Genomic DNA, 115,343 nt, shown 5'->3' with positions numbered 1-115,343 from the left:
CTTTTTCGGCCTACTGAAAAACCTGACAATTCAGGGATATATGTCGTCGGAATATGTGATGACAAACCTGACGCATTTTGAATTTATTCCCGGAAGATATCATGGTTGTGTTCCTGTCGCGAAAGGCTAGGAATATTTATAAGCAAATTTTGCAAAGTAACCAGAGATTAGAAAAAAGTATCAGAAATTATAAAATGGCGAATTTTAATATAGATAGTGAAAAAGCCCGTACTTATGACGCAATCGTCATTGGTTCTGGGATTAGTGGAGGATGGTCGGCAAAGGAGCTCACTGAAAGAGGGCTAAAAACGCTTGTGCTGGAAAGAGGTCGGGATGTTAAACATATCGTAGATTATCCGACTACAAACATGCAACCTTGGGAATTTGATCATAGGGAACGTTTGCCGAAAGAGGTAACTGATGCTAACCCGATTGTGAGCAGATGTTATAATTTTAAGGAATCGTCTCAGCATTTTTTCGTGAAAGACAATGAGCATCCGTACGTTCAGGAAAAACCGTTTGACTGGATTCGTGGCTATCAGGTTGGTGGTAAATCATTGCTTTGGGCAAGACAGACCCAGCGCTGGAGCCAGTTTGATTTTGAAGGGCCGGCCAGAGATAAATTTGCCGTAGAATGGCCGATCGGCTATAATGATATTGCGCCGTGGTATAGCCATGTTGAAAAATTTGCTGGTATTACCGGAAACAAAGATGGTATCGATACTTTGCCAGACGGAGAATTTCTGAGGCCGCATGATTTGAATTGTGTTGAAAAATACTTTAAAGAATCGGTTGCCAAACAATATAAAGACCGTCACATTATTATAGGCCGCGCTGCCCACATTACCGATCCAAAGCAAATTCACCTGGACCAGGGACGCGCGCAATGCCAGTCGCGTACGATTTGTGAAAGAGGCTGTCCATTTGGAGGATATTTCAGTAGCAATGCGTCAACAATTCCTTGGGCGATGAAAACAGGGAATATGACATTACGTCCGCATTCTGTTGTACATTCTGTAATTTATGATGATAAAAAACAGAAAGTGACCGGAGTTCGTGTGATAGATGCGAATACAAAAGAAATGATGGAATTTTATGCCAACATTATCTTTGTAAATGCTGCGGCATTGAATACGAATCTAATTTTAATGAATTCAATCTCATCACGTTTTCCAAATGGACTCGGAAATGATAGTGGCGTTTTAGGGAAATATGTAGCTTTCCATAATTACCGGGCTTCTATTTCAGGTGAATATGAAGGGTTTTTGGATTCTACCACAGACGGGCGTCGTCCTAATAGTGGTTATATTCCTCGTTTCAGAAATGTCTACAAACAGGAAACTGACTTTTTAAGAGGTTATGCAGCTGGTTTTGGCGCAGATAGAATGACTTATTCAGACCGGAGCGACATAGGCGAATCTTTGAAGGCAAGTTTGTTGAATAAAAAGTATGGCAACTGGAGTGTTGGTTCTCATATGATGGGTGAAACAATTCCGAAGGAAAGTAGCTATGTAGCACTGGACAAGGATTTAAAAGATGCTTACGGTATCCCTCAATTAAAGATCAATATTGGTTATGACGATAATGATGAAAAGATGATTAAGGATTATATCGAGCAGGTTACAGAAATGTTTACCAATGCCGGTTTTAAAAATATCCGTTCCCACGACGGCCACAGAAACCCTGGAAATGATATTCACGAAATGGGCGGTGTTCGTATGGGTAAGGATCCTAAAACATCAATCCTTAATAAATGGAACCAGATGCACGCAGCGAAAAATGTATTCGTGACGGATGGCGCGTCAATGACTTCCACATCAACCCAAAACCCGTCGCTGACTTATATGGCATTTTCAGCACGTTCTGTGGATTATGCAGTTAAACAATTGAAAGCGAAGAATTTATAAACAATAATAATTCAGGAAATTTCCGGAGGGAGTTAAGTCTATAAAACTTGACTCCCTTTTTTTGTATGTTTGTTTTGAATTTACACACACTTCAAATATGGATATACTACCTATGGGTCGGTTTATCGACCCATTCACCGATTTCGGATTTAAGAGGTTATTCGGGTCCGAACCTAATAAGGATTTACTGATTGATTTTCTTAACCAGATTATGGGAGAAGAAAGGCAGATTCTTGATCTCACATATAATCAAAATGAACATTTCGGTCACTCGGACGAAAACAGAAAAGTGATTTTTGATCTGCTTTGTACAGGTTCAAATGGCGAACAGTTTATTATTGAAATGCAGCGTGTTCGCCAGCAATATTTTAAGGACCGTTCTTTATACTACACTTCGTCATTAATAACACAGCAGGCTCCCAAAGGCGGTCCAAAATGGGATTATCATTTGAAACCGGTTTATCTGATTGGTCTTATGGATTTCAGTTTTGACGAATCGCATAATGAACAATATCTGCATAGAGTTCAATTGATAAATTCAGAAACTTTTAAAACGTTTTATGACAAGCTGTGTTTCGTATTTATCGAAATACCGAAGTTTATAAAAGCGGAAAATGAATTAGACTCAGAACTGGACAACTGGCTGTTTTTGTTAAAGAATATGAGCAGGTTAGATAAAATTCCTGTATTTTTACGTAAACCAGTTTTTAGTAAATTGTTCAACATTGCAGAAGTCAGCAATCTAACGGGGAAAGAAAAAATGGCCTACGACGAAAGTTTAAAAATAAAATGGGATAACTATAACGGTATGGATTATGCCGTTAAGCAAGGAAGGGCTGCAGGGATGAGAGAGGGAATGGAAGAAGGAATTAAAGAAGGTAAAAAAGTAGGAATTAAAGAAGGCAAGCAAGAGACCCAAAAGAAAATCGCTCTGGCTATGAAAAATAAAGGACTGGACACTTTCCTTATTCAGGAGTTTACAGGATTGTCGGAAAGAGAAATTCAAGAATTATAGAAACCGTTTAAGGTCTATATAGCAAAAGCTGAGTCTCCCAAACTCAGCTTTTTTTGTTTAGATCCTTAAAGTTCAGAAAGCCACTTTTCGTTTTTTATCAGAATGATCAAGACAGCAATGTCGGTCAGTACTCCTGACAATGCCAGAATTACACCAAAATTCTTTGTTGTTGACGAATCTATAATAAGATTTATTCCTGCCAGTGCCAGCAGTGTTCCTGTTATTAACAAAACTATTTTATTCTTTATTTTCATATAGAAAGCTCGTTGCCAGTTTGGTAATTAGACTTTTTCATTTAAAAAAGTCACAGCCATATGGAAAATTTTTCAATCCGGAAATTCTTATTTCCCAAATAAATATAAATTTTTCCAATTATTTTCTAATCTGACTAGGGGAATTTTAGTGCAAAAAAGTCTTTTAATTATTACATAAAGATAGACTCAATGCGCGATCCTTTGCTAAATGACGAACCCAAGACAGAAAACCCTTTTCTGTCCTCTTCTATTGAAGAAAAACCTCGTTCACAGGAGATAGATTCTGCATTATTCTTGAAAACTACTTTCGAGCAAAATCCATCAAAAGGTCTAGAACTACTGTTCAGGAGATTTTATAAGCCGTTGTGCAGTCATGCAGTGCGTTTTGTTTATTCAAAGCAAATAGCAGAGGATCTTGTTAGTGAAGTTTTCTTTCAGTTTTATCGGACAAAATCTTATGAGCATATCAACTCATCTTACACCAGCTATCTTTTTCGCGCGGTTCGTAATGAGTGTTTTACACATCTGCGCCGTGAATTTGGAAAAACAGATGTGATTGAGGTAAATACTGAAAATTCTATATCCGTTCAGCAGCAGCAGCCGGATGCTGAAATTCACTACAATCACCTTTTTCTGAAAGTAAACGAGGTTATTGGTGAGCTTCCGGTGCAATGCCGGAAGGTGTTTTTGATGAGTCGTTTTGAAAGTAAGAAATACCATGAAATTGCCCGGGAATTAAATATTTCTCCAAAAACGGTTGAGGTTCACATTTCCAAGGCACTTAAACACCTTCGCACAGCATTAACCGGAGAGTGGATACTTCCCTGTCTCTTTTTACTTCTTGACTCACTTAGCATTCAGCCCGTGTGAGCATCGTATGCCCATCTCTTGAATTGAAATTAGCATAACATGAAAGAACCTTTAAAATATATTGTTTTCGAGTATTTGTCCGGACGGGCAAATCCGCTTGAAAGACAACTCGCAGAAGACTGGTTGAAAAAGACCGAAAATTCAGAAACCTTCCATCAATGGCTTTTGGAATGGGAAACCCGTTCTCCACAGTTTATTCCGGACCAGGAGAAGGCAATGAGCCGTCTGTTTGACAGAATAAATCAGGATGATCAGAACACCGACATTGAGCCGGATGAAAACATCTCTTTCATCCAATCTCTAAACGCAACAAGAATTCGGAAGTATGGACTTATAGCAGCCTCCGTTCTGGTGCTTGTTTGTTGGGGATGGTTTTCCCGGGATATGATTTTATACAAAACCTTTGAAACGGAATACGGTAAAACAACAAGGATTTATCTGGAAGACGGAAGCAGGGTAGCGCTTAATGCAAATTCACGATTAAAAATTCCCCGGTTTGGGTTTTACGGTGACGTGCGGAATGTTATTCTGGACGGAGAAGCGGAGTTTTCAATCAGCCATACCATAGATCATAAACGTTTTGTGGTAAAAACTTCGGATTCTTTTCAGGTGGAGGTTCTGGGGACGCAGTTTTCAGTATTTGCTCGTCCGCGTGGGACAAAAGTAGCACTTAGCCGTGGCAAGATCAGAATTGACTACGACCAGGGAAGTGAAAAAAAGCAGTTGTTAATGAAACCTGGTGACCTGGTAACGCTGGAAAAAACGGGTGAACTTAAATTGACAAATGATACAGATGCGAAAAGTTTCAGTGCCTGGAAGGAACAGCGATTTATTTTTAATGCTACTTCTGTAATGGAAATCAGTGCCATGATACAGGAAAATTTTGGTAAAAAAATTGTCTTATCTAACGACAAAATAGCGCGGCGTACTATTACCGGAAATTTCAAAACCGAAAATGCTGATGAATTGCTTAAAACAATTTCAGAGGTACTTGACCTCAAAATTGAAACGGCTGGTAATGTCATTGTAATAACAGATCACTAACTATTTCTAACTCCCTTTCAATATGCAATTAACACTATCACGTAAGCACTGGGTGGGGATTGGGCTTGCCTTTGCGACACAATTTTCGCAGGCGGCTCAAAGCCAGACCATTGCATTTGCCTCCATGCCTCCACGTCAGGTGACGACTGTAAGGCAGGAGATGAAATTGAAAAATGCGTTGCTGGACCTTCAGCGGCATTATGGTGTCGAAATTGTTTTTGAAGATCGTCTGGTTGGCCAGCTTAATATTGTTACTGGCTTGGTTGATCTCACAAAACCGCTTGAAAAAAACCTGGATCTGATCCTCTCTCAAAACGGGCTGAAATACAAAAAGACACGCAAGAATACCTATGTAATTATCGAGGGTAAAGAGCCGGTCAAAACCAGTATTTCAGCACCCGTCGAAAGGAAAGAATCGGCTATGCTTTTCGAAGGTAATACTGTAAGCCTTATCAATGCACTAAACAGCCATCCGATGTCAGCGGCAGTTGATAAAACCATTACGGGTAAAGTCAATGATGAAAAAGGTGCAGGTCTGCCGGGCGTTAGTGTGATTGTTAAAGGAACACAGCGTGGCACATCAACGAATGGCGAAGGAGAATTTCAGCTTGATGTTCCGGACGACAATGCTGTGCTGATTTTCAGTTTTGTAGGTTATAAATCTCAGGAAATGACTGTTGGCGGTCAATCTAAAATAACCTTGAAACTTGCCCCTGACGAAAATGCATTGGAAGAAGTTGTGGTTGTTGGTTACGGTGCTGTAAAAAAATCTGATTTGACGGGCGCGGTAGGTACCGTTAAGGCAGAAGCTTTGCAGGAACGGCCGGCGTCATCTCTTAATCAGGGACTATCCGGTCGTGTTACCGGGGTAAATGTTTCTTCAAATTCAGGGAGGCCGGGTGGAAGGGCCAACATTCGTATCCGTGGAGCGAGCTCATTAAGTGTATCTAACAATCCGTTGTATGTGATTGATGGCGTGATACTTAATGCTGTGGATCTGCAAAACGGCAGTACGCCCATTGACTATATCAATCCAAATGACATTGCTTCCATTGAGGTTTTAAAAGATGCGTCATCCACAGCTATTTACGGAGCTCGTGGTGCTAATGGCGTTATCCTGGTGACGACCAAACGCGGAACCCCTGGTGGTGGAAGAATTACTTATGACACTGATTTCAGCATTGGTGTTGCACCAAAAAAACTGAAAGTACTTAATTCAAAAGAGTTTCTTGCCGTTGAAGATCTTGCCTATGCCAATGCGGCAAAATATGATCCGGTTGGATGGGCAACGGGTACAAAATACATCGATCCAAAAACCAAAAGAACCAATCCAAAATTATTTGATTCGCAGGGAAATCCGCTATATGATACGGATTGGCAGGCAGAATCATTTCAAAAAGCCTTCGCCCAAAACCATCAGCTGGGCATTACCAACGGGAATGAAAAAGGAAGTTATGGTGCTTTTCTGAACTATCGCAATCAGGATGGTATTGCGCGTGGTTCGTGGCAGAAAAGATTTTCGGGCCGTTTTGTATTTGATACACAAATAAAAAGCTGGCTGAAAGTTGGAGGTACCCTTGGCTACACTGATCAGAACGAAAAACAGGTTGACCAGCTCGATGGGGGCGGTATTACTATGATGCGCCAGGTTTTGGAAGAATTACCAATCATCCCTGTTAAATATGCAGATGGAACCTGGGCCAGTAACCGTGATTATCCGGGTATGGAAGGTGGTGACAATCCACTGAGGGTATCCACTGACAGATTGTACTATCTAAGAACGCAAACAATGCTGGCAAATATGTATTCTACCATTCGTTTTGCCGAAGGCCTTGAATTGAAATCTACAATTGGTACGAATGTTATTAATCAGCGCAATGACTATTTTGCAGCGAAAGGAATGCAGTATATTTCTGATAATGGTGATGCTTATGTCAGAAACAACAGATTCAATTCCTGGCAGTTTGAAAATTACCTGACTTACCACAAGGAATTTGCAAAAATACATTCGCTGAACGCAATGGCTGGACTATCGTGGCAGCATGTTGACAGGTTTGACAATCAGGCTACCACGCAGGGATTTAATGATACTTATTTTCAGTTTTATAACCTGGGAGCAGGATCCAGCCCTCAGCCTCCATCCTCTAACGGACAGGCATACGGTTTAAACTCGTATTTTGCCCGTATTAACTATGGGTTGCTTAATAAATATCTGGTAACATTTACAGGACGTATCGATGGCTCTTCCAAATTCGGAACAGCAAACCAGTATGCATTTTTCCCATCCGCTGCGCTTGCATGGCGGATCACGGAAGAAGAGTTTATGAAGAATATACCCGCAATTTCAAATTTAAAGTTACGTACCAGCTATGGTGCTACCGGAAATTCGGAAATCCCTGCTTATAGGGCGTTAGCGGGTCTGAGTAACAATACATCAGCAATTGATTATAGCGTAATTTTCGGTGGAGTACGGAATATCGGAACAGGAATTGACCGTATGGCGAACCCGAATTTACAATGGGAAAAAACAAAGCAAATAGATTTTGGTTTGGAGCTTGGTCTGTTTTCTAACCGCCTTACTTTCGAACTTGATTTATACCGCAGAAAAGTGAACAATATGTTACTGGATGCTCCATTGCCTTACAGCAGTGGATACACAAGCATTTTTTCCAACGTCGGCAGTATGGAAAACAAGGGAGTTGAATTTGCTGTAAATTCAACTAACATCAAGGCAGGCGATTTCTCATGGAGCACCACGTTTAATATCTCGGTTAACAAAAATAGAGTTGTAGCTCTTTCTGGCGGAAGTGATATATATTCTGGCAACGGAGTAATCAGGGTAGGTGAACCCGTTGGATCATTTTTTGGAAGAGTAAATCAGGGGACTTGGGGCAGCAATGAAGTTGACGAAGCCAAGAAATATGGAATGTTGCCTGGTGATATAAAGTATAAGGATTTGAATAACGACGGTACAATCAATGACAACGACAGAACGATCATCGGAAAGGGTATTCCAGACGGTTTTGGAACCTTCCTGAATACTTTTCAATACAAGGGATTTTCATTCACGGTTGATCTTCAATATATGTATGGCAACGATGTGCTTGATAGAAGTATTCATTCGGCTGAGGACAGACAAGGAATTGCGAATAGCTACAAAACCGTATTGAATGCCTGGACTGAGACTAATCAAAACACCTCAATAGCTCAAATCAGACCCATTAATGCATATTATACCACTAATAACGACAGCCATAAAGTGACTGACGGATCATTTATACGTGGACGTAATCTATTGCTTGCTTATACATTTTCGTCGGCCATTACTTCAAAGTTAAAACTGGATCGTCTGCGGATTTATGGGTCCATTCAAAACTTCTTTGTTATCACAAAATACAAAGGTTTTGATCCTGAGGTTTCAAACTCCAGCGCTCCATTTGATCAGGGTCTGACTTTGTATGATTACCCGAAACCAAGAGTATTTATGGTAGGTCTAAATATTGGATTATAATTTATTGCAGGCTTTTTAAAAGAAGAAACAATGAACCGAATATCAAAAAAATATACATTACTGGCATTATTTGCCGGCATGTTGTGGTTGGCTGGCTGCTCCGATTTTTTGGATGAATCCGATCCAAGTAATTTTACTGTGGAGAACTATTTTACCAAGCCGGAACATGCCCGAAGTTCTGTTAACGCCATTTATGCCAACATGCGCAAGATCATGGAAAGTGGTTTTGGTGGTGCTGATTGGTCAATGACTGAATTTGCGACAGGACAGGCAGCCACAGATTTGGGACAGGCTGTTAACAGCTATTTTGTCAAAGATCTGAAAAATACTTCTGACAATGGTTACGGTCTTCGCTATTGGCAGTTTTATTACAAAGGAATTGCAAATGCCAATCTTTCCATAGCAAAAATTCCAGGTATCACGATGGATGCTGCGGAAGCAAAAAAATTGATGGGGGAGGCTTACTTTTTAAGAGCCTGGTATTATTTCAACCTAGTGCAGTTGTTTGGTAATATTCCGTTAGTCACTGAGCCTACCTCGTTACAGTCTGAACAACTAAGGCCTTCGCAGGCAAAAGCAGAAGATATTTATAAGTTGATTGTAGACGATTTAACAACTGCTGAAGCATCCGGATTGCCCTGGACTGATCAGTCCGGAAAGGTAAGTTTAGGAGCTGTTAAATCCTTGCTTGCAAAAGTATATCTTACAATGGCCGGTTATCCATTACAAAAGGGTAGTACATATTACGATATGGCAGCGAAAAAGGCGGAAGAGGTGATTGATTCAAAGCAATTTAAGTTGTTTACCAGCTATGATGATCTTCATAATCCTGCCAAGAAAAACATAGAGGAGAATATTTTTATGATCCAGTATAAGACGCAGATTATTCCAGGTACCTGGCAAGGATTTATCATTCCTTATAACAAAAATATTTCGGCCTACTCTGATGAAATGGCAGGAATTTATGCGACAGTAGACTTCGTGAAATCCTATGATCCTGCTGATTTGCGGACAAAAGAAAAACAGTTCTTTTTTACAAAATTTACAAACCAGTCAGACAGAAATCAGGAAGTCGCATTGGGTGGATATTTTTTATACAAACATTTTGATATAACCGCACAAACCACTACCGCCAACAGCGATCTGAACTGGCCGGTTATCCGTTATGCTGATGTTTTGCTGATGTATGCTGAGGCAGCCAATGAAGCAGGCACGCCAACTACCAAAGCATATGATGCGCTTAATGCGACAAGATTAAGAGCACAATTGCCAGCACTGTCTGGTCTTTCAAAAGACCAGTTCAGGACCGAAGTTTTGAAGGAACGCTGGTATGAATTGTGTTTCGAAAATATCACCTGGTTTGATATGGTTCGCCTGCGGAAAGGTTTCAATACCGCTACTAAAACTTTTGATGATTACGTTGGGCACAAATTCTCATACGGACCTGTGATCACGGCAAGAGAGCTTTTATTCCCGATTCCTACGGTTGAGATTAGAAATAATACTAATTTGAAACAGAATACGGGGTATTAAATTATCGTTTTTATTAATCATTACAATAAGAAAGGCGACCATATCGGCCGCCTTTCTTATTGTAATTTTAAACAATTTTTATTTGAAGATTGAAATTTTAGATGTGTTGGTTTCACCGTTCATACTAACTACTTCAACGACATATAATCCTGTGCTTACTTTTCTAATATCAATCGTTTTAGTTAACACATTGCCTGCCGCAGCATAAACTGCTCTACCATTCAAATCATAGATTTTTATACTTTTGATTTTCTTCAGGTCTGAAACATTTAATTTCAAATAATCTGATGCCGGGTTCGGGTATATCACAGATTTGTCAAGAGAGCCATCAAACGTGATGCTTTGTATTCTGCTATATGCAAAGGTGCCGTCTTTATCAATCATTTTTAACCTGTAAAAATTTTCACCTTCCGAAGGATCGGTATCGACATAAGAATACTTTTCCAAAACAGCACTTTCACCTTTTGAACTTACAGAAGAAAGAACATTCCAGTTTTTTACATTTATGCTATGCTCTACATCAAACCGTTCGCTATTCGCTTCGGATGTTGTAGACCATGACAGAAGCGAAGTTTGTCCTTCTCGGATTACATTAAAAGCAGCCAAAGTAACGGGTAAAGGATTGCTTGCTACCGTTACACGTGCACCTGCATCATCATCTGAGGGAACTGTATCATCATATCCAAATCCATCTTTTTGTATGGATACTGTATAATTGTTTGTCGTTCCTGCTGCTATCCCGGCCGTTGCTTTTACAGGAATTATAAACTCTCTTCTCGCTGGAATTCCACTGCCTACATAATTTCCGGTTTGTAAAATTACGAGAGATGTGGCTGTCGATGACGGACTAACTGTGAAACCATTAGGAACAGTAAAGGGAGCAAGCGTCCATGCTACCTGAGGCGGAATAGATACGATTAATCTGAAATTGTTTGCCGCAATTTCCGCACCGCTTTTATTTAATATAATCTGGAAAGTTCCGTTCATCGGATATCCCGTGAATGCAGCTGGCTGGTATTCTGCCAAAACGCTTAAATTTTGGGCATAAGTAATGCTTGCCATACCGGCGGTAAAAAACATCATGACCATGAAGTAACCAAATCGGATGATCTTTTTCATATTTTATAATTTTAAAAATTTTATAAATCGCATTGGATAAGTCTTTACACCAGGAATAATTATTTATTTACCAATATTCTGACCGACCTGCTGTTGTTTGTATTGTTCGTTTCTGAGCCCGATCCGTCTTCTACGTTAATGATGAAATTAAATCCATCGCCGTTAGGTGTGCTTGCTGAGGCTGTTACCGTGGTTAAAATTTGTTTTTCCACACCACTTGTAATTGTTACTCCCGGTTTTGAAATCAGTACGACTAGGTCATTTCCTATCGTGGATAATTCCCATTCCGAATCGGAACCACCGCTCAATACAAATGTGAAGAAGGATGGTTTACTGATACTGATCGTCATTGCTCCTTCCGTTGTAGTTCCTGATGTAAGATTAAACAAGCGGATAGTCATCGGTTTTGTTAAAGATCCAGCCAGGAAATTTCTGTTCGACATGTCGATCAGCGGTGTTAAATCAGGTCCGGGTTCGGCAGAACTTAACGTCCACGACGAGAACTGTGCAACACCGAATGTTTCTGTCGTGTAGATATCAGCAGTGGCAATGGACGATCGCAAAGCAGATTTCTTTTCCCATTGCGAAATTCCGGTATTGTACCGGTAGGCATAAATAGCGGATGGAATTTGTGCGTTCAGGTTTGTCGGATTGTTTAAATATCTGAACTGCACATCGCCACGACTAGCTGATTGGTTTGACGGTGTTATTTCCCAAACCGTTCTGATGGATGCATTTCCTGGGAATGGTGGAGTTATTGCACCTGAATTTGTAGTAGTTCTGACAATAATCAAGGTTCCTAAATCAGGACCTGCACCCATTTTTACACCAAGCATATCGATAGATGAACCACCAATAGTTCTGTTGGCCAAAAGTGCTTTTCCTAAAATGTAACTGGTCGCTTTTTCAGGATGATCACCTGTCATGATATCCGAAGCTGTGTTTCCGAATTCAATACTGCCATTACCGGAATTAAGAATTCCATTAGTAAACCAAATACGCCCATTGATTAGAACCGGGTTTTTTACAACCTTATCTGGAGCAGTAAAATCGGCTGTAATATCTACAATAGCACCTTCTGGAAGGCTTACTACACGCAAATCATGGCCTGCCAGATTAACAACCAGACCTGCCGTAATGACCAGATTTGGAGTTGCCGCTGTTCCGGTATTACTGAACGTAACAGCATTCTGAGTTGATAAAGTTACCTGCGTGCCTCCAGCTTTAATTCTGGCTTTAGAGCCATCTTTCAGGTAGAAAGGATATTGTAAAGTATTTCCGGCAGTGATTGTATTATTGCTTATCATGTTGATAGAGCTCACAGCATGCGTAGAACTGAGATCTTCTGCTACAAATGCTTTTTGAGCATTGCCATCACTTAGCGTCACATTTTTTACATCAATCTCTGAATCAATTGCGTCGTTATAGCGGGAAATATTTGATTGCAATACTGCTGTGATATTATTATCAAATGATACACCATCTATGATTACGTGATTGCTTGAACTATTGTTCCAGGAAGAAATTCCATTTACAGCATTCTTAATCGTACCACCTTTTATCAATACTTTCACAGCATCGCTAATTGAAAATACTTCAAGACCAGTAAAATCTTCATCAGGAAGTGCATCACCAGTACTAATCGTTCTTGTTGTCTGATCTTTTTCAATGTTATTATTTTCAAAAGAAAGATCGGAAGTACTTTGATAATGTAAGTTCAATAACGCGCCAATGTTGTAGGCTTTTATCACATTCCCTTTAATTTCCCAGATACCACTTTGAATAGCATTCGAGAAATTATTCGTTTGAATTCCTCGTTCTACTCTGCTAAATGTGTTGTTGACAACAGACGCGTAGAAATTATTTGCGAGCAAAACTCCTCTGCCATAAAAACCTGCGGCATTGTATCTTGGGATGTTATCAAACCAGTTATTGGTGATCAGGCTACTGTTGGACGAAGTTCCTTTTGCATCAAGATCTACACCATGCTTGCTCAGGTTTTTGATGATATTATTTTGTATTGTAAGTCCGGTAAAACTTGCTGATGCTAATACACCAAAAGCTGCATTTGTTTGTAAACCGTTAATTACAACAGCAGAAGGAAATGAAGTATTGGAACCATCCAGGGAAAGTCCTTCCAATGTCACATCATTTGCTGCAATCTTAACCAAGGCCCCATCCGTAACATTATCAATTCCCGGAATAATTACCGTCTCTCCTACACGTGAGCCATTTCCAGCCGTTGTATAGTTTGGTCCTCTTAACTTAACTGACTTGTTCACAATTACATTTTCAGGGAATGAACCAGCATCCGGAACGATTACGTGTGTGTTTACCGTAGCCATAAAATCAATAGCTTGCTGAATTGTACAGAACCTTGTTGTCAGATTCGTATTGGTAACACGTACGACTGGTAACGTTAATGTTGAAACGGTTCCTGATGTTACCATTCTTGGTGCGCCGGACGAAATGATATCATTCGCGCCAAATTCTACACAAACATCCGCCGAATTGTCTCTCTCAAAATAGAAATCCGAACTATTTGGTGAACTATTGTTAGTACCAAAATCCGTATTCCCCTTCTGAACCTGAATAGAATACTTGGTATTGGTGATTTTATTATTACTCACCAAATGTCCTGTTCCGCCTAGTACAATACCGAAAGCATCTCCGCCCGCGTTTTGGAAATCTGTAATAATATTGTTTAAAACCTGAACGCCCTGTGGCTGGTCATTGATAATAGCATGTCCGTCTTTTCTTCTCATGACGGCAATGGCAGCCAGGTCTCTAGGCGAGCCAGGGTGAGATGCCAATGAAATTTTATTTCCCCACACTTTAATGCTACCATTCCCCGATGCAGAACCAGTTCCCAGCGGGTTTTTTATTTCAATACCAAAACGTGCAGATTTTGATACAACAACGACGTTTTCGGTTATAAGTGCCGGGGGGCTGCTTAGTGAATTGTTTCCCAGCGAAACGCCGATTTGAGAGTCGAAATTATTTCTGGCCCTGTTGTTATTGATCGTTATTCCATTGATCGGTATTAAACCGGAAATATCAATTCCTACGAGTCCGTTGTTATCGGCATTGTTATTATCAATAATTAAATTGTTGATAGAGCCACCTTGTGATTCAAACATGATTCCACGTTTGTAACCAGAGCCGGATTGTATTCCACCTTTGTATCCATTGGAATTAATATTGCTATTTTTAATTGTGAGGTCGGTAACGGTACGTTTGCCAAAAAATCCGTTGGAGAAATTTTCGTTCAGATTCATCGCATCGATCGTAACAGTGCTGATATCAGTACCGGTTTCAATACCATTGTCGAAGTTTTTCACGGTCATTGTGTTAAGAATGATTCCGTTTGCCTGCAGAGAGAAACCAACACCACCTGTTGAACTATAATTGGCATCACCCTTGTCAACAATTACATTGGTACTGTCAACACCAAAAATTCTGACAGATTTATTCACGATTACATTTTCAGGATAAATCCCTGTTCCAACTCGGATTTCGTCGCCTGCATTAGCCGCATTTACCGCGTCCTGAATTGTTAAATAATCATGTGCTTGTGTTATGTTATAAACCGGTAGTTGACAATTATTTGCACCATCAAGCTGAAATCCGGCGGAACTACTTGCATCATTACCATTGGATAATTTTGGTAGATAGGTTACGCTGCCCCCGTTTGTCGCACTGATAACATTGACCGTCAATGGATTGTCATACCAGTTACAAGTGGCAAGGGTTGTTCCGGTACTTGTGTTTCCAATCGCATATCCGCCATTTGGAATATTGGTAAAACTGTTATTTGTAATTTCAGCAGGTGAACCTCCGTTTAGACTTGCAGGATCTTTTCTAACCGTTATTCCAAATTTAACCTTATCAATTTTGTTGTTTTTTATAATAACCGGTTTGGCTGCTTCGGCATAAGGATTTGCGTTATATTGAGAAAAGGGATCTCCAATCCAGTCAATTCCGCGGTTAAAGCCAGATATTTCATTGTTTTGATACACCACCTGAGTTGAACCTCCGGAGAATGAAGTGACACGGAATGCAAGCTGATTGTTATTTTCAGCAAGGTTTGAGGCATCGTCATTTATAAATTTATTTCCGCTGATATCAATATTTGCAGTCTGGTTATTAGAATTTTCCCAGATGCCAATGATTCTGGCAGGCGCGGCGTTCGGAGTTCCGGTAACATGAATTTCGTTATTCTGAATCTTCAAACCATCATAAATATCTCCACCGCTGGTAGCAGATTGCAAGGCAACAGAATTTGAATAGGAGGTGGTGCCGTCGCTTACGCCGGCCCCATCCATTACAATCTTGTTTCCTTTTATTTCCTGATTCTTGCCAAAGTTTAAATGGATACCAATGTTCTGGAAATTAACAGCTTCACTGGTTTGATTTAGATCTTTGGGAATTAAAATTTCATTGTTCATCACCTTGAAATTATTCATGGCAGTTACCGTACCATTATTATTATCCGCGGCAATTGAAGCATCAAAATTATTGATGGTCAGATTTGACAAAGTCCAGGCGTTGAAAGTACTTGTCGGCGTATTGCTGTTGAAGAAGATGAAAGCTTCCAGGGAAACATTACCAAGGTCTTCGGGCCCTTTAATAATTGCTGATCCCAGGGAAGCCGCAGTGATCACAACATTTTCGGTCCCGGAAGGAGCCAGAATTGCATAGTCATCTCCACTACCAGCGGCAAAAGCAGAAGTTGTACCTTGCGAAACACCGTCATTACCTTTTACCCATTCATCTTTTGCGATTACATTGGTGTAATCAAAGGTGCCTGAAAGTGTAAGTGTTTGATTGCTTGTAACACAGCCAATAGCATTGCTCAAAATTCTGTAATGGTTTTCAGCCACCGATACATTGTTGCCGGGTGACACAGTCAGAGTAGTTGGCAATTGGAATCCTAACTGAGCATTATCTGCGTCTGTGCCATAGAAAAGCCAGTTTTTGTAAGAAACCTTGTCGTTGCCGTCCAGGATCTGAGTTCCACCGCCACCTGGATTTGTGGTTACAAGTGAAGGGCCTGTTATATTGCCAAACCAATTGCACAAAGCGTTTAGTCTAGATGCAGAATTTACGTAACTATTGTTTATCCGGATCGCCTTATCACTCATAGATTCGAATGAATTGTAACGGATCGACAATAAATTAGAAGCCGGGAATGACGTTCCAGATCCGGATGTCCGGATACCAGTCTCGCTATTCAAAAATTTATTATTATTGATTGAAATAGGGCCAGTTGGAGAAAGATTTTCGAAAATCGCTATTCCAGCACCCATTCCACTTCCGTTTGGAAGTATCTCACGGTTCGCTTCTTTAAATTCGTTATTTTCAATTTTGACATTTCCTGCGTTCGAGGCAAGCAGAATTCCAATGTCAATTTTTGTGAATTCGTTATGATTAACATTCACATTATTAGCATTGGTGGTAATATTAATCCAAACGGGCAGGCTGTTTGTGTTTGTTACACTGCTCATACTACTCCTTGCAGCTTCTGAAGTAATCTTGTTATTATTCGCGGTCAAAGCAGAGCCTGCAAAAAATATGTGAGATGAATTTCCATTTGCATTAACGCCCGCAATGGCCTGTAAGCTGTTACATTCCAAAACCAGTGTATTGGAACCGAAATAGATATTGTTCTGGTTGGAAACGAAATCCAGTTCCAGTACCGAGTTTTTAATAGTAAGATTTTGATTGGGTTGTGTAATGTTAGCCACACCGTTGCCATCGATCTTTACACCATTAATAACAATGGAAACTGCACCATTTAATCCTAATAAAATTCCACTAGCGGGCGCAATCAGAATTGTTTCTGTAAACCGTGTTGCAGTACCGCAGACATCTTTGTTAGCACCTTCAAAAGTCAGGGATTTGTCTATTGTCAATATTTCCGGGAATGTTCCTGCGTCGATCTTTATAACATCGTTCGCCAAAGTTCCGGGGTCACTGATCGCTTCCTGAATGGTACCAAAATCCTTTGGATGCGTAACATTATGAACCAGATATATACAAGTATTAGGTGCAGGAACAAATCCCACATCTGCTCCATTGCTATCAGTGCCGGAATTTGTGAATGGAACGTAACTTACCGGACCTGAAATTTTTGCTGTAACGCCGGATGGTAAACTGCTTCCATACCAGTTGCAACTTGCGTTGACGGTGGCAATGTCCGAATTGTCAATGGATTTTGTGCTGACAAGGCTATTTTCATGAGCCTGGGTTCCAACATTCGCACCTGTACCATCATTCTGAATTTTTATCGCCGTTGTATTTCCATTCAGTAAGTTGTTGGTTATAATAACGTTGTTATTTCCACCGGCAACTTTTATGGCTGTTGTCCCGGATTGAATAATTGTATTGTAACTAATGTTAGCATTATTCACATTCGTTAGATACACCATCGAATTATCATTGTTATTATCGTGTATGTAATTTTTAGTAAATACCAGATTCTGATGAGCATTTGGTGTTAAAGCTGCAAAAACGGCAGCTGAATTAATGTTATGACCTGTAAACTCATTGCCTTCTATTGTTAATGCATTGGTAGCCTCAACATAAATTCCTGCTCCGCCGGCTGAACCTGTGCGGTTGTTTGCATTGAATAAATTGTTCTTAACGACCGACGCCCCGTTTGAAGAAGGATAAGCCCCGATGCGATTATCTGTAATAAAGTTATTTTGTAAGGTTAGGCCACTGGTCGTTGGGCTGCTGTAAACGCCGGAATTGTAGATACCTGCTGCGCCGCGAATTGTAAATCCATCAATGGTCACATTATTAGCAAGTACCACAAAACCGCTTCTTGCACCACTATTACCATCAATAATGGATTCCGTTCCCCGCGTTCCATTTCCAGCCACGCCAACATTTGCGCCATTTATTATCAGCGACTTGTTTATAGTTACCTCTTCATTGAAAATGGCTGCTGATACATTGATCACATTACCGGGGTCCGCCGCATTCACTGCATCTTGTATGCTGCAATAATTCAAACCTTTGGTTGAATTAGTTACCAGTCCGTCACCGGCTTGGGCTGAAAAATCGTCCCAGTAAATATTGTAGCTAAAACCGGAGTTGGCGGCATCGTTAGGAGAGCCGGGTGGATAGTTATAGCCTTGTAAAATACCACCGCCAAGTCCTATTGCTGAATGAGCTGCATAAGCCGTTGTTGTGGCAGTTTTATTTCCGACAGTATATAAAAACTCACCAGACGGAAGCGATTTTATTTCAAGAGTCACCCAGCTATTGTAAGCAAAATCACTTGGTAAACCCATGTCCAGCCATGCATTATTATCATCATTATATCCTCTGAATCTGGGAATACCCTCCGTTGTGAATTCTAAAATTGGAAATCCAACGGGTACATTTGTTGCGTCTACCGCTGTTCCCCACAATCCAGCCCATCTTTTTTGGCCTAACGAACTCCAATCAGATGGGATATATAATTTGACGCGCATCACTTTACCAATAAATGGGAAATCATATTTTCTACCTTGTGTATTGTAGAAGGGAGTTTGAAAGTTGGCCGGTCTATTAAGGGCACCATCGGCGGTGCTAATAACATGTTTTAAGATTCCCCCGGATAAATCTGCTGACGGAGAGCTAAATCCACTTGGGGCATATCGGTCAACATACCAGGAATTGGCCGCCTGGGTTTCTGATGTATTAATCGCTGTTGAAAAATCCTGCGAAACAGAGCATTGCGCACTTATTTTGTTAAAAAGGGACGAGAATAACAGGATGAATAAAAGGGTGAAAAATTTTTGAAATAACGTGAAAGGAATGGTTAAATTTTTGCTGAACCTGAAATGGTTATCAGAGTAAGGTGAGGTTGTTTTTAGAATAAAAACATTAATAAAATTTGATTTCATAAACTTTTGATTTAGAAATGATTAATAGAATTACTCATCAGTAGGGTTTTTAAAATCATTAACCGGTAAAAAGGGGGGACGGGAGATAAAATGGAAATGCTGACTTCGCTGATTTACGGTAAGAGATTAATCGAACTATGGATTTATCGATGGCCTGTGCCATATTTAAAATCCAGATCTTGTGATTCAGAATGTGTGAAACAAGTACATTGGGCGTGTGTAATTCTGAATCCCTGTGCGATAAATGTGTTGGATTTGCTGACATTGACGTTGAAAATTGGGTTGAAACTGATAATTCATTCAGTGATGCACGTGATTGGTGCATAATCTTCCCGTAAAGCAAAAAATGGCTAATAAAAATCAGACAAAATCTTGCTTCAATATAGTCGGAAGACGAAACCCGTTGAGTAGTGAAAAAAGAGATAACCGGTCAGATGAAGACTGACGGAAATTAATTCTCTGTAACGTGAGTAGATGATCAGTTTGGCACCGAAGCCAAATGATCTGATGGATATGAAGAAGTCGTTGAGGTATGGAAATGATCTGGCTTTGAAAATTTACCAGCACTCCCGGAATTCTTACTATTTAAATTCAATTGTGGGGATGTTTGGAAGGAAGAAGAGTTTAGTTCATAGACGTTGATTTAAAAAAGTTCTATTAATTAATTGACGTAAAACCTTAGTTACATAAGGTGCTGCAATTAAGTACATGTTTTTTAATGAGTAATATTATTTATATGAAAAATAAGAATAAACTTATTTAACGGTAAAATAGAAAAACTTCTATGTGTTTTTAGTTAGTTATAACTATGTTACAAAGCACGTGTAATGAAAAAGCCATCGATAAAATTTATCAATGGCTTTTTCATTTATATGTAATTCCCTGTTCTTTAAATAAAACGATTGATCAGATTTTCAAGATATTCTTGTCTTCCTGATAAAGTTGCCGGCTCGCCTTTACCTGCCGCCAGTTCAAAAAGATCAGCAAGTCCAAGATTTCCGTTTTCAAATTCAGCACCTTTTCCGGAATCGAAACTTGCATAACGGTCCGTACGGATTTTATCGTATTCTCCGTTTTGTCTGATTTTGTCAGCAATAACCAAGGCACGTGCAACAACATCAATACCACCGATATGTGCGTGGAAAACATCTGCAACATCGGTCGAGTTGCGACGACGTTTTGCATCAAAGTTGATACCACCGCCTTTCAAACCGTCGGCTTGTAAGATCACAAGAAGCGCTTTGGTCCACTCAGCAATATCATTAGGGAACTGATCCGTATCCCATCCGTTTTGGTAATCGCCACGGTTAGCATCGATAGAACCTAAAATTCCTGCATCCGCAGCAACCTGTAATTCGTGCTCAAAAGTATGGCCTGCCAAAGTAGCATGGTTAACTTCCAGGTTCAAGGCAAAATCTCCCAAAAGATCATGCTGACGAAGGAAACCGACAACCGTTGCAGCATCATAATCATACTGATGTTTTGTAGGCTCACAAGGTTTTGGTTCGATAAAGAATTTACCTTTGAAACCCTGTGAACGTGCATAAGCCACAGACATTTTCAACATTTGAGCGAAGTGTTCCTGCTCACGTTTCATGTCTGTATTCAACAAAGTCATATATCCTTCACGACCTCCCCAGAATACATAATTTTCTCCGCCCAATGCGATGGTTGCGTCAATGGCCGTTTTGATTTGTGCGCCAGCATGTGCAACCACGTCAAAATCCGGGTTGGTTGATGCACCATTCATGTAACGGTGGTGGCTGAACAAATTGGCAGTTCCCCAAAGTAATTTAACACCTGAATCTTTTTGCTTTTGCGAAAGGTATTGTGTCAAAGTCTGAAGACGTTTTTCATTATCACGAACGTCGTCAGTATAATCCACAACGTCAACATCATGGAAACAGTAATACGGCAAACCAAGTTTTGTAATTAATTCAAATGCCGCATCTGCTTTGTCTTTTGCACGGTCAACCGCGTCTGCTTTTTTATCCCATGGGTAAAACAATGTCTGTCCTCCGAACGGATCACCACCATTTCCGCAGAATGTATGCCAGTAAGCCACTGCAAAACGAAGATGCTCTTTCATGCTTTTACCTCCAACGATACGATTTTCATCATACCAGCGGTATGCTAACGGATTGTCTGATTCCGGTCCTTCATAGGCAATTTTGCCAATTCCTTTAAAATACTCCTGATCACCGAGTAATATGCTCATTGTGGTTTTTGTTAATGGTTTTTTAGATACTAAGGATTTGACAAAGGCGTAAAAAACGATAAAAAGTAAAGCTTTCGCTACTTGTTAAATACTATCCTGTGCCTGTTTTTTTATTAAGTGTATTATTGACAATTTTTACTGCAATACTATCACTTATTTTTGAAAAAATGGAATGTTAAATGAAAAAAGGGCAGCGAAATATTTTCGCTGCCCTTTTTTAGTCTTTAAAACTGGTTTATCCTATCAAAAGAATTTAGCACGACGGTCTACAATTTTGGCGTTTTCACGAATTGCTTCGTTTACCAGATATGAAGAGCGGCTTTCCAGAGATTGCGTAAGCTGAGTTTTGTTTTGTGTGAAATCTGCAATTTTAGGAGCATCGGTTTTGTTGATCAGCTCCATAATGAACACGCCGTTTTCACCAGTGAATACACCTGTTTTCTGACCTGGTTTCAAACCAAATACTTTTCCTAATGCAATCGGGTCAAAACCTGCGCTGGTAAGGAAACCTGTTGCAAGTGAAATATCATTGGCTGTTTCAACCAAAGCACCAGCACCATATTTTTTAGCAATAGATTCAAGATCACCTGTTGCACCTTTCAGTTTCGCTGTGATTTGTTCCGCTTTCAATTCGTTACGAACCTTCGTTGTCAGTTCATCACGGAAATCGTCAACTTTCACATTATCCTGATCAGATTTGCCAGTCAAAACAGCAACTACATACTGGTCTTCCGTTTCGAAAACCTGTGAAACAGCATCTATTTTTGTATCATCTTTAAATGCCCAGCGAACAATTTCACGACCATTTTGAATTGCATTAACGTTTGTAGCGCTTTCAGGAATACGGTTAGCCGTAGCCACTACAAGTGCCTTGTTCTTTTTAATTGCTTCGTCAAATTGTGCTTTTGTTTTTACCGAGTTAGCAAATTCGTCTGCCTTGCGGTAAGCTTCATCACGTGTCGCCTGGCTTGGAGCAATGTTTTTTCCAATCGCTGCAATACGATAAAGTGTATTGTTTTTGGTTGCAGTTACTTTAATGATGTGGAAACCAAACTGGCTTTCAATCAATTTAGGAATAAGACCAGTTGAGGTTGCAGAGAAAACTGCTTCTTCAAAAGGTTTAACCATCGCACCATTATTCTGGAAATATCCAAGATCACCACCACGCTGTGCCGAACCCGGATCTGCACTTGATGTTGCAGCCAGAGCTTCAAAATTTGCACCGGCACGAATCTGAGCCAAAATACCTTCCGCACGAACACGCGCTGCTGCTTTTGCGGTATCAGACTGATTTTCAGCTCTGATTAAAATATGGCTTGCTTTTGCAGATGAAACGGTATCTGTACGTGTTCCATCATATTTATAGATGAAATAAGTATTTCCTTCACGGTATGGTCCGTAAACACCACCAACCACAAAAGATTTAGCAGCTTCTTTCAATTGATCCGACATGGTTGCTAATGACATATTCATTGGCAAAGCAACATCAGAATTCATTTTTGCATAAGCCGAATCATTTGGCGCAGTAGCCAGACCACGTGCCAATTCTTTAATTTCATTATAAAGCGCAGTACTGTCGTCTTTTGCTGGCTGAACCGGGAAGTTTACATATTCAATTGAACGTGTATCTGTTCCTTTATATTCAGAGCGGTGAGCGCTCAGGTAGCTTTCCAACTGAGAATCCGTTACTTTAATTGTAGTATCTACAATAGAAAAGTAAGGAACATATAAATAACGCGTTGTTGCTTTTGTATTTTGAGCGATATATTCTTTCTCAGCCTGCGCCTTAGGAATGTATGTCGACAACTTTAAAAGGTTTTCGTATTTGCTGCGAATGCGTTCCTCACGAAGACTTGTTTCAAAATTAGTCCATGATTTTTGTTGCTCAACAGGCAGTGTCTTTAAATTTTTCAGGTAATTAACAACCGCATTTTTATCAAAACGGCCTGATGTCGGATCAGAAAAAGCCTGAAGAATAGATGGGCTGATGTGATTTCCCTGAACCATATCAACTAATTCATCATCCGAAACGGATAATCCTAATTTGTCAAATTGTTTTTTGTAGGCAATGTCAACCACAAACTGATTCCATGCCTGATCACGTAATGAAGCTAGTTCATTTTCATTCAAAGCACGGCCCGACTGAGCCTCATAATTCTGACGAAATCCATCTACCCGACTTTGAAAGTCCTTGATATTGATTTCCTTACCTGCGATTTCGCCGACAGTTTGGTTGTTGTTTCCTCCCAGCATGGAATTGGGCCCCATAAGGTCACCACCAACCATAAATAAGATCAAACTGATTGCAATTACTGTGACAGCAATTCCCGATTTCTCTCTGATTTTGTTAATTAAAGCCATTTCTATTTTCAAATTAGACCCGCAAAATAAAATCTTTTCTGCGTGGAATCCAAGGGGGATTTATAAATGATAACTGATAACTACAAACATAACACTAAAATCCGTTACAATTCTGAACTTTTTCAGTGAAGGTGTTTTAGATTAAATGCATAAATAATACACATAACTGAGCTTAGTAATACACCTGCAATGGCAGTGAAAACGCCCAGCCATCCTCCAACGATCAGAAGAGAACCAAAAAATGCCACAGCGATTCCTGCCAGATATAAATAGAATCCGCGTTTTTTCAGATTCCACATCAGGTAGGCTCCATATAATGACAGGGATTCAAAAATAATCATCACGACGGCACCTTTCTGCATAACTTCCCTTGTTGCACTGTCGATAACAGACTGGATTATAGGATCCATAATTTTGGCATCTGCTTCGGAAGATTGCTTTTCAATCTTATCGCGGGCAGCTTCCAGCATTTCATGCATCTGGTAAGCAGCAACTCCGGGATTCCAAAGACGTTCAGACTGTACCCATAAACCTGACATTGAATTGAGAAATGTAAATATGCAAAGCACAGTAAGCACTGTGGGGCGGACGATTGGATTCATTTGTAATGATAAAAAGTTCGTAATGACGATTGTCAAAAACAGGGCGCAAAATTTGCCTATTTAGATGAAAACACCAAAAGCATTTGAATATTCTTCACAGGGTACATACTTTTACAATTTTAATAGTATAAAAGTAATTTTTACTTCCAAACAGAAAACATAATATATGAGTCTTCAAATTCTGACTGACCGTGTTACCACCATGCTGGGAACAGATAGTGGGCTGGATTCAACAGTAAAATTTAAAACGGATGAGGGAAGTGTTTTTATAAACGCCAAAGTTGTGCCAAATACCGTTACAAATGATGATCTGGACGCTGATTGTACTTTGGAGATATCTACCAAAAATGCATTGAAGTTAATGGATGGGGATTTGAACGCCATGATGGCGCTTATGTCAGGTAAGCTAAAAATCGATGGTGATATGGGTGTGGCAATGAAAATAGCCGAGACTTTCGGCGGGAAATAATGAGAAAGCCATGAAGTCAGATTTTCGAAATCTGACTTCATGGCAAAAAATCATAATTCCAACTCTCTCAAATACATCTGAATCGTATTTTCCAATCCAAGATAAAGCGCATCGGCTATCAGCGCGTGGCCGATGGAAACTTCATCCATCCACGGAATACATTGCTTCAAAAAGCGAAGATTATCCAGACTTAGGTCATGTCCTGCATTCAAGCCCAAACCAACTTCCTGTGCTTTTTCGGCAGCTTTTACAAAGGGAATCACTGCTTTCTGACGGTTTTCAAAATAGTAAGCCGCGTAAGGTTCTGTATATAATTCAACACGATCGGCTCCACAGATCTTTGCGCCTTCTACCATAAGAGGATCGGGATCAACAAAAACGGAAACACGGATATTAGCCGCTTTGAATTCCTGAATGAGCTCTGTCAATAAATATCTGTTGGCAATTGTGTCCCAACCTGCATTTGAGGTAATTGCCCCCAAAGCATCCGGAACAAGCGTTACCTGATCTGGTTTTGTAGCGAGCACGAGGTCAATAAATTTCCTTTCGGAAGGGTTGCCTTCAATATTGAATTCCGTTGTTACCACTTCTTTCAGATCGTACACATCCTGATAACGTATATGGCGTTCATCCGGACGCGGATGGACCGTAATGCCTTGTGCGCCAAATCGCTCACAATCCAGGGCAACTTTAAGAACATTTGGGTTGTCGCCTCCACGCGAATTCCGAAGTGTAGCTATTTTATTAATGTTGACGCTGAGACGGGTCATGGTGAAATTTTAATTATAGAATGATTGAATTTTAAATGATAGAATGATTGACCGGGTCGCCGGTGCGATGATACATTTTTGAGTGATAGCATGATAGAAGGTGAAATAATGGCATGTGCTATTTATTCTATCATTCACTCATTCAAAATTCTATCATTCATTCCATCATTCTTGTAACTTTGTGCTTTTGATGACAAATTTAACATTTGCTCATTCTAAATTTACTCATTTATTCATTAATATTCTCTCATTCAAAATTCATTTATTAAACATATGTCATTAAAAACCCAGGTTGAATCAGGCATAAAAGATGCCATGAGGGCCAAAGATCAGGATTCTTTACGCGCTTTGCGTGCGATCAAGTCAATGATTTTGCTGGAAGAAACCAAAGGCGGCGGAACCGGCGAACTGACCTCTGACGATGAATTGAAATTGCTTACAAAAGCAGCAAAACAACGCAGAGAATCGGCTGATATTTATAAAACGCAAAACCGCCCGGATCTTTTAGAAAAAGAAGAAGCAGAACTTGCGATCATCGAGCAGTTTTTGCCAAAGCAGTTATCGGAAGGAGAAGTTACTGAAAAAATAAAAGAAATCATTACCCGCGTAGGCGCAACAGGTCCATCTGATATGGGCAAGGTTATGGGTGTGGCAACGAAAGAACTGGCCGGACAAGCGGATGGCCGTGTTGTTTCTACATTAGTAAAGAGTTTGCTCGCATGAAGTTATTGGATATTCTTATCCTGATTCCATTACTTTGGGGAGCAATACATGGTTACCGGAAGGGGCTGCTGATCGAGATTATCGGGATTGCAGGACTTGTGGTAGCCATGATCCTCGGATTTAAATTTCTCGGGCTGGGAATGGAAATTCTCACGCCTTATTTCAGCGACGGCACTGCAAAAAGAATCTTACCTTACATAGGTTTCTCAGCCGTATTTTTTCCAACAATTTTTTTATTAAATCAATTTGGGTATCGTATCCGGCGTTCTTTACGTTACTCCATTTTAGGTACTTTTGATAGTTTTGCCGGAGCCATGGTTGGTATTTTTACCTGGGTTTTCGGGATCAGTGTTTTTTTCTGGCTGGTGAATATGATTGGCATAAAACTGCCTGAACACCGAACGGCAGATACATTTATTTATCCGTTGATCATTCCTGTTGCGCCAAACGTCATAACCAAAGCTTTAACGCTGATGCCGGAAGGCAGTGAACTCATAAAAGACTGGAAATCTGAATATCTGGACAAGGATAAAAAGGATGACGGGAACGAAGATGAAACAGAAAGCGGGCCGGAAGATCGGAAGAAGAAAACGGATCATGAAAACGAATGATTTTCAGGAAAACGTTGTTCATCTTACTCACGGATTAGTAGTCTGTCTATTGTCTAAAATTCTTTTAGTAATTGATATTCAGTACCTTTGCAAAAATTAAGGTTGCCATCAACAAAACAGGTGACAAATAGTTATAGAAATAATGGTTGAAGTACAAGAAAAGCAGGATATCAGGAAATTAAGTGTTGATCAGTTGAAAAACTGGATGGCTGAACATGGAGAAAAAGCTTTCCGTGCGAAACAAATTTATGAATGGATCTGGAAAAAATCAGCATCGTCTTTTGCTGAAATGACCAACCTTTCATTAGCTACCCGGCAATTAATTGATGAACATTTCGTGATCAATGCCATGACTGTTGCCAAACAGCAGCAAAGCAATGACGGTACTGTAAAATCTGCTTTCAAATTATTTGACGGACATTTGGTGGAAGGTGTTTTAATTCCTGCCGCCGACCGTATGACGGCCTGCGTGAGCAGCCAGGTTGGGTGCTCGCTTACCTGCAAATTCTGCGCAACGGGTTACATGGAGCGTAAGAGAAATCTGGATGCTGCTGAAATTTATGATCAGGTTGTAGCGATTGCACGCCAGGCGGAAGCCAGTTTCAGCGCGCCGCTTACCAATATTGTATACATGGGCATGGGCGAACCGTTGCTTAATTATGCTGCGGTTCTGAAATCCATTGAACATATTACTTCTCCGGAAGGGTTAAATATGTCGCCGAAGCGTATTACGGTTTCGACGGCGGGAATTGCTAAAATGATAAAAAAACTGGGCGACGATGAAGTTCGTTTCCGGTTAGCACTTTCTTTACATGCGGCAAATGATGAAAAACGTAACCGCATTATGCCGATCAACGAATCCAATTCCCTGGATAATCTTGCTGAGGCTTTAAATTATTTCTACAAAAAAACAGGTAATCGTATCACGTTTGAATACATTGTTTTCAACAATTTCAATGATACGTTAGAAGATGCAAAAGAGCTTTGGGAATTCACCAAACGTGTTCCGACAAGGGTTAATATTATCGAATATAACCCGATTGCAGAAGCTGACTTCAAAAATACAGAGGCCGACCGTCTTGATAAATTTGCAGCTTTCCTTGAAGACAGAGGTGTTTCGGTGCATGTTCGCCGCAGTCGTGGAAAGGATATTGATGCAGCCTGCGGACAGTTGGCCAATAAGGAAAAATAGAAATATTTGTAATAAATCAATGGATTCAGACTGTCAACGGATAGTTATGCATGCGTGCCGCAAAACTTCCCTGGATAAAAGTGCTTTGTTAATGTTTATATGAATTTACTTAACAATTTCTTAACATTGCGCTTGTAAAGAATCAGTAGTTTTGCCTCGAAATCATGTTCTTACCTACTGATGGGTTGCCGGACCAGTGTTCTGCAACGCTCATTAAAGTGAGTTTTATAAAAGTAAACTTATACACTTCTTATGTTTGGTCTTGAAACCGACATTTTCCTCCTTCTCGCTTTTAGTCTTTTAGCGGCATGTGCTTTTGAATTTGTAAACGGTTTCCACGATACGGCCAATGCCGTAGCAACCGTAATTTACACCAACTCTCTGAAACCAAATATCGCGGTGATGTGGTCCGGTTTCTGTAACTTTTTAGGTGTATTTTTTGGTGGAATCGCTGTTGCAATGGGAATTGTAAATCTTCTTCCCGTCGAGTTATTGATTGATCAAAACGTTTATCATAGTGTGGCTATGGTGTTTTCGCTGCTTTTCAGCGCAATCATCTGGAACTTGGGAACATGGTGGTTTGGTCTGCCGAGTTCAAGTTCGCATACATTGATCGGATCCATTCTGGGTGTTGGTCTGGCATTTACATTTATGCCTGAAAATACACACGGTGCCGGTGTGAACTGGTCAAAAGCACAGGAGCTTTTTACGTCGCTATTAACTTCGCCGATTTTTGGTTTTGCTCTGGCGATCATCATTATGTTTATACTTCGCCGTGCTTTATCCAAGCCACTTCGTGATGTAGTATTTAGCGAGCCTCAAAAAAACACGGCACCTCCAATCTGGATACGTGCGATTTTGATTACGACTTGTACGTTGGTCAGCTTTTTCCACGGATCTAATGATGGTCAGAAAGGTGTAGGCCTTGTGATGCTGATCCTGATCGGAATTGTTCCGGCTCATTTTGCTCTGGACAATAGTATCAATCCAAATGAAATGAAATCCGAACTTGTGAGAATAGACCAGACCATTGGCCGGATCGATACACTTGGGTTATCGGCAACAGATCGTGAGCATTGGCATACAATTAAAAGTGAAATTGCGCTGCTTACTATTCAGCTTAACAAACCTTTGGTTGATAATAAATTGCCGAAAGAAGTGCGTATGAATGCACGGAAATCATTGCTTCTGATCAGCCGTAATACTAAAACAATCCTTGAAAACGGTGATGCAAATCTAAATTCATCTGACACAGCATTTTTGAAAGGCCAGGCCGGCGGAGAAAAAGGAATAAGAAGATTTACAGATTATGCGCCTGACTGGGTTATTTTAATGATCTCACTTTCTCTGGGATTAGGAACCATGGTTGGTTGGAAAAGAATTGTTATAACCATTGGTGAAAAAATCGGTAAACAACATTTGACTTATGCACAAGGTGCTTCTGCGGAATTGGTAGCAGCCAGCACCATTGGAGTTTCCTCATATCTGGGTCTGCCGGTGAGTACTACGCATGTGTTGTCGTCTGGTATTGCCGGGTCTATGGTAGCGAGCAAAGGTGTCAAGAACTTGCAGGCGGGTACGATCCGTAACATCGTTATTGCCTGGATCCTGACTTTGCCGGTAACCATGATTTTGTCGGGAAGTTTATATGCTTTCTTCCGTTGGATACTTTGATAGATTTTTTGGCCGTCAGGTTTTAGCGATAAGTCTGGCTGGTTAAGATTTCTACTATCTCAAAAAAAATATATAAAAGCCGTCTTGTGAATGATCACGAGACGGCTTTGTTGTTTTTAACAATTTATAGGTGTGATTCGGTTGACCGCAAATTTTTTATATGGTCATAAACCAGAGCCGCTAAAAAAATGTTTAAACCAAAACGATTGCTTGTATACCTTATTACCGGGTTTCTGCTAACTGACTTCTTTGGTTTTAAAAAGTATATTCTCGTAATTCGGTCTGGATTTTAATAATCAACAAAAAGCCAATTATTCACCATAATGACAACCATTGAAGAACAAGTAGCACGTTACGGTTATGTGACCGAAACGATCGCAGAAGATATTGATTTGATTGCTGAGATTACCCGATTGAAAAAGGAAAAAAATGCAGTCATTTTAGCACACTATTATGTAGATGCAGAAATACAGGATTTGGCAGATTATATTGGTGATAGCTTAGGTTTATCACAACAGGCCGCAGCAACAGAAGCGGATATGATTATTTTCTGCGGTGTGCATTTTATGGGTGAAACGGCGAAAGTACTCAGCCCGAATAAAAAAGTGGTCATACCGGATTTAAACGCTGGTTGCTCCCTTGCAGATTCTGCTCCGGCAGACAAATTCGCTGAATTCAAAGCAAAATATCCTGATCATATCGTAATTAGTTATATCAACTGTTCAGCTGAAATTAAAGCACTGACAGATATAGTTTGTACTTCTTCGAATGCTTTACAAATCGTAAACAGTTTACCAAAAGACCAGAAAATCATTTTTGCTCCTGATGCGAATCTTGGAAGATATGTGGCTCAGAAAACGGGTCGTGAAATGGTTTTATGGGATGGTGCCTGTATTGTCCATATTGATATTTCGCGTGAAAAACTGGCGGAACTTCGCAAAGAAAATCCGGATGCTTTGTTGATTGCGCATCCGGAATGTAAGGAAGACATTCTATTGCAATCAGATTTTGTAAGTTCAACAACCGGGCTTTTAAAATTTGTTCAGGAATCAGATCATGACAAATTTATTGTAGCTACCGAAGCTGGTATCCTGCATAAAATGAAGCAGGCAGTTCCGCATAAAAAGCTGATTCCAGCACCCGGATCTGATAACAATACCTGCGCATGTTCGGAGTGCCCCTATATGAAAATGAATACGCTGGAAAAAGTGTATAACGCCCTTTATTACGAGCAGCCCGAGATTTTCGTACCCGAAGATATCCGCCTGAAAGCATTCGAATCGGTCAACAGAATGCTTGAACTGAGTAAAGGGATTTAATTCCGGACTTATAGATGATAGTTTGAGATTTACTGATTTGGCATAGTCTTTATCGGAAATCTCATAACTTGTCAGTCAAATTTTTGAAACATGTTTACCATTATTCTATGCCCCAGTTCGATTTCCTGATCATTGGTTCCGGTATTGCCGGACTTAGTTATGCTGCAAAATTGGCACGACACTTTGAAAATACGCAGGAGCACGTGTCTATTGCCGTTATAACAAAAGTACAAGCTGACGAAACCAATACGAAATATGCCCAGGGAGGCATAGCCGTAGTCTGGGACAAATCGGATTCGTTTGAAAAGCATATCCATGACACCATGGACGCCGGGGATGGGATCAACAAACCTGAAATTGTTGAAATCGTTGTTAGAGAAGCACCTGAACGTATTCAGGAATTGATTGATTATGGCACCCGATTTGACAAAGAGCCGGAGGGAAACTATGATCTTGCCAAAGAAGGCGGCCATTCGGATAACCGGATTTTACATTTCAAGGATATTACCGGAGCGGAGATTGAACGTGCACTTTTAGAAGAAGTAAAACGGCATAAAAACATTGAAATTTTCACCCATTATTATGCCGTTGAACTTATCACACAGCATCATTTGGGAGAAACCGTTTACCGGTATCGGGAAGATATCAAATGTTTCGGAGCCTATGTTTTAAACCGGGTTTCAGGAAAGGTCGAGAAATTTCTTGCTAAAACGACCATGCTGGCAACAGGCGGAATTGGCAATATTTACCAAAGCACAACCAATCCAACAATTGCGACAGGTGATGGAATTGCGATGGCATATCGGGCCAAAGGGATTTGTGATAATATGGAGTTCATCCAGTTTCATCCAACCAGTTTTTACCTTCCTGGGAAAAAACCTTCATTCCTTATTTCAGAAGCAGTGCGTGGTTTTGGCGGTATCCTGAAACGCGCTGATGGAAGTACTTTCATGGAATTGTATGACGACCGGCTTTCACTCGCACCGCGTGATATCGTTGCCCGGGCAATTGACTCGGAAATGAAGAAAAACGGGGTGGATCATGTATACCTGGACGTGCGTCATTGTGATTATGACAAATTCCTTGAACATTTCCCGAATATTACGCAGTATTGTTTAGATGCCGGTGTTGATTTAAGAACAGAAATGATTCCTGTCGTTCCGGCTCAGCACTATATGTGCGGCGGTATCAGGGTAACGGAATGGGGGAAAACGAATATTAACTTCCTTTATGCAGTAGGAGAGTGTGCCTGTACGGGTTTGCACGGAGCGAATCGTCTGGCCTCAAATTCATTACTGGAAGCCGTAGTTTTTGGACACAGGGCTTATGAAAGTACGCTGGAAAGTTTTGATAAAGCCGTGGTACCTGACAATATTCCTGAATGGGATGATTCAGGAACAACACATCCGGAGGAAAATGTTTTGGTAACGGAAATGACAAGAGAATTAAATAGTATCATGTCAAACTACGTAGGCATTGTCCGTACCGATCGCCGGATGAAACGTGCTTATGACCGTCTGGAATTATTGCATGATGAGCATGAAGAACTCTATCGCCAGTCCAAAGTTTCAGTAGCCATTTGTGAACTGCGAAATATGATTTCAGTTTCTTATCTGATCATTAAAATGGCGATGGCAAGAAGAGAAAATATAGGTTTGCATTTTAATGCGGATCATGTGAAGGGGTGATTTAAGAGATTCTCCTGAAAAAAAAGAAGATTTTCTTGATAAAAAATAGTAACCCAAGGTTTCAACCTTGGGCTTTTTTATGCCAAAATGTATCAGGCTTTAGCCACTGAATTAATATTTCATTTAGTCTTAAAAAATGATCTGATCGATACCTGCTTTTGCGTGGTAAAATGTTACAAACAGATTTTTTGGATTGTCTCTGAATTACTCCAAGATTCTTTGGCATTGTTTCATTAAACTAAATGCTATATTTGAAAAAGCAGTTATTAAAACATTTTAAACTGGTATTACCTTCGAACTTGACCGGCCAAAGAATTTCAGAATGAAAGACAGCACCCAGGGTGGCCAGAGATGGACAATTGATGGAGTTCCTATTATCCGGATAGGCTTTACGATCGTCAATGGACAGCTCCTGCAATCGCTGAGGCAACTGTTTAATAGGAGAGGCTTTGGTAACAGTAATGATGGAAAATGGAGGCTAAAATAGGTGGCTTGGGTTGGATCGTGCAAGTAAATAAATCCGATTATTATACGATGGCAGAACATTAGCTAGCGTTTTAAGACCAGCAACAAAAGGTATAGCTTGATAGTAGATCATTTAGGCCAGGCAACTCTCGGTGCGGCCCCTTTTATACCTGGATTAAATGGCGGGGTTGTAGTCATAGGAAGTGCCGTTCTGTTTGCCTTGGAAATGTATGAATTTATGCAGGAGCATTGAGCCAAATGATAAAATTTCTTTATATATATTATTACACTTTTTTTACCATGCATCATAAATATAATTTGGATGGCTCGGTAAAAAGCCCCGCGTGGTATACAGCCCTTCTTCAGGTAAGCATCGGAGTCATAGGCTTTATGTACATTTTATTAATGGTTTGGGAAGAAATAAGTGGTACTCGCTCGGGTGTGGGAAGTGAAAACAAATATATTTCCAGCCTCTTTTTAATTGTGACGGTTTGCTCTGTATTGTATTACCTACTTTTTAATATTTACAAAGTATCCAAAGAGACTGGTTTAACAGAAAATTATCATTTTGTAGTAACCAAAAAGATAAAAATATTTTTCTGGGTGCTCTGGATCCTCTCTATTTTCGGTACTTTCATTTTTGGATATGTCGTCAGAGATTTGGGTTTATTTAACAGGTGAATTATACAGCAGTACTTGTTGAATCCTTAGCGGTACATTATGTTTGATAAAATATTTTATGTAATTCTAAGTTATTACTCGCGTAAAACTGAGCATAAAACAGATACTCCTGTAATAACGGTTTTTTTTATCTTTTCACTGGTCTTGTGCTGTTTTACCTTGCTTGTTATAACAGTTTTGAATGTCTTAAAAAATCCGGAAAGCAGGAATCTTGGCATTTCAAAAACAGATGGTTATTTGATACTTTCTATATCTTGTGGTATAATTTATTTTTATTTCATTCGAAATAAAAGGTATTTAAAAATATACTTGAGGTATAGAAGTGATGTGTTCTTAAATAGTAAAAACGGCCGTTTAGTTTATTGGTGTATGTTGATTTTTATTATTTTATCTCCTTTTATTTTTATGGTATTACGAAATCGATTGATTTTTGGCCATTGGGTCTAATGAGGTATAATATTCATCAATGATTATTATAATTAGTTAAAGAGTCCTGAGGGTAGCACCGGGACTCTTTAACTCCTTTAACTAAATATTCCAGAAACGACCGTGGTGATCCCCTCTTACAACGGAGTCTAGAGAGCTTGAAAAATTAGAGATAATCCATTCCGTTGAAGAATTAAAATTGCATGCAGCAATTTGTTTCGGTCTGGCTGGTCCTTTATTATCAGAAGCTAATAAAAAACAAGAATTGGATCAATGGATATGTAAAATTTCAGATTCCCCGGTTCTGAACAGAAGATATGGTGTGAAATGGTTGAATTATTTCCACAAAAAAATCAATGACTTATTTTTTTAAAAGTATTGAAGTTAGCAAATTGAATTGCTGTGACACAACTATTACTATTTAATATCCGACACATACTTCATGAAGTTATTTTTTATCCTCATCTGCAACCTGCTATGTTTTTCCGCTTTTGCACAACAGGACATTCGCGTTTTTTTGAAAAGAAAAACAACGGTTATATCCTTTACGCTGATAATAATGCCTTTTGCCCTGTCTCCATGTCCTGGGATTTGAATTTGATTAATTTAAGATTTTCAAAAGGTGAAAAGAAGATTTTTGTAATACCTGAAAAAACTGAAAAGTTTCTGTTGGGGGGAATTAGACATTATATATCCTGCAATGCCCAATAAATTCATATATATAACTCGTTCCAGTTTAGGTAATGAATTTCCGGATAGGATATATGTGCCAAAATATTTCTTGCTCCTATAATTAGTTTCTCGTAAGTAGGATCATCTCAATGGCTAAAGCCAGTGGATACTTATGCTCCCGGACCCAAGGTTAAAACCTTGGATTAGTTATTTTGCCTTTGAAACCGCTTTTCCTGATTTCCTCGTAATCACCCGATTTAACACATTTGCACCAATTTTCTCTCCCAAATGCGTTCCTTCCTCCACGCCATCACGGTAATGGATTCCGCCATAAACACGGCTGATTGAAGCGTCCCAGTATGCATCTTTAAATGATTTGAATGATCTCACACCGTGTCCGTATTTTTTCTCGGTAGTATCGGTGAAAGCAACATTTTCTCCAATCAGTTTGGTCAGAACCGTTCCACAGGCAGCCGAAATTGTACTATGGCCACTTACATATTCAGGAAAAGCCGGTGTTTCCAGAAATGGCCTCCAATTCGGGTCCCAGTTGTTGTTAATAACGGTTTCAGGACGGATACGGACTGTGCGGTATTTTTCATCCCAGCATGAAACAAAAGCATCAAAAAGAGAAAGTGCCCCCAACGTGTAAGCCTCATTGACCTGCATCAGATTCAGCTTTTTGTCCGTAGTGACGTTTTTGATAATAGCCAGCCAGTGCCCGGCCGGGGTCATCTTTTTATTGGCAAACATAGCATGTCCTACCACATTGGTTACAAAAGCATTGTCATCCCAAAAATAAGCTGTTGCCTTTTGTTCCTCAGTAAGATTTTTCCCTATGTTATAAACCTCCATAGCCAGTTTCATAAACGGACTGTCTTTATTCAGATCATATTTTGCCGGCGGCGGGCAGCGGAATTGTGTTACCGAATCCAGCGCAAAAGTCCGCACGGTGTTCCACATAGGTTCACATGCGTCGGCATAGGCTGGCGGCGTTGGTACCCATGTACCAGGTTCGTTGGTAACGGTATAGCGGAAACCCCGGATTTCTTTATAATGATCTTTTGAAGCATGTGCCAAAACATGTTTCGCAACCGTATCCCCATACGCAACCGACCGTTGGTACACATCTTCCGGAATGCCCATGTCTTCATATTTCTTAAAAAGACCTTTTTCATAATCATCCCACAAATTACCAGAAAACGTTAATGTACGTCCTACAACGGTAAATGCCTTAATACTGGCCAGCGGAAAACAATATGCGGCGCCAGGTTCAGGTTTTGGTGGTGCTGTGAATTTATTGATTTGCCCTGCCAGAGACCGGTATTCGGCATAACCCGGAACCAGCGCTTCATAAGCAGCCAGAAATGAATAGCTGTAAATCCGGCTTGCAACCGGTGGTTTGAATATATCATGGATAATTACATCCGTGAGCTGCGTGGTTGTTTCATGGAATAGTTTCGGATCTGATGCCTTTGCATTATATTCTTCCGGGCTGGAAGATTTTTTACATGCGTACGTGAAAATGGTAACTAATACCAGTATGCTGATGCTTTTAAATTTCATTATATAATCAAAAAATACGGATGGTCCGGGTAATAAATAAACGGAGGAATGCACGAAGATAATCAAGAAAAATTAATCACCGGATAATTATTTGTAATAAGAAAATCAATATTAAAAAAAGAAATTATCTAATAGGGCAGCGGTTTCAGACATAGATTTTTTTATAGACAGCAAATTTGATGATAGAAATGGACTAGTATTTTTTTTGCAGTTATCTCTTGTATTTTGATCCAAAGCTAAACAGTATAATTGATTATTATTGTTATTTTCTTATAAAACATATTCATAAATAAAGAGTGCTTTTTTTTGTGATAAATTTAATATCTTTTTGTACATCCAAATGAGTAAAAATAAGATTCCTGTACTTATTTAATATATTAATGTAGATAAGGAGTTTTAAAATTCAATTTTGAGAGGTGCTACTATTTTGAAGGTTATGAAGTTATTTTTTTTGTCACATTTAACCCTAATTGAATGCTAAAAATTTACTTTTTTTTTACTACTAATTGTGTGTTTTCGACACTAGGTTTCGGGGGATGATTCTTCTCATTGGCGCGTCCGTTTAGGATTTAAGTCTAAAGATTTTACCAACTATTTTATTATTTTATCAATTAATCTATGGGAATTAATACTCAAAGTAGATGTCGTTTCAAGGGACGATATATTCTTTCTCTCTTTCTTGCCTTTGGTGTGGCACTTGGAGCCTTCGCTCAGTCCACTGTAAAAGGTAAAGTGAAAGATGACCAGGGCCAGGGTCTGCCGGGTGTAAGTGTTGTGGTGAAAGGAACCACAGCGGGATCCGTTTCGGATATTGAAGGTAATTATACCGTTAGCACAACCAGTGGAAATGCCGTATTGGTATTTTCTTTCATCGGTTATCTGACACAAGAAATTCCCCTTAACAACAAATCTGTTTTAGATGTTACGCTTGCGACAGACATCAAATCACTTAACGAAGTAGTAGTTGTAGGTTACGGTACTGCTAAAAAAGCAACTTTGACCGGTTCGGTAGTTGCCGTTAAAGGTTCTGAGCTTGAAAAAGCACCGGCTGCCAACCTTTCCAATACATTGGGTGGACGTCTTCCTGGTGTTTCTACGGTTCAGTCAAGTGGTGAGCCGGGTTTTGATGGTTCTGCTATCCGTATCCGTGGTACTAACTCATTGGGTAATAGTGATGCCCTTATCGTTGTGGATGGTGTTCCTAACCGTAGTGGTGGTTTGGATCGTATCAACCCTGCTGATATTGAAAGTGTTTCTGTTTTGAAAGATGCTGCTGCTGCCATTTACGGATCACGTGCAGGTAACGGGGTAATTTTGATTACTACAAAACGTGGTAAATCAGGCAAGCCTCAATTATCATATGACTATAACTTCGGTTTGGCTCGCCCAACACGCGTACCAAAAATGTCAGATGCAGGCGAATACGCTACGATCCGTAACGAGCTGCAAATTTATGACAACATTCCAACAGCAGAATGGAATGGTGCGTTAACCGGTTTCAATACAAACGGAAGCTACACAACGACAAAAGGTGATGTAGTAAATGCTGTATTTACTCCAACTGATATCCAGAAATTCAAAGACGGTTCAGATCCATTGCTTCACCCAAACACTGACTGGTACAAAGAAGTTATCAAACCATGGTCTCCGCAGCAACGTCACAACCTTCAATTAATGGGTGGTGGTGAAAATGTGAAGTACCTTACTTCCCTTGGCTATTTGAATCAGGACGGTATTTACAAAAACTCTGCAACAGGTTACAAACAATACAGTCTACGTATCAATCTTGATGCAAAGATTAACAAATATGTAACTGCAAAGTTAGGTATTGCTGCACGTGAAGAATATCGTTACCAGCCAAATGGTGGTAATACGGGTGATATTTTCCGTATGTTGATGCGTGGAAAACCAACTGAAATTGCAATCTGGCCTAACGGCTTGCCAGGACCGGATATTGAAAACGGTCAAAATCCTGCGCTTATCACAACCAATACTACTGGTTATATTCACGACAAAAGAGATTACGTTCAAACCAACGGGTCTGTTGAAGTGCTTATTCCGGGAGTTACAGGTTTGAAAGTAACGGGATCGGCTGCAATTGATAAGAAGTTTGGTCGTGTTAAAAACTTTGCTCAGCCATGGACGTTGTACTACTGGGATAAAAAAACATATGAGGCGGACGGAGTTTCTCCTTTGCTGACAGGTTCTATTCGTTCAACATTCAATGATGCCCGTCTGACTGAAACATCTTCTCAGGAATTGTCAGTGCTGTTGACTGGTCAGGTTAATTATGACAAAGCTTTCGGAGCGCATGCATTCAACGTTATGGCTGGTGTTCAGCATGAAAAAGTTGATGCTGATGGATTCTTCGCTTATCGCCGTTATTTTATCTCGCCAGTGGCTGATCAGCTTTATGCAGGAGGTAACCTTGAACAAAATATTGGTAACTCCGGATCTGTAACTGTAAATGGTACTACTTATAACAACACAGATCTTTACCAACGTGCTCGTTTGAGTTACTTCGGACGTTTGGGTTATAACTACAAAGAAAAGTATCTTGCTGAATTCTTGTGGAGAGCAGATGCATCTTATATCTTCCCAAAAACAGGTCGTTGGGGTTTCTTCCCTGGTGTTTCTGCCGGATGGAGAATGTCAGAAGAAGATTTCTGGAAAAACAATATCAAGTTTCTTGATAACGTAAAATTGAGAGCATCATGGGGACAAATGGGAGCTGAGGCATATTTGCCAAACAGTTCTACATTGGCTGAGTATCAGTATTTATCTACAATGTCTTTCAACTCTTACATTCTTGACAACAATGTTGTTAAGTCATTGTACGAAGCACGTGTTGCTAATAATAACTTTACATGGGAAGTTGCAAACAACTCAAACGTAGGTTTTGAAGGATCGTTGCTAAAAGGAAAAATTAACTTCGAGTTTGATTATTTCTACAATGTTCGTTCTAAAATCCTTATTCAGCAGACAGGTTCTACGCCTTCATCAGCAGGTATTGATGGAAAACTTCCTCCTGTGAACTTGGGAAAAATGAAAAACAAAGGATATGAATTTAAAGTTAGCTACGACGGAAGCGCAGGCGATTTTAACTATTCCTTTGGTGTGAATGGTGGTTATGCCAAAAACAAAATCACTTTCTGGGATGAAACTCCTGGTATCCCTTCTTACCAGACAACAACAGGAAGACAATATCAGGCATTCCTTGCTTATCAGTACGACGGCGTTTTCAAAGATCAGGCTGCTATTGATAACAACACGCTTGATTACAGCCCAATTACAGGATCAATTCGTCCGGGTGATATGAAGTTTAAGGATGTAAATGGTGACGGTAAAATCAGTGCGGATGATAAAGTTCGTTCAGATAAAACACAGCGTCCTACTTTCACAGGTGGTGCCACAATCAATGCGAGTTACAAAGCGTTTGATATTTCTCTTTTGTTCCAGGGAGCAACAGGTGGTTTGCAGTATATCGGACAAACTGAGTCAGGTGATATTGGTAACTATTTGAAATATGCTTATGACCACCGTTGGACAATCGATCACCCAAGTGAAACAGATCCTCGTTTGGCAAACCGTAACAATACGTACTATACAAACTTTGATAATGCGGGTGCTAACACGTACTATTTGAAAAGCAACAATTACCTGCGTTTGAAAAACATTGAAATTGGCTGGAACCTGCCTTCGGACCTTGGAAAGAAAATCGGCGTAGGAAGCTTCCGTGTTTATGCAAACGCACTTAACATCCTTACATGGGATAAAATTAAAATCTGGGATCCTGAGTCCACAAACACAAGCGGACAATATTATCCTCAGTCTAAAATTATTAACATGGGTGTTCGCGTATCATTCTAACGAATATTAAATTATGAAATTCAATTACAAGCATATAGTACTTTTTGGATTGCTTGGTACCGCTGGTTTGGTATCTTGTGACACAGACTTCCTCGATACGACCCCGTTAACTGAAATCAGTTCGGAGCTTGTCTGGAAAGATGGTGCATTGTCTGAGGCTTTTGTTACTGAGATTTACAATGGTCTTCAGCAAGGTGGTTTCTCTGAACAAATGTTGGCGTCTCTGACTGATGAAGCCGTATTTACCCATACAGGAAGAAACATCAATACAATCAACGAAGGTAGTTTGAGCCCTTCAAACCTTGGTTGGGAAGATGATACTTACAAATGGGGCCCAATGTATACACGTATTCGTGCATGTAACATGGCACTTCAAAACTTGTATTCAAGTACTTCCTTTACCGATCAGGTGTTGAAAGATCGCTTAAAAGGTGAAACACACTTTTTACGTGCTTATTACTACAACCAGCTTTTGCGTGTTTACGGTTCAGTTCCGCTTATTACGAAAGTTTATGGTCTTGGTGAAGATTACACTGCGGCTAGAAATACTTATGACGAATGCGTTAAATTCATTGTAAAAGACGCTGATAGTGCTGCTGTTTATCTTGATGGAAAAACTTTGCAATCAGGACGTGCCACAAAAATGGCTGCACTTGCGCTGAAATCGCGTGTTCTTCTTCACGCAGCGAGCGATTTGCATGACATTCCTACTGCAAAAGCAAAATCAAGTGTTATAGCTGCTTATGCAAACCCTGAATTTTTAGGTTATGTAAGTGGTGATCGTAAGGCACGCTGGACAGCTGCTCTTGCTGCTGCAAAAGCAGTAGTGGATGGCGGTGCAGGCTATAAATTAAATCTTACTGCTCCCGTTTCATCAGAAGAAGGCAGATTGAACTACATTTCTCTTGCTATGGGTGGTGGAAGTGCAGACAAAACGCTTGACGCTTCGGCAGCATCTGATTTGATCCTTGCCCGTCAGTTTACGCCTGGAAAAAGTGAAGGTGCACGTCAGACAGGTTTGAACAACGGTCCTAACGGATACCACAACTGGGCTGGTAATACGCCAATTGGTTTGCTTGTTGATGATTATCAAATGATGGATGGTACAGCATTCCACTGGACTAACCCGGTACATGCTGCCAATCCATATGTAAATCGTGATCCGCGTTTCTATGCAAGTATTATGTACGATGGTGCTCCCTGGAAACCACGTGATAAAATTTCAGGTAATGTTGACCCTGCTAATCAGATTCAGACTGGAACTTATGATCTTTCAGATGGCAAAGGTGGTGTAATTAACAGAAAAGGTTTAGATACCCGCAGTAGTTCAATTGAAGACTGGAATGGTAGCCGTACCGGATATTACATGCGTAAATTCATTGATCCAAATCCAAACCTGGTTGATAACACAGACCGTCAGAATATTCCATGGCCATTCTTCCGTTATACAGAAGCAGTATTCAATTACATCGAAGCTGCTATCGAAACGGGTAACGAAGCAGATGCTTTATTGTGGTTGAACAGAATCCGTTTCCGTGCTGGTATGCCGGCAATTAAAGCAAGCGGAGCTGATCTTACTGCTGCTTACCGTTTGGAAAAAAGAATTGAGATGGCATATGAGGAGCAGCGTTATTATGATGCAAGACGTTGGATGATTGCACCGGCTACCTTGGGCAGAAAATTAACGTTTATCAACGTGTTAGGTAAGTTCAAAGCTGGCAAAACAATGGTTGAACCTTACAAACGTGATGAATCGGTATACAACTATACTTATTCTCCTGTTGAAGATACGCAGCATGAAAATCGTCAGTGGCTGGATAAAATGTACTTCCGCCCGTTTGGTCGCGATGAAAGTAACCGTAACAAATTGTTGGTTCAAAATCCTGGTTACGATAAATAATCATTTGATTCTGACATTAAATAGTGAATCAGTATAATAATTTGTCATACTGCTTAATTTTACCGGAAACTATGTCTGCCAAAAGCAGGCATAGTTTCTTTTTTCTATATCATCACCTATTTCCTGTTTCAATCATGAAACTAAAAAATGGCTTTTTACAAGCCACCTTCCTATTCGCTATCATTACCCTCGCTGGTTGTAACAAATCAGAGAAAAAAGAAGAAAACAAAACCGAAATCTCAGGAACACCTCTTTTTACTTTACTTCCTGCTGAGAAAACAAAAGTTGATTTTGTCAATTCACTGACCGAAGGTTTAAATACCAACGTATTGATGTATGAGTATTTTTACAATGGCGGAGGAGTTGCTGTCGGGGATGTGAATGGCGATGGGCTGGATGATATCTACTTTACCGGGAATATGGTTTCAAACAAACTGTATCTCAACAAAGGTAATATGCAGTTTGAGGACATAACGACTGCGGCAAATGTTGCCGGCCGCGAAAGTCCATGGAAAACGGGTGTGACGATGGCCGATGTAAACGGCGATGGGTTACTGGATATTTACGTCTGTTATTCGGGCACAGTTTCTCCGGATAAATTAAAAAATCAGTTATTTGTTAATAAAGGGGTAAATGCATCCGGTATTCCACAATTTGAAGAAAAAGCGGAACAATACGGATTGGCCAGTACAAGCACAAGCACACAAGCCGCATTTTTTGATTATGACCGGGATGGTGATCTCGACATGTTTTTGTTGAATCATAACCCGCAGGCCTTGCCTATTTTGGATGAGTCTTCCACAGCTGAAATACTTAAAAAACAAAATTCTTCTGCCGGTGCGAGGTTATACCGAAACAACATGAAAGCCGGAAATGAACCTGTTTTTGAAGATGTAACTACAAAAGCGGGTATTCAAAGTTCATCATTAAGTTATGGATTGGGTATTGGAATTTCGGATGTTAATAAGGATGGCTGGCTGGATATGTATATTTCAAACGACTATTCAGTCCCTGATTTTTTATACATCAATAACAAAAACGGAACATTTACTGATGTGATCGAATCCGGTATCGGGCACACTTCGCATTCATCGATGGGAAATGAGATTGCGGATTTTAACAATGATGGTTTTCCGGATATTTTTACCCTGGATATGTTACCGGAAGATAACCGCAGACAAAAACTGCTGGTTGGTCTCGATAATTATGAGTTGTTTGATTTTAATGTGAAAATGGGTTTCCATCATCAGTATATGCGGAACATGCTGCAATTGAATGAAGGAATAACGGGGCCTTCGGCAGGGAAATCTGTCACACCGCTGTTTTCTGAAATCGGGCAGTTGTCCGGCGTTTCCAACACGGACTGGAGTTGGGCGCCTCTTTTTGCTGATTATGATAATGATGGCTGGAAAGATTTATTTATTACCAACGGTTATCTGCGGGATTATACCAACATGGATTTTCTTAAATACATGGGAGATCATTTGAAAAGAAAAGATGTGCAGGTGAACAGGGAAGATGTGTTGGCACTGGTAAATCAAATTCCTTCATCGAACATTAAAAATTATCTTTTCCAAAATAATAAAGATTTAACATTCAGAAATGTCGCTGATCAATGGGGATTAGGGCAGGTATCAAACAGCGGAGGTGCTGCATATTCAGATCTTGATAACGACGGAGACCTTGATTTGATAGTGAATAATATCAATCTTCCTGCTTTTATTTATCAGAATGAAGGAAGTAAACAATTGAAAAATCACTACCTGAAACTGAAACTTGTAGGTGAAGAGAAAAATACACTGGGAACAGGAGCAAAAGTTTCAATTTATCAGAATGGCCAGCAGCAGTATCTGGAACAAATGCCCACACGTGGATATCAATCGAGCGTGTCGCCGGTTTTGCATTTCGGTCTTGGCGGCTCAACTGCGATTGATTCTCTAAAAATAACCTGGTTGAGCGGGAAACAGGAAAAAATCCTGAATCCGAAAGCAGACCAGTTACTGACGTTATCTGAAAAGAATGCGAAAGGAAAAATAATAATTCCGGCTGCTGAAAAGCCAGTTTTTAATCCGGTTCAATCTCCCATCGCTTACAGAAATCCTGCTAATAAAATTAATGATTTCAAACGTCAGCCGCTGATGGTGAATGCGATTTCCTTTTCCAATCCAAATTTGACAAAAGGTGATGTAAATGGCGATAAGCTGGATGACGTATATATAGGAGGCGGATATGGTGAGGCGGGAAGATTATTTATTCAGCAAACAAACGGATCTTTTGTTCCAAAATCAATTCCGGCTTTTGAGGCAGATAAACAAAGCGAAGATACGGATGCAGCTTTTTTTGATGCAAACGGTGACGGATTTGTTGATTTATATGTAACCAGCGGCGGTTATGCCAATTTCATGCCCGAAGATGTTTTGCTGCAAGACCGGCTTTATATCAATGATGGAAAAGGAAATTTCTCGAAGAAAACAGATGCATTGCCACAAATGCTTTTCAGCAAAAGCTGTGTGAGCGTTGTTGATTTTAATGGTGATGGGAAACCGGATCTTTTTGTTGGCGGAAGAGTAATTCCGGGAAGATATCCGGAGGCGCCAAGAAGTTATATGCTGATCAACAACGGAAAAGGACAGTTTACAGACGAGACGGCTAAAATAGCTCCGGAACTGGAAAGGATTGGTATGGTTACAGACGCCGCCTGGACAGATATGAACGGCGATAAAAAACCTGATCTGGTGTTGGTAGGCGAGTGGATGCCGATTACGGTATTGATTAACAGCGGAGGTAAACTGGCGAATAAAACGTTGGATTATTTTGAAAAAGCATACAGCGGATGGTGGAATAAAATCCTGGTCGACGACTTAAATGGTGATGGTAAACCGGATTTTGTGGTCGGGAATATTGGGCTGAATACGCAATGCAAAGCCAGTGATACGGAACCTGTGGAGATGGTTTATAAAGATTTTGACGACAACGGTTCTGTGGATCCGATTCTATCGTTTTATATTCAGGGGAAAAGTTATCCATACGTAACGCGGGATGAAATGCTTGATCAGATGAGCATTATGCGGACCCGTTACCAGGATTATAAAAGTTATGCTGATGCAACGGTGACCGATATCTTCACACCGGAAGAGTTGAAAGATGCAACTCATTTGACCTCAAACTATTTGAAAACGGGCTATTTTGAAAGTAATGCCACCGGGAAATTGAAGGAAAAGCCATTACCACTGGAAGTTCAGTCGTCGCCGGTTTATACGATCACTTCTGTTGACTATGATCAGGATGGTAAAAAAGATTTACTTTTCTGCGGCAATAGCAGCAGAGCCCGTTTACGTTTTGGAAAATACGATGCGAATTATGGAACCCTGGTAAAAGGTGATGGCAAAGGAAATTTCAAATACATCCCGCAAAGTAAATCGGGTTTTGCACTGAAAGGTGATGTACGCAGCGTACTTTCTCTGGGCAATATGCTTTTGTTCGGGATTAATCAGCAGGAAATTAAAGCATACAAAATTGATAAAAAATGAAAATTAAATTCCTCCTCCCGATTTTGTTCATCGGTTTTTTGACAGGATGCAATAAAGCAAATGAAAAGTCACCAGAACTTAATGGTTCGGTAATAGGTCAGGTTACGAGTCATATGACAGACGTGATGGTGCACGATGTGACTAATCCACCGCTTGGAGCTCGTTTTTATTCATATGCTTGTCTGGCGGGATATGAGGTAGTTGCTCAAAACGACTCTGCCTATAAAACGATGCACGGTGTTTTGAATGATTTTCCGGAAATTAAGAAGCCCGAAGGTATTACAAGTTATTCCTACCAGCTCAGTGCCGTGATGGCCATGTTGGAAACGGCAAAAAAAATGCAGCCATCAGGCAATTTAATGCTGCAAAAATTTCAGGATCATTTGCTTGATTCATGTAAAACGCTTGGTTTTAGCGACGAAATCATTGCTGGTTCAAAAGAATACGGATTGGGTATCAGCAAGCAGATTTTGAAGTATGCAAAAGCGGACCGGTATAATCGCATCAGTAATTTTCCTCGGTATTCGCCAACGGAAGGAAACGGGAACTGGTATCCGACGCCTCCAGGTTATTTCCCTCCTGTGGAACCCTATTTCAGAACCGTTCGTCCCTTTACCCTGGATACTTCTTCGCAATTCAGGCCTGCTCCGCCAGTGCCTTTTTCAGAGGATAAAAATTCGGAGTTCTTTAAACTGATGGTTGCAAATTATCAGCTTAAAGTGGAAGGCGATGCAAAAGTTACTGCCGCTTTCTGGGATTGTAATCCTTTTGCTTTGGAAAATAAAGGACATTTACTGGTGGGTATGAAGAAAATCTCTCCCGGCGCGCACTGGATAGGTATCACAGATATTGCCTGCAAACAGGCTAAAACTGATTTTTCAAAAACGCTGTTGATCACAACTTCTGTATCAATCGGTTTGATGGATGGCTTTATGGCCTGCTGGGACGAAAAATACAGAAGTAATCGTATTCGTCCGGAAACCGTGATACGCAAATATCTTGATCCAAACTGGAAACCATTCTTACAGACACCTCCATTCCCTGAATATTTAAGTGGCCATTCAGTGGTATCTTCTGCATCTGCGGTTATTTTGACACATTATTTCGGTGATAATTTTGCTTACACGGATACCGTTGAAGAGCGTTTCGGATTGAAAGCCAGAAAATTCAAATCTTTCAAGGATGCGGCAAAAGAATCGGGTTTGTCAAGATTTTACGGCGGAATCCATTTTATGGACGCGGTCGAAAATGGCTGGATACAGGGAGATAAAGTTGGGAATTGGGTTGTTGGGAAGCTGTCGGCTGTCGGCGTTCGGCAATCAATTTCTGGCAAAAATACAGCAATCCGGTAATTTGCGATTATTAACTTCTGAAAGCTGACTATTTAAAAAGAAATTTTCTTTTCGGCTAACAAGGTGTTTGTATACTTATAGCCGATATCAAATAATTTCTGCGCTTTTGTAAAATCAAAGGTGTTGAAAGTACTTAATTCAGGAGCTTCAATTAGGAGGTCGCAGCGATCGAGGCTTGCTTTGGCTTTATGACGCATAGCCATTCGGATACTCCGCACCGTAATTTGGTGCATGTGCGAAAATGGTTTGTCGAAAAGAAGCGGGTTACAATGTATTCCAACAATGTAATCCGCTTCTTTTTCTATCGGCGTAACAGGTAAATTGTTGAAAATCGCTCCGTCAATTAAATCACGGCCTTCAAGATTATATGGTTTAAAAACACCTGGCAGACAGCACGAAGCCAAAACAACTTTCCCAAGATTCCCGCTTCTGAACGTGATTTCCTGTCCGGCGTTAAGGTCTGTTGCGGTTACTACCAAAGGTATTTTTAAGGCTTCAAAGGTATTTTCAGGAATATATTTTTTGATGATTTCTTCAACCCTGTCTATTTTAAATAATCCACCGAAACTGAATCCGAATCTCAGATACGAACTGAATCTTGTTTTCAGAATTATCTCGAAAATTTCGTCAGCCGTATATCCGTAAGCGATTAATGCTCCTACAAAAGAACCTGCGCTGGTCCCGCTGATAATATCTGGTTTCAGGCCATGTTCTTCTAACGCCTTGATCGCACCAATATGGGAAATGCCACGGGCTCCGCCGCCAGATAAAACTAATGCTGTCTTTTTCATTTTTGGTTTAAACGCAGAGTCAAGGTGTTTTGCGCGGAGTTAGGTGAGTTTTTTTGTGTAATGGTTAAATAAAATTCCCTAAATCTCCTCTTTCTAAAATCTTTATTCCTTTTTCAGTTTGTTCTACAATCGCCGCTTCATAAATCGGGTCGTGTTCAAAGAGAAGAATGCATTTTTCATCTGCTGCTTTTTTTAAAACTGCTTCTTTTTCAACCATTGTCATCAATGGCCTCACATCGTAACTCATCACCCAAGGAAGCGGTAGATGATAGGAAGAAGGAATTAAGTCGGCGGCATATATGATCTTTTGGTTTTTGTAAGAAATAACGGGCAGCATCATTTGTTCAGTGTGCCCGTCCACGTGGATGAAATCTATGTTTGAAAAGGGTGAAATGCCTTTTTCAATAAATCTAAGCTGCCCTGATTCTTTAATTGGTAAAATATTTTCCTTCAAAAACGAAGCTTTTTCTCTTGGATTCGGATTTGTGGCCCATTGCCAATGCGCTTCATTTGACCAGTATGTTGCTTTGGGAAATGTTGGTAACAAAAGCGATTTACCTGAATCGTATTTGACAGCTCCGCCGACATGATCAAAATGTAAATGGGTTAAGACCACATCAGTAATATCTTCGGTTGAAAACCCTGCTTTTTTTATGGAAGATATTAACGTTGCATCTCCGTTTAAATCATAAAATCCAAAGAATTTTTCATCTTGCTTATCGCCAAGTCCGGTATCAACGAGGATCAATTTATCTCCGTCTTCAATCAATAAACAACGCATGGCCCAGTTACAAAGGTTTTTCTCATCTGCCGGATTATGCCTGTTCCATAATGTTTTTGGAACTACACCAAACATAGCACCGCCGTCAAGCTTGAAATAACCTGTATCAATAATATGTAAATTCATAAGGGCATAAATATATTTGATCGTCTTACCAGTAGCTTTGGCGGTAAAGTTAGTTATTAATGCAGAAGTTCGTAAAATTAACGTTCGTCCGGATAGCGCCAGGATGTTATTCCATTTTCAACATTTACCATTTATATGTTTTTTAATTCTCGTTTGCGCAAATTTTCAGGTTCTTTAAGTTTTGGATTATTACTGATCCTTCAAATTTCCTACGCGCAAAAATTGCCGGTTCAATATGTTGAAACACGTATTGGTACTGCTCCGGCAGCAACGGAAAGTTCGGCAAAACATAGTGAGGCTGGAAGCGAACTTAAAGGCCAGACGATGCCAGCTGTGGGAACGCCCTACGGCATGACACAATGGACGCCGCAAACAAAATCGACCGAAACAAAATGTATTGCGCCATATTATTATGCTGACACACATTTTCAGGGATTTCGTGGAACGCATTGGCTGAATGGTTCCTGCGTTCAGGATTACGGTACGCTCACCGTTATGCCTGTTTCGGGAGAACTGGTTGTCAATCCTGAAAAACGTGCCTCCAAATTTCGTCATGAAACAGAAATTGCAACACCGGCTTATTATAGTGTATTACTTGATGACTATAAAATTACAGCAGAAGTTACTTCTCTGGCGCGGACCGCCATGCTTCGTTTTTCTTATGCAGAAGGAAAGGAAAACTTCATTGTAGTTGAGCCAAATAGTGATGAAGGTGAAGGTTTTGTTGAAATATTTCCGGAACGGGGAGAGATCGTTGGCTATAATCCTGTTCACCGGATTTATCAGGGTTCTGGTCAGTCTGCGGGTTTCAGCGGTTATTTTATTTTGAAATTTGATACACCTTTTACACAATTCGGTGTATGGGAAGATGATATGGTCGTTCCGATGGGAAGGACAAAAATGGGCAAAGGGAAACGTGAAAAGCTGGGTGCTTATGTCGGGTTTGGTACAAAACAAAAATCTGTGACCGTACAGATCGGGACCTCTTTCACAAGTCTGGAAGGGGCGCGGAATAATTTGAAAAAAGAACAGTTGGGCAAAAGTTTTGATGCCGTAAGAAAATCAACAGAAAACGAATGGAATGATGCCCTGGGAAAAATAAAGGTGAAAGGAAGCGAAAAAGATAAAACGCTTTTTTACAGTGCGCTTTACAGGTCAAAACTTTCTCCGCGGTTATACTCTGATGTAGACGGTCAGTACCCATCTTTTGCCGGTGGAACGCCGTTGCAGAAAGCGGATGGTTTCGATTATTATTGTGATTACAGCATGTGGGATACTTTCCGGGCTGCGATGCCTTTACACGCACTTCTTGAACCAAAAAAATCCGGCGATATGATGCAGTCGCTGGTGAAAAAGGGTGAGCAGGGAGGCTGGATGCCAATTTTCCCCTGCTGGAATAGTTACACGGCGGCCATGATCGGTGATCACGTCATGTCAGTGATGGCCGATGCTTATGTTAAAAATGTAAGAAATTTCGATATTGAATCGGGTTATAAATTGTTGAGAAAAAATGCTTTTGATACCAATGCGGATCCGAAAAGTTATGAAGCCGGAAAGGGGAGGCGAGCACTGACATCTTATTTGAAATACAACTATGTACCACTGGAAGATTCTGTCTGGCAGGCTTTTCACAAACGGGAACAGGTTTCAAGGACATTGGAATATGCCTATGATGATTTTTGCCTTTTTATTTTGGCAGAAGAACTGGGTCATACAGAAGACGCCGCCATACTCAGGAAACGTGCGATGAACTACCGGAATGTGATTGATCCGGTGACAGGTTATGCGCGGGGGCGTTATGCGGATGGAAGCTGGATAAAAGATTTCGATCCTTTTGCTAAACGTTCAAGTTTTATTACGGAAGGTTCGCCCGCCCAGTATACCTGGTTTGCGCCACAGGATATTGCTGGCTTGAAAAAAGCGGTTGGTGGTGAAAAATCATTTATTAATAAACTGGATACATTATTTGACCAGGGATATTACTGGCATGGAAACGAACCGAACCATCAAATTCCATATTTGTACGCTTATGCAGGGCAGCCGTGGAAAACTCAAAAAAGGGTTAGAAATATTATCAGAGAAGAATACGACATCACACCAGGCGGATTGAGTGGAAACGAAGACGGCGGACAAATGTCTGCATGGCTGGTTTTTAGTATGGCCGGTTTATATCCCGTAACACCGGGGACACCTTTTTATGTATTAGGGACACCGGTATTCGAAGAAACATCCCTTGAATTTGCCCACGGGAAGAAATTTAAGATCAAAGCAAATGGTGTTTCAGATGAAGCTATTTACATACAATCAGCCAAATTAAACGGAAAAACTTATACTAAAACTTATTTGTCGCACGACGATTTGACAAACGGTGGTAATCTGGTTTTAGAAATGGGTATGAAACCGAATGATAACTGGGGCAATTCGCCTATGGATGCACCGCCATCTTTATCCAGGGAATAGATTTGTACGATTATTTAAAATTGGCATTTAACTTATTTAAAGTTGTATTGATTGCTATATTTGGGATATATAATTTTGATTATTTGAATTGATACCATATTAAATTTGTAATCGAGTGGTGGGTTGACTAATTTTCGTTGAAATATGTCCATTACTCCTTTTCAAATGAATCGTCGAAATTTTTTTCAAAAAGCAGTTCCTGCAAGTTTTGCTCTGGGTACCGTTGCCGCTTCCTGCGCTCCGAAAACGCAAATCCAATATCCTGATAAGCACTATCATATCAGCAAAGGCTATCACCAGATTCCAAAGCTACGTTTATCGATGGACCGGATTGTAAAAGAAACCGTCGGTTTACGGCCTTTTCGGGCTTCCGGCCCGCGGATTGAGGCGGAACAATTAGGGAATAAAACCATTGTTCATAATTATGGGCATGGTGGAAGTGGCTGGTCGCTTTCGTGGGGTACCGGGAATATTGCCAGAAAATTGGTTTTAGCGACAAATGAGAAGAAAGTGGCCTTGCTTGGATGCGGCGCGGTAGGAATTGCCACAGCGCGTTTGTTACAGGAAAGCGGCTGTGAAGTAACGATTTATACGAAAGACGTACCTCCGAATATTACGAGTAATCTGGCTACCGGAACCTGGTCGCCGGCTTCCCGGGTTTGTGATGTAAATGTGGCAAAACCTGAATTCAAAACCATCTGGGAAGATGCAACCCGTTTTTCATTCCGTCGCTTTCAGTTTCTGTTGGGAATGGATGACATCGCTTGCTGGGCAGAAGAATATAGTGTTTTTGACAAAGAGCCGGTATATGCACCTGGTGCTGGTGGAGAAGAATTTGAAATACACGGGCTGTTGCCGGAACGCGTTAGATTAACATCAAAAGAACATCCGTTTAAGGCCGACTTTGTTTCCAGAAGATCGAATCTGATGTTCAATATCCCGTCATACCTGAGACATCACCTGAATGATTTTCTGATGTTTGGTGGAAAAGTTAAAATCCAGGAAATTAAAAAACCGGAAGATATTGATGCGTTGCCGGAACGTGTTGTAGTCAATTGTATGGGATTAGGAGCAAAACCTGTTTTCAACGACCAGGAATTAACACCAATTTCCGGACAACTTTCATGCCTCATTCCACAAAGCGACGCCAATTATAAATTATACACTCAAGGTGCAAGTTTCATTTCCCGAAAAGACGGTATTTACATCGGAGGCAATGGAATCCTGGGGAATTGGGATACAACACCAAGCAGAGAACAAACCGAAAAAACCGTAGGAATCCTCCAAAAACTAATGGAGGAAATGCGAGGTTACTAAAATAAAACTTAGCCCTGAAAGGGCGTCATAATTTAGCCCGGGGATTCGCCCCGGGGATTTGAAATGTATTTAACATAAAACGGCCTCCTAACCATAAAGTTAAGAGGCCATTTTATTATAAAATATCCTATATAAATCAGACTAAACAATCAGCATAAATCAGACTAAACAATCAGCAGTATCTGCCATTAATTTGCTCTGTTTTTTTTCTTTTTAACACCGTCAGCTACAAGTCCTGTTCCAACGCCCACACCACCACCAACAATACTGCCAACCAAAGCTCCTTTTGCGCGATCTCCTTTACCTATAATTGCACCAGCGATAGCACCAGTACCTGCACCAATGGCAGCCCCTTTTGCAGCATTATTCCATTTTTTCTTTTTTGGTGCCGTCTCTTGCGCTACATTACTATTGGAAACCGCCTGGTTGTTATCTTCTTCAATCTTATTTTTTTTCTCATTTTCTGCTGCAACATTTTTCATAGAATCAATCACAGCCTGTTTTGCTATGACAGCCTGCATTGAGTCAACAGTCATTTGCTTCGTCCTGAGCAGCTCCGCTTCTCTGCTGGAATTTCCATTATTAGGATTACCGTTACAAGCTGATAAGATTATAGCGGCACTTACTACTGAAAGGATCGTTTTCATAACATTTATTCTTTAAGGTTTATCACTGATACGTATAGTGAATTAAAAAACTATGCCAACAAGGAAAAGTATAAATAATAGTTTCAAAACTGTAATCTGGGAGGATTCTTATTGCTATTCTCCTATTTTAATTTTCCAATTCTTAATAATGTCGGAAATGTTACCTCCTTTTGTTTCTCTTTACCCCAAATCTCTTCAAACGCCATTCTGACATCATCCACCGGATTTGTTCCGTTTGCTTTTATAAAATGCTGAACTGCCGACCAGGTATTTAAATAACCAATCAGCTCATCCAGATTCCAGTTTACTTTTTGTGAAAATGCAGGAGTCGAAACTTCCTGAAATGGGAAAGGAATCGTTTTATATTGCTCATCCAGATATTTGCGTTCTTTATCCCAATATTTGTCGCCCAAAATGTCAGCATATAAATGGCGAATGATCTTATCAGACTCTTCGTCGATCGTCATTAAATTATATCCTATCACCGAGATGATTCCATCAGCCTTTAAAGTCTGGACGACTTTTTCATAAAATTTGTCAAAATCAAACCAGTGAATGGCCTGGGCTACTGTGATAAGATCGAAAGAATTTTCTTTGAAGGTTACATTTTCGGCACCTACAACTTCGTAGACAATATTATCCTTTTTTACAGCATTCCTAATCTGATTTTCACTGATATCAGTTGCAAAAACCTCCTGAAAAAATGGAGAAAGTTTACCCGCCAGTTGTCCGTTTCCTGTTCCGCAATCCCAAACAGAACCTCTATTGTTAACAAGATTTAAGATAAATTCAATTGCTTCATCCGGATATGTAGGACGGAAGACGGAGTATTCTTTTGAATGGTTTGAGAAATTGTCTTTCATAGTAAAACAGTTTATGTTTCAATGCACTGCATCTTTTGTAGCACTTGCAGCATTGCTGATTTCCTACAAATATTACGCCGCCCGAAGGCTCTATCCAAAACTTCAACATAAGGCCATGGTGATTAATATTTGGTTAGAAGAAATTTACGGCGGATGATTTATAATCAAAAACAAATACTTTTGTCGATAATCAAAATCGTTGTCATAAAGATCAGGACGTTGGGCCACGGAGTATTATGTTTAAGAAATTCAGTATGATTGTTTTGCTAATGAGCGCTGATTATTTGTTCAGGATTATAATCTTTTTTAAGGCATGAGCAAGAATTTTGTTATGCTGACTTTTGATCTGGAAGAGTTTGATATTGCTGAGGAATATGGCCAAAAGGTATCGCATACAGATCAGATGAATGTTACAAAAATCGGAACTGAGCGGCTGATGGCCTTACTGAATAAATATAACCTCCGGGCAACTTTTTTTACAACCGGAAATTATGCCCGGCTCAATCCCGAATTAATTAAGACTATTTCCTTAAAACATGAGATAGCGTCGCACGCCTTATATCATTCATCTTTTCATCAATTTAAGGAAACAGATATTCTGGAATCAAAAAGTATTCTGGAAAATATCACGGGTGAAAAAGTTACCGGATTCAGAATGCCACGTTTAAGACCTTTTAATTACAAAGTTTTAGCGGGGTGGGGTTTCGTATACGATTCCTCGATCAACCCGACTTACATACCCGGTCGCTACAACTTATTACATAAAAGTCCGCTTCCATACCTTGAAAACGGATTGCTGGAATTGCCATGTTCCACAACACCTGTCTTGCGTTTTCCACTATTTTGGCTTGCATTCAAAAATTTGCCGATTAGCTTGTACACAGCTTTGTGCCGGAGAACTTTACGAAAAAGAAAAAACCTGATGTTGTATTTCCATCCCTGGGAATTTGCAGAAATCGGGGCATTTAAAATGCCTCGCTATGTGAAAAGTCCTGATGGAAAGATTTTAGCTGATAAACTTGATAAATTAATTCAAAACCTGAAAAAACTGGATGCGGAATTTGTCACTTGCCAGGAGTTCTGTAAGAGTTTGGAGAATGCTGATCAGACTCCGGGATTTAATTAATTCGTTTTAATAGACTGAATTTTAGAAATAATATTTAAATAAAAAGATTAAGTTTTTGTTGAAAATTTTAGAAAGATTTCTATTCCAAACTGAAATTATTTTCGGAATTGATTTCATATATTCAGCAAATTCCTTGAAACCAAATCCGGTTTTACCGGATTGTAATTTGATTGACAATTAGATTTCCAGAACATTCAAAATGATTATAGAACTTCGCAGTGATACCGTTACCCGTCCAACCAAAGAAATGCAGGAAGCCATGTGGTCGGCTCCGGTGGGAGATGATGTGATGGGAGATGACCCGACCGTTAATGCATTGCAGGATAAAGCTGCGGCCTTGTTTGGAATGGAAGCCGCTTTGTTTTGTGCGTCAGGAACGATGACAAATCAGCTGGCCATTCGTGCGCATACGCAGCCGGGAAGTGATGTGATCTGTGATAAGCTTTCTCATATTTATTTGTATGAAGGCGGAGGGATTATGCTGAATTCTTTCTCATCTGTAAAATTGCTCGACGGCGACAGAGGTAGAATAAATGCGGCCCAGGTTGCGGACGCGATAAGTCCCGAAGGAGACATACACGCGACTGTGAGCAAGATGGTTTCCTTAGAAAATACCATGAATAAAGGGGGAGGAAGTTACTATGATTTTAAAGAAATAACGGATATTCGCAAAGTTTGCGACAAGCACGAACTGGCCTTTCACCTGGATGGTGCAAGACTTTTTAATGCTTTAATTGAAACGGGTGAAAGTCCAAAACAATATGGACAGGTTTTTGACAGTATCAGTATTTGTCTTTCCAAAGGACTTGGTTGTCCGGTTGGATCACTTTTACTGGGAACCAGGGAAGTTATTACAAAAGCAAAACGCTTTCGGAAAGTAATGGGTGGCGGCTGGCGACAGGCTGGTTTTTTGGCTGCGGCTGGTATCTATGCGCTGGATAACCACCTCGATCGGCTGAATGAAGACCATATCCGCGCGCGATCAATTCGCGATATTTTTGTTCATAAATCCGAAGTTGAGGAAATTTATCCGGTTGATACCAATATTGTTATTATCCGTTTATCAGCAAATATTTCCGCTCCTGATTACGTGCGCGAACTAGCTAAATCCAATATTCTGGCTGTGACTTTTGGTAAAAATCTGGTTCGTTTTGTTACCCATCTGGATTTTACAGACGCTCATCTGGAAGAAATGAGAAAGCGATTATTATAATCTCACTTTATGTTTTCTTGCAAAATAGTGCCTTCGGCACGACCGATGTGATAGCCGAGAGATTTATTGTGTGGATTACGGTTATAGACCAACTAACAACTTTCCGTTGACAAAATTTAACGCTTCAATATAAATTTTTCTAATATCACCCCAAATCCAACACCAATAGAATAAGCAAGAATATCACTCCACAAAAAACCAAATCCAAGAATAAGCCCTCCAAGCCTGGTATACCTGATATTGTCAATCCAATCTGCGTGATATAGCTGGCTTATTTCAATCAGGTAACAAAATGATACGGCAAAAATTGCCACTTGCAAGGTTGAAATCCACTTGAAAATGAATCCGGTGATCAGAAAAATCATCAATGCCCAAAGTGCGTCACCCAGATATAAATTTACCAACTCTGGTAGCTGGTATGCTATTTTTCTTGAAAAAAGTCCGGAAGAAATAACAAGCATTGTCATGAGAAAATAAAGTATCCGGCTTCTAGGATTGTCATCCGGTTTTGAACCGATTTTATTTTCAATATCAAGTGTCTTTTTCAATATTATTTCGTCACAAGTTCATCACGTAAATAAACACAAGTTATGAAGAATTACATTTTATCATTAGTTACTTTATTATTAGTAGCCTTCACGGTTACCGCATCATTTGCTCAAACATTATCAGCCGAAGCGCAGCTGGACAAAGCGGTTACACTTTCTGCAAAAGGAGACACTGCCGGAACAGCGGAAGCATTAACAGCCGGAACGACAGCCCTGGAAACTGAGGCAAAAAGTTCGGGCGGAGATTTGAAAGATAAACTTTTAAGCAAAGTAGGTGATTTGAAATCATTGATTCCGCTTGCTTCGGGTGGAAAATTACAAAGTGGTGTATTGGGAAAAGCGGTAAGTGCAGTAAAAATGCTTCTTGGCGCCAACAGAATCAGCAGTTTGTTAGGAAAAGGAGAATCCGGCTTGCTTGGAAATGCATCAAGTATTACGAGCAGTCTTGGTTTGGTCAAAGCAGGATCTTCTATACTGGGCTCCGGGACACAAAGTCAACTAAGCGGCGTTTTGGGAGAAGCAACCAAAGCTGTTGGCAGCCTGGATAAAAAGGGACTGGCAGGAAAACTGGCAGCTACCGCTTCAAGTAATTCACTTGGAAGTATCGTAAAGCTTGTTGGTTCTTCTCTGTAATTATAATTTAAGGTTCAAAACAAAAGGAAAAGCTGATTCATCACGAAATAGCTTTTCCTTTTGTTTTCTGTTTAAGAATATTTTTATCGTCTCAAATCAAAAGCGAGTTCTTTAATTGCCCGTTCCCCTTTGATATCTTTTACAGGACCTTCAATTAGATAGATGTTAAGATTTTTTCTCATTTTATTCATTTTGAAAGCATAGGTAAATACTTCCTTTTTCTCATTACTGAAAGTAATGCTGTTGGAAATCGGGTAAATTTCGCCTACACAATCACCGCTGTAACACAAATTATATCGCTTGAAACTTTCCAGTCCTGTTACAGATCCATCTGCATTAAACGTTACTTTTTGATCCGATTTTTTATTTCCCTTAAAAAGAAAATATTCACCTGCAATCATTTGCTGGTTCAGATGATTTTCAAAATCCCATTTTTGTTCTGTTGAGAGCGTTGATTCCTTAAAGGTAGAATTTCGCGTCGCTCCGTTCCATGCGCTGTCAACCAGAGTGATCGTTTTATTTTCATTAACAGTAAAAGGCATGTCCTTGTCCTGAAGAGCATGAACGAGCAGGTACTTCTTTCCATCCTTTTTATAGGCAAGCCGGGATTGCTCAAATCCATATAAAATATCGACACTGTCTTTACTAATGAAATTAAGTTCGTAGCAATAAACCGGGATCAGTCCCGGGATGGAATCTACTGCCTGTTTGAGAAAAGTTTCGTTGACAAATTTCCCGCTTAAACCTTCTTTATCACTTTCATTTTCTTCATTACATCCTGTTAAAAACGCAATGGACAAAAGAAGTCCTGGAATTGTAAATTGTAGAGATTTCATGATGGGTTAAAATGATATGTTTCATAACATTGCAATTACTCGTTAATAGCTTAAAGCACTTACTGTTTGAAAACTATGCATTTTTGCCCTGCTTATATACTTTATTGCCAATATTTTATAAAAAAGTATATTAATAACCATTTCTGGTGTACAGATTTATCAAAAAGAGAAAATGTTGTAGAATGGTAAGAAAGTGGAAATCTTACTTAAAATATTTGAGCTTATACAAATCAGAAACAATTTTCTTTGCTCTCTCAACAGGCCACTGACTTTTAAATAACTGACTTTCCTGCATCGCCGCTTCGAACAATAGGTAAACGGTATCACTTAAATCATCCTTAGGATTCTCCATAACATCTGCAAAAAATGTCCTGAGCTGTTGTTTATATTCCTGAATTATAGCTAACAATTGTGATTCATCCGACTGGATCTCTGATAACATATTCAGGAAACTGCATCCCCGGAAATGCTCTTTTTCATTGATCTGAATCAAAAAATCAAATGCTGCCAGTATCTTCTTTTTTTCTTTTTTTGATTCGTCTGTAAATGACAAAAGCTGTTCAAACCAGATTTTATGCCGGGCTTTTAAATATTCTACTCCTAAATCTTCTTTGGATTTGAAATGGAGGTACAGACTGGCTTTTGCTACGCCTGCCTCACTGATAATCTGGTTGATACCGGTGGTATTATATCCCTGTTCATGAAACAGCCTGAGCGCTGTATCCAGAATACGTTCTTTGGGTAAGACCGGATGATGTTTCATAATCGGAGTTTTTAGGAATAAATAAACAGACTGGTCTATTTGACCCGATAAATCTAATCAATATAAAAAAGGTATACGAATTACTGTGGAATTATTTAGGTCTGTAAGTAATCTGCCTGTTATTATAAGCTGCAAAACAGCCTAATCCGCCGTTAATATTATTATAAACCAAAGAAGGCTCGGAAAATGGATTGTCGGACTGATCGGCCAGTTTTAAAGATTTGTGATAATCGTAATAGGTCTTTTCTGTATTATTAACTTCTATTACCACCGATACCACCCGCGGTTTTTGTTTCGCATAATATTTAGTACCATCTGCCGAAGTGTACAAAAGCGTAGTAGGAAGAAAACTTCTGCCAAGTGGAGAGGTGAAGGAAGTACCATCCAGATTGACGTCACTTTGGAATTCGCTTCTTCCGCTGTCATCATTCCAGTTAAAACTGAACCTGTTTCTTACACGTTTTTCCTGAAAATTATCCGGAGTTGTTCCTTCCAGAATTGAATATTCAACATCCATATTGGCCCGAACCCTGTAAAAATTGGCTTCCCCGGCAATATCCTGCCAAACCGCGTTTACAGTCAGCGCAGTATCCGGACGACCGTTTCGCCTGGTGATATATGCCGTGTCGATTGCATAGGATTTAATCGTAACCTGATTGGCTGGTACCGTGCAGGTTGCATCAACAGAACGGGTGGGATCTGAAACAGACAGCTTGTATGTCTGAGATGCCACGATCGGGAAACTTGCTTTTTCGATGCTATATAACTGGCTTGTAGAATCATATGGCAAAATGACTTCTTTTCCGCCACCGGAAATTTTAACCACAGCATTGGTAATTACGGAATTTTCCGAATTGGATTCTCCGAATAACGGTATCGATTCTGTGACAACAACATAAATTCTTGCAGCCTGCGGAGAAATAAATGATTGCACTACCAACTTGGAACCAATACCCGGAACATCGTCCGGAGAGACATCAGTAACCAGGGTATCGCAGGAAAAAAGCGCGGCGATGACGATCAGAAATATAAAAATGTTGATTTTCATGATGTCTTAAAACTTAAAGTTATAACTGATCGAAGGCAGGACAGGAAATAGTGAATATCGTTTCAAGGATGTTTTTTTATTGCCATTGGCCAATGTTTCTTCCGAAATATCGTAGAAAAAAGGATTTCTTCTGTTGTAAGCGTTGTACAATCCAAATTCCCAGGTACGCTCGTGCGTCTTCTTTTTTTTATGAAACTGAATGGCCAGATCCAGGCGATGGAAAGCCTCAGCCCTAAAATCGTTTTTGGCTCCGTATTCATTTACCTGGTCGCCGCTCCATGTTACAATGGGTTTACCAGCCGTTACATTTCGATTGAAAATATTATCTGTCACGCCGGTATAACTGGCAAGCGGCAAGGTCAGCGCATTTCCTGTTCCATAAACCCAGGTAGCAGACATGGTGATGCGTTTGTTCAGTTCATAAATCCCAACAACGGATAAGTCGTGGCGACGGTCGTAACGCGGGTAAAATGTTTTGCCAAAATTCAGTTCGGGAAACTGCCATTTGGTCCAGGAAAGCGTGTAACCCACCCATCCGGAAAATCTACCTGCCTTTTTATGAACCAGAAATTCAGCTCCGTAAGACCATCCCTTTCCGGCGGTTACATTATCTTCCCAACTTAATTCATTTGCGTTCTCACCGCTGACACTTAAAAACGAAGCACCTTCTTTGTAATTAAGAATGTTGTTCATTTTTTTGTAATAACCTTCGAGCGTTAATGTTAAAGCAGGTTTTTCCAGATCTTTTGCCAGGCCAATCGCTACTTGTTTTGATTGCTGCGGGGCCACACGATCCGTTGTCGGTACCCATAAATCGGTTGGCAGGCCCAAACCTGTATTGGAAAGCAGATGAACATACTGATTCATTTGTGCATAGGATGCTTTCAATGAAAAATCCTGGGCCAATCGCAATGCGCCAGAAAACCTCGGTTCTGGTCGGATGTAGGTTTTGGATGCTGTCTGAAACGAACTGACACGAAAGCCTGCATTCATTTTCAGGGCATCGGTAGCCTGCCAGGTATCTTCTACGTAAATTCCGGCTTCCAATGTGTTGACAGGCTTCACGGATCGCTCGATAGAAGCGTCGATCAGAGAGCCTTCAATGGCCAGGGCAGAAGGCACAAACCTGTGAAACGTAGCCTGAGCTCCAAATTTCACAGCATGTTTTGTTGAAGGGTAAAAGTCAAGATCCGTTTTTACACCCCAATCCCGAATTTGTGAGGTATATTTCAGGCTATATTCATCACGAGTGGTGCCGTCGGTATTGATACCCTTATCATAATTGGTTACTCCAAATTCAAAATTGCTGTAAATGAACGACGTGTTAACAAACAACTTTTGATTCAATAAATGATTCCAGCGTAAGGTTGCAGTCCGGTTTCCCCAGTCAAGTCCGGCCCGGGATTCATTGTTTGGATCTGTCTGATTGGCGTAAAATTTATCACGCCCAAAATATCCACTGAGGTACACTTTGTCTTTTTGACCAAAATCATAATTGATTTTGGCATTAAGATCATAGAAATAATAGCCCGGTTTTACCTGCTCGGTTTCCCCACGCTGACTGCGGGCAATAAGCGGTTTTGCCAAAAAATCGATATATGTTCTTCTGCCCGAAATAAGAAAGGATGATTTTCCTTTTGAAATTGGTCCTTCCAAAGTGAGTCTCGAAGAGATAATGCCAATACCGCCTTCGCCGTGCAAAGCTTCTTTATTCCCTTCTTTCATATTCATTTCCAAAACAGAAGAGAGTCTGCCACCATATCTAGCAGGAAATCCACCTTTGGTAAGCTCTACACTTTTGAGAGCATCGCTATTAAAAATGGAGAAAAAGCCGAATAGGTGATTGGCATTGTACACAACGGCATCATCCAGAATGATCAGGTTTTGATCCGGTCCGCCGCCGCGAACGTATAAGCCCGTTTGCCCTTCTGTTCCTTTTTGAACGCCTGGCATAAGCTGTAAAACTTTCAGAACATCTTTTTCACCAAAAAAAGCGGGTATTTTTTTGATTTGGGAGATTGGTATCTCAACCTGGCTCATTTGTGCAGAATGGCTGATATAATCTTCTTCCCGGCGTGATGAAACAACAACTTCTTCAAGCTGATTTATCGTTTCAAGTAAAATATTGATCTCGGTATTTTTATTCAGTAGGATTTTTTTCTCAATGCTTTCATAACCTACAAACGAATAGCTTATTCTGGCGGAATCCATTGGCGGGATCGTGAGCGAATAAAAACCATAAGTGTTGGTTACGGCACCAAAAGGGGTATTTGGTATGTAAACATTAACGCCGGGCAGAGATTCCTGGCTCCCTTTTTCCCTCACAAATCCGCTGACGGTTATACGTTCCTGTGCGTTAACGATGTATGAAGTCAGTAAAATAAGTAAAGTACAAATTATACGCATAGGTAGAGTAGTGATTCCTTTGGTAACGTCCTACTGATGAATATAGTATAAATTTGAAAATAGTAAAACTGAATAAAAGTCTCTGAATACAACCGTGTTATAGTGATTGTATAATAAAAAAAAGGTGCAGTTTTTTTACGCCTGCACCTCGAACATTATTTAGATGAATAACTTACAACATCTTACTAAGGCCGCGATTTTCCAATAAGTATTTAACTTCGGGTTCTCTTCCGCGGAACGCTTTGTATAACATCATCGGCTCTTCGGTATCTCCTTTCGATAAAATATTTTTCCGGAATGAGGTTGCCGTTTCCTGATCAAATATGTCTCCCTTTTCTTTAAAAGCAGCAAAAGCATCGCTGTCCAAAACCTCGGACCATATGTAACTATAATAACCAGCTGAATATCCACCTGAAAAAATATGCTGGAAATAGGTGCTGCGATATCTTGGAGCAATTTGTTTCATCAAACCTAAATCCTCCATTTTTTCTTTTTCAAAGGAAGTTATGTCAACTTTTGCTCCCGATGAAAGTGTGTGATAACTCAGGTCCAAAAATGACGCCGCCAGATATTCAACGGTGCCAAAACCCTGATTGAATTTCGAAGCTTTTTGCATTCTTTCAATCATTTCAAGAGGCAGCACTTCTCCGGTCTGATAATGTTTTGCATAAAAATTCAGGACCTCAGGCTCAAAAGCCCAATGTTCCATAATTTGAGAAGGAAGTTCAACAAAATCACGCGAAACAGAAGTGCCCGAAAGTGTCTCATATTTTACGTGGGATAACAAACCGTGCAAAGCATGACCAAATTCGTGGAAAAATGTTTCTACTTCATCCGGCGTCAGCAATACAGAATCATTTCCAATTGGTTTTGGAAAGTTGCAAACATTGGCCACAATTGGTGATACCGGCCTGGACAAAGCAGATTGCTTGCGATAGGAAGTCATCCAGGCACCGCCTCTTTTTGAATTTCTGGAATAAAAATCCATATAAAATATACCGACATGCGTGCCGTCAGATTCTTTTACTTCGTAAGCGATAACATCGGGGTGATATTTTGGAATGTCATGAATTTCATTGAAAGTCAACCCGTAAAGTTTTTGGCAAACAAAAAAGATCCCGTCACGAACCTTTTCCAATTGAAAGTAGGGACGAAGTTCTTCTGCATTATAATTGTATTTTTCCTTGCGGACCTTATCAGCATAATAAGTCCAGTCCCAGGCTTCCAGTTCATCACCGTTACCTTCCCGGTTCAGAACATTTTGCATTTCAAACGCCTCGTTTTTTGCAACGGGCAGAGCAGACTTCCAAAGTCCGTCCAGCAATGTATATACCTGATCCGGCGTTTTTGCCATGCTTTCTTCCAGTACAAAATCGGCATGAGTTTTGTAGCCAAGCAATTGTGCGCGCTCTGCACGTAATGCTGAAATATTGGCTACAATTTCTTTGTTATCCAGTTCATTATCATGATTACAGCGATTGATGTACGCTTTGTACATTTTTTCACGGAGCTGACGGTTTTCTGCATATTGCAAAAAAGGCATAACACTTGGATTATGAAGCGTAAATTTCCATTTGCCATCATTTCCGGAATCCGCAGCTGCATGTGCAGCGGAAGTGATAAGCGAATCCGGTAAGCCTGCAAGATCAGATTCATCATCAACGAGAAGTTCAAATTTATTAGTTTCTGCTAACAAATTCTGTCCAAATTTCACCGTTGAAATAGAAAGCTGCTGGTTGATTTCCCGCATTCTGATTTGCTGTTGCGCATCCAGATTTGCACCGCTTCTTACAAATGCCTTATATGTTTTTTCTAATAATCGCTTTTGCTCCTTTGTCAGATTCAGATTGTCCTGCTGGTCATTTAATGTTTTGACCCTTTTGAATAAATCAGCATTCAGGAAAATGTCGTCGCTGTGCTGTGACAATCTTGGCGCAATAACCTGGGAAATGTTTTCAATTTCGGGAGAGGTATTTGCAGAAGCCAGATTAAAAAACACGCTGCTGACTTTTGTTAAAAGCTGGTCGCTCGTTTCCAGTTTTTCAATCGTATTTTCGAAAGTCGGTGCATTTTCCGGATTTGTGATTTCCAGAATGCTTTTTTCATTTTGCTTCATACCTTCCTCAAACGCAGGCATAAAATGTTCCGGTTTTACTTTGTCAAATGGCGGAACTTCAAAAGGCGTATTATATGCTGTTAATAATGGATTTGTTTCAGTCGCAATATCTATGTTATTATTTTCAATAGTCATGTTTGTGTGGGTTATGTTCCTGCTTGTTTTTTTTGTCTTATTTAATTCCTTTCACTCGCATTTTAATTCCGTAAACAGCCGTTTCAGCAGTTATAAATAATAAATCGCGATTTTTTCCACCAAAACATAAATTGGCTGTCCAGCCTTTATGAACCGGGAAATGTGCGATTTCTTCTCCTTTTTTATTGAAAACTGTTACACCGTTTCCGGTAATGTACAAATTCCCCTCATTGTCAAGAATCATCCCGTCCGAGCCTTTTGATACAAACAAGGTTTTGTTAGATAATGATCCGTCTTTGTTGATGTCATAAACATAGGTTTTGCTTGCACCGATGTCCGCAACATATAAATTTTTTCCGTCGGCAGTGCCAATAATTCCATTGGGCTTTTTTAGCTGATCGTCCGCGCGCACTAATTTTTTACTATCAGGACTCAGGTAATACAGGTGTTCTCCATCCTGCTGCATTTTCGGATCACGTTTCCAGTAATCTCTCGGATAAAGCGGATCTGTTAAATAAATACCACCTTTGGAATCGATCCAAAGGTCATTCGGGCCATTCAACAGTTTTCCGTCATAGTCTTTTACAAGTACGGTATGGTTTCCTATTTTATCAAATGACCAAACCTGGTTGTCTTCATCTGAGCAGGCTACCAAATTTCCTTTTTTGTCAAAATACATACCATTTGCACGGCCTGAATTTTCTGAAAAAATACTGAATTCGCCACTTTCCGCATCCCAACGTATTATTTTATTATTTGGCTGATCTGTAAAAAAAACATTTCCCTGAACATCAGCAACGGGGCCTTCGGTGAATTTATAGCCTTCACCCAATTTTTCAACCTGGGCTCCGGGTGCAATTATTGTATTTTTATCCATGATTTGAGCAGAAAGTGAAACCGGTGTAATAAAAGATAATGCCAAAGTTATTGCTGAGGCGAAAAAGGTGAATTTTTTCATGAGGACGAATTATAGATAAATAACGGCCAAAATCTTGACAGTAAATGTATAAGGAAAGTTTAGCGGAAATTTAATGTTTATAACACAGAGTGACAGAAATATTTATGTCACCCTTTCAGGGTTTGACTCCTGAATCGTAAATGCATCTCTATAATAATGTCATCCCTTCGGGATTATGGAAGAGCAAAAAATCAGGTTTATGAATCAGGATTTTAGGCATTAATTGATTTGTAAATACTTATCAACTTATTGATTTTAGAAGCCAATCGTAAAAATGTATTTTTTAAATTGTATTTTTAGAGTTGTGTATTTTCTGGCGATACAATACCGAAGGGATGACATTATTATAGAAATTGGCATAGCTCTTCGAAGCTCAACCCTGAAAGGGTGGCATATGATATTAATATCATCCCATGCTGATTTTGGATGTATGATTATCAGCATTTTAGACGGGGAATGAATTTAAATTTAAAAATCAATCAATAATTGATTTCTAGAAGATAATCTAACAGCATATTTTCAAACCTTCGAATTTTCTTATTTATAACAATCCCGAAGGGATGATATTATTATAGAAATTGGCTGAAACACATTCGTGCCAAAACCCTGAAAGGGTGGCATATTATATTAATATCGTCCCATGCTGATTTTGGATGGATGAGTATCAGCATTTTAGACGGGGAATGAATTTTAAATTTAGAAATCAATCAATAATTGATTTTTAGAAGATAATCTAACAGCATATTTTTAAACCTTCGAATTTTCTTATTTATAACAATCCCGAAGGGATGACATTATTATAGAAATTGGCTGAAACACATTCGTGCCAAAACCCTGAAAGGGTGGCATATTATGTTAATATCTTCCCATGCCGATTTTGGATGGATGAGTATCAGTATTTTAGACGGGGAATGAATTTTAAATTTAGAAATCAATCAATAATTGATTTTTAGAAGATAATCTAACAGCATATTTTTAAACTTCGAATTTACTTATTTATAACAATCCCGAAGGGATGACATTATTATAGAAATTGGCATAACTCATCGAAGCTCAACCTTGAAAGGGCGGCATATTATGTTTATATCATCCCATGCTGATTTTGAATGGATGAGAATAAGGGTTTTAGAAAGGGAATGAATTTAAATTTAATCAATTATTGATTTTTAGAAGATAATCTAACAGCATTTTTTTAACCTTCGAATTTTCTTATTTATAACAATCCCGAAGGGATGACATTATTATAGAAATTGGCATAACGCATCGAAGCTCAACCCTGAAAGGGTGGTATAACCAACTTTGGGATAACGTTTATTTCAAAAAATACTATTGAAATCATTTCCCGAATCGCTCATTCGCCCATTTCTTCTGCGTTTCCTTATCCAAAAACGTCCACGCCACAAACCTGCTCACTTTTTGTCCTTGTGCCATTTCTACTGTTTTCACATTGAATGCATTAACCTTTTTCAATTCAGCATAAACGCCAGGCAAAGTTGTCTTTTTAGAAATCAACGAGGTAAACCATAAACATTGGTTTGCGATTTCCGCGCTCTCCCGGACCATTTGTCTTATAAAGGCTTCTTCACCACCTTCAACCCATAATTCTGCGTTTTGTCCGCCGAAATTTAACGTTGGTTTTGCTCCGCTTTTTAGTCCAAGATTGGTTAGTTTTCGTTTTGTTCCGGCCTGCGCTTCTGCAAGAGATGCATGAAATGGAGGATTACAAATAGTAACATCAAAAATTTCTGCGGGCTGGATAATTCCTTTAAAAATATGTTTGGAAGAAGTTTGCAGACGAATATCAATCGCTCCTTCGAGGGAAGGATTTTTGTCGATAATTTGTCTGGCAGAATTGATAGAAACAGGGTCAACGTCAGATCCTGTAAAACTCCATCCATACTCTCTGTGTCCTACGATTGGATACACACAATTTGCGCCGACACCGATATCAAGAACTTTAACCTCCTTTCCCACAGGGAATTTTTCATCATTAACAGAAGCAAGTAAATCGGCGATATAATGAATATAATCTGCCCGCCCCGGAATGGGCGGACAAAGATAGCCGTCCGGAATATCCCAATAAATAATTCCGTAAAAATGTTTTAATAAAGCTTTATTTAGCGCTTTAACTGCATCCGGATTTGCAAAGTCGATGGATTTGTCACCAAACGGATTGATGAAAACAAACTTCGATAATTCACTTTGACTATTTATTAATTCCTCAAAATCATACCTTTCCCTATGCAGGTTTCGCGCATGCAGACTGGTCTTTTCAGTATGTATTTTTTTTGATTTCTGGGCCAATGAAAAAGTAGTCAGATTTAATTTAATATCGCATTTTTACTTGCAATCTGCTCGTAGACAGCGTCCCAAAGATCAATTCTTTTTTGCAGCGATTGAATGGTAGCCTGTTCTGCTTCTTTCCAGTAAGTTTCATTGTCACCACAAAGGTTGGAAGTCATCTGCAAAGCCAGATTACTGTGATGATCTCCATCGACTTCGATATGTCTTTCCAGATAATATTTAAAAATGGAAACTTCCTCCGGGAAAGTTTTACTGATATCGTTTACGATGGAATGAAACATATTTGGGATCAGATCTTCTCTTCCAAAGGTGAAAGTTGCGGCCTGCAAATAATCCTTTTTGCTATTGATGATCTTGAAAGTGAAATTGACAAAATCCTGAGCAGCTTGCGGTGCGTCTGAAACTTCAAAGGAAGCACTCAGATTATTACTAATTCTTAATTCAGAAATGAATTTTTCAATTTGAGATGTATCCGCGCCACTTTGCAGCATTGCTTCCAGATATAATTCATAATGACTTTTGAGATCACCATTTTGATCAATATCCGATTCTTCCCCGGCTACAATTTCATTGATCAGATGTCTCGTAACAGCTGACCCAACCGGAAACCAGGGGACAGAAGTGCAAGTCAGATTATTTTGAAGTGCTTTGAGAAGCGACATGAAATCCCAGACTGCAAAAACGTGATACTGCATGAATATTCTCAGATCGTCCAGCTCGGTAATGGCAGAATAAACTTTATGATTGATGATTTGCTGCCTGAGCGGCTCGATAGCTATTTGTAATTTATTTATATGGTCTGACATAACAATTGAATTGAAATACGAAATTAAATGCTGAATGAAGCCGCAAAGTTAACGTATCTCATATCCTGATCCTTATATTTCAGGGTTTTTTCGGATTAAGAAAAAATTAAATCAAGGTATTGTAAAAAGCAAAAGTGCCCGGCGATTGAAGGCCGGGCATTGTCACTATGCTTTGTTGATAAAAATTTTCTGTCCTCCTTTTCTGATCGATTCGTAGACGGCGTCTACCACAATCATATCCTTTAATCCTTCCTGTCCAGTAATGTGCGGATCCGGTTTGTTGTTTAAAATAATATCAGCCAGTCCGTCCATCTGTAAAGTCTGGTGAGGAATATGAGCCGGCATTTCCATTGGCCCTGCGTTTGTTCTGCCTTTAATCGGTCCGTAACCAAACGCGGGACTCAGCTCAACAAATCCTTTTTCGCCTATTACATAAAGTCTTTCGAAATTGTTGAAGTTATAGGTTGTGCCGCAATTGGCTATTACACCGCTTGGAAATCCCAGCTGAAAAGTGATTGTTTCGTCAACTTCCTTAAATTTTACCGGATCCGTTTTAGATTCCTGAGCCGTTACCCAGACAGGTTCTTCACCGGTTCCATAGCGTGCGCCATTGAGTGCATAAACGCCGACATCCATCATAGCACCACCACCAGCCAGTGCTTTTTTCAAACGCCACTGCGTTGGATCGCCGCTTTTGAAACCCATGTAATTATTGACATGCATAATTTTTCCAAGTTCTCCCGATTCGCGCATTCGGATAAGCTCACGTGTGTGAGGCTCAAAGTGCATCCGATATCCGATATAAAATTTAACGCCCGCTTTTTCACAGGCCGCAATCATTTCACGGGTTTGTTTGGCATTGTCAGCTACCGGTTTTTCGCAAAGCACATGTTTCCCGGCTGCTGCTATTTGCAATACATGTTTATGATGAAGGGAATTTGGCGTCGTTACATATACAATATCAATATCCGGATTGTTTTTTATATCACCGACATTTTCATAGTTATAAACGTTTTTATCAGGGATGTTATATTTCTTTTTCCAGGTATCAACTTTGGACGGAGTGCCGGAAACAACTCCAACTAATGTTGCCATAGTACATTTCTGCATAGCTTCGGCTACGATGTTAGCATATCCGCCCAGTCCCATAATAGCAACACGGAGCTGTTTTTCAGCACGAACCAGGGGGACAGACGGAGCTGCGGCAGAGGCAGGCAAACCTGCAAGTGCAGTTACGCCAATACCAAGGGAAACCTTTTGGAGGAAATCACGACGAGAATTCATATGAAACAGATTTATGAAATGGTGTTTGAAAGCCAAATGTCACCGATACTTGTAAAAGAATAATTTTCAACCTATCTCCTTATTGTTGAGGATTGAAATATGATGTTTTTAAAAGTTTTCTTTTCAAAAAGTGTCCTGAATCGATAATCTGTACAATATATTCCGGATTTGTTGAATTGATCAAACCAACTTTTTGATATTATTTTATCACTTTATGGAACCAAGTCTGATAAATACATGTATATACATTAAATGTAACAACATATAAATTTTAAATCATGGAAAATCTTATTAACGGCTTGCATCATATCACCGCTTTGGCAAGCGACGCCCAAAGAAATGTAGATTTTTACGTAGGAATTCTGGGATTGAAAATGGTTAAAAAAACCGTCAATTTTGATGCTCCTGATGTTTATCATTTGTATTATGGTGACGAAACAGGTTCACCAGGTTCAATTGTTACATTTTTTCCATATGCTGGTTTGGTGAGAGGACGGAAAGGCGGAGGGCAATTAACTTATTCTGCTTTTTCAATTCCAACTGCTTCTTTGAGTTTCTGGATGGACAGACTGGTGCATTTTGGTATACCTTATGCAGGGCCATACAGACGGTTTAATGAAACTTATCTACGTTTTGAAGATTATGACGGAATGGGCGTAGAGCTTGTTGCCAACGATATTGACAATCGTCCGGGATGGAATAACGGGAAAATTCCAACCGAATATTCAATCCGTGGGGCTTATACCGTTTCGTTAAATGAATATAAAATTGATAAAACAGTTTCTTTGTTAACCGATGTAATGCAGCATCGTCTGGTTGCCGAAGAAAATGGAGTTTATAGATTTGAAGCCGGTGCAGGCGGACCTGGTTCTTATGTGGACGTGCTCGAATCGCCAAAAGATATTCGTGCGTTACTAGGGGCAGGTTCTGTGCACCACGTAGCTTTTGCTACGGATAGTGATGAAACGCAGTTGGAAATCCGTGAGAAATTGTTGTCTGGAAGTTATAATCCAACCGAAGTTTTAGACCGTAATTATTTTCATAGCATTTATTATCGGGAACCAGGCGGAATTTTATTTGAAATTGCTACAAATCCTCCCGGGTTTGCCGTGGATGAAAGTGTTGCTGAATTAGGTACTTCATTAAAGCTGCCTGAATGGTATGAACCAAGAAGAGAGAAAATCGAGGCGGAGCTTCCGACGATTGTGGCAGAAAGTAAATAACAAGAGAAGAAAAACAAAAAACGGCTTCCGGTGATCTGGAAGCCGTTTTTATATGATCATGGCTAATAATAAGCTTGGGGATGTATGCGTAATGACAGGAAAACGTTATTCAATTTTTAAGGAGCGTTGGACTTTTTGTTCTTCCAAATAGACGGATTTGGACAAGATTTCATTACCTATCATTATTTTGAGCGTATAATGTCCGTCTTCAAGCTGGTCTACATTCAGGGCCCGACCAAACTTAGCGCTGTTGCCTCTGATAATCTCACGGTATAAAACCTGTCCGCCATCGTTGCTCAACAGAATAATTGCCGGCGCAGATTTATTAACGCGGTCGATATAGACATTGATTTTTCCATCTATACAACGGTAAATCCCGGTTTTGAAGCCGGTAGGTTTTTTTGCTTCCTTTTCATCTGCGAAGGCAGAAATGCAGGTGACCATAATTAGGACAAATGCAGTTGCGAATGTTTTGATAGTCTTTTTCATAGCTGATGTGATTATGATGAATTAATGCTTGTGCTTGAATTTCCCAGGCTTCGTCAGACATTTTCATCATGTTAGTCGGATCAGTTGCAACGGCGGATAACAATGGATTGGAACTAAATGCAGATAGTGATTGAACGGCAATTTAAAGAGTGAAATAAAACGCAAAAACGGTTTCCTGTTCAGGGAAACCGTTTTTAATATTCTGGCTAATAGATTGGGCTACAAAATGAATTCCGGATTAATTGATTGTCAAAACACGTTCTGTTTTTTGTTCTGTCAACTGAAGTGATTTTGACTGTGTTTCTCCATTGCTGGTCACCTGGATCTCGTATTTTCCTGCTTCCAGATCATTCAGATTAAAAGAGCGTCCGAATTTTTGGCTTCCTTTTTCAATGACTTCACGGTAAACAACTTCTCCCTGATCGTTTTTTAACAATAAAATTGTTGGTGAGTCCTGATTTACTTTGTCGACCAGTACATTGATTTTACCTCCTTTGGTTGAATAAATTCCAGTACCGAAACCGGTTGATTTTTTGGTCGCTTTATCATCTGCATTGGCAGTGAAAGCAAAAGAAGTAACAAGTGCAAAAGCGATGGCGATATTTTTGATGTAAGTTTTCATGGCTGTTATTTTTAAAGTATGGCTAATTTTTCTTTATAAATGGCTAATAATGAATCTTGAAAAAAATCTTATTTAATCGTTAAAACACGTTCTGTTTTTTGATCTGATAACTGGAATGATTTGGTTTGTGTTTCGTTTTTACTGATTACATCAATGTCATATTTCCCGGCTTCAAGATCTGTAACGTTCAACTGGCGACCGAATTTTTGGTTTCCTTTTCCAACGACTTCACGGTAAACAACTTCACCTTGTTCGTTTTTTACCAGTATGGTCGTCGCTGCGTTGTTATCAGCTTTATCAACTAACACATTGATTTTTCCGCCTTTATTGATGTAAACACCCGTTCCGAAAGCGGAAGCTTTTTTGGTTTCTTTGTTTTCGGCGTTAGCAGCAAAAGCGAAAGAAGTAACAAATGCGAAAGCAACAGCGATATTTTTGATTGAATTTTTCATGGCTATGTATATTTTAAAATTGAATGTGATTTGTTTCCCTTATTGATGAATCAAAGGTAGGGTGATGGCAGGTACTATGTATAACAAAGTACACGAATGGATGGTTTTCAGTGATAAGTGGTATGGGGAATAAATGAGTAATTAAGCGGTAAAAAAATGGTGTTGTGGTTTTGTGAATTAATGATCTGGACTATGTAGAATAGTGAAAATTAGTTTTTTGAGGGGATTGTAATTTGAATCAAATTGGCCATGCCTACGGCATTTTATGAACGCCGGGATTGCCGCTGACACAGGGATTAAAATCCCTGGCTATCATGTCGTTCATGCCTATGGCATTTTGTAATCATGCAGATTGCGAATTATCAAAGGGAAATCTTTTTACAATATATGATGGATGCCTATGACATTTTCTAGTGCTGTAAGCACGGCCGACATTGTAGCCAGGGAATTTATTCCCTGGGATTCTGACCGGAATTAATTTCATCGTTAATAAAACAAAAAAAGCTTTCGTTTTCACGAAAGCCATTTTCAAAACTTAATATTTCTATGCTTTTATTTAATCGACACAACCCGTTCGACAAGAGGTTCTGTTAATTGAAATGATTTGGTTTGAGAATCATTTTTAGTGCTCACTTTGATTTCATATTTCCCTGGGGTAAGCTCGTCCACATTTAAAATACGTCCGAATTTTTGGTATCCTTTTTCAACAACTTCACGATAAACAATATCTCCGGCTGCATTTTTAACCAGGATCATCGTGTTGGAATCGTTATTGAGTTTGTCAACAAATACATTAATTTTCCCATTTTTATTAATGTAAACACCAGTATTCAGGGCAGAAGCTTTTTTTGTTTCTTTATCTTCTGCATTAGCATTGAAAGCAACAGAAGTAACAAGTGCAAAGGCAATGGCGATATTTTTGATGTAAGTTTTCATGGCTGTTTTTTTTAAAGTATGGCTAATTTTCTTTATGAATGGCTAATAATGAATCTTGAAAAAAGTCTTATTTGATCGTTAAAACACGTTCTGTTTTTTGATCTGATAACTGGAATGATTTGGTTTGTGTTTCGTTTTTGCTGATTACATCAATGTCATATTTACCGGCTTCAAGATCTTTAACGTTCAACTGGCGACCGAATTTTTGATTTCCTTTTTCAACTACTTCACGGTAAACAACTTCACCTTGTTCGTTTTTTACCAGTATGGTCGTCGCTGCGTTATTATCAGCTTTATCAACTAACACATTGATTTTTCCGCCTTTATTGATGTAAACACCCGTTCCGAAAGCGGAAGCTTTTTTAGTTTCTTTGTTTTCGGCGTTAGCAGCAAAAGCGAAAGAAGTAACAAATGCGAAAGCGACAGCGATATTTTTGATTGAATTTTTCATGGCTATGTATATTTTAAAATTGAATGTGATTTGTTTCCCTTATTGATGAATCAAAGGTAGGGTGATGGCAGGTACTATGTATAACAAAGTACATGAATAGATGGTTTTTGGTGATAAGTGGTATTAGGAATAAATAAGTAATTAAGCGGTAGAAAGAGCTAATGCGGTTTTGTGAAAATCCTAATCGGAAAAACGTAGAATCGGAAAATTAGCTTGGTGAGAAGATTGTTTCCTCAAAGAAATCGGCCATGCCGCCGGCATGTTTTAATAATAAATTTTACGTTTCCTATTTTTGGAAATTAAATCTCTGAATATTATATCATTAGTCCAAAGCCATTGTCCAGTACCGTAGGTACGGCCGACATTGTAGCCAGGGAATTTATTCCCTGGAAATGGAAATGGAAAGGGAAAAAGGTATTTTGCCGGAAACTAAAAAAAACTATTTTAATCCTTCTCCACAAAATTCATATCCTTCGTAAATGTTTCTTCCAAAAAGTACAGCGCGATCAAAGCAATTACACTTGTAATAATCCCCAAGGTAAGTCCACTGTTAATTACGCCAAGATTTGGTTTGAACTGAACAAATAAAGTCGCTAACGGAATTGTAGCACCGCGAACAAAATTAGGAACGGTTGTAGCTACCGTTGCCCGAAGGTTAGTTCCGAAAAGTTCGGCCGCGATGGTGATGAATAATGTCCAGTATCCGTTACAAAATCCTAAAAACGCACAAACGATGTAAAAGGAAAAAGCATCCTTCAAAGGAATCAGCAGGTAGGTGATCATCATACAAAGAGATAGTATGATGAAAAGTCCAATTACTTTTTTACGACTTTGCAAATACTGACTTAATAATCCGCTGGCAATGTCGCCGAAAACCTGCCCTGAAAAAGCAAGCATAACCGCTTTGCCTGCATTGACGCCAACAATTCCTTTGGCATGACCAAATTCAGGTGAAAATGTGATTAGGATACCAACAACAAACCAGATCGGAAGTCCAACCAGGATCGCCATCAGATATTTGCTGAATCTTTTACCGTTGCCGATGATCATCAGAATATTTCCCTGATCAACACTTTTCTCTTTTATTTTTTGAAACATACCTGATTCAAACACATTGAATCTCAGTACTAAAAGTATCAGTCCCATTCCACCTCCCACGAAATAAGAAACCCTCCAGGCAAATAAATCAGCTACAAAATAGGCCAGAATGGCACCCATGACACCGAGCGTTGCAACCAGCGTTGTTCCATACCCCCGAACTTCTTTTGGTAAAACTTCCGTCACCAGCGTTATTCCTGCACCCAGTTCTCCCGCCAAACCCACACCAGCTACAAAACGTAGAATCGCATATTGATCAACCGAAGTGACAAATCCATTACTGATATTTGCTAATGAATACATGATAATGGATCCAAAAAGCACCGAAAGTCGTCCCTTTTTATCTGCCAGAATTCCCCATAAAACACCGCCGATCAGCATACCGGCCATCTGATAATTCAGCAGTTTTATTCCTTGCGTTAACAACTGGTCGTCTGCAACATTTAGTGCTTTCAGACTTGGAACACGCACCACACTAAATAGAAAAAGATCATACATATCAACCAGATAACCCAGTGCGGCAACGATAACCGGCACTTGCAAAAGTTGTGATACCAAAGACGGACGGGATTGTGGAATGGCTGACATGGGTTTTAGGGATTAGCTATTAGTGTTTAGGCGTTAGTCTGGATCATTAGAATATACTGTCATTAAGAAAAACTGGAAGAGCGAATAATTATCGACGAGCCAAAAAGCTAATAGCCAAACGCTAAAAGCCAACAGCTAAATCAAAGTCTGTCGATCAGCATTCCTCCATCTACACCAATTACCTGGCCGGTAGAATAGGGGAAATCCCCTCTTGTGAGTGATGCAACGGCTTTCCCAACATCTTCCGGTGTTCCCCAGCGAGGCTGCAAAGCCATACCATTTTCAAACAGATTGTTATATTTATCCTGAACTTTGGAAGTCATATCCGTGGCGATTACACCAGGACGGATTTCAAATACAGGAATATTATATTCTGCCATCCGAACTGCGAAAAGTGCGCTGGTCATAGCAAGACCGGCTTTCGAAACACAATATTCTCCACGATTTATAGATACAACCGTTGCTGAAATGGATGTGACAAATATGATCGTTGCTTCAAAAGCATGATTATTTTGTTTTGTATGAGCCATTTTTTTTGCAACACTCTGGGTGAAAAAAAATGGTCCTTCCAGATTTGTTGTCAATACTTCCTGATAATTTTCAGGTGTAGTTTCAAGCAAATCCATTCTTACGCGTGGAGCTATTCCTGCATTATTGACGAGCAAATTTATTTGTCCAAAAAAATCATAGGCTTTTGAAATAATCTTTTCCCGGTCTTCTGCAATAGCAATACTTCCCTGACAGTAAAGAACCTCCGCGCCAAGCTGCCTGAGTTCTTCCAGGGCTTCTGCTGCGTTTTCTTCGTCACGGACACCATTAATGGCCAGATTGAATCCTTCTTTTGCCAAAGCTTTTGCAATGCCAAAGCCAATTCCCCGGCTCCCTCCTGTAATAAGTGCGGTCTTTTTCATAAAAAAGTATGTTGATTTATGATAAGACTTTTATAATTCGTCAATAGTAACCCATTGACGTTTTTCCCAGCTCTCAATACCTTTTTCGGCCAGCTGAACACCGCGTGCTCCGGCTTTCAGATCCCATGGAAACGGTGTGTCTTTTACCACATGTTTGAGATATAATTCCCATTGTGCTTTAAAAGCATTGTCAAAATTTTCCTGTTCCGGTACTTTTGACCAGCCATCAAAAAATGGAATAGGCTGAGCAATGTCCGGGTTCCAGACCGGTTTTGGGGTGTTTCCATAATGCTGGGTATAACATTCCCTCAAACCGGCCACGGCAGAACCGTTGGTACCGTCAACCTGCAAAGTCAGCAGATCGTCGCGACGAACGCGAACCGTCCAGGAAGAATTGAACTGGGCAATGACATCGCCTTCTAATTCGAAGGTTGCATAACATGCATCGTCGGCTGTGCATATATATGGCTTGCCGTTTTCATCAATTCTTTCCGGAATATGTGTGGCACCCAAACAGGAAACCGCTTTTACTTTTCCGAAAAGATTATCCAGCACATACCGCCAGTGACAAAGCATATCAACGATAATCCCGCCGTCATCCTCTTTTCTGTAATTCCAGGATGGACGTTGTGCAGGAATTGAATGACCTTCAAAAACCCAATAACCAAATTCTCCACGTACGGAAAGTATCTTGCCAAAGAAACCGCTTTCCATTAACCGTTTCAATTTCAACATGCCCGGAAGCCATAATTTATCCTGAACTACACCGTTTTTAAGTCCGGCTGCGGTTGCCAGAGCGTAAAGTTCAAGTGCTTCTTCGGTTGTAGTACCCGTGGGTTTTTCACAATAAATATGTTTCCCGGCCAAAATTGCTTTTTTTACCGCTGGCGCCCTGCGACCGGTTACCTGCGCATCAAAATAAATCTGAAAATGCGGATCTGTTAAAACAGAATCGAGGTCAGTAGTAAATTTTGTTATACCGGACTGTTTTCCCAAAGCTTCCAGTTTCGCTTTATTTCTTCCAACCAGAATCGGGTCAGGCATAATGATTTCGTCTGCTGAAATCTTAACACCGCCTTGTTCGATGATGGCAACGATGGAGCGTAGCAAATGCTGGTTGGTTCCCATTCGGCCCGTTACGCCGTTCATGATAATACCGATCGTATGAGTAGTCATTTCTTAGGTTTTAGCGAAGAGTTGTTAGCTGTCAGCTTTTTAATTTTGAAAGGTTTATGTTTATTGCTGCTTTCATACATGTTCAATAAAAGCTCTTGTAATTTCTTCAAGAAAAATATCCCGATCTTTTGCCCAGTGTATATTTGAAAATATTTCTACTTCACAAAATCCATTAAAACCGGTTGCTTCCACACAGCTACGGATTTTTTTCAGATCAATACAACCTTCACCCATCAAACCCCGATCATTTAGCATATCAATGGTGTTTACTTTCCAGTCACAAACGTGGTAAGCGAAAAGATTTCCATTCAAACCACAGCGGGCTATTTCTTTTTCCAGTTGCGGATCCCACCATAAATGATAGACATCCACAGCCACACCTACATAATCTGACCTGAAATATTCTGCCATATCATTGGCCTGCGCCAATGTGTTAATTGCCGAACGATCAGCAGCATACATCGGATGCAATGGCTCAATGGCCAGTTTTACATTCAGTTTTTCTGCCAATGGCAAAATGGCTTCAATACCTTCGCGGATCTGATTTCTGGAAGTATCAAGCGACTGATCTGGCGAAGCTCCGCAAACCAGAACAATCATGGGAGCACCCAAAGCGGCAGCTTCTTCCAGTAATTTTTTATTATGATCAATTGCCTGAGCCCTTCCTGCGCTGCTTGTATGCGGAAAAAAACCGCCCCGAACGTAAGACACGATTTCAAGCCCTGAGGCACGAATAATTTCCCCAGCGCGTCTCGGACCAATACCTTCCATAGCATTCTGCCATACACTAATACCTTTAACACCCGCCGCCGCATATTTTTCAACAGCCTCCGGAAGTGCCCAGGGTTTGGTGGTGATGGTATGAATGCAACAACGATCGAGAGAAATCATTTTTTAATTGTTAATGGTTAAGGATTAATTGTTAATGTTGGGTTGGTTAAATTTTGAAATTAGATGGGTAGTAAGCAACTTAAATAATTGATTTACAATAAGTTAATTTAAAGAAAAGTGCTTCAAACGCCATCATTAACAATTAACCTTTAACCATTAACAATTAAAGTAGGTATAGTACGGTAAGCCTTTGTTGATCCTGTGCAGGTAAAGGGCCACTTCTCTCGCGTGGTAATCACCCCACATGCTTGATTCTCCGTTTGGTACTTTCTGACCTTCCGGAATATTGTCCCAGCCGTTTGGACGATGATAGACAGAATGTAAAATCAAGCCCTGATGCGTTGGGTCGGTTGATAAATAAGGCTCCGCGAAAAGTGTATCCAGAGTTGTCAGACCGGCCTGCCAGTATTTATTTCCTTCTTTTGACTGATTTTTATCTTTTAAATATTTTCCCAATCTCAATAATCCTTGTGCGCCGATAGCAGCAGCTGAACTGTCTATTGGTTCAAAATCATTGTAAGGATCAGATTTCCTGGCCGTATAATCTTCTAATTTGTAAAGTTGAGGAGCTCCGGTATCCCAATATGGAATGCCATCGGAGGCGGTATTTTTTATGTAGAAATCGCAGGTTGCTTTTGCCGCTTTAAGATAGATTGCTTCTATATGTTCTTTTCCACCGATTTTTTCCAGTTCTTCATTTGAAAAATATGCGAGAGATTCCAGTTGTTCCGCAAAACCGGTCATGGCCCAGGCTAATCCGCGTGTCCAGGTTGTGAAGCCTGAAAATCCCTGTTGGGAATTGGGACAGCGGAAATTTCCGTCGGTAGTATTAAATACACTTTCATGCGCCGTTCTGCCCCATAGATCGTAGCTGTCACGGCCTTCGCCATAATAAACAGAATACTTTGCAGTGGCCAAAGAATGAAACGTTCCTCTTTCAAGCAAACTCGTTTTTACATCATTTTCACCCATCAGGCTATGCCCCAATAAATGAGACACCATCAAGGCACGAACAGAGCGGATTGTATCAACAAATAAAGAATGCGGACCATTAAATGAATGAATATATCCCTGTCCATCTTTTGTCGGAGTCCAGCGTTTGGCCTGAACTGCACCGGAAATTTTCAAAGCAAATTCGTAGAAATCTCTTTCCCATTTATTTTCCGCAATTCTGCCTTCATTCATTAACCGGAGCAAATTCCCGTAAGTGCTCACATTGTTAAACCCATGATCGTGGACACCAAAATGGCTGACATGCGAAGCCATGTGATCAACCGTATTTTTTTTGGCTCTTTCTAAAAATGATTCGTCTCCGGTAGCATCAAATTGTAAAACTTCGGCACCATATTGAAAACCCTGCGTCCATTCCGTCCAGCCGCGGGTTGTGTATTTTCCATGCACCGTAAAAACCGGTGAACCTTTGGAGGTATCGTATTCTTTGGAAATTAGATTAATTTTTTCTGCTGAAAGTTGCCACAACCGATCAATTTTTGGTTGAAGTGATGCTGCGGACAAATCGTTACGAATCTCCATGTGTCAATATCAAAGTATTATTTAGCCTTTTTATTTTAGGATAATACAAAGATATATTTTCAATGAAGTGTTGGCAAGGTACATTTTTGTTATTAAATGGTACTTTTCCGAACAGAGTCCCGGTATTCATTCGGGGTCAGTCCGGATTTTCTTTTAAAAATTCTGCCAAAATAGGAGGGATCTTCGATATGAATATGATAAGCTATTTCTTTGCTGCTCAGATTTGTGAAAACCAGAAGCCGTTTTGCTTCCAGTAATAGTTTATCAAGAATATATTCCTGCGTCTGCACACCCAGAAACCGTTTTACCGTTTTACTCAAATAATCAGGAGAAACTTTAAGAATGGTAGCATACTGCTGCACTTCATGCATTTCCCTGAAATTCTTTTCAACCAGTTCCTGAAACCGACCTACAATTTCTGGAACAGAAGATGCTGAGGTTTCGTAAGATCTTATACCTTTCTGACTGATGATGGCACATTTTTGAAGAAGCAGGCCAAGATATTGTCCGAGCATGTTCTGGTCCGGTTCATTTCCCAGATGATCCTCAACCATATTTTCCAGAATGTTGTGAAAATAATGGCGTTCCATTTCTGTCAGTCTAAGTATAGGCTGTCTTTTGCCGGTTTGAAAAAACGGAAATTTGGAAAGTGAAGTCGCAGATGGATTATAAAAAGTGTAAAAATCCTCTGAAAAAGCTACGATAAAACCCTGGCAGGGTGCGGCAAAAGTTAATAGATGAACTTGTCCGGGTGTTAAAAAATGCATCCCGGTTCCCTGCATAGCGTAGGAATGGAAATCGATTTCATGGAATCCCTGTCCTTCTTCTATAAACAAAATTTCATAATACGTGTGCCGGTGAGGCGTGTCCGTAGGTAAAGGGGTTATCGGTAAGGTATCCGGTATTTCATTCGATGCTCTGTCGCTGTTTTTAAACCGGTAGATTCTCAGAGCCGGAACCGGACTTTGCGATTTTGGAAGTGAATGAACAGGTATGGTATCAAACATGAAAGCACACTATTTAGATTTTCTTAACCTTCCTATCCTCCTGAAAAGCCAGAGTACCAGCAGAACTACCAGTATGAGTGCAACAATAGGCAGAAAAACGGCTAAACCTGACAGACTGAATGAAGCGATATTCTCAACCGTCGATACCACCGGGTTACCAAGTCCTGCTGTGGTTTTAGACGAAAATAAACGCAGAAGACCCGTACCGGCCTGTACCAATCCGGCGGTTCCTCCACCTAAAATTAATCCCAAACCCCAGTGTAAAACCGGATTATCGATTTGAATAAATGATGTTGAAAGCAAAGCACCGGCTATGACGGCGGCCGGCGTGGCGATCGTGTCCAGTAAATTATCGATGAAAGGAATATAATATCCGCTGATTTCAGCGATGGTTGCCGTAAGCAAAACAAAAAATGCAGTCCAGGTTGCCATCCACGCAAAACCTTCACCAGGTGTGATCCATCCGCTTAGTGTTGCGATATTGGCAACAAGCATCGGAAGAAAAACCCGGAAACCGCTGCTGGCGCTCAGGCCAAGTCCAAGACAAATACTTAGAAAAATTTCCATGGCTTATTCGGTTGGATGAAGATTTAAGCAAACTGGCAGTTAAGAAAGTTAGACAAAAAAATGAATTCTTCGTTTCTTTGGTGACGAATTTTACTTTTTCATTGTTGAGGATAAGATATAGGATAATGAACAAGAAATAAAAACCAACAACCACCAGTCTGTGAATCAGGAAACCAAAAGCGGCCAGATATTTGATCTGCCAACTCTTAAACGTTTATACACATTCGTTCGGCCTTATCAAAAGCAGTTTTATTTGCTGATCGCTATCATTATGGTCAACGCGGTTTTAGCTCCTTTGACTCCGCTTTTAATAAAATATACAATTGACAAACCCATTGCCGAAGGAAATTATAATCAACTGGCACTAATGCTGGGAATAATGGTTTTGGTTTTGATCGTGCAGGGATTTGTTCAGTTTTGGAATACATACATGTCGGGCTGGCTGGGACAGTATATTATCCGTGATATCCGGGTTCAGCTTTATGAAAAAATTATTGGGCTGCGGTTGAAATTTTTTGACAATACGCCTATTGGTCGTCTGGTAACACGTACCATTTCAGATGTTGAGACGCTATCAAACGTATTTAGTGATGGTATGGCGGCCATTGCCGGTGATATTTTACAGCTGACTTTGATCATTGCGGTTATGTTTTATACCGACTGGAAATTGTCAGTGATCAGTTTGTCTATGATACCGCTGATGCTTTTTTGTACCTACGTTTTCAAAGAAAAAATAAAGGATGCTTTTAATGAAGTGCGTGCCGCAGTTTCGAACCTGAATTCTTTTGTTCAGGAACATATTACCGGTATGAGCATCGTTCAGATTTTTAGCAGTGAGGATATTGAATACGAGAAATTTCAGGAAATAAATAAGATACACCGGGATGCGAATATCAGGTCAATTCTCTATTATTCAATCTATTACCCGGTTGCTGATGTGATTTCCGCGGCTGGTACCGGGCTTGTGGTTTGGTATGGTTCAAAGCAGATTTTAAATGCAGAAGTTACTTTTGGTACTGTTACAGCATTTGTGATGTTTATTAACCTGTTTTTCCGCCCGATCCGCCAGTTGGCTGATCGTTTCAATACGTTACAAATGGGTATTGTAAGTACAGACAGGATTTTGAAATTGCTTGATAGTGATGAGTACACTTCAAATGAGGGGACTTATGTACCGGAAGTTATCAAAGGTGATGTCGAATTCAAAGATGTTTGGTTTGCCTATAATGATGAAGACTATGTATTGAAAAATATCAATTTTAAAGTTAAAGAAGGCGAAACAATTGCATTTGTAGGCGCAACCGGTGCCGGTAAATCTTCCATTATCAATTTATTAAGCCGTTTTTACGATATAAACAAAGGACAGATTTTTGTCGATGGCGTTGAAGTTCATGAGTTCGAGCTTAACGCTTTGCGGAAAAATATCGGTGTTGTTTTGCAGGATGTTTTTTTGTTTTCTGATACGATTGAAAACAATATCCGGTTAGGTGATTTTACCATTACGCATGAAAAAATCGTTGAAGCAGCAAAAATGGTTGGTGTTCATGATTTTATTGAAAGACTTCCGGGCGGTTATACCTACAATGTGATGGAGCGTGGCGCAACATTGTCCGTAGGTCAGCGTCAGTTAATTTCCTTCGTCCGGGCCATGGTGCATAATCCTAAAATCATCGTGCTGGATGAAGCCACATCTTCGGTCGACAGTGAAACCGAGGAACTGATTCAGAAAGCGATTGAAAAATTAATGGTTGGCCGCACAGCGATTGTTATTGCCCATAGACTCTCTACAATTCAGGAAGCAAATAAGATCATTGTCGTTGATAAAGGTGAAATCATGGAAGAAGGTACGCATGAGCAACTGCTTGAAAAAGAGGCATTTTACGCGAATTTATATCGGATGCAGTATAAGGAGGTTTTGAAGATCGGGTAGGTGATTTCTTTCAAAATTTGTGTTATAACCAGCTTATTCTCAATGTAGAATAAGTTGGTTTTGTGTTGCTTAACAATTTTAATCAAAGTTTGCATAAAGTTTGTGAGTTTGAATTTTGTGTGTAAAATTGCTTCTACATATCAACGTTGTGAAGTACTAGAGATGATTTTTATATCCAAACTTTACATCAACAATGGAAAAAGTATTACCCCGATCCCTGTCGGTTTACCCGACCGTCCATTTTCTTTCAAGAAAAGAACGTGAAGTTCTGGTGCTTGTCGCCATGGGAATGACTTCAAAAGAGATTTCTGTGAAACTGGACGTACTTCCCAAAAGTATTGACAATTACAAAAATCGGATTACTAAAAAACTGGGTGTGAACGGTTATGGCGCACTGGGCCATTTTGCTTTCGAGAACAAGGCTTTACTTCTTGAATTAGGCATTTTCCTCTTTCCGAAGTCGGCAGCTGAAATTTTAAAGATCAGGACCTTGCCGTTTAAAGAAATGGAAAATATTGCGGGAGGCGGTAACCGGGCTGTAAAATACCGTTTCTGAGAGCCGGATATGAACATTTTCTATCCTGTTTTTTAAATTACTAAAATCTCCAATCTCTTTATTATAGCCATGAAAAAGTTGCCGAAAGACCTAATGACTGAAATAACTGGCGGTGCTTGCAAAGGTGCGATCATACAAATGGGAAGAGCATTTTTGCTAACCGGAATGCTTTCCGGATGGATAGCTCAGGTGTTTTTTGTGCCTTTTGATTTCTGTCAATTCAGGTCTGATAAGCCAATTTCACCTCTAAAATTGAGGTGAAATTTCTTTTGTTTTTATTGACGGGAAACGTTGCGAAAATAGTTTCTGGTCTTAACGGGGAAGCTGGTGCATTTGCAGAAGTTGCGTTTGCTGGATTTCTATCTTTTAAATTATCTAAAATTCAATAGTAGCCATTTGATGATTCTAACTAATTACGGCTATTGAAAAAAAAAGATGGTCAAATATATTAAGCTGAAAATCTTCTTGTTGATTATTCCTGCACTGTTGCTTTGTGATAGTTCTTTTGGCCAGTTTAATATTCATCATTTTGATTTAATTGTTGGATCAAGAATACAAAAGAATAAAATAAGCAAATCACCAGCTATTGTAGGATTGGGTAAAGAATTTTTGCTAAACGGTCATGAAGGTTTGTTGTATGCAAAATCGGAAATGAATTTAAGTGGTTGGCGTACTATTGGGGCAGGATTAACAATTGACTTTTTTAAGAAGAAAGGCAAGGATACTCCTGGGCTTTTTGCAGATTTTTATATTCCATTTCAAAATAAATTGCATAAGGAACAGCAAAATATCAGTCCGGTATCAGGTAAGCTAGGGGTGGATTTTCCAACTAGCAGCGGCAACAAATTTGTAATGGAGTGGGGAATGTCAGAGGATTGGAAATCACTTTTTGAATTAGGCTATAGGATAAAGTTCGGTATAAAAACTAAGGTCAGCAGACGTAGAAGTTTACGTTGTCCCAAGATTTAATCATTATGTAAAAAATGTTATTTCCGATTCTCCAATGGTGATAGTTGCTGCTGTGCCGGCCTTAATAGTTTTGGATGTTGGGGCTTTGTACTATGGAGATTTAGGCAGGATGGATGTTGGATGTCGGGATCATAATGATTGTATTCTGATTAATCCCTATTTTAAATATTACATAAAGTTTCAGGAAAATCGCATTTCCCTGGTATTGACTTATGTAGGCGCCCGGGGGAAATAACCAGGTAACAAATATGAGTACCACATTAATAATGCTTTTAATTATCGTGTTGGGTGGAATATCTACACAAATAATAAGATCAAGAAAGAAATTGTAATTCATACTTGATTGTGAATAAAATCAGTATTATGGCTCGTTGGATTTTAATGTTAATTGTTGGACTTATATTTTTTGCTCTTGGTTTATATCTAAGAATTTTCGGAGACATCAGCGACAGCGAAGCACTTGTCACAGTTGGATTGTATTTGACCATTGTCTGGTTAATTACTTCTTCCTTCAATCTCAGAAAGGAGATAAAAAAACTTAAAGAGGAAGTGGAAAAGTTGAAAAATTATAATTAGATGGAATATCCACAACCTACCTAACTTTCCTGAACACTTTGCCGCAGGGATTGATGACATTGGTTGGCGAAGAAGGATTGAATTTATCCGGAGGCCAAAAGCAATGGATTGGCATTATGCGCGCCTTGTTTCAAAAGCCAGGACTGTTGCTTTTGGACGAAGCCACTTCCCCAATGGATGCACAAAGCGAACAAAAGGTCTTGAATTTATTAAATACACTCAGAGCGGATATAGCCATTCTTTACGTATCACATCGTTTGCATACTCTGGCTAATTTTTGTGATCGTATTTATATTTTGGATGAGGGCAAGTTGGTGACTTCCGGTTCTCATGAAATATTACTTGAAACAGATAATATGTATAGCCGGTTTTGGAAATATCTGGAACCGGAATTATTGGTTAGGTAATTTTTTGGTTGCCTTTAAATTTATACTTGGTCACGCAGTTATATTATTTGAAATCAGGTGTTTAATCGAATATTGAATAAATTATATTGTTTGTATTCTTTTTGTTAATATTGATTTTAGTATCAAGGGTAATGATAATGGTGTAAGGGGAATTGGCAAAGAATAACCAACGTATTTGGTAGTTACCATATAGCAAAGCTTGATAAAATAGATGGTTTATGGAAATCAAAGATCCTCACATGTGGTTATACGTTTTCTCTGCATTTCTAATTTTAGAAATTGTGATGCTTATTTATATCTTCGGCAAGAATATAGATTATACTTTTTTTGACGACTGGCTTTCAAGCCAACTGCTTTTAACTGGGATATTAATAATCAACTTTTCAATTTAATTATGGAAGGCTTATAAGGATATAAAAGACCAGGAAATAAAAAATGACTAGATACACAATGATTTCTAAAATATGGTCTTTTGCAAAATCTTATACATTCAAGGTTTGTCCATAACTCGGCCATTATTTCAAAAGTTTTATCTGAGTCTAACTTAAATAAATCATCAAAATGATGGAGGTTAAAAACCCACAATCCAGAATGTTCCTTTACTTAGTTTTATCAATTGTATCTATCGTCATTGTGATAAATGCATTAAGAAAGGACATCGATTATTCCTCCTTCGGTGATTGGCTGGATAGTCAATTATTATTCGGTATTTTAACGATTATCGGTTTTCCTATTCAGGCTTGGAGAGCTTATAAGGAAACTAAAAAGATAAAGGAAGAAAAAGTAGAGTGAAATTTGATCAGAGTTTCACAAACAAAAACGCGGTGCAAAAAATTTTTGCACCGCGTTTTTGTTTATCAGCAATATTAATTCCTCCTCCCCGTATCACTTGTACTCGGTATAGGTGGGGGTCCAATTAAAAAGTCATCATCCACACTTCCCGTTCCTGTGCTGTCTCCGCCGGCATCCAAAGTATCACTCCGGCTGGATTGGTAATAGTTTGGGCAATTATATTCCTTGTCAATTTTAAAACTTGGTTTCGGGAATGGTCCGGGTTCTATACCGATAGACTTGTCTTTATATATCTTTTCAAGGAAACTCCCGACAATTGGTAAAGCGGTTTTTGCACCTTCACCCAGATTTGTTGTCCGGAAGTGAATACTGCGGTCATCACCTCCAACCCAGGCACCGATAACAAGGTCACGTGTGATACACATAAACCAGCCATCTGAGTTGTTTGATGTTGTTCCCGTTTTTCCACCAATTTCATTATTATTTCTTGTCACATCAAATTTCCAACGGATACTACCTGAGGTACCACCTGCTTCTTCCACACCACCACGCAACATATTGACCATCAAAAAAGCAGATTCAGGACTGATTGCCTGGCGCGGCTCAGGTGCAAATTCCTGAACGATTTTTCCATTCTGATCTTCAATTTTTGTTACCAGAATCGGTTCAGTATATTGTCCGTTGTTGACAAAAACGCTGTAAGCCGCAACCATATCATACAAAGTAACATCAAAAGGCCCGAGCCCTATGGAAGGTACCGCTTTCAATGGCGTCGTAATTCCCATTTTTTTGGCATAACGCACTACGTTGGCCGCTCCAACATCATCCGTTAGCTGAGCCGTAACCGAATTGATCGATTGCGCCAGTGCACGGCGTAAAGTCATATTGGAATAAGTGAAATACCCATTTGCATTTTTCGGTTTCCATTCTTTCTCCTCACCGTCTTCCATGTAGTTTTTTACAAACGGCTTATCTTCAATCTCATCACATGGCGACATATTGTAGGTTGAGTCGTCGATGGCTGTTGTATAAACAAAAGGCTTGAAAGTTGATCCAGGCTGGCGTCTTCCCTGTTTTACATGGTCATATTTAAAATAATTATAATCCAGACCACCCACCCAGGCTTTAATATTTCCGTTATGCGGATCCATCGCCATCATGCCTGCACGCAGTATATGTTTGTAATATTCAAGAGAGTCCATCGAACTCCAGTATTTCTTGATCTCACCGCTCGTTTTCCAGTCATAAACCATCATGCTGTCCTTTTTATTAAGATACCATGAAATACTGTCTGGCTGATTCGGGAATTTGGCTGCGAGTGATTTATATCGGCTCGTCCGTTTTACAACAGAATTCAGGAAGTCAGGAATTTCTTTGCCGTCTTCATCGATCCACGGATTTTGTTTTCCCCAATGATCTTCAAAAACGCGTTGCAACTGTTTCATTTTCTGCGTCATCGCTTCCTCAGCTTTTTCCTGCATCCGGGAATCAATAGTCGTGTAAATTTTCAGTCCGTCCGTATAAAGATCATAACCATTTTCATCACCCCATTTTTTTACAAAATCAACAACCGCATTTTTGAAATAATTGGCATTCCCGTCATAAGGTGTTTCGAATTTGGTTTTCAATTCAATTGGTAGAGCACTGATTGAATCCGCGGCTTTGGCAGACAAATAGCCATATTTCTGCATTTGTCCGATAACTACATTTCGCCGTTCCAAAGATCTTTTGATGTTCCGTACCGGGTTATATGTAGTAGTAGCCTTTTGTAAACCAACCAAAACAGCGGCTTCCTGAACATTCAAACTGTCCGGCGATTTGCTGAAATAAGATTTTGCTGCGGTGTTGATACCGTAAGCATTATTTCCAAAATCAACGGTATTGAAATACATGGTCAGGATTTCCTGCTTTGTAAAATTTCTTTCCAGTTTAATTGCCGTAATCCATTCTTTGGTTTTATAAATCAAAGTGCTCAGACCCGGAACATATCCAAGGACACCTCGCGCATCTCTTTTTCTGGTTTTGAAAAGTTTTTTCGCCAGCTGCTGCGTAACCGTACTTCCGCCGCCGCGGTCAGTTTCTCCTCTTACAATGCCAAAAGCAACACCGGCCATAGCACGGTAGTCAATGCCAGAATGTTCGTAAAACCGGATATCCTCTGTTGCAATAAGTGCTTTAACCAAATTCGGCGAAATTTGATCATAGGTAACCGGTGTTCTGTTTTCAGTATAAAACTTCCCGATCATAACACCATCAGAAGTGTAGATTTCGGAAGATTGTGAAACTTTTGGATTTTGAAGATCTTCAACACTTGGCATACTTCCCATCAACCAAAGGAAGTTGGTTTCAATACAAAAAATGTAAAAGAAAAATCCAATAAATCCGTAAAGAAATAATTTCCAGGTAAAAACAACAGGCCTGTAAAAAGCAGAGTTTTTGTCAAGATTTTTGTCCCACCAGGCATGGTATGCCTGCCGTTTTTGATGCAGTGAAAGGAAAAGCTCCTCTGTCCTTGTTTTACCAACAAAGAGTGCAGTAATACGGAAAATAATACTTTTGAATATTCTTCGAAGCTGTGTTCCAATGAATTGAAACATTGCTTTCAGATTCTTGTAGAAGGTTTTGATTACTTCCATCAAACGTTAAGTTTCATAAAGGTGTCAAAGATAACAAAAGCCGGACACATCTCTGTATGTCCGGCTTTACGAGTGGCTCGCGCTAAGATTTTTTAACAAATTTAAGTGCCACGCCATTCATGCAATATCGCAATCCTGTTGGCTTAGGTCCATCATTGAAAACGTGTCCCAAATGACCACCGCAAGTCCTGCATACTACTTCGGTGCGGATCATTCCGTGACTTCGGTCAACGATTTCTTCAACACTTTTTTCACCAATAGGAGTAAAGAAACTTGGCCAGCCTGATCCTGAATCATATTTGGTATCAGAACTGAACAATGGGGTATCACATGCTGCGCAGATATAAATTCCTTCTTCCTTATTATCATTCAGCGGACTGGTGAAAGGCCTTTCTGTTCCTTTTTCACGTAAAACAAAACATTGCTGTCCTGTCAATTCTTTTGACCATTCCTCTTCTGATTTTATTACCTCTCTCATCGATTTTTTCGGTTTAAGTTTTCAGCATTGTCATCACCAAATCAAAATACTTTGTAACGAACAGGTGCCAATATTAGAACAACTAGCGCTTATGGAAAATTCGCCTGATCCAGGAATCTTCGGCCGGCCAGCATTTATTCGCTGATTCCGGCGGCCTTCTGAACAACCCGGCAGAAACTCCGAAATATAAATTAAAAGCTTTTGGATTTCCAACATTTAACAATCCAAGTATATGGTCCGTCCCAATCCAGATTGGACCAGCCCGCCCGGCCAGTCCAATGGTTGGTGAGCTATACCGGTTCATGATCGAAATAGGAACCGAAACTTCATACCACTTGTGTTCATATCTGGGTGTAACAGAAAGCACAGATTCACTTTTCATTCCAAACGCACTTTGTGGTATTAGATTTTGCACCCAAAGTGCATTGACATACACATTTGGTCTGACATTATAATCGCCGCTCAGTTGAAAAGCCATAGGCAGTATGGTTGAAAAATGAGCCGCCTGAGTACCTGAAACACCAAATGCTTTATTTACTGCATCATAAGCACCTTCCGATCCCATTAACTTCTGAAAATCATCATAACGTAAAATCTTGTTGGATGTTGAAACTTCCTGCTGTAACAAATACGTAGGATTTCGCCAGCGTACCCGGCCGATATCGGTTATGGAAGCAGAAATGCGGTACAGGTATTTATTTTTACTGTTATCTTTTTTTCGTTCTCCTCGTTCGGTGTAAGAATATTTATGGATATCGGGGCGATATTCGTAGACGGCGCCAAGATCAAAACCCCAGCCACTACCAGCCGGCGCATTTCCTAAAAGCCAGGAAACACTAGGTTTGAAATTTTGAAAAGCTTCGTCTCGTGTTATACCGTATTTAATATTGACCTGGTCGGCAACAATTAATTGCCTCCTGTTTTGCCAGGCCGGATCAGGTTGGATTGAATAGGAGGAGTTATCAACTTCTACGTGAGCGTTGTATAACCCGATGATTCGTTTTATGGTTACACCAACTTTTAGATAATCAGTCTCATTATCAATCACAGCACCGCCAACGGTCATGGCCAGTTCTCCCAATCCGTTCACATTCAGGCGGCCCGACTGATTTTCAAAATACTCATTTTGCAGATCAGTTTCTCTGGTAGTTTTGCTTAGGAGACGTGCAAGGGGTTCTGTGATGTTTGATCCGTTGATGTATGCCCGTGTACGTGCAGCAAGCCCCACGCCAATTTTATTTTTAAAAAGCCCGAACATGATCGATGGCAGACGCACATCTACGCCTGCATTCAGCCATTTGTCTCGGCCGTTTAATCTTTCTTTCAGATATGCCCGTGGAAATAATACGGCACCTTTTTCATTGCGGTATTGGTCGCCAACACTGTTTGTAACCAGACTTAGGAAAGAGTATGGGGCATTGTAACGGACGCCGCTGTTGGCAGTATACATGCCTGCCCCGACAAAATTAACATAAACGCTGTAACGACTATCGGCAACAAAGGCGGGATTATGATACAATGCCTGAGTCCCTGAATAATTTCCCATGGCTATGCCTTGCATAAACTGCGACCAGCCAATCGTAGAAAATCCCAATAAAATACCTGCAACAAGTAAACTTTTTTTATACATGTGTGTAAAACGGTAAACCTCAGGATTCATTATTCCGGATGCAAATTAAACAGGAACCAAACTGACATGCAAAGTTTGTTTAGCGATAGGGAAAACTTTTGGCAAGGAGGAAGAAAGCCGGATGTGTTTTGTGAATATAGACATTAAGACTACATTTAAGTTTGTTTCTAATTCTGAAAATTTTGCTTAAAATCCTTGAAACCATACTTTTTATCTTCTTTTTATCAGGATTGAAATCCGGGAAAATGTTTTTTTAGTAATCCAATAACGAATATATGTTTTGCAATTTGAAACATATGCCATATATTGTTCTGTTAATAATAGAAGTATACTTATTCAAATTTTGTATTGTATGAATTTTTCATTCTCTGATTATCAATGCGAGGAGTTCTTTGACGAGATGTTTACGCCTGATGGCCAGATTCGTCCGGGCTATGAGCATCTTAAAAATAAATTTGAAAATTTGACCCATGAAGATCTTACCAACAGACAGTTAGCTACTGAACGTGCGTTGCTTTCAATGGGTATAACTTTCAATGTTTATTCCGAAGGCGAGGGTACAGAACGGATTATGCCGATTGATATCATTCCAAGAGTGCTGCCAAATGCGGAGTGGGAATGGCTTGAAAAAGGATTGAAACAGCGGATCAAGGCATTAAATATGTTCATCCATGATGTTTATAATGAACAGAATATTTTAAATGACGGCGTAGTCCCCCGTGATCTTATTGAATCCAGTAAGTGTTTTTTAAAACCGTGTATTGGTCTGAATCCTCCGAAAGGAATCTGGTGCCATATAACGGGTACTGATTTAATAAAAGGTGACGACGGCACTTTCATGGTTCTGGAAGATAATTTGCGTTGCCCTTCCGGTGTGTCTTACATGATTGAAAACAGGGAATTGTCAAAACAGATATTTCCTGACGTGTTAGCCCGTACCGGTGTGCGCCCGGTTTCGGATTATCCGACAAGATTATTGCAAATGTTGCAGCACCTTGCTGACAGGCCGAATCCGACAGTTGCAGTTCTGACACCGGGGATTTACAATTCAGCGTATTTTGAACATTCCTATCTTGCCCAGCAAATGGGGGTGGAACTGGTTGATGCACGCGATCTTGTCGTTTCTGATGGTTATGTGAAAATGCGTACAACAAGTGGTCTTCAGATCGTTGATGTAATTTATCGTCGTATTGATGATACTTTCCTTGATCCGGAAGCATTTAATCTTGATTCGCTTATTGGTATTCCAGGAATTTTTGAGGTTTACAAAAAAGGACGGGTGGCTTTGGCAAATGCACCCGGAACGGGCGTTGCTGATGATAAAGTGGTATATGCTTACGTACCGCGCATCATTGAATATTATTTGAAAGAGGAAGCGATCATTCCTAACGTAAAAACATACATCTGCCGTGAGCCGGAGGATTTTAAATATGTACTTGAAAATATTCACGAACTGGTAGTTAAAGAAGCAAACGAAGCGGGCGGTTACGGAATGATGATCGGCCCGAAAGCAACGGAAGAAGAGCACGAATTGTTCAGACAAAAGATCCGTGACAATCCGCGCAATTACGTCGCGCAGCCTACTATTTCCCTATCACGCGTTCCTTGTATGGTTGATGGCCATGCAGAAGGCCGTCATGTCGATCTTCGTCCTTATATTTTATATGGTGATGATATCAGCGTAATTCCTGGTGGACTTACGCGTGTGGCGTTGAGAAAAGGATCTCTGGTTGTAAATTCATCTCAGGGAGGTGGAGGAAAAGATACCTGGGTGCTTTATTAAGGTGTAAATGATCAGATTTTTAGTAAACGGTAAAAAAACGTATATAAAGTTTGACTTTGAGGCACTGGCATTAAATTTTTAGTGTTAGCCATATACGTGAAACCGTTTACTAGAAACTATCAACAACACTTAAATTGAAAAAGAAATGCAACGTGAAGTAACCGGCTGGTTCAGTCCGTCGCTTAATAAACAAATGGATATAGCCGTTTACGGTCACTATGGTATCGCTTTGTTATTAATCCCTACGGCGTCGTCTGATTACCTTGAATATGAGCAAAATGGATTGATTGAAAGTATTGCCCCCTATATCAATTCCGGAAAAGTAAAAGTTTACTGCATCAATAGCATCAACGGTGAAAGCTGGCTTAATCCCTACATGCATGGATATGACAAGGCGGTCCGTCATCAACATTTCAATGATTATGTGATAAAGGAAGTCATCCCTTTCATCAAAGAGAATTCAAGTCCAAAAAACGAAATTATAACAGCAGGAGCATCACTGGGAGCATTTCATGCTGCAAATCTGTTTTTCAGATACCCTGACTTTATCAATGGCGTAATCGGGATGAGCGGGTGTTATGACCTGAGTGTTTACACGGATGGTTATTATGACGACAACGTATACTTTAATTCGCCAATTCATTATCTTTCACAATTAAAAGCAGAATGGCAGTTGTCGCTATACCGTGAAAGCCGTCATATTCATTTTATTACGGGTTCCGGTGCTTATGAAGTTCCTGAATATTCGCGGCAGATTTCTTCTATATTAAGCTCTAAAAACGTTCCTCACGAACTTGACATCTGGGGGCAAGATATGCCACACGAATGGTGGGTCTGGAAAAGAATGCTTCCTTATTATTTGGAAACAAGATTTTAAAATTTTCGAGTGCAAAACGTTATTTACTAACGATTACACTCGAAAATCTTATAACATTAATATTGGCAAGAATATGATTTGGTCAAAAATACTGATCAGGCTCCTTCGAACTGTCTTAAAAATCTGACGTCATTTTCAGTAAAAAGTCTTAAATCACTGATGCCGTATCTCAGCATTGTAATACGTTCGATACCCATTCCAAAGGCAAAACCGGTAAATTCTTCGCTGTCGATTCCAGCATTTGTCAAAACGTTCGGATCAACCATTCCAGATCCTGCAATTTCTACCCAGCCGGTATGTTTGCAGATATTACATCCTTTTCCTTTACATATAAAGCATGAAACGTCAATTTCAGCACTTGGCTCAGTAAACGGAAAGTAGGATGGACGAAGACGGATTCTGGAATCTTTATCAAACATTTCTTTGGCAAAGTGATAAAGCGTATCCTTCAAATCCCGGAAACTTACATTTCTGTCAACATATAAACCTTCAACCTGATGGAAAACACAATGTGCACGGGCTGAAATGGCTTCATTACGAAACACACGGCCCGGCATGATGGAGCGGATCGGCGGTTTCTGCCTTTCCATCAATCGGATCTGAACATTTGACGTATGCGTTCTCAACAAAACGTCATCCTTAACTGCTTCTTCACTTTTCGATATAAAAAATGTATCCTGCATTTCACGTGCCGGATGATTGTCGGCAAAGTTTAATGCACCGAAGTTGTACCAGTCTGTTTCAATTTCCGGACCGTATGATACATTAAAGCCCATACGTTCAAAAATTTCAATAATGCGGCGACGAACAATTGTCAGCGGATGAATACTGCCCTGTAAGTTCGGTGCAACGGGCAAAGTTAAATCAATCTGGTTTCCTTCATGCACATCATCAGAACTTTCCAAGGCTGTGCTAAACTCCTGAAAACGGGATTGAGCGAGGTTTTTCAGCGTATTCAATTCTTGTCCGACCGCCCGGCGATCATCCTGAGGAATGTTTTTCAGGCCATCAAACAATTCTGTGACAGCACCTTTTTTGCTTATGTATTTTAAACGAAACGCTTCCAGTTGTTCTTTGTTTTCAACCAGGCTGCCTTCTATTTCGTGAAGCAATTCTTTTACGCGGTCAGTAATCATAAATTTTATTGGTTGGAAGAAATAATGGATAAGCCGTAAAACCTGGATTTTCAGGTTACCATATTCCTGGAATTTTTTATTTGTGCCTGTTATTCGTGTCTTGACTCTGGGCTTAAAACTGGTGCAAAGATAGATAAAGTTAGATGCTTAGAAATGACAATTTTAACTACTTCGGAATTTAACGTAAAAAGAGCCTGATTTTAAGGATTTGGGCACTAGGTAAAATTACGTGTTTTACTAAGGTCAGTTACGTCATTTTACTTTTATAATTTTTTTAAAAATCTGATTTACAGAATTTTATATCAAAATACCTATTTCCGGGTACTTTTCTTAGAGCGTAGGAAGAGCTAAATTTGAACCGTCAAACAACGTAACTACGGCCAACCCCGAGCACTATGAAAACTTTAGGAGACTTTACCCATCAAACACTGTCAGATAATTCTTTTACTGACCGCGCCGTCCACATTTCTGTTCAGTCAATGGGCAGAACTATATTTCTAACTCCGGATGTCATCACATTTCTGGAAGGAGAAGGTAATTATACTTTCATATATACAAATGCAGGCAAAAGGTATTTAGTTTCAAAAACGTTGAAATCGCTTGCGGAGTTACTGGACAGCAATTTTATCAGGGTTCACAAATCGTATCTGGTTAATTCTATTTACGTAGTAGAACGTATGGAAGACGATCGTATGCTTCGTATGTCTTGCGGCAAAGAAGTGATTGTTTCACGCAGAAAGATTAAAGAAATTACAAATATACTTGATCATAGCAACCTGCGCATAAGCGCTTAAACCAATTGCCTATACCAAAACATTTACTTTTAAAATTAGTGGGTTATTCATATAGACAGCAGCCATCGCCAGATCGATGGCTGCATGTTTTTTTATAAGCCATCGGCAATCTGCTGTCGGCTGTCAGAAATTGATAATAAGATATTTCTTGAATTTGAATGAGGTCCAATAGCTAAACGCCAACCGCTATCAGCTAACTGCTTAGAACAGCTTAATTCCCAAAGTCACTTGCCATGAAGTTATTTTTTGACGAACGGTTGCACTGCTTCCGTCAATTGGCTTGTTATTTAATTTAAAAGTTGCAAGATCTGTAAAGGTACCTTCCTTACGTACATCCAGACTGAAACTTCCCAAATCAAGACCTGCACCAAATTGATAACCTACAACAGCGTTCGATAAAGCACCATCACGGTTGGAAGAATATTCTTTGAAAGCATCACTCAGCTTTTGGTTATCACCCACACGGAAGGAAAATAACGGACCTGCCAAAACGCGGATAGGACCTCCTTTTAGACCAATAAGAATTGGGACATCAATATTGCTGTATTTAATTTTGACGGTTTGAGCAGTGGTTGAGCCATCAGGGATTATATTAAAAGATCCGCCTTTTGTTGAAACCAAAACCTCGGGTTGTACAAAAATTGTTTTCCCAAAACGCATCCAAACCCCACCTACCATACCCGTTTTGGTATCCAGACTTTCTTTCAAATTATCGCGGACATCTGATCCATCAAATTTTTTGTAGGCATTTCCATTCTCATCATATCTGGTCGTTAAAACGTTGCCCATGGTTAGTTTGGACAAGTTAACTCCACCTTTAATACCAAATGCAAAACCTTTTGTCTGAGCCTGAGCAGAAATTACTGTTGTCAGGAATAAAAGCGTCACATAAATTGTTGTCTTGATTGATCTCATAAAGAAAATTGTTGATGACTAAAACCGATTGATAACGTCAGGAAATAAAAAACGATACGCGGAGAGGACGTTTTTTGATTTAACGGAAAAAAGGTTCGCATATTTGGGTAAATTTTCATGCCAGGAATTTAACAATTTTTACAACAACAAATTAAGGGAAAAATAATATGGCCAAAGCCAAAACAGCATATTTTTGTCAGGAGTGCGGGTATAATTCACCCAAATGGGTAGGTCGGTGTCCTTCGTGCGGAGAGTGGAATACAATGGTTCAGGAGGTCATTGAAAAGGAAGAAAAAAAAGCCACAGTTACCTGGAAATCGGTGAACCTTGCCAGTAAACCCAAAGCAATTGCTGAGATTGAATATGCCAATGAGCCGAGGATCATTACCAGCGATGGTGAACTGAATCGTGTTCTGGGTGGAGGCATTGTGCAGGGCTCACTGGTGCTGATAGGTGGAGAACCTGGAATAGGCAAGTCGACTTTGATGCTTCAAATTGCATTGACGCTCTCGGATAAAAAGGTTCTGTATGTCTCGGGAGAAGAATCTGACCAACAGATAAAAATGCGGGCGGAGCGAATGGCCTCCAAAAGCGATAATTGTTTTATCCTTACAGAAACCCAGACGGCTAACATTTTTCGGCAGATCGAAGAATTTCAACCTCAGATTTTAATTATAGATTCTATCCAGACCATGCACTCGGCATATATTGAATCCGGTGCAGGAAGTGTTTCGCAGGTAAGGGAATGTACCGCTGAATTTATGAAATATGCCAAAGAAACGGGCGTTCCCGTGTTTTTAATTGGTCATATTACAAAAGACGGCTCTTTGGCAGGGCCAAAAGTTTTGGAGCATATGGTAGATACAGTTTTGCAATTTGAAGGAGACCGGCATACTACGTACAGGATTCTGAGGACTCAAAAAAACCGGTTTGGCAGTACTTCGGAACTAGGAATCTATGAAATGCATAGCGCAGGGTTACGTCAGGTAAGCAATCCCTCGGAAATATTAATATCGCAGAGGGACGAACCGATTAGCGGAATCTCTATTGGATCAATGATGGAGGGGAATCGTCCACTTTTGATAGAAATTCAATCGCTGGTAAGTGTCGCAACCTATGGAACTCCGCAGCGAAGCGGAACTGGTTTTGATGCAAAAAGACTGCAAATGTTATTGGCCGTTCTGGAAAAACGGGGAGGATTCAGACTTGGTGTTCAGGATGTATTTTTGAATGTTGCAGGAGGTTTGCGTGTAGAAGATCCTGCAATTGATCTTTCTGTGGTGGCTTCCATCGTTTCATCCTATGAAGATGCATTCATTCCGCCTTCTGTTTGTTTTGCCGCCGAAGTCGGGTTAGGAGGGGAGGTAAGAGCCGTTAATCGTATTGAAAGCAGAATATCAGAAGCTGAAAAGTTGGGTTTCAAGAAGATTTATATTTCAAAGTATAACGGAAAAGGGCTTGATTTTAAAGAAGCCAAAATTGAAGTTGTAGCAGTGGCTCACTTGGATCAGCTTTTTATGGAGTTGTTTTTGAATAAATAAAATTGAATTTTAAATATTGTAATTCTAGCCTTAACAGATTCTTCGGATCATCCTGTTTATAGAAATACCGATGTGACCCGCGGGGCACACAACTCCATCGGAGTTTCTGCTTATCCAGAAGGCTACAATGGAACCGGGAATTTGGTCACCATCTGGTTTCTATAAACAGGAATTTAAAAAGGAGATGTAACTTAAATTTTACAAGAATTATCTCATCTTCGAATGCTTAGTCAGATAGGCCATTAGGACGGGATCGAAACCCTGGGCGATATCAGCTTCAATAAAATCAATTTTATATTGACCACATTTTAGCTTCAATTTTTGATAAAAATCGCCTACGAACTTTTGATACGATTCTCTTACCTGATCAGGCTGTACTTTTATTTTTTCTCCCGATTCAAGATCTATAAATTCGTATGGGCGGTTTTCGAATGAAAATGATTCTTCCGTTTTTTTATCCGTTACATGAAATAGAAGTACTTCATGCAGATTATGCCTCAAATGCTGCAAAGCAGAAAATATCAGATCAGCGTCTTCAAGATTTTCAAACATATCGCTGAAAATAACAACTAAAGAACGTTTATGAATTTTTTCTGCTAAAAGATGAATAATACTGGCAACGGAAGTTTTTTGTAGAGGACGTGATTTTTGTAGAAGTCCGTTCAGTTCCTGCATGATCTTGTGTACATGCGAAGGGGTGGATTTTACAGCCGTCTGAATTTCTATGGCATCTGAAAATGTACAAAGACTTACTGCATCCTTTTGTCTTTGAAGCAAATAAGTCAGGCTCGCCGCAGCCATCAGGCTAAACGTCATCTTACCATAATTTTCTTCCGGATAGTACATAGAGGAAGAAGTATCCAACAAAATATGGCAGCGAAGATTTGTTTCTTCTTCGTATCGTTTTACATATAAACGATCTGTTTTTGCAAAAACTTTCCAGTCAATATTCCGCGTTGATTCTCCTGTATTATATAATTGGTGCTCTGCGAATTCAACAGAAAAACCGTGAAAAGGAGATTTATGCAGGCCGGTAATAAAACCTTCAACCAGCTGCTTAGCCAGAAATTCCAGGTTACCAAATTCTCTTACTTTTGCTAAATCCAGCTGCCTGATATTCATAAACCAGAAATCGTTGTTAATCTTTCGTCCGCATGGAAATTATTTTTCCGACTTTATGATCGATATCTTCATTGGAATCCAGCATAATCATTCCTTCCATACCAACAATACGCATAGAAACTTTTGCAACTCCACTCGAAACGATGCCGATCAGACGTGCTGCTTCTTTACTGATATCTACAATTCTGTTGTGGGAAAATGGGCCTCTGTCATTAACGCGTACTATAACTTTCTGGTTGTTAGACAGATTTGTTATTTCCAGCATAGTATTTAAGGGTAATGAACGGTGAGCTGCGGAAAGCTCGGAACTTTGATGTGTTTCTCCAAAGGAGGTTTTCCGGCCCTCAAAGCGGGAAGAATAGAAAGAAGCGCTGCCAACTTCTGTTTTGCCAAGACTGATCTGTGCGTCTGCTGTGAATGCTGCCAGTGACAAAAAGAAAAGAATCAGAATCCGAGGATAAGTCATATCTGAGAGTTTAGGTGAAACATAATTAAGCCCATCGGGCCTTAATTCTTTACCAAAATCGACAAACCGTGACGGCCACAATAATGTCGATTCTTCAAATGTAACGGATTTAACCCAAAAAATTGTACACTGTACCGATAAAGTACAAGAGAAATGTCGAAAATTTAATTTTTCAGGCGTTAAGGATTTGCTAATATGTGCCGGTTTTTTTGTTCGCAGCAATAAACTTTCTATTTTAGCGTTTGCAAACCTATTAAAAACTAAACATAGTGGAAGACAGAGAGCAAATCTACTCCAAAAGGGTCAGGGCGGGAAAACGGACTTACTTCTTCGATGTTCGCTCAACGCGATCCAACGATTATTACCTAACCATTACCGAAAGTCGGCGTCATCCGCAGGGAGAGGGCTTTACGTATGAAAAGCATAAAATGTTTTTGTACAAAGAGGACTTTGATAAGTTTGTAGAAGCTTTGAAAGATGCAGTAGATCACGTGAAAACGGAATTAATGCCAGAAGTTGATTTTTCTCAATACGAAGCCAAAGCGGATGAAGTAGACGCCATTGGTGAGTCAGATTTGAAGTGGGAGTAAAAAAACTTTACGTTTTTAAGAAGGCCTTCGCAAATCATTGACGAAGGCTTTTAGTTTTTCTGTCCGGTAATTGGTAATTTTGCATGAAATTATCAGGACTTGCTATTTAGGTAAGGCCATTTACCATTTTAATATGATGAGTTTATTGGCTTACAAAGTCTGCTCATCTCATTTGTCTTAGTTTTTATGAGCCTTCAATGTGGAATTGTTGGATTACCGAACGTTGGGAAATCCACTTTATTTAATGCTATCTCTACCGGTAAAGCCGAAGCAGCCAATTATCCTTTTTGTACAATTGAGCCCAATGTTGGGGTTGTAACTGTTCCTGATGAACGTATTGACGTATTAATCGGATTGGTAAAACCACAAAAAGTGATACCTACGATCATGGAATTCGTGGATATTGCCGGATTGGTAAAAGGCGCGAGCCAGGGTGCTGGTTTGGGAAATAAATTTCTTGCCAACATCCGTGAAGTAGATGCGATCGTTCACGTGGTTCGTTGTTTTCAGGACGAAAATGTCGTTCACGTTGAAGGAAAAGTTGATCCTGTTTTTGATAAAGAGATCATCGATATCGAATTGCAGTTAAAAGATCTTGAATCGATCGAAAAAAAAATTCAGAAAACTGAAAAAGGAGCAAGAGCGGGTGATGCTAAGGCAAAAGCAGAACTTGAACTTTTGAAAAAATATAAAGAAACACTGGAAGCCGGGAAAAATGCCCGTAGTCTTGTGGTTTCTGATGCAGATTTGAAAGAAGCTGCGGTTGGTGATTTGAAATTGCTTACGGACAAGCCGGTGCTTTATGTAGCAAATGTGGATGAAGATTCGATGCTTTCTGGTAATGAATATTCTGAAAAATTGAGAGAAGCCGTAGCACATGAAGGTGCCGATGTGATCATTCTTTGTGCCGCTATTGAATCACAGATTTCAGAAATCGAAGATGAAGAGGAGCATGAAATGTTCCTTGGAGAGTATGGCTTGAAAGAGTCAGGACTGAGTAAACTGATTAAAGCATCTTATGCGCTTTTAAATTTGATTACTTATTTTACGGCAGGTGTGAAAGAAGTTCGTGCATGGACGATCGTGAAGGGCTGGAAAGCGCCGCAAGCTGCCGGTGTCATTCACAGCGATTTTGAAAAAGGATTTATTCGTGCCGAGGTTATTAAACTGGCTGATTATGAGTTATACAAATCAGAAGCCGGTGTAAAAGAAGTAGGGAAAATGGCTGTTGAAGGAAAAGAATACGTTGTTGCAGACGGCGATATCATGCACTTCCGTTTCAATGTGTAAATGATGTATATATTCGTAGGTTAGAAATATGTTAAAAGAATTGGTAGTCAACTAAAAAATTGACTACCATTTCTTTTTGATACCCTCCCTGGTAAATTATATTAATCCTCAATCTGATTTGCCAGATCTTTATGAATCATGGCGCGAAAGGTATCAGCCATATAAATGATATTATCAATCTGGAACTGTGCTTTTTGTAAAATACTGACGCTAAGACCATCCACAATCAATCTGTCAAAAAGCTGGTGCAGCAAAATCAGTTCATTCACATTGACAGAGAAATCCCTTACAATATACATTTGAAATCCCCGATCTTCTTTCTTTGAAAAATAAAGGACAAGAAACAGATCTGTTGTGTTAAAAAAGGAGATTACCTGATCTTCGTCAAATTTTGACGGCATTTCATGATGGTCAACCAGGCAATCAATTATTTCAGTCTGGTCGCTTGTCAGATACAAGTTAGGTGTTAAATCCCAAGCGGGTGAGTTCGCTTTCATAGAGGTGATTTATGAATAGGTGTCTTTATATCTATAATATACTAATCTTTTAAAAAATTAGATCATTTCAAGAAAAATAAATTATCTTCTTCGGTTCCACTCTACTGTTTTATAACCTACCAACAAATCGGAACGGCCAGCTGGAGGCCGGTGATAGACAAGTATATCATAATCGTTTTCTGTCACAGCATAATTTCCTTCAATATTCCCCTCGTCAGGTTTTTCACCAGCTCTGACCGTTGTATAGTCGTAATTAATGACACCCTGTTTTATAACCATCTGGCACTGATATGCTTTTGCATCAGCGTTGTATTCCATTTTATTGCGGTCATTGAGTTGCCATAGATTGTACGCGCCGTTCACATAGAAGGTTGCGTCGGGATCTTCGGCGATTTTTAATGTGAAAAGAACAGGAGTATAATCGGCTTCCACGCTTCCACGGCCGGATTCTTTTTGATCCACAAAATACTGGCCATTCAAATCTTCTATCTGTATGTAGCCATTATCAGCCCGTGATTTATCCGGCGATATAGCAAGGCTTGTCTGGTCTGCGGCACGCTCGATTTCATAAACGCCATAACCTCGCCCGGATAAAGTTCGGCTATCAAAATACCTGAATTCATTTCCGCCGGGAAATGTATTTTCCAGATTGAAGAATGTATATTCTAAAAGCTGATCAAACGGCTGGACATTAGTTGGCTTGAAATTGGTTTTTGCCTGATCCCAACGGAAGTTTTTACGAATAAATACCTTCAAATCCTGCTGTGGAGAAATCAGGTTGTAGCCTTTGTAACTGATACTGAAATCAATTTGCTGATCAGTGAATTGCTGCTGAATGCCCTGCGAAAAACGAGCCTCAGCCGTAATTCCTATCTTTGTGTCATAAATCATAAATCTTCTGGTTAAAAGCGTCTTTTTTCCTCTGTCAGTATAAACCATCAAAACATAATTTCCTGACAATTTCAGTTTTGGTACTTCAAATCTGTAATGTGTATACGGGACTTTTGTACTAAACGATTGTTCGTAGGATGTGATCGGATAATCGTTATACTCATAAGTAAATTCAATATCGTTCAGATTTGATTTGGTCCAATCGGCGTTACAAGAGTAAATTTTTGCACGTAATCCTGTCATATTGGTACTCATATCATCAAATTCAAGCACAAGCGGAAAGGTGCTTTGAATGGGGATGATCGGCGGTGAAATTAGTCTGGTTGGATTTTCTTTATCCTCAATACCGGGATATAACAAAACCGTTTTAATATCGTCGTTATAAATAAAATCTTCCAGGCGCACGTCCTGAAACTGTGCGTTGGAAGTAAAGAAACTCAGACTGAGAAGTGTAAAAAGTATATAGCGCATAAAATAGGTTTGAGACAAAAATGTAACTTTTAAACAAAGACAACGTATTAAGGACAACGATGTTTTTTAACATAATTAACTATTTTTGTTGTAGAACCGAAACAATATGACAGCACAACCTCAAAAATATTATTCAGAAGAAGAATATCTGGAAATAGAACGCGACGCCGATTATAAAAGCGAATATTATAAGGGTGAGATTTTCGCGATGGCCGGAGCTGGTCATAATCATAACCGGATTGTAGGTAATTTAATGGGTGAATGTTACATTGCTTTTAAAGGAAAGGAATGTCGCACTTATTCCAGCGACCAACGCATTCACATTCCGGAAACGGGACTTTATACTTATCCGGATTTGCTGATCGTTTGTGATAAAAATCAATACCTGGATGATAAAAAAGACACGATACTAAATCCCACGGTCATTATAGAAGTACTTTCTGAAAGCACCGAAGCTTATGATCGCGGTGAGAAATTTCATTTTTATCGGAGCATACCCTCTTTGCAGGAATATGTTCTGATCAATTCCCGGTCATTTGCGGCAGAGGTTTTCCGCAAAAATGAAGACGGCCTTTGGTTTTTGGCATCGGAAGCGTATCAATTGAAAGATCAGTTGGAGTTTGCCAGTGTTGGCCTGACACTTTCAATGGAAGATATTTATGCGCAGACAGAAGATTTATTAAAGTCGGCTTAAAAGTAAAAGGTCATTTTCGCGCGAAGCTGAAAATGACCTTTAAGATTTTATCAAAGCGAAATTATTATCCTAATTCTTCCACTTTCATCATGGCATTTTCCCATGATTCGGTTGCTTCATCAAGCTTTTTCTTGACGTCAGCGTAAAACTTGTTCAATTCAGCCAGCTTGGCAGAGTCATTATAAATCGAAGGCTGAGCCAATTTTGTTTCGGTTTCAGACTTTTTGGTTTCAAGATTGCTAATCGTAGCTTCCAGCTCTTCAACCTGTTTCTTCGCCTTTTTTAGCTTTTGTACATCTTCCGGAGAAGTTGATTTATTGTTATTCGGTTTCTGCGTATTTCCATTAACCGCCTGATTGCTCTTTACTTGTGGCGGCGCACTGCTAACCGTTGCTTTTTCACTCACAGCTGACTGCAACCCGCGCTCTTCAATCCATCTTTCATACTCTACATATGTTCCAGGATATTCCTTGATCTGGTGATCTTCGATATACCAGATTTTATTGGCAATTGATTCAACGAAATATCTATCGTGAGAAACTACGATGTAACTTCCTTCATACTGCTGCAAAGCCTGGATCAAAATATTGACCGACTGCATGTCCAGGTGGTTGGTAGGCTCATCTAGCAACAGGAAATTTGCTTGTGAAAGCAGAACTTTTGCTAAGGCTACACGGGATTTTTCACCTCCGGAAAGTACCTTAATCTTTTTAAATACATCATCTCCCGAAAAAAGGAAACAGCCCAAAACCGTACGTAATTCCGTTTCTGTTTTGGTCGAGTTTGCGTATTTAAGTTCTTCTAAAAGATTATGATTAACGTTCAGAGATTCAAGCTGATGCTGAGCGTAGAATGTAAACATCACATTATGCCCCAATCTTCTTTTTCCTTCAATCGGCTCTGTACCCGCTACAACACGCAAAGCCGTAGATTTACCACGTCCATTCGCTCCGATTAATGCAATTTTATCACCGCGCTCCATGGTAATACTGGTATGGTCCAGAATCACTTTGTCGCCATATGCTTTTGAAGCATCTTCCAGCTGGAAAACGTGACGGCCTGGTTGGGTAGTGAACTGGAAACGGAAATGAACTTTTGCATTTTCGTCAACAACAGCATCCACAACATCCATTCTGTCAAGTGCCTTAACACGGCTTTGTACTTGTTTGGATTTTGTTGCCTTGGCTTTAAAACGTTCAATGAAACGTTCTGTCTGCTTTATTTTTGCCTGCTGATTTTCAAAAGCCCCGCGCTGAATATCATTACGTAAAGCTTTTTCTTCCAGATAGTACGAATAATTTCCGGAATATAAATTCAATTTTCCTCCTGAAACCTCAACAATTGTATCAACGGTATTGTCAAGAAATGCCCTGTCGTGAGAAACCACGATCACGGCACCTTCATAACTCTGAACATATTTTTCAACCCACTGAATAGACGGTAAGTCCAAGTGGTTGGTAGGTTCATCGAGCATCAAAAGAGACGGTTTTTGCAAAAGAAGTTTTGCAAGCATTACCCGCATTCTCCATCCCCCTGAAAATAATCTTAAAGGTCTGTGAAGATCATCCGTTACAAAACCAAGTCCTTCCAGGATTGCCTCTGCTTTGGATTGAATGGTATAACCGTCAAGCGCATCAAACTCGTCCTGAACTTTCGCAAGTTTATCTACGAGTTCATCGCGGTAGTTATGCTCCATATCATGCAGGATTTTATCAATCTGCACCTGAAGCTGATTCTGGCGTTCAAATGCCTGCATGGCAACGGCCAAAATTGACTCATCGCTTTGGTATGAAAGCAAATCCTGGTTCAGGAAACCAATCGTGCAATCTCCTGATTTAGAGATGCGCCCTTCATCCGGCTGATATTCCCCATCGATCATCCGAAGCAGGGTAGACTTCCCTGTTCCGTTCAACCCGATAAGGCCAATTTTCATTTTTGGCTTAATATGAAGCGACGCGCCATCGTAAAGTGCACGGTCGCCAAGAAAATAACTGAGGTTCGTAATCGCGATCATGCCGCAAAGGTACGGATAAGATAGAGATTGTAAAAATGCAACTTGTTGGAATAGTTATAAAATCAAATAGTTAATCCGAAATATGACATTAATCTTGTAAATTTGTGTTGTGGGTTACAAATAGTTTTACTGAGGTTTTAAGAGGGGCACAGAGTTTTTTCTTTAACAAAAATAACTCTGTTTTTCAATTGATACTTCGGCCTGCTGTGGGGCTTAGGATAATTATTATGATCAAATTTTTTTCATACATGAACTATACATACAAGTTGAGGCTGGTGCCAGAGGCTGAGGGAGGATATACGGTTTTTGTTCCGGCTCTTCCGGGATGCATTACTTATGGTGAAAGTATCGACGAAGCATTGGAAATGGCGAAAGAGGCTATTTCTTTATACGTTGAAGAGTTAACAGAACGGGGGGAGCCAGTTCCCGATGATAGTAATACTTTGGAGTACTCTCTTAGTCTTGTTGCTTGAACTTATCACCGAAATATTTAATAAGACTTTTAGAGTATAATGGTTTTATTTTTAAAAGATCGAAAGGATCGCATCAGGTTTTTTACAACGAGCATTCCAACAAGACGGTCATAGTGCCGTTTCATGGAGGAAAAGATCTAAAAAAAGGAACATTTCTAGCCATTATTAAACAAGCTGGAATAGATATCAGCAAATAATAATCTATATTTTGAATAACCTATTCCCCATCTTCCTGAAACTTGAAAATCTCCATACACTGATTGTTGGTGGGGGATATGTTGGTCTGGAAAAAATTACTGCGGTTTTAGATAATTCGCCAGAAGCTAGGGTTACTTTGGTTTCTCCGGAAATAAGGCAGGAAATTCGTGAGATCGCAATTAATAACGAAAGGATTTCCTTGATAGAAAGAAAGTTCGAAGATGGTGATTTGTCGGAAAAAGATCTGGCCATTGTGGCGACGAATGACAAGGAAGAAAATAAACGAATTAAATCCGTCGCCCGGGCTAGACATATGCTTTGCAACGTCGCCGATACTCCTCCACTTTGTGATTTTTATCTTTCTTCCGTGGTTAAAAAAGGTAGTTTGAAAGTTGCGATTTCAACCAATGGCATGTCGCCAACGCTGGCAAAAAGGCTTAAAGAAGTGTTGACTGAGGCATTACCAGATAATCTTGAAACGGCCATGGAGCAATTGAAAGCGGTCAGGGATATGCTGAAAGGCGATTTTGCTTATAAGGTTGATGAGTTGAACCGGATTACTTCTGTCCTGGTGGAAAAGTCTGAGATTAAGGAGTAAGGTCGCTTAATGAACCAGTCCAAACTCCTGCATCGCTCTCGGGAAATTTTTCCCTTCATGTCCGGATCTGCTTAATTTTACCAGGGCAAATCTTTGAAGTGTATCAATTTTAATCCACTGTTTTCGTGTCAATCGGGGACAGTCCCACTCCGCTGCTTTTGTCTGTACTTCTTCTGGAACTTCGTTCAGAATATTCCAGCTATCGTCCACCGAAGCCAGTGAACCTGCTTCGTGACTGGCATATTTCCAAACCAGTTTATTTACAAAGTCGCCGTATTGATCAATTTCTGAATTGAGACAACAAGGTAAATACGCCAGTTGTGTTTTTTCTTCAACACTGATTTTTACCCATTCCGGAAGTTTTAATTTAATACCACAGGTGTCGAGTTTGTATCGGACAATCATTGGAATACAACGCATCGATTCAACAAAATCACTTTCAAATTCGAAGAAAAACGGAGTAATGATTTCAGTTTTCATTTTGATTTCAGATTAAATTGATTGCAGGTAGCTCAATTTCAACGAATTCATTTTTTTTGGTACCGCAGGTTGGGCAGGAATATTCCTCTGGTAAGGATTCAAAGGGTATATTTGGTAAAATATTATTAAGCTCGTCGCCATAATCAGGATGATAAATCGTCAAACAATTCGGGCATTGATGAACTAAAATTTTTGCCGATAATACATCTTTTATTTCATCCTCAATTTGAATTATTTCTGCATTTTCGAAGGTCCGGCGATTGTTAAATTGTCGGCATAATCGTTCAAGTTGCCATGGCAGGTGAATCTTGAACAACCCTTTTTGAAACAGGACATGTTTTCTGCTATTGGGATTGAAATTTTCAGTGTGATAAATGTCGTAAACACTTAGTAAAGAAAGCTGTGCAATACTGATCACCGATCTTTTTCGAACTAAAACGGAGCCAAAAACTTCTGATTTTTTTCGTGTCTGAATACCGAAGCAAAGTCCAAAAGTTCTTGTGTCATTTTTTTCAATATATCTTATCAAATAATCTTTGAGCCGGGTACCATCTACGGTGTGGTCTTCTGTTTGCCAGGCTAATTCGTTTGCTGCATGGCGGACATTGATATTGTGTTTACCAAGAATGTTACTCCATGAAGCACGTTGCGAATCTTCAATACCTTTGATAATTAATGACCTCCACGGAGTTACACAGATTTCACCAACACGGGTTTTCAGGCATAACAAACACAGGTCAATCAGAAACTCAACCGGAAACAGTTCATCGCGGCGGTATAATCCCAGCCAGGTTCTTGATTCATACCGGTTAAATCCCTCATAGTAAGGAAGTGAAAAAGATGGTAATTCCAATTCTTGCGTCGCTGGAATGGATACGTAAGCTGTTTCATTTCTTACCGCCTCATACAAACTTTCCAGACTCTGGCATTCCTGATGAAGCATGCAATTTTCCAGAATTTTTGCCAGCCGTCCGATTTCATTGGTATAAATTAATTCCGGCCAGCGGAATAGATTGTTGCTTTGTTTTAGTCTGATATATAGATACCAGTATTGTGGCTCTGGCGATGAAACGAAATTTAGATTTCCGGTGAAAAAGGGCGTAAAGCTCTGGTTTGAATCGGAAATATTGATTTTTAACTCAGGTTGATAATCAAAACTGTCCAGAACAGAATGATATTCGTTGTTGCCCAACCATTGTCCGGTTCTGAAAACTTCTTCGCCGCAATAGGAGCTGATGATATTTGGGTGTTTCTCTGTATTAAGTTCGTAGCTGATATTTAATTTTTGAAGATCTTTTTCAATAAAACGCACCACTTCGTAATGCACAGTCAATAACAGTTGCTGGCGCGCTCCGAACCTGACTTTCCGGATACCGGATGACCATGCGACCGTTAAAATATCTTTAAGATATCCCGGCGATACGATTCCTCCTGGGAGGTTGATTTTTATGGTGTAATAATCGCGCATGGTTATTTTGAAAATATATTGATAATCATTTGATTTTCGAATTGTCCGATTGGGGTTCGGTGGTATTCCTCCGGTGTGATTCCCCCGGCACGATTCCACGGCGCGATAGGGCGTTGCCCCATCCTAAGATATCGCATCCTTTCAGGGCCATGGAATTTCGGTCGTCATAGCCCTGAAAGGGCGACATATTTTAGCGTTGGGCAACGCCCATCGGATTTGGGTGTTTGGGATAATCCATTCATCACACCGCCACCATCTCCATCCGCTCCAAAATCGCCCGAACCTCCGGCCTACATGATCCGCAACCCGTTCCTGCGCCCGTTTTCTGGCAGAGTTTTTGGAAATCATTGCATCCATCACGAATTGCTTTTTCCAGATTTCCCTGTCCGACACCATTACAAGAACAAACCAATTTTCCTTCCATTGGATCTACACGCTGGCTGGCCCTTAACAATTGAAGCCGTTTTTCAGAGAGTTCAGTGCCCTTTGCAATCAAATCCCTAAATTCCAGAAATTCATTTTTGTCACCAATCAAAATAGCACCGACCAGCCTGTCCTGGTGAACGATACACTTTTTATAATATCTTTTTGATTTATCTATAAAGACAATCTCCTCATAAGTCGGGTCATTGGCCGGTGCTTCCGTCATACCAATACTGCTCATGTGCAGGCCTTCCATTTTCAGGATGTTCATTGAAACACTACCCTGATATGGCTGGGAGATATCACCTGCAATAAAATGAGCGGCGACTTCCGCCTGTTGTTCCGCTGCCAGCGTTATTCCCCACATTTGTCCCCGCCACTCAGCAATTTCTCCCGCCGTAAAAATGGATTCGTCCGAAGTCTGCATGTAATCGTTCACGAGAATTCCTCGTTTATTTTCAATCCCAGCCTCACTTGCCAGTTCAATCGTTGGTACTGTTCCAATGGCCAGAACAACCACCTGACACGCTATTTTTCGTCCTGATTTTAATAGTATTCCTTCAACTTTTGTATTTCCGTTATAGGTTGAAACTTCATCGTTGAAGAAAATTTCAATACCGCGGTCTGTCAAATCCTGATATAATAACTCACTCGCCAGAGGGTCCAGCTGCCTTTCCATCAATCGTCCGCTTCTCTGGATAACTGTTACCCGAATGTTCATTTTACGAAAGGAAGCAGCCAGTTCCAGTCCCAAAATTCCGCCGCCGACTATGACCGCATGTGCATCAGTTTGATTTACAAAAGGCAAAAGTTTGTCAGCGTCCATCCGCGAACGCATATTGAAAATACCTGGTAATTCCGGAACACCCTTGGGCATAAAAGATCTGCTGCCCATGCCCAGAATCAGTTTGTCGTAGGTATGCTCATTGCCTTCATTATCGGTCAGGATTTTATTTTTCCGGTCAATATGCACAATACTGATTCCTTTGTGAACAACAATATTGGCATCAGAAAACTGATCCTCCCTCAATTTTACAAGCTGCTCCCAGCTTTGTTCGCCGCTGATATAATCGGGGAGCAAAACCCGGTTATAAAACGGATAAATTTCTTTTGAAAAAACATGGATTTCATCATTTTGGTTGAGTGTCCGGTATGTATTGACAAAACCCAAACCGGCAGAACCTGCACCGATGATAATAATTTTTTCAAAGGGTTTTTTGTATAAAGAAACTTCAATTGCTGAAAATTTAAAATCCGGTTCTTTGGAACGAGGATCAACCAGCGAATTTGTAAGATTATTTGCCCGCCCTAAATTACTTCCCAAAATCTTCCCCCAGTGCATCGGTAAAAAGCACAATCCCTGTCGCACGTCTTCGGTCAATTGCGCTTTAACCCGAACTTCCCCGCGACGGCCCTGCACAACGACAAGTTTTCCTTCAGTTATATTTCTTGTTTCTGCATCCTTCGGGTGAATCTGCAAAAAAGGTTGTGGTATATGTTGTTTAAGTTTTGTTACCCGGCCGGTTTTCGTCATCGTATGCCACTGGTCACGGATGCGGCCGGTTGTCAGTACCAATGGAAAATGCTCATCTATTGGTTCAGAAGTATTTTCGTCCGCAATGGCAAAAATTTGAGCTCTTTTGTTAGGAGTATAAAAATTGTGATCTGTGAAAAGTCGTTTCGTTCCGACTGCTGACGAATCGGTTATTTCGTGATTAATTGTCGTTTCATTATCAACTGATTTTTTTGCCGCCAACGGCCACTGAACACTCCGTTTATTTTTGAGCAGATCGTAACTTACACCCGTCACATCAATATTCGAATTCGCTGTAATTTTGACATATTCGTCATAAACCTCAGATGAGTTTTTATAGTCAAACGCCTCTGAAAAACCCATTTTTTGCGCAAACTTCCAGATGATTTCAGCGTCTGGCAAAGCTTCCCCCGGCGCTTCAAGTGCTTTTGGCAGATAAGTAATCCGCCTTTCCGCATTGGTCATGGTGCCTTCTTTTTCCAGCCAGGCGGCTGCCGGCAAAACCACATCAGCGAAATGAACGGTATCAGCCAGATTTGAAACATCCTGAACTACCACAAAACGTGAATTTTTCAACGCTTTCTCTGCCATATTAAGGTCCGGCATACTCACAAGCGGATTGGTATTGATAATCCATATCGCCTTCAATCGATCATCGGCCAATGCTTCAAACATTTCAGTGGCAGTGAAGCCAGGTTTGTGTGCAATTTTAACCGGACTATCCCAAAAAGCCTCCATTTCTTCCCGGTGTATAGCATTGGTCACATCACGATGTGCGGGAAGAATATTGGCCAGTCCGCCCGTTTCGCGGCCGCCCATGGCGTTTGGTTGTCCTGTTAAAGAAAATGGACCGTTACCGGGAGAGCCGATTTTCCCTGTTATTAAGTGCAGATTGATCAGCGAAAGATTTTTATTTACCCCAATCACCGATTGATTTAACCCCATTGTCCATAATGAAAGAAAGCCTTTCGATTCACCAATCCATTCAGCAGCCTGATATACATCTTTTGCTGCAATTCCGCATATTTCAGCAGCTTCCTCAATCGTTCTTTCAAAAACCTTTTCCTGAAAATTTGAAAATCCGTCTGTGTGATTTTCTATAAAATCCTGGTTGATATATTTTTTTTCAATAAGAATCCGTCCAATGGCATTATTTAAAACGATATCAGTTCCAGGAATTATTCCCAAATGAAGATCCGACGAGCGGGCTGTATCTGTTTTACGCGGATCGACACAGATGATTTTTACATCCGGATTAGCCGCTTTATGTGCTTCAATTCTCCGCCATAAAATCGGGTGGCACCAAGCCGGATTTGCTCCTGTTACGTAAAAAACATCTGCTTCTTCAATATCATCATAACAAACCGGCACACAATCTTCGCCTAGCGAAAGTTTATAGCCTACCACGGCAGAACTCATGCAAAGCCGGGAATTGGTATCGATATTATTGGAACCGATAAATCCTTTGATGAGCTTGTTGACCAGATAATATTCTTCTGTCAGGCATTGACCGGAAACGTAAAATGCAACCGAATCAGGGCCGAATTTTTTAATCAGTGTTTTAAAAACAGCAGCAGTCCGGTCCAGCGCTTCGTCCCAGGTAACCTGTTGTAAAGGCATCGAGCGGTTCAGCCGCATTTGCGGATACAGCAACCGGTCCGACTGATCCATCACGGTGTAATGCAAATTCATTCCTTTTGAACAAAGCATACCTTTGCTGGAGGGATGTTCTTTATCTCCCTCCAGGCTCAGTTGGCCGTTAGTTTCCTTTGTCACAACTACGCCGCAACCCACGCCGCAATAGCAACAGGTAGATTTGAAGGTATCAGAGGAATTTTTCATAACAGCCAGTATATTTATTTAGTATCTAAGAATTCGCAGTTTCCAGCGTATTCGATTCGGGTACGGTTGTTCTTATTTTATCAAAATTGACCAAAGCGACAATCGCAGCCACACAAGCAATCGCAACACCGATATAGACAAAAGCCTGAGCGTAAGAGATTGAGCTGGACTTGAACAAGAATCCCGCCAATACAGCGCCTACATTTCCACCTGCGCCCACAATTCCGCTTACTGAGCCGATTGCTTTTTGATTAACAAACGGAACAATGGCATAAGTAACACCATTTGCCATTTTCAAAAACATAGCAAAACATAACATGCTGATCACGGCGATTGTCAGTGTAGAGCTTTGCGCGAAAAGTGCGATACCAATTCCTTCTAAAGCTAACAAAAGTGCCAATAAACGGCCTTTGCCAAGCATACCGTATTTCAAACCCACTTTATCCGCTACAATTCCACCCAAAGCCCGGGCGAATAAATTCATGAAACCGAATGTTCCCGCAAGGATTCCCGCAACTGCCAGCGTTGCATTGAAATTTTCAAAAAAGTACAAAGCTGCGATATTATCAAACGTAATTTCAATACCAAAACAAGCTCCGTATGCAAGAAAAAGTGCCCAGGTACGCGGGTCTTTCATCGCCATTGTCATGGTACCTTTCACTTTAACGGTCGAGTTTTGAGTCGATTCAGGTAGCTCATCAAAGTTTCCGGCTGGTGTATCTTTCGTGTAGAAGTAATAAACAAAAGCGAAAATCAAAAGAGCCACACCGGGAATAATCATGGCCAAACGCCAAGCCGATTCAGGTAAATAACCTGCACCGATAAATCCGGCGAAAATCAAAGGCATCACCATATTCGTAACCCCGCCACCCAGATTTCCCCAGCCACCTGCAACCGCATTGGCGGTACCCACAATTTTCTTGTCAA

General features: G+C 39.9%; 90 protein-coding genes (2 of these 90 running past the window's edge). 42 read left to right on the top strand and 48 right to left on the bottom strand.

Annotated elements, in window-relative coordinates:
• The 3 genes from LXL81_RS20395 to LXL81_RS20385 form a co-directional block, all read left to right on the top strand.
• Positions 1 to 130, top strand: partial view of a gluconate 2-dehydrogenase subunit 3 family protein gene (locus LXL81_RS20395; RefSeq protein WP_234648612.1) — the final stretch only. Its footprint begins 392 nt before the window's first position; the window shows 130 of its 522 coding nt (coding positions 393-522); the start codon falls outside the window, past its left edge; its stop codon occupies positions 128 to 130.
• A 64-nt stretch (positions 131 to 194) separates the two neighbouring features.
• The gene (locus LXL81_RS20390) at positions 195 to 1,907 is read left to right on the top strand and encodes a GMC oxidoreductase (protein ID WP_234648611.1); all 1,713 of its coding nucleotides are present in this window, start codon (positions 195 to 197) and stop codon (positions 1,905 to 1,907) included.
• Between the two features lie 97 nt (positions 1,908 to 2,004).
• Complete coding sequence (locus LXL81_RS20385; RefSeq protein WP_234648610.1) at positions 2,005 to 2,922, top strand: Rpn family recombination-promoting nuclease/putative transposase; 918 nt, start codon at positions 2,005 to 2,007, stop codon at positions 2,920 to 2,922.
• Positions 2,923 to 2,987: 65 nt separating this feature from the next.
• Here LXL81_RS20385 and LXL81_RS20380 read toward each other — a convergent pair whose 3' ends face one another.
• On the bottom strand, positions 2,988 to 3,176 hold the full coding sequence (locus tag LXL81_RS20380) for a hypothetical protein (protein ID WP_234648609.1): 189 nt from the start codon (positions 3,174 to 3,176) through the stop codon (positions 2,988 to 2,990).
• A gap of 189 nt (positions 3,177 to 3,365) precedes the next feature.
• Between LXL81_RS20380 and LXL81_RS20375 the strand changes: the two genes are divergently transcribed.
• Genes LXL81_RS20375 through LXL81_RS20360 form a run of 4 tightly spaced genes read left to right on the top strand, consistent with a single transcriptional unit; the run spans position 3,366 to position 10,134 of the window.
• Entirely contained in the window at positions 3,366 to 4,046 is a 681-nt protein-coding gene (locus LXL81_RS20375; RefSeq protein WP_234648608.1) for an RNA polymerase sigma-70 factor, read from the top strand.
• A gap of 39 nt (positions 4,047 to 4,085) precedes the next feature.
• Positions 4,086 to 5,090 carry a FecR family protein gene (locus LXL81_RS20370; protein ID WP_234648607.1) on the top strand — a complete coding sequence of 335 codons (1,005 nt, stop codon included), beginning with the start codon at positions 4,086 to 4,088 and terminating at the stop codon, positions 5,088 to 5,090.
• Between the two features lie 22 nt (positions 5,091 to 5,112).
• Positions 5,113 to 8,601 carry a SusC/RagA family TonB-linked outer membrane protein gene (locus tag LXL81_RS20365; protein WP_234648606.1) on the top strand — a complete coding sequence of 1,163 codons (3,489 nt, stop codon included), beginning with the start codon at positions 5,113 to 5,115 and terminating at the stop codon, positions 8,599 to 8,601.
• A 30-nt stretch (positions 8,602 to 8,631) separates the two neighbouring features.
• Positions 8,632 to 10,134 carry a RagB/SusD family nutrient uptake outer membrane protein gene (locus LXL81_RS20360; RefSeq protein ID WP_234648605.1) on the top strand — a complete coding sequence of 501 codons (1,503 nt, stop codon included), beginning with the start codon at positions 8,632 to 8,634 and terminating at the stop codon, positions 10,132 to 10,134.
• Between the two features lie 78 nt (positions 10,135 to 10,212).
• On the opposite strand, the gene LXL81_RS20355 is transcribed toward LXL81_RS20360, so the two are convergent.
• The 5 genes from LXL81_RS20355 to LXL81_RS20335 all read right to left on the bottom strand — a co-directional run bounded on the left by LXL81_RS20355 (position 10,213) and on the right by LXL81_RS20335 (position 24,332).
• On the bottom strand, positions 10,213 to 11,253 hold the full coding sequence (locus tag LXL81_RS20355) for a T9SS type A sorting domain-containing protein (protein ID WP_234648604.1): 1,041 nt from the start codon (positions 11,251 to 11,253) through the stop codon (positions 10,213 to 10,215).
• Between the two features lie 59 nt (positions 11,254 to 11,312).
• Positions 11,313 to 19,151 (bottom strand): right-handed parallel beta-helix repeat-containing protein, encoded by a 7,839-nt coding sequence (locus LXL81_RS20350; RefSeq protein ID WP_234648603.1) that lies wholly within the window; start codon positions 19,149 to 19,151, stop codon positions 11,313 to 11,315.
• Positions 19,152 to 20,040: 889 nt separating this feature from the next.
• A complete protein-coding gene (gene xylA / locus LXL81_RS20345) occupies positions 20,041 to 21,369 on the bottom strand; it encodes a xylose isomerase (RefSeq protein WP_234648602.1) in 1,329 nt (442 codons plus the stop codon).
• A 243-nt stretch (positions 21,370 to 21,612) separates the two neighbouring features.
• Entirely contained in the window at positions 21,613 to 23,730 is a 2,118-nt protein-coding gene (locus LXL81_RS20340) for a SurA N-terminal domain-containing protein (RefSeq protein WP_234648601.1), read from the bottom strand.
• A 122-nt stretch (positions 23,731 to 23,852) separates the two neighbouring features.
• Positions 23,853 to 24,332, bottom strand: coding sequence for a hypothetical protein (locus tag LXL81_RS20335; protein ID WP_234648600.1), 480 nt, complete (start codon positions 24,330 to 24,332; stop codon positions 23,853 to 23,855).
• Between the two features lie 166 nt (positions 24,333 to 24,498).
• Between LXL81_RS20335 and LXL81_RS20330 the strand changes: the two genes are divergently transcribed.
• Positions 24,499 to 24,801, top strand: a complete 303-nt coding sequence (locus tag LXL81_RS20330) for an SCP2 sterol-binding domain-containing protein (protein ID WP_234648599.1) — start codon at positions 24,499 to 24,501, stop codon at positions 24,799 to 24,801.
• Between the two features lie 50 nt (positions 24,802 to 24,851).
• Here the strand turns inward: LXL81_RS20330 and LXL81_RS20325 are convergent, their stop codons facing one another.
• Positions 24,852 to 25,571, bottom strand: a complete 720-nt coding sequence (locus tag LXL81_RS20325; RefSeq protein ID WP_234648598.1) for a pyridoxine 5'-phosphate synthase — start codon at positions 25,569 to 25,571, stop codon at positions 24,852 to 24,854.
• Between the two features lie 273 nt (positions 25,572 to 25,844).
• Here LXL81_RS20325 and LXL81_RS20320 point away from each other — a divergent pair, with 273 nt between their 5' ends.
• The 7 genes from LXL81_RS20320 (at position 25,845) to LXL81_RS20290 (ending at position 33,265) form a co-directional block, all read left to right on the top strand.
• Positions 25,845 to 26,294 (top strand): GatB/YqeY domain-containing protein, encoded by a 450-nt coding sequence (locus LXL81_RS20320; RefSeq protein ID WP_137340167.1) that lies wholly within the window; start codon positions 25,845 to 25,847, stop codon positions 26,292 to 26,294.
• On the top strand, positions 26,291 to 26,905 hold the full coding sequence (locus LXL81_RS20315) for a CvpA family protein (RefSeq protein ID WP_310589603.1): 615 nt from the start codon (positions 26,291 to 26,293) through the stop codon (positions 26,903 to 26,905). Before LXL81_RS20320 ends, LXL81_RS20315 begins: the two co-directional genes overlap by 4 nt.
• A gap of 142 nt (positions 26,906 to 27,047) precedes the next feature.
• Positions 27,048 to 28,097, top strand: a complete 1,050-nt coding sequence (gene rlmN / locus LXL81_RS20310; protein ID WP_234648597.1) for a 23S rRNA (adenine(2503)-C(2))-methyltransferase RlmN — start codon at positions 27,048 to 27,050, stop codon at positions 28,095 to 28,097.
• 252 nt (positions 28,098 to 28,349) lie between these two features.
• Positions 28,350 to 29,771: an inorganic phosphate transporter gene (locus LXL81_RS20305; protein WP_234648596.1), complete on the top strand. Its 1,422-nt coding sequence runs from the start codon at positions 28,350 to 28,352 to the stop codon at positions 29,769 to 29,771.
• 323 nt (positions 29,772 to 30,094) lie between these two features.
• Entirely contained in the window at positions 30,095 to 31,090 is a 996-nt protein-coding gene (gene nadA / locus LXL81_RS20300; RefSeq protein WP_234648595.1) for a quinolinate synthase NadA, read from the top strand.
• A gap of 107 nt (positions 31,091 to 31,197) precedes the next feature.
• On the top strand, positions 31,198 to 32,778 hold the full coding sequence (gene nadB / locus LXL81_RS20295; protein ID WP_234648594.1) for an L-aspartate oxidase: 1,581 nt from the start codon (positions 31,198 to 31,200) through the stop codon (positions 32,776 to 32,778).
• Between the two features lie 322 nt (positions 32,779 to 33,100).
• Complete coding sequence (locus tag LXL81_RS20290) at positions 33,101 to 33,265, top strand: hypothetical protein (RefSeq protein ID WP_234648593.1); 165 nt, start codon at positions 33,101 to 33,103, stop codon at positions 33,263 to 33,265.
• 1,964 nt (positions 33,266 to 35,229) lie between these two features.
• Here LXL81_RS20290 and LXL81_RS20285 read toward each other — a convergent pair.
• Positions 35,230 to 36,588, bottom strand: a complete 1,359-nt coding sequence (locus tag LXL81_RS20285) for a vanadium-dependent haloperoxidase (protein WP_234648592.1) — start codon at positions 36,586 to 36,588, stop codon at positions 35,230 to 35,232.
• Positions 36,589 to 37,206: 618 nt separating this feature from the next.
• On the opposite strand from LXL81_RS20285, the gene LXL81_RS20280 reads away from it, so the two are divergent.
• The 4 genes from LXL81_RS20280 to LXL81_RS20265 all read left to right on the top strand — a co-directional run bounded on the left by LXL81_RS20280 (position 37,207) and on the right by LXL81_RS20265 (position 47,240).
• Positions 37,207 to 40,458 carry a TonB-dependent receptor gene (locus LXL81_RS20280; protein ID WP_234648591.1) on the top strand — a complete coding sequence of 1,084 codons (3,252 nt, stop codon included), beginning with the start codon at positions 37,207 to 37,209 and terminating at the stop codon, positions 40,456 to 40,458.
• A gap of 13 nt (positions 40,459 to 40,471) precedes the next feature.
• Positions 40,472 to 42,358, top strand: coding sequence for a RagB/SusD family nutrient uptake outer membrane protein (locus LXL81_RS20275; protein WP_234648590.1), 1,887 nt, complete (start codon positions 40,472 to 40,474; stop codon positions 42,356 to 42,358).
• Between the two features lie 134 nt (positions 42,359 to 42,492).
• Positions 42,493 to 45,888 carry a VCBS repeat-containing protein gene (locus LXL81_RS20270; protein ID WP_234648589.1) on the top strand — a complete coding sequence of 1,132 codons (3,396 nt, stop codon included), beginning with the start codon at positions 42,493 to 42,495 and terminating at the stop codon, positions 45,886 to 45,888.
• Positions 45,885 to 47,240, top strand: a complete 1,356-nt coding sequence (locus tag LXL81_RS20265) for a vanadium-dependent haloperoxidase (RefSeq protein ID WP_234648588.1) — start codon at positions 45,885 to 45,887, stop codon at positions 47,238 to 47,240. Before LXL81_RS20270 ends, LXL81_RS20265 begins: the two co-directional genes overlap by 4 nt.
• A 32-nt stretch (positions 47,241 to 47,272) precedes the next feature.
• On the opposite strand, the gene LXL81_RS20260 is transcribed toward LXL81_RS20265, so the two are convergent.
• Both LXL81_RS20260 and LXL81_RS20255 read right to left on the bottom strand, forming a co-directional pair.
• Positions 47,273 to 48,031 (bottom strand): patatin-like phospholipase family protein, encoded by a 759-nt coding sequence (locus tag LXL81_RS20260; protein ID WP_234648587.1) that lies wholly within the window; start codon positions 48,029 to 48,031, stop codon positions 47,273 to 47,275.
• Between the two features lie 64 nt (positions 48,032 to 48,095).
• Positions 48,096 to 48,938, bottom strand: coding sequence for an MBL fold metallo-hydrolase (locus LXL81_RS20255; RefSeq protein WP_234648586.1), 843 nt, complete (start codon positions 48,936 to 48,938; stop codon positions 48,096 to 48,098).
• 135 nt (positions 48,939 to 49,073) lie between these two features.
• Here LXL81_RS20255 and LXL81_RS20250 point away from each other — a divergent pair, with 135 nt between their 5' ends.
• Positions 49,074 to 51,398 (top strand): GH92 family glycosyl hydrolase, encoded by a 2,325-nt coding sequence (locus tag LXL81_RS20250; RefSeq protein WP_234648585.1) that lies wholly within the window; start codon positions 49,074 to 49,076, stop codon positions 51,396 to 51,398.
• Positions 51,399 to 51,563: 165 nt separating this feature from the next.
• Entirely contained in the window at positions 51,564 to 52,715 is a 1,152-nt protein-coding gene (locus tag LXL81_RS20245) for an FAD-dependent oxidoreductase (protein ID WP_234648584.1), read from the top strand.
• 188 nt (positions 52,716 to 52,903) lie between these two features.
• Here the strand turns inward: LXL81_RS20245 and LXL81_RS20240 are convergent, their stop codons facing one another.
• On the bottom strand, positions 52,904 to 53,362 hold the full coding sequence (locus LXL81_RS20240; RefSeq protein ID WP_234648583.1) for a YMGG-like glycine zipper-containing protein: 459 nt from the start codon (positions 53,360 to 53,362) through the stop codon (positions 52,904 to 52,906).
• A 122-nt stretch (positions 53,363 to 53,484) separates the two neighbouring features.
• Positions 53,485 to 54,225, bottom strand: a complete 741-nt coding sequence (locus LXL81_RS20235; protein ID WP_234648582.1) for a class I SAM-dependent methyltransferase — start codon at positions 54,223 to 54,225, stop codon at positions 53,485 to 53,487.
• A gap of 13 nt (positions 54,226 to 54,238) precedes the next feature.
• On the opposite strand from LXL81_RS20235, the gene LXL81_RS20230 reads away from it, so the two are divergent.
• From LXL81_RS20230 to LXL81_RS20220, 3 genes are all read left to right on the top strand, one after another.
• A complete protein-coding gene (locus LXL81_RS20230) occupies positions 54,239 to 54,382 on the top strand; it encodes a hypothetical protein (RefSeq protein ID WP_234648581.1) in 144 nt (47 codons plus the stop codon).
• A gap of 156 nt (positions 54,383 to 54,538) precedes the next feature.
• Entirely contained in the window at positions 54,539 to 55,351 is an 813-nt protein-coding gene (locus LXL81_RS20225) for a polysaccharide deacetylase family protein (protein WP_234648580.1), read from the top strand.
• A gap of 199 nt (positions 55,352 to 55,550) precedes the next feature.
• A complete protein-coding gene (locus LXL81_RS20220; protein WP_234648579.1) occupies positions 55,551 to 56,564 on the top strand; it encodes a low specificity L-threonine aldolase in 1,014 nt (337 codons plus the stop codon).
• Between the two features lie 116 nt (positions 56,565 to 56,680).
• Here the strand turns inward: LXL81_RS20220 and LXL81_RS20215 are convergent, their stop codons facing one another.
• A complete protein-coding gene (locus LXL81_RS20215; RefSeq protein ID WP_234648578.1) occupies positions 56,681 to 57,112 on the bottom strand; it encodes a DUF2809 domain-containing protein in 432 nt (143 codons plus the stop codon).
• Positions 57,113 to 57,154: 42 nt separating this feature from the next.
• Here LXL81_RS20215 and LXL81_RS20210 point away from each other — a divergent pair, with 42 nt between their 5' ends.
• The gene (locus LXL81_RS20210; RefSeq protein ID WP_234648577.1) at positions 57,155 to 57,745 is read left to right on the top strand and encodes a hypothetical protein; all 591 of its coding nucleotides are present in this window, start codon (positions 57,155 to 57,157) and stop codon (positions 57,743 to 57,745) included.
• 83 nt (positions 57,746 to 57,828) lie between these two features.
• Here LXL81_RS20210 and LXL81_RS20205 read toward each other — a convergent pair whose 3' ends face one another.
• The 9 genes from LXL81_RS20205 to LXL81_RS20165 form a co-directional block, all read right to left on the bottom strand.
• Entirely contained in the window at positions 57,829 to 58,581 is a 753-nt protein-coding gene (locus tag LXL81_RS20205; protein WP_234648576.1) for a hypothetical protein, read from the bottom strand.
• A gap of 202 nt (positions 58,582 to 58,783) precedes the next feature.
• On the bottom strand, positions 58,784 to 59,344 hold the full coding sequence (locus LXL81_RS20200) for a TetR/AcrR family transcriptional regulator (RefSeq protein ID WP_234648575.1): 561 nt from the start codon (positions 59,342 to 59,344) through the stop codon (positions 58,784 to 58,786).
• Between the two features lie 91 nt (positions 59,345 to 59,435).
• Positions 59,436 to 60,392 carry a DUF4249 domain-containing protein gene (locus LXL81_RS20195; RefSeq protein ID WP_234648574.1) on the bottom strand — a complete coding sequence of 319 codons (957 nt, stop codon included), beginning with the start codon at positions 60,390 to 60,392 and terminating at the stop codon, positions 59,436 to 59,438.
• A gap of 6 nt (positions 60,393 to 60,398) precedes the next feature.
• Positions 60,399 to 62,798, bottom strand: a complete 2,400-nt coding sequence (locus LXL81_RS20190) for a TonB-dependent receptor (protein WP_234648573.1) — start codon at positions 62,796 to 62,798, stop codon at positions 60,399 to 60,401.
• 172 nt (positions 62,799 to 62,970) lie between these two features.
• Positions 62,971 to 65,049 carry a M3 family metallopeptidase gene (locus LXL81_RS20185; RefSeq protein WP_234648572.1) on the bottom strand — a complete coding sequence of 693 codons (2,079 nt, stop codon included), beginning with the start codon at positions 65,047 to 65,049 and terminating at the stop codon, positions 62,971 to 62,973.
• Positions 65,050 to 65,086: 37 nt separating this feature from the next.
• Complete coding sequence (locus LXL81_RS20180) at positions 65,087 to 66,007, bottom strand: SMP-30/gluconolactonase/LRE family protein (protein ID WP_234648571.1); 921 nt, start codon at positions 66,005 to 66,007, stop codon at positions 65,087 to 65,089.
• 1,335 nt (positions 66,008 to 67,342) lie between these two features.
• On the bottom strand, positions 67,343 to 68,311 hold the full coding sequence (gene rlmF / locus LXL81_RS20175) for a 23S rRNA (adenine(1618)-N(6))-methyltransferase RlmF (RefSeq protein WP_234648570.1): 969 nt from the start codon (positions 68,309 to 68,311) through the stop codon (positions 67,343 to 67,345).
• A 17-nt stretch (positions 68,312 to 68,328) separates the two neighbouring features.
• The gene (locus LXL81_RS20170; protein ID WP_234648569.1) at positions 68,329 to 69,117 is read right to left on the bottom strand and encodes a DUF3050 domain-containing protein; all 789 of its coding nucleotides are present in this window, start codon (positions 69,115 to 69,117) and stop codon (positions 68,329 to 68,331) included.
• Positions 69,118 to 69,282: 165 nt separating this feature from the next.
• The gene (locus LXL81_RS20165) at positions 69,283 to 70,401 is read right to left on the bottom strand and encodes a Gfo/Idh/MocA family protein (RefSeq protein ID WP_234648568.1); all 1,119 of its coding nucleotides are present in this window, start codon (positions 70,399 to 70,401) and stop codon (positions 69,283 to 69,285) included.
• A gap of 278 nt (positions 70,402 to 70,679) precedes the next feature.
• Between LXL81_RS20165 and LXL81_RS20160 the strand changes: the two genes are divergently transcribed.
• Positions 70,680 to 71,624: a ring-cleaving dioxygenase gene (locus LXL81_RS20160; protein WP_234648567.1), complete on the top strand. Its 945-nt coding sequence runs from the start codon at positions 70,680 to 70,682 to the stop codon at positions 71,622 to 71,624.
• Positions 71,625 to 71,729: 105 nt separating this feature from the next.
• On the opposite strand, the gene LXL81_RS20155 is transcribed toward LXL81_RS20160, so the two are convergent.
• The 12 genes from LXL81_RS20155 to LXL81_RS20100 form a co-directional block, all read right to left on the bottom strand.
• Entirely contained in the window at positions 71,730 to 72,113 is a 384-nt protein-coding gene (locus LXL81_RS20155) for a hypothetical protein (protein WP_234648566.1), read from the bottom strand.
• A gap of 238 nt (positions 72,114 to 72,351) precedes the next feature.
• Entirely contained in the window at positions 72,352 to 72,735 is a 384-nt protein-coding gene (locus tag LXL81_RS20150; RefSeq protein WP_234648565.1) for a hypothetical protein, read from the bottom strand.
• A gap of 68 nt (positions 72,736 to 72,803) precedes the next feature.
• Complete coding sequence (locus LXL81_RS20145; RefSeq protein ID WP_234648564.1) at positions 72,804 to 73,187, bottom strand: DUF3244 domain-containing protein; 384 nt, start codon at positions 73,185 to 73,187, stop codon at positions 72,804 to 72,806.
• Between the two features lie 552 nt (positions 73,188 to 73,739).
• Positions 73,740 to 74,123 (bottom strand): hypothetical protein, encoded by a 384-nt coding sequence (locus tag LXL81_RS20140; protein ID WP_234648563.1) that lies wholly within the window; start codon positions 74,121 to 74,123, stop codon positions 73,740 to 73,742.
• Positions 74,124 to 74,190: 67 nt separating this feature from the next.
• Positions 74,191 to 74,574, bottom strand: a complete 384-nt coding sequence (locus LXL81_RS20135) for a DUF3244 domain-containing protein (protein ID WP_234648562.1) — start codon at positions 74,572 to 74,574, stop codon at positions 74,191 to 74,193.
• A 444-nt stretch (positions 74,575 to 75,018) separates the two neighbouring features.
• Positions 75,019 to 76,260, bottom strand: coding sequence for an MFS transporter (locus tag LXL81_RS20130; protein ID WP_234648561.1), 1,242 nt, complete (start codon positions 76,258 to 76,260; stop codon positions 75,019 to 75,021).
• Between the two features lie 140 nt (positions 76,261 to 76,400).
• A complete protein-coding gene (locus tag LXL81_RS20125; protein WP_234648560.1) occupies positions 76,401 to 77,171 on the bottom strand; it encodes a 3-ketoacyl-ACP reductase in 771 nt (256 codons plus the stop codon).
• 30 nt (positions 77,172 to 77,201) lie between these two features.
• Entirely contained in the window at positions 77,202 to 78,347 is a 1,146-nt protein-coding gene (locus LXL81_RS20120) for a Gfo/Idh/MocA family protein (protein WP_234648559.1), read from the bottom strand.
• A 72-nt stretch (positions 78,348 to 78,419) separates the two neighbouring features.
• Complete coding sequence (locus LXL81_RS20115; RefSeq protein ID WP_234648558.1) at positions 78,420 to 79,238, bottom strand: sugar phosphate isomerase/epimerase; 819 nt, start codon at positions 79,236 to 79,238, stop codon at positions 78,420 to 78,422.
• 156 nt (positions 79,239 to 79,394) lie between these two features.
• On the bottom strand, positions 79,395 to 80,771 hold the full coding sequence (locus LXL81_RS20110; RefSeq protein ID WP_234648557.1) for a glycosyl hydrolase: 1,377 nt from the start codon (positions 80,769 to 80,771) through the stop codon (positions 79,395 to 79,397).
• Positions 80,772 to 80,863: 92 nt separating this feature from the next.
• Positions 80,864 to 81,778 carry an AraC family transcriptional regulator gene (locus tag LXL81_RS20105; protein ID WP_234648556.1) on the bottom strand — a complete coding sequence of 305 codons (915 nt, stop codon included), beginning with the start codon at positions 81,776 to 81,778 and terminating at the stop codon, positions 80,864 to 80,866.
• 9 nt (positions 81,779 to 81,787) lie between these two features.
• Complete coding sequence (locus LXL81_RS20100; protein WP_234648555.1) at positions 81,788 to 82,345, bottom strand: DUF4126 domain-containing protein; 558 nt, start codon at positions 82,343 to 82,345, stop codon at positions 81,788 to 81,790.
• Positions 82,346 to 82,505: 160 nt separating this feature from the next.
• On the opposite strand from LXL81_RS20100, the gene LXL81_RS20095 reads away from it, so the two are divergent.
• The 6 genes from LXL81_RS20095 (at position 82,506) to LXL81_RS20070 (ending at position 87,575) form a co-directional block, all read left to right on the top strand.
• On the top strand, positions 82,506 to 84,275 hold the full coding sequence (locus tag LXL81_RS20095; RefSeq protein ID WP_234648554.1) for an ABC transporter ATP-binding protein: 1,770 nt from the start codon (positions 82,506 to 82,508) through the stop codon (positions 84,273 to 84,275).
• Between the two features lie 193 nt (positions 84,276 to 84,468).
• Positions 84,469 to 84,831, top strand: a complete 363-nt coding sequence (locus tag LXL81_RS20090; RefSeq protein WP_234648553.1) for a helix-turn-helix transcriptional regulator — start codon at positions 84,469 to 84,471, stop codon at positions 84,829 to 84,831.
• A gap of 435 nt (positions 84,832 to 85,266) precedes the next feature.
• Entirely contained in the window at positions 85,267 to 85,800 is a 534-nt protein-coding gene (locus LXL81_RS20085; RefSeq protein WP_234648552.1) for a hypothetical protein, read from the top strand.
• A 363-nt stretch (positions 85,801 to 86,163) separates the two neighbouring features.
• Complete coding sequence (locus LXL81_RS20080) at positions 86,164 to 86,376, top strand: hypothetical protein (RefSeq protein ID WP_234648551.1); 213 nt, start codon at positions 86,164 to 86,166, stop codon at positions 86,374 to 86,376.
• A gap of 38 nt (positions 86,377 to 86,414) precedes the next feature.
• Complete coding sequence (locus LXL81_RS20075; RefSeq protein ID WP_234648550.1) at positions 86,415 to 86,783, top strand: ATP-binding cassette domain-containing protein; 369 nt, start codon at positions 86,415 to 86,417, stop codon at positions 86,781 to 86,783.
• Between the two features lie 561 nt (positions 86,784 to 87,344).
• On the top strand, positions 87,345 to 87,575 hold the full coding sequence (locus LXL81_RS20070) for a hypothetical protein (protein WP_234648549.1): 231 nt from the start codon (positions 87,345 to 87,347) through the stop codon (positions 87,573 to 87,575).
• A gap of 74 nt (positions 87,576 to 87,649) precedes the next feature.
• Here LXL81_RS20070 and LXL81_RS20065 read toward each other — a convergent pair whose 3' ends face one another.
• From LXL81_RS20065 to LXL81_RS20055, 3 genes are all read right to left on the bottom strand, one after another.
• The gene (locus LXL81_RS20065; protein WP_234648548.1) at positions 87,650 to 90,211 is read right to left on the bottom strand and encodes a penicillin-binding protein 1A; all 2,562 of its coding nucleotides are present in this window, start codon (positions 90,209 to 90,211) and stop codon (positions 87,650 to 87,652) included.
• 82 nt (positions 90,212 to 90,293) lie between these two features.
• Complete coding sequence (gene msrB, locus LXL81_RS20060) at positions 90,294 to 90,689, bottom strand: peptide-methionine (R)-S-oxide reductase MsrB (RefSeq protein ID WP_310589602.1); 396 nt, start codon at positions 90,687 to 90,689, stop codon at positions 90,294 to 90,296.
• 82 nt (positions 90,690 to 90,771) lie between these two features.
• Positions 90,772 to 92,319: a DUF5723 family protein gene (locus LXL81_RS20055; protein ID WP_234648547.1), complete on the bottom strand. Its 1,548-nt coding sequence runs from the start codon at positions 92,317 to 92,319 to the stop codon at positions 90,772 to 90,774.
• A 352-nt stretch (positions 92,320 to 92,671) separates the two neighbouring features.
• Between LXL81_RS20055 and LXL81_RS20050 the strand changes: the two genes are divergently transcribed.
• A complete protein-coding gene (locus tag LXL81_RS20050; RefSeq protein WP_234648546.1) occupies positions 92,672 to 94,102 on the top strand; it encodes a circularly permuted type 2 ATP-grasp protein in 1,431 nt (476 codons plus the stop codon).
• Between the two features lie 145 nt (positions 94,103 to 94,247).
• Positions 94,248 to 94,979, top strand: a complete 732-nt coding sequence (locus LXL81_RS20045; protein WP_234648545.1) for an esterase family protein — start codon at positions 94,248 to 94,250, stop codon at positions 94,977 to 94,979.
• Between the two features lie 95 nt (positions 94,980 to 95,074).
• Here LXL81_RS20045 and pheS read toward each other — a convergent pair whose 3' ends face one another.
• Positions 95,075 to 96,115 (bottom strand): phenylalanine--tRNA ligase subunit alpha, encoded by a 1,041-nt coding sequence (pheS, locus tag LXL81_RS20040; protein ID WP_234648544.1) that lies wholly within the window; start codon positions 96,113 to 96,115, stop codon positions 95,075 to 95,077.
• 395 nt (positions 96,116 to 96,510) lie between these two features.
• Between pheS and LXL81_RS20035 the strand changes: the two genes are divergently transcribed.
• Complete coding sequence (locus tag LXL81_RS20035) at positions 96,511 to 96,909, top strand: LytTR family DNA-binding domain-containing protein (protein ID WP_234648543.1); 399 nt, start codon at positions 96,511 to 96,513, stop codon at positions 96,907 to 96,909.
• Positions 96,910 to 97,110: 201 nt separating this feature from the next.
• Here the strand turns inward: LXL81_RS20035 and LXL81_RS20030 are convergent, their stop codons facing one another.
• On the bottom strand, positions 97,111 to 97,824 hold the full coding sequence (locus LXL81_RS20030; RefSeq protein ID WP_234648542.1) for a porin family protein: 714 nt from the start codon (positions 97,822 to 97,824) through the stop codon (positions 97,111 to 97,113).
• A 167-nt stretch (positions 97,825 to 97,991) separates the two neighbouring features.
• Here LXL81_RS20030 and radA point away from each other — a divergent pair, with 167 nt between their 5' ends.
• Positions 97,992 to 99,365 carry a DNA repair protein RadA gene (gene radA / locus LXL81_RS20025; protein WP_234648541.1) on the top strand — a complete coding sequence of 458 codons (1,374 nt, stop codon included), beginning with the start codon at positions 97,992 to 97,994 and terminating at the stop codon, positions 99,363 to 99,365.
• Positions 99,366 to 99,572: 207 nt separating this feature from the next.
• Here the strand turns inward: radA and LXL81_RS20020 are convergent, their stop codons facing one another.
• Complete coding sequence (locus LXL81_RS20020; RefSeq protein ID WP_234648540.1) at positions 99,573 to 100,487, bottom strand: DUF58 domain-containing protein; 915 nt, start codon at positions 100,485 to 100,487, stop codon at positions 99,573 to 99,575.
• Positions 100,488 to 100,503: 16 nt separating this feature from the next.
• Positions 100,504 to 100,953, bottom strand: a complete 450-nt coding sequence (locus LXL81_RS20015; RefSeq protein WP_234648539.1) for a septal ring lytic transglycosylase RlpA family protein — start codon at positions 100,951 to 100,953, stop codon at positions 100,504 to 100,506.
• Between the two features lie 269 nt (positions 100,954 to 101,222).
• On the opposite strand from LXL81_RS20015, the gene LXL81_RS20010 reads away from it, so the two are divergent.
• A complete protein-coding gene (locus LXL81_RS20010) occupies positions 101,223 to 101,543 on the top strand; it encodes a DUF3276 family protein (protein ID WP_090335433.1) in 321 nt (106 codons plus the stop codon).
• Between the two features lie 186 nt (positions 101,544 to 101,729).
• The gene (gene ychF, locus LXL81_RS20005) at positions 101,730 to 102,833 is read left to right on the top strand and encodes a redox-regulated ATPase YchF (RefSeq protein ID WP_234648538.1); all 1,104 of its coding nucleotides are present in this window, start codon (positions 101,730 to 101,732) and stop codon (positions 102,831 to 102,833) included.
• Positions 102,834 to 102,934: 101 nt separating this feature from the next.
• Here ychF and LXL81_RS20000 read toward each other — a convergent pair whose 3' ends face one another.
• Both LXL81_RS20000 and LXL81_RS19995 read right to left on the bottom strand, forming a co-directional pair.
• Complete coding sequence (locus tag LXL81_RS20000) at positions 102,935 to 103,330, bottom strand: hypothetical protein (RefSeq protein WP_234648537.1); 396 nt, start codon at positions 103,328 to 103,330, stop codon at positions 102,935 to 102,937.
• Positions 103,331 to 103,411: 81 nt separating this feature from the next.
• Positions 103,412 to 104,692 (bottom strand): DUF5103 domain-containing protein, encoded by a 1,281-nt coding sequence (locus tag LXL81_RS19995; protein ID WP_234648536.1) that lies wholly within the window; start codon positions 104,690 to 104,692, stop codon positions 103,412 to 103,414.
• A 106-nt stretch (positions 104,693 to 104,798) separates the two neighbouring features.
• On the opposite strand from LXL81_RS19995, the gene LXL81_RS19990 reads away from it, so the two are divergent.
• Entirely contained in the window at positions 104,799 to 105,386 is a 588-nt protein-coding gene (locus LXL81_RS19990) for a Uma2 family endonuclease (protein ID WP_234648535.1), read from the top strand.
• 64 nt (positions 105,387 to 105,450) lie between these two features.
• Here the strand turns inward: LXL81_RS19990 and LXL81_RS19985 are convergent, their stop codons facing one another.
• Positions 105,451 to 107,400 carry an ABC-F family ATP-binding cassette domain-containing protein gene (locus tag LXL81_RS19985; protein ID WP_234648534.1) on the bottom strand — a complete coding sequence of 650 codons (1,950 nt, stop codon included), beginning with the start codon at positions 107,398 to 107,400 and terminating at the stop codon, positions 105,451 to 105,453.
• Between the two features lie 248 nt (positions 107,401 to 107,648).
• Between LXL81_RS19985 and LXL81_RS19980 the strand changes: the two genes are divergently transcribed.
• The 3 genes from LXL81_RS19980 to LXL81_RS19970 are packed head-to-tail and all read left to right on the top strand — an operon-like array spanning position 107,649 to position 108,669.
• On the top strand, positions 107,649 to 107,873 hold the full coding sequence (locus tag LXL81_RS19980; RefSeq protein WP_234648533.1) for a type II toxin-antitoxin system HicB family antitoxin: 225 nt from the start codon (positions 107,649 to 107,651) through the stop codon (positions 107,871 to 107,873).
• Positions 107,870 to 108,070: a type II toxin-antitoxin system HicA family toxin gene (locus LXL81_RS19975; RefSeq protein WP_234648532.1), complete on the top strand. Its 201-nt coding sequence runs from the start codon at positions 107,870 to 107,872 to the stop codon at positions 108,068 to 108,070. Before LXL81_RS19980 ends, LXL81_RS19975 begins: the two co-directional genes overlap by 4 nt.
• Before the next feature lie 11 nt (positions 108,071 to 108,081).
• On the top strand, positions 108,082 to 108,669 hold the full coding sequence (locus LXL81_RS19970) for a bifunctional precorrin-2 dehydrogenase/sirohydrochlorin ferrochelatase (RefSeq protein WP_234648531.1): 588 nt from the start codon (positions 108,082 to 108,084) through the stop codon (positions 108,667 to 108,669).
• A gap of 6 nt (positions 108,670 to 108,675) precedes the next feature.
• On the opposite strand, the gene LXL81_RS19965 is transcribed toward LXL81_RS19970, so the two are convergent.
• The 4 genes from LXL81_RS19965 to LXL81_RS19950 form a co-directional block, all read right to left on the bottom strand.
• Positions 108,676 to 109,149, bottom strand: a complete 474-nt coding sequence (locus tag LXL81_RS19965; protein ID WP_234648530.1) for a nitrate reductase associated protein — start codon at positions 109,147 to 109,149, stop codon at positions 108,676 to 108,678.
• Positions 109,150 to 109,156: 7 nt separating this feature from the next.
• A complete protein-coding gene (locus LXL81_RS19960) occupies positions 109,157 to 110,617 on the bottom strand; it encodes a rubredoxin domain-containing protein (protein WP_234648529.1) in 1,461 nt (486 codons plus the stop codon).
• A 241-nt stretch (positions 110,618 to 110,858) separates the two neighbouring features.
• Positions 110,859 to 114,416, bottom strand: a complete 3,558-nt coding sequence (locus LXL81_RS19955; protein WP_234648528.1) for a nitrate reductase — start codon at positions 114,414 to 114,416, stop codon at positions 110,859 to 110,861.
• Between the two features lie 25 nt (positions 114,417 to 114,441).
• A protein-coding gene (locus tag LXL81_RS19950; protein ID WP_234648527.1) for an MFS transporter crosses the window boundary here: on the bottom strand, positions 114,442 to 115,343 show its 3' portion. 412 nt of this gene lie beyond the right edge of the window; the window shows 902 of its 1,314 coding nt (coding positions 413-1,314); its start codon lies off the right edge, out of view; its stop codon occupies positions 114,442 to 114,444.

It is taken from the genome of Dyadobacter sp. CY356 (assembly GCF_021440195.1).
In the GTDB taxonomy this organism is placed as follows: Bacteria; Bacteroidota; Bacteroidia; order Cytophagales; family Spirosomataceae; genus Dyadobacter.
The sequence above is the reverse complement of the archived record's forward strand: the minus strand, read 5'-3'. Positions and strand labels throughout refer to the sequence as shown.

Bases quoted from the DNA above. Each gene is read 5' to 3' on its own strand.
- LXL81_RS19980 (WP_234648533.1), top strand. From the start codon at position 107,649: ATGAACTATACATACAAGTTGAGGCTGGTGCCAGAGGCTGAGGGAGGA.
- LXL81_RS19985 (WP_234648534.1), bottom strand. From the start codon at position 107,400: ATGATCGCGATTACGAACCTCAGTTATTTTCTTGGCGACCGTGCACTT.
- LXL81_RS20090 (WP_234648553.1), top strand. From the start codon at position 84,469: ATGGAAAAAGTATTACCCCGATCCCTGTCGGTTTACCCGACCGTCCAT.
- LXL81_RS20165 (WP_234648568.1), bottom strand. From the start codon at position 70,401: ATGAATTCTCGTCGTGATTTCCTCCAAAAGGTTTCCCTTGGTATTGGC.
- LXL81_RS20315 (WP_310589603.1), top strand. From the start codon at position 26,291: ATGAAGTTATTGGATATTCTTATCCTGATTCCATTACTTTGGGGAGCA.
- LXL81_RS20150 (WP_234648565.1), bottom strand. From the start codon at position 72,735: ATGAAAACTTACATCAAAAATATCGCCATCGCTTTTGCACTTGTTACT.
- LXL81_RS20035 (WP_234648543.1), top strand. From the start codon at position 96,511: ATGAAAACTTTAGGAGACTTTACCCATCAAACACTGTCAGATAATTCT.
- ychF (WP_234648538.1), top strand. From the start codon at position 101,730: ATGAGCCTTCAATGTGGAATTGTTGGATTACCGAACGTTGGGAAATCC.
- LXL81_RS20100 (WP_234648555.1), bottom strand. From the start codon at position 82,345: ATGGAAATTTTTCTAAGTATTTGTCTTGGACTTGGCCTGAGCGCCAGC.
- LXL81_RS20130 (WP_234648561.1), bottom strand. From the start codon at position 76,260: ATGTCAGCCATTCCACAATCCCGTCCGTCTTTGGTATCACAACTTTTG.
- LXL81_RS20070 (WP_234648549.1), top strand. From the start codon at position 87,345: ATGATGGAGGTTAAAAACCCACAATCCAGAATGTTCCTTTACTTAGTT.
- LXL81_RS20135 (WP_234648562.1), bottom strand. From the start codon at position 74,574: ATGAAAAATTCAATCAAAAATATCGCTGTCGCTTTCGCATTTGTTACT.
- LXL81_RS20170 (WP_234648569.1), bottom strand. From the start codon at position 69,117: ATGTCAGACCATATAAATAAATTACAAATAGCTATCGAGCCGCTCAGG.
- LXL81_RS20065 (WP_234648548.1), bottom strand. From the start codon at position 90,211: ATGGAAGTAATCAAAACCTTCTACAAGAATCTGAAAGCAATGTTTCAA.
- LXL81_RS20085 (WP_234648552.1), top strand. From the start codon at position 85,267: ATGGTCAAATATATTAAGCTGAAAATCTTCTTGTTGATTATTCCTGCA.
- nadB (WP_234648594.1), top strand. From the start codon at position 31,198: ATGCCCCAGTTCGATTTCCTGATCATTGGTTCCGGTATTGCCGGACTT.
- LXL81_RS20255 (WP_234648586.1), bottom strand. From the start codon at position 48,938: ATGAATTTACATATTATTGATACAGGTTATTTCAAGCTTGACGGCGGT.
- LXL81_RS20375 (WP_234648608.1), top strand. From the start codon at position 3,366: ATGCGCGATCCTTTGCTAAATGACGAACCCAAGACAGAAAACCCTTTT.
- LXL81_RS20145 (WP_234648564.1), bottom strand. From the start codon at position 73,187: ATGAAAAATTCAATCAAAAATATCGCTGTTGCTTTCGCATTTGTTACT.
- rlmN (WP_234648597.1), top strand. From the start codon at position 27,048: ATGGTTGAAGTACAAGAAAAGCAGGATATCAGGAAATTAAGTGTTGAT.
- LXL81_RS20275 (WP_234648590.1), top strand. From the start codon at position 40,472: ATGAAATTCAATTACAAGCATATAGTACTTTTTGGATTGCTTGGTACC.
- LXL81_RS19990 (WP_234648535.1), top strand. From the start codon at position 104,799: ATGACAGCACAACCTCAAAAATATTATTCAGAAGAAGAATATCTGGAA.
- LXL81_RS20305 (WP_234648596.1), top strand. From the start codon at position 28,350: ATGTTTGGTCTTGAAACCGACATTTTCCTCCTTCTCGCTTTTAGTCTT.
- LXL81_RS20210 (WP_234648577.1), top strand. From the start codon at position 57,155: ATGAAGAATTACATTTTATCATTAGTTACTTTATTATTAGTAGCCTTC.
- LXL81_RS19995 (WP_234648536.1), bottom strand. From the start codon at position 104,692: ATGCGCTATATACTTTTTACACTTCTCAGTCTGAGTTTCTTTACTTCC.
- LXL81_RS20340 (WP_234648601.1), bottom strand. From the start codon at position 23,730: ATGGCTTTAATTAACAAAATCAGAGAGAAATCGGGAATTGCTGTCACA.
- LXL81_RS20360 (WP_234648605.1), top strand. From the start codon at position 8,632: ATGAACCGAATATCAAAAAAATATACATTACTGGCATTATTTGCCGGC.
- LXL81_RS20000 (WP_234648537.1), bottom strand. From the start codon at position 103,330: ATGAAAGCGAACTCACCCGCTTGGGATTTAACACCTAACTTGTATCTG.
- LXL81_RS20080 (WP_234648551.1), top strand. From the start codon at position 86,164: ATGGCTCGTTGGATTTTAATGTTAATTGTTGGACTTATATTTTTTGCT.
- LXL81_RS20225 (WP_234648580.1), top strand. From the start codon at position 54,539: ATGAGCAAGAATTTTGTTATGCTGACTTTTGATCTGGAAGAGTTTGAT.
- LXL81_RS20050 (WP_234648546.1), top strand. From the start codon at position 92,672: ATGAATTTTTCATTCTCTGATTATCAATGCGAGGAGTTCTTTGACGAG.
- LXL81_RS20015 (WP_234648539.1), bottom strand. From the start codon at position 100,953: ATGACTTATCCTCGGATTCTGATTCTTTTCTTTTTGTCACTGGCAGCA.
- LXL81_RS20330 (WP_234648599.1), top strand. From the start codon at position 24,499: ATGAGTCTTCAAATTCTGACTGACCGTGTTACCACCATGCTGGGAACA.
- LXL81_RS20200 (WP_234648575.1), bottom strand. From the start codon at position 59,344: ATGAAACATCATCCGGTCTTACCCAAAGAACGTATTCTGGATACAGCG.
- LXL81_RS20190 (WP_234648573.1), bottom strand. From the start codon at position 62,798: ATGCGTATAATTTGTACTTTACTTATTTTACTGACTTCATACATCGTT.
- LXL81_RS20390 (WP_234648611.1), top strand. From the start codon at position 195: ATGGCGAATTTTAATATAGATAGTGAAAAAGCCCGTACTTATGACGCA.
- LXL81_RS20110 (WP_234648557.1), bottom strand. From the start codon at position 80,771: ATGGAGATTCGTAACGATTTGTCCGCAGCATCACTTCAACCAAAAATT.
- nadA (WP_234648595.1), top strand. From the start codon at position 30,095: ATGACAACCATTGAAGAACAAGTAGCACGTTACGGTTATGTGACCGAA.
- LXL81_RS20325 (WP_234648598.1), bottom strand. From the start codon at position 25,571: ATGACCCGTCTCAGCGTCAACATTAATAAAATAGCTACACTTCGGAAT.
- LXL81_RS20385 (WP_234648610.1), top strand. From the start codon at position 2,005: ATGGATATACTACCTATGGGTCGGTTTATCGACCCATTCACCGATTTC.
- LXL81_RS20105 (WP_234648556.1), bottom strand. From the start codon at position 81,778: ATGTTTGATACCATACCTGTTCATTCACTTCCAAAATCGCAAAGTCCG.
- LXL81_RS20320 (WP_137340167.1), top strand. From the start codon at position 25,845: ATGTCATTAAAAACCCAGGTTGAATCAGGCATAAAAGATGCCATGAGG.
- pheS (WP_234648544.1), bottom strand. From the start codon at position 96,115: ATGATTACTGACCGCGTAAAAGAATTGCTTCACGAAATAGAAGGCAGC.
- LXL81_RS20205 (WP_234648576.1), bottom strand. From the start codon at position 58,581: ATGAAATCTCTACAATTTACAATTCCAGGACTTCTTTTGTCCATTGCG.
- LXL81_RS20045 (WP_234648545.1), top strand. From the start codon at position 94,248: ATGCAACGTGAAGTAACCGGCTGGTTCAGTCCGTCGCTTAATAAACAA.
- LXL81_RS20370 (WP_234648607.1), top strand. From the start codon at position 4,086: ATGAAAGAACCTTTAAAATATATTGTTTTCGAGTATTTGTCCGGACGG.
- LXL81_RS20195 (WP_234648574.1), bottom strand. From the start codon at position 60,392: ATGAAAATCAACATTTTTATATTTCTGATCGTCATCGCCGCGCTTTTT.
- LXL81_RS20030 (WP_234648542.1), bottom strand. From the start codon at position 97,824: ATGAGATCAATCAAGACAACAATTTATGTGACGCTTTTATTCCTGACA.
- LXL81_RS19965 (WP_234648530.1), bottom strand. From the start codon at position 109,149: ATGAAAACTGAAATCATTACTCCGTTTTTCTTCGAATTTGAAAGTGAT.
- LXL81_RS20335 (WP_234648600.1), bottom strand. From the start codon at position 24,332: ATGAATCCAATCGTCCGCCCCACAGTGCTTACTGTGCTTTGCATATTT.
- LXL81_RS20055 (WP_234648547.1), bottom strand. From the start codon at position 92,319: ATGTATAAAAAAAGTTTACTTGTTGCAGGTATTTTATTGGGATTTTCT.
- LXL81_RS20230 (WP_234648581.1), top strand. From the start codon at position 54,239: ATGTTTCAATGCACTGCATCTTTTGTAGCACTTGCAGCATTGCTGATT.
- LXL81_RS20240 (WP_234648583.1), bottom strand. From the start codon at position 53,362: ATGAAAACGATCCTTTCAGTAGTAAGTGCCGCTATAATCTTATCAGCT.
- msrB (WP_310589602.1), bottom strand. From the start codon at position 90,689: ATGAGAGAGGTAATAAAATCAGAAGAGGAATGGTCAAAAGAATTGACA.
- LXL81_RS20270 (WP_234648589.1), top strand. From the start codon at position 42,493: ATGAAACTAAAAAATGGCTTTTTACAAGCCACCTTCCTATTCGCTATC.
- LXL81_RS20020 (WP_234648540.1), bottom strand. From the start codon at position 100,487: ATGAATATCAGGCAGCTGGATTTAGCAAAAGTAAGAGAATTTGGTAAC.
- radA (WP_234648541.1), top strand. From the start codon at position 97,992: ATGGCCAAAGCCAAAACAGCATATTTTTGTCAGGAGTGCGGGTATAAT.
- LXL81_RS20250 (WP_234648585.1), top strand. From the start codon at position 49,074: ATGTTTTTTAATTCTCGTTTGCGCAAATTTTCAGGTTCTTTAAGTTTT.
- LXL81_RS20220 (WP_234648579.1), top strand. From the start codon at position 55,551: ATGATTATAGAACTTCGCAGTGATACCGTTACCCGTCCAACCAAAGAA.
- LXL81_RS20280 (WP_234648591.1), top strand. From the start codon at position 37,207: ATGGGAATTAATACTCAAAGTAGATGTCGTTTCAAGGGACGATATATT.
- LXL81_RS20235 (WP_234648582.1), bottom strand. From the start codon at position 54,225: ATGAAAGACAATTTCTCAAACCATTCAAAAGAATACTCCGTCTTCCGT.
- LXL81_RS20380 (WP_234648609.1), bottom strand. From the start codon at position 3,176: ATGAAAATAAAGAATAAAATAGTTTTGTTAATAACAGGAACACTGCTG.
- LXL81_RS20120 (WP_234648559.1), bottom strand. From the start codon at position 78,347: ATGACTACTCATACGATCGGTATTATCATGAACGGCGTAACGGGCCGA.
- LXL81_RS20245 (WP_234648584.1), top strand. From the start codon at position 51,564: ATGAATCGTCGAAATTTTTTTCAAAAAGCAGTTCCTGCAAGTTTTGCT.
- xylA (WP_234648602.1), bottom strand. From the start codon at position 21,369: ATGAGCATATTACTCGGTGATCAGGAGTATTTTAAAGGAATTGGCAAA.
- LXL81_RS20355 (WP_234648604.1), bottom strand. From the start codon at position 11,253: ATGAAAAAGATCATCCGATTTGGTTACTTCATGGTCATGATGTTTTTT.
- LXL81_RS19955 (WP_234648528.1), bottom strand. From the start codon at position 114,416: ATGAAAAATTCCTCTGATACCTTCAAATCTACCTGTTGCTATTGCGGC.
- LXL81_RS19960 (WP_234648529.1), bottom strand. From the start codon at position 110,617: ATGCGCGATTATTACACCATAAAAATCAACCTCCCAGGAGGAATCGTA.
- LXL81_RS20140 (WP_234648563.1), bottom strand. From the start codon at position 74,123: ATGAAAACTTACATCAAAAATATCGCCATTGCCTTTGCACTTGTTACT.
- LXL81_RS20365 (WP_234648606.1), top strand. From the start codon at position 5,113: ATGCAATTAACACTATCACGTAAGCACTGGGTGGGGATTGGGCTTGCC.
- LXL81_RS20285 (WP_234648592.1), bottom strand. From the start codon at position 36,588: ATGAAATTTAAAAGCATCAGCATACTGGTATTAGTTACCATTTTCACG.
- LXL81_RS20350 (WP_234648603.1), bottom strand. From the start codon at position 19,151: ATGAAATCAAATTTTATTAATGTTTTTATTCTAAAAACAACCTCACCT.
- LXL81_RS20290 (WP_234648593.1), top strand. From the start codon at position 33,101: ATGAAAGACAGCACCCAGGGTGGCCAGAGATGGACAATTGATGGAGTT.
- LXL81_RS20260 (WP_234648587.1), bottom strand. From the start codon at position 48,031: ATGAAAAAGACAGCATTAGTTTTATCTGGCGGCGGAGCCCGTGGCATT.
- LXL81_RS20180 (WP_234648571.1), bottom strand. From the start codon at position 66,007: ATGAAAAAATTCACCTTTTTCGCCTCAGCAATAACTTTGGCATTATCT.
- LXL81_RS20160 (WP_234648567.1), top strand. From the start codon at position 70,680: ATGGAAAATCTTATTAACGGCTTGCATCATATCACCGCTTTGGCAAGC.
- LXL81_RS20115 (WP_234648558.1), bottom strand. From the start codon at position 79,238: ATGATTTCTCTCGATCGTTGTTGCATTCATACCATCACCACCAAACCC.
- LXL81_RS20125 (WP_234648560.1), bottom strand. From the start codon at position 77,171: ATGAAAAAGACCGCACTTATTACAGGAGGGAGCCGGGGAATTGGCTTT.
- LXL81_RS20185 (WP_234648572.1), bottom strand. From the start codon at position 65,049: ATGACTATTGAAAATAATAACATAGATATTGCGACTGAAACAAATCCA.
- LXL81_RS20265 (WP_234648588.1), top strand. From the start codon at position 45,885: ATGAAAATTAAATTCCTCCTCCCGATTTTGTTCATCGGTTTTTTGACA.
- LXL81_RS20155 (WP_234648566.1), bottom strand. From the start codon at position 72,113: ATGAAAAAGACTATCAAAACATTCGCAACTGCATTTGTCCTAATTATG.